Source organism: Arthrobacter sp. sptzw32 (genome assembly GCF_059089735.1).
The window spans coordinates 567,154-648,302 of sequence record NZ_JBNHEZ010000002.1 but is presented as its reverse complement, the minus strand read 5'-3'; the positions used below and the strand labels follow the sequence as shown (position 1 = coordinate 648,302).

Sequence of the window (81,149 nt, the reverse complement as noted above, 5' to 3'; positions counted from 1 at the left end):
TCGTGAAGCTGACCGGTACTAATAGGCCGATAACTTACACCACACACCACCGCGTGAACGGCATTCAAAAGACGTTCACACCCCGCGGTGGTAAAAAAGATAACAAGACTGCTTGCGTCCACTATGTGGTTCCCGAACAACAAACCAAACCGGTTCATTGTTGCAGGGAACACCACAACTAAATAACAACACCACCACTGCCCCCAGGGGCAGGAGTTGTAACCACAGATTTCCCACCCCCAACCGGGTGGGGCAAGGGTTACGGCGGTCATAGCGTGGGGGAAACGCCCGGTCCCATTCCGAACCCGGAAGCTAAGACCCACAGCGCCGATGGTACTGCACCCGGGAGGGTGTGGGAGAGTAGGTCACCGCCGGACATAAATTACCAGTAGGGCCCTGACAAACGACGTCAGGGCCCCACTGCTTTAACCACCACCCCACGGCGAGCACCAGCAAAGCCGGCACCACACCTCATGCCAGCCCCCGGCCGAAACCCTCTCTCACTTTCTGCACGTTTCTGGCGGACGCTCCTTCACCCTCAGCGTCGGAATTGCCTTCCGCCCAGGTTGCCCCAGCTGCCGACCGGCCACCTTCCGCGCCGCAGAATGTGCGAGAGCGTTGGGCTGGGAGCTGCCTTAACTGCGAGAGCGTTGGGCTGGGAGCTGCGTTAAGTGGGAGAGGGTGTGAACATTGCCACGATGCGCTTCCAGGCGAGAGCTCTGTCCTGTCCGGCGGGGCGATTCCACTAGAATTGATGCAGATGTACGGACTTCGAAGCGCTTGATTTCGGGTTGCGTAGGAAAACGAAACACGGATACGAGCGGCTGCAGTTGCGCCAGTGGTCGGCTCACAACAGGAGGAATCCACATGGCTGAGCACAACGGCGGCAACCGCGGCGGACAGGACCGCGGCGGGTTCCGCGGCAACAACAATTCCGGCGGTGACCCCCGCGGATTCCGTTCCCGGACCACCCGGGACAACAACGATTCCCCGGGCCGGCCAGCCGGCGGCGGAGAGCGCAAGCCTTACGGTGACCGGGACAAGAAGCCTTTTGGTGACCGTCCGCGCCGTGACGGCGAGGGCGACCGTCGCAGTTTTGGCGGCGGAGAGCGCAAGCCTTACGGTGACCGGGACAAGAAGCCTTTTGGTGACCGTCCGCGTCGTGAGGGTGAGGGCGAGCGCCGTAGCTTTGGAGCCGGTGACCGTGACCGCAAACCCTCCGGGGACCGTCCGCGCCGCGATGGCGAGGGAGAACGCCGGGGTTTCTCCGGTGGTGAGCGCAAACCGTTCGGTGACCGTGACCGCAAGCCTTACGGTGACCGGGACAAGAAGCCTTTTGGTGACCGTCCGCGTCGTGAGGGTGAGGGCGAGCGCCGTAGCTTTGGAGCCGGTGACCGTGACCGCAAGCCTTACGGCGACCGCGACCGCAAACCCTTTGGTGATCGCGAAAACCGCTCCTTTGGTGACCGACCGCGCCGTGACGGTGAGGGCGACCGCCGGAGTTTTGGCGGGGGAGAGAACCGGAAGCCTTTCAGCGACCGTCCGGGCCGCGGCGACCGCCAGGACCGTGCGCCCCGGAGCTTTGACCGCGACGCCGGACCCCGCACCTTTGACCGCGACGCCGGACCCCGGAGCTTTGACCGCGACGCGGGACCCCGCACCTTTGGCCGGGACCGCCAGGAAGAGCGTCCTGCCCGCGTTCCCAACCTGCGCGACCTCCGAAGCGCCAACCGTCCGGATCGCGAACGGTCTCCCCAGATTGACGACGATGTTACCGGGAAAGAGCTGGACCGGGCCACGCAGCACCAGATCAAGACTCTCGAGGCCGCCAGCGCGGAGTGGGTTGCCCGCCACCTGGTGATGGCCGGCCGCTTGATTGACGACGAGCCGGAACTGGCGTTCCAGCACGCCCTTGCTGCCAGCCGGCGCGGTGGAAGGCTCGCTGCTGTCCGCGAAGCTGTTGGACTTACGGCCTATGCTGCCGGCCACTACGGCGAGGCGCTTCGGGAATTCCGGACCTACCGCCGGATCAGCGGCTCCAACGTACATCTGCCGGTGATGGCTGACTGCGAACGCGGCCTCGGGCGTCCGGACCGTGCGCTGGACGTAGTACGGTCCGAGGAAGCCCAGGACCTCGACGCTCCCGGCAAGGCCGAGCTCGCCATCGTGGCTGCCGGCGCGCGTACCGACCTCGGCCAGCTCGACGCCGCCGTGGCCGAACTGGAGATCCCGCAGCTGGACATCAACCGTGCGTTCTCCTACAGCCCCCGCCTCTTCCGCGCTTACGCGGACGCACTCGCCGCAGTGGGCCGTACCGCCGAGGCGGAGAAGTGGCAGAAGCAGGCGGTGGTGGCGGAGAACGCCCTCGGCCTGGGCGTTGACGAAGAACCCGACATTATCGACCTGGGCTGGGACGAGCAGGAGGAAGCCCGCGAGGAAGCAGAACGCCGGCGCTTGCTGGACCGCGCCTCTTCCGCTTCGGCTTCAGCTGCTCCCGCTGACACGCGTGCAACAACCGGCGCAGCCGCAATATCTGAAGCCGTCCCAAAAGAGGCATCCGGAGCAGGCCACGCCGTCGACGCCAGCATCGATGACGAGGAACCGGACTACTTCGTTTCCGACGACGCCGAATCTGACGAGGACTCGGTCGAAACCGATGAACTGGACCACGACGGAGAGGAACTGCCCGCCGGCAACGCTCCTGAAGATCAGCAGGATCACCAGGATCGCCGGGAAGACTAAAGGCCAATGACAGAAGCGACTCTGATTTCCCGGTTCGATGCACTGCTCGCAGACCTGGACGGCGTGGTCTATGCAGGACCGCACGCCATCCCGGATGCGGTGGAATCACTCCAGCAGCTGGCGGGCCTGGGGGTGAGCCTGGGCTATGTGACGAACAACGCCTCGCGCCGTCCTGCCGATGTCGCAGCGCATCTCCGGGAGCTCGGTGCACCCGCCGATGACGACCAGGTGGTGAGCTCATCCCAGGCTGCTGCCGAGTTGCTGGCCTCTGAGCTGCCCTCAGGTTCCAAAGTGCTTGTCACCGGAAGCCCTGCCCTGGCACACGAAATCGACCTGGTTGGCCTGGTTCCCGTGTATGGCCAGGAGGAGGACCCTGTGGCGGTGGTCCAGGGCTTTAACCCGGCCATCGGCTGGAAGGAACTCGCTGAGGCAGCCTACGTGGTATCTGCCGGCGCGATGTGGGTGGCTACCAACACTGACATGACCGTACCGCAGGCCCGCGGCATCGCACCCGGAAACGGCACCCTTGTCGCGGCGGTCACCGCCGCTACAGGCCAAACACCCCGCGTCGCCGGCAAACCTGAGGCGCCGCTTTTCCACTCCGCCGCAAAGCGGCTTGCCGCCGAGCGTCCCCTGGTGGTCGGCGACCGGCTGGACACAGATATCCTGGGCGGCAACAACGCAGGCTTCGCCACCGTGGCGGTCCTTACCGGCGTCGACACCCGGCTGACCATCCTGGCTGCCCGCTCTGCTGAACGCCCTAAATACATCATCAGTTCCCTGGCCGGCTTGCACCGCCCGTACCCGCCAGTCACGGAAGCCGACGGTACCTACACCTGTGGCGAGACATCCGCACGTGTGGCAAACGGCGCCGTCGGCATCATTGGCGCCCAGGACAACCTCGATTCGTGGCGTGCGGCGTGCGCCGCGTGGTGGGCAGCGACACCGGACGCCTCCACGCCCCAGGCGCCGAAGCTCGTGTGGATGGATCACTAGGCTGGTTGCATGTCTGTGCTGAGCCAACCCGACCATCCAACAGCAGCCCAGCCCTCCCCGGACTGGCCGCAAGCCGGCCAGGCCGAGGTGGCGGACCCTCTGGTCCAACAGTCCCTCGGCCGCCTGGACGCTTTGCGCCGGACACCGGTGGCGGAGCATGAAGCGGTTTACAGCGAACTCCATGATGAACTGCGCGCCGCCCTGGACGCCGATCCGGCGGAGCACCACCGCGCCCGGATCAGGAATTCGGACGGCGCCTGATGCCGCTGCGCCTTGACCAGGCGTTGGTTGCGCGCGGCCTTGCCCGGTCCCGCACCCATGCCGCCATGCTGATAGCTGAAGGAAAAGTTAGCTCGTCGGGCCAAGTGCTCGGCAAGGCATCACTCCAGGTTCCTGAGGACAAAGACCTCGTGGTCCGGCACGACGGGCAGGACAGCTACGTGAGCCGCGCCGGGCACAAACTGGCAGGGGCCCTCGATGCCTTTCCCGAAGTTTCTCCCGCCGGGAAAAGGTGCTTTGACGCCGGCGCCTCCACCGGCGGCTTCACTGATGTGCTGCTCCGGCGCGGCGCCTCGCGGGTGGTGGCGGTCGACGTCGGGCATGGCCAGCTGGTCCCTCAGCTGCGGGACGATCCGCGCGTGGAAGTCCACGAGGGACTCAACGTCCGCTACATGAAGCCGCAGGACATAGGCGGCGCGGCTTCGCTGACCGTGGCTGACCTGTCCTTTATTTCCCTGACCCTGGTAGTGCAGCCGCTGGCGGATTGCACCGAGCCGGGCGGTGACCTGGTGCTGATGGTGAAGCCGCAATTCGAGATCGGCAAGGACCGCCTGGGCCGCACCGGGGTAGTCACCTCTGAACGGGAACGCCGGATGGCGGTGGAGAAAGTGGCCCGGGCAGCGCAGGAGGCGGGACTGGAGCTCGCCGGCCTTGCCCAGAGCCCGCTGCCCGGCCAGGACGGAAACGTTGAATACTTCCTGTGGATAAAGCGCAGGATCAACCAAGAGTTGCCTAAGATCGAAGAGCGAGACGCAGCCACCGCTGCCTTGCTCGGACGTATCTGGCACAACCACTAGAAAGCGGAACCTGATGAGCAGGCGTGTACTGGTCCTCGCCCACACTGGCCGTGAGGAATCTTTGAAGGCCGCCTGGGAGGCCTGCGCCCAGCTTCACGCCTCCGGCATAGTCCCGGTCATGCAGGAATCAGAGCTGGATGACATGGAAAGGTTCTTCGGACACCTCGCCCAGCCCGTGGAGGTGCTCCACGACCACGTCCAGCTCCCCGACGTTGAACTGGTGATGGTCCTCGGCGGGGACGGAACGATCCTGCGCGCGGCCGAACTGGTCCGGGAAGTGGACGTGCCGCTGCTCGGCGTCAACCTCGGCCACGTGGGCTTCCTCGCCGAAAGCGAACGGGCGGACCTGGCCCAAACCGTCGAATGGATCGCCAGCCGCGAATACACGGTGGAAGAGCGCATGACCATTGACGTCCAGGTGTGGGTCCGGGGACAGAAGATCTGGCACACCTGGGCCTTGAATGAGGCCGCAATCGAGAAGGCCAACCGCGAACGCATGCTCGAGGTGGTTACCGAGGTGGACCAGCGTCCGCTCACCTCCTTCGGCTGTGACGGCATCGTTGTTGCCACTCCCACGGGATCAACGGCCTACGCATTTTCAGCGGGCGGTCCTGTGGTGTGGCCGGAGGTGGAGGCACTCGTCATTGTCCCCATCAGCGCGCACGCACTCTTTGCCAAGCCGCTGGTGGTCTCGCCCCGCTCACGCCTCGCTGTCGAAGTCCTCGGCCGCACAGATGCCCAGGGCGTCCTCTGGTGTGACGGCCGGCGCTCCGTGGATCTGCCGCCGGGCGCCCGGGTGGAAGTGACGAAGTCAGCAACTCCTGTGCGGCTGGCGCGGACCCATCAGACCCCGTTCTCGGCGCGGCTGGTGCGGAAGTTCGAACTGCCCATCCACGGCTGGCGGGGACCCGTCCCCAAAGCCGAATCCATCCACACGGGCCCCATTCCCATCGTCCGGACACCCCGGCCCATGCCGCCGCTCCAGGTGGCCGGCAGCGGGCAGCCGGACGCCGATCCCGATCCCTCAACCGCAAAGTGAACCATGCTTGAAGAACTGAGAATCCGCGATCTGGGCGTCATTACTGACGCAACTCTGCCGCTGGGCCCCGGGCTCAGCGTGGTCACCGGCGAAACCGGTGCCGGAAAAACCATGGTGGTCACCGCCGTCGGCCTTCTCCTGGGAGCCCGAGCGGACGCCGGCGCCGTCCGCAGCGGTGCCAAGAGCGCAACTGCAGAGGCCGTGATTAAGCTCGATTCCGGCCACCCCGCCATTGCGCGCGCCCTCGACGCAGGTGCCGAAGCGGAAGAGTTCGACGGCGGCGCTGAGCTGATCCTCGCGCGCCGGCTTGGCTCAGATGGCCGCAGCCGTGCTTTCCTGGGCGGGCGTGCCGCACCGGTGGGTGTCCTTGCCGAGATCGGCGAAACGCTTGTTGTGGTCCACGGCCAGTCGGACCAGATCCGGCTCAAAGGCGCGGCAGCGCAGCGCGGGGCGCTGGATAAGTTCGCGGGCGAATCGTTGGCCGGTCCGCTGGGCGCCTACCAGGACCTTTACAGCCACTGGAAGTCAATCCAGGCAGAGCTGGACTCGCTCCGCAGCGCCGCCCGGGACCGGCTCCGGGAAGCCGAGTCCCTGGAGGCGGCACTGGCTGAGATTGACGACGTGGACCCGCAGCCGGGGGAGGACGAACTCCTCAAAGCAGAGGCAGTCAAGCTCGCCAACGTCGAGGAACTGCGGATTGCGGCGAGCACCGCCCACCAGGCCCTGATCGCCGAGGACTTTGGCGAAGCAGGCGACGCAACAACCCTGGTGGATGCCGCCAAGCGCACCCTGGAGCACGTGGCTGAGCACGATGCCGAGCTCGGTTCCGCAGCAGCCCGGCTGGCTGAGGTGGGGTTCCTGCTGAACGATATCGCCACCGAACTGGCCAGCTACCAGGCCGGGCTGGACAGCGAAGGACCTGAACGGCTCGCCGAGATCGAGGACCGGCGCGCCGTCCTGGCCAAGCTGATCCGCAAGTACGCGCCCTCCGTCGACGAAGTCCTCCAATGGGCTGACAATGCCCGGGTGCGCTTTGAAGAGCTGCAGGACGATTCAACCCGGATCGAAACTTTGGACGCCGAGGTGACCCGGGCCGGGGCGGACCTGCAGAAGCAGGCGGCGGCCATCACTAAAATCAGGACCAAAGCGGCCAAGGAGCTTTCATCCCGCGTCAGCGCTGAACTGAAGGCCCTGGCCATGGCCGATGCCACATTGGTGATCAACCTCGAGGGCACTGGCCAGCCGGGACCGCATGGCGCGGACGAAATCAGTTTCCTGCTGCAGCCGCACTCAGGAGCTCCCGCCAGGCCGCTGGGCAAGGGGGCGTCCGGCGGTGAGCTGTCGCGCGTCATGCTGGCCATCGAGGTGGTGCTGGCCGCCGTCGACCCGGTTCCCACGTTTGTCTTCGACGAAGTGGACGCCGGAGTGGGCGGACGCGCCGCCGTCGAGATCGGCCGCCGTCTGGCCATGCTGGCACGCCACGTGCAGGTGCTGGTGGTTACCCACCTGCCGCAGGTGGCCGCCTTCGCGGATCAGCACATTACGGTCACCAAAACCTCCGTGAGGGGAGCGGACGGCAAGACAGCCACCGGTTTCACCTCAAGTGATGTCCGACTCCTCGCCGGCCCGGAACGGGTGCGCGAACTGGCCCGGATGCTGGCCGGCCAGGAAGACTCGGAGTCGGCGCAGGCACATGCGCAGGAGCTGCTGGACGACGCCAAACTGCTGCCACAGCGGGCCTGACCCGTTGCCGGCCACGGACGGCCGGCCCGGCGGGCCCCTTGCCTGCCTCAAGTCCGGAGCCGCAGTATGGATCATTTGGGGAACAATTACCGGACCCGTGGAAGGCTCATTTGATGATAGGCTCGAATTCCGTGGTGCAGCGATCAAATTCCCGTGTAAATTCCCGGTTCCCGGGCTCGTCCAAGACGACCAAACACATCTTCGTAACCGGTGGTGTGGCGTCCTCGCTCGGTAAGGGACTGACGGCATCAAGCCTCGGTCATCTGCTGCGGGCACGCGGCCTGTCTGTAACTATGCAGAAGCTCGATCCCTACCTGAACGTGGATCCGGGCACGATGAACCCCTTCCAGCACGGCGAAGTCTTCGTCACTGACGACGGCGCCGAGACAGACCTGGACATTGGACACTACGAGCGCTTCCTCGACGAAAACCTCGAGGGCTCGGCCAATGTGACCACCGGCCAGGTGTACTCCACCGTCATCGCGAAGGAACGCCGCGGTGAGTACCTCGGCGACACCGTACAGGTCATTCCGCACATCACCGATGAGATCAAGCGCCGCATGCGCCTTCCCGCCGAAGGCAAGAACGCCCCGGACGTCATCATCACCGAAATCGGCGGGACCGTTGGCGACATCGAGTCCCAGCCGTTCCTCGAATCGGCCCGCCAGGTCCGCCAGGACATCGGCCGCACCAACGTTTTCTTCCTGCACGTGTCCCTGGTGCCGTACATTGGGCCCTCCCAGGAACTGAAGACCAAGCCCACCCAGCATTCCGTGGCGGCGCTGCGCTCCATCGGCATTCAGCCCGAAGCGATCGTTATCCGCTCAGACCGCGAAGTGCCGGACGCCATGCGCGAAAAAATCGGCCGGATGTGCGACGTCGACATCGACGCCGTGGTGAACGCCGCAGATGCCCCCAGCATCTACGACATCCCCAAGACCCTGCACAGCCAGGGCCTGGATTCGTACATTGTGCGTGCCCTGGACCTGCCGTTCAAGGACGTCGACTGGACCAGTTGGGACAAGCTGCTTGAGGCCGTCCACAACCCCAAGCACCACGTTGAAATCGCACTGGTGGGCAAGTACATCGACCTCCCGGACGCCTACCTGTCCGTCACTGAGGCACTGCGCGCCGGCGGCTTCGCCAATGATGCCAAGGTCAAGATCCGCTGGGTCCCCTCCGACGAGTGTGAAACCCGTGAAGGTGCCATCCAGGCCCTGGACGGGGTCAACGCCATCTGCGTCCCTGGCGGCTTCGGCATCCGCGGCCTGGAGGGCAAGCTCGGCGCCCTCAAGTTTGCCCGCGAAACCAAGCTTCCCGTGCTGGGACTCTGCCTGGGCCTGCAGTGCATGGTCATTGAGTACGCCCGCAACGTTGTGGGGCTGGAGGGGGCTTCCTCCAGCGAGTTCGAGCCGGACTCCAAGTACCCCGTCATCGCCACGATGGAAGAGCAGCTGGAGTTTGTTGAAGGCGGCGGCGACCTCGGCGGCACCATGCGCCTGGGCCTCTACGAAGCCAAGCTTGATGCCGGCTCGGTGATCGCCGGGACGTACGGCAAGACCACCGTCAGCGAACGCCACCGCCACCGCTACGAGGTGAACAACAAGTACCGTGAGCAGATCGCAGCCGAGGGGCTCGTCTTCTCCGGCACGTCGCCGGACGGCAAGCTGGTGGAGTTCGTCGAGCTCCCCGCTGACGTACACCCGTACTACGTGGCCACCCAGGCGCACCCCGAGCTGAGCTCGCGCCCCACGCGTCCGCACCCGCTGTTCGCAGGGCTTGTGAAGGCAGCCCTGGACCACCAGGAGGGCGCCGACACGGCCGCCGGCCTTGGTGCTGTTGCTCCGGAGGCCGAGCAGTCCGGTACGGTAGCCGCTAAGTAGTTCCCGCACGACAAAAGGACGGCGCGATGCCCGGTACACCTGAAGCCACCCATGTAGTCCAGGTTTCGGATGCACCGAGCCCGCGCCGTCTTTTGTCTACGGAAAAGGTTTACGAGGGCCGGATCTGGGACGTGGTCAGTGACACCTTCCTGCTGCAGGAAACGGGGGAGGCCCTCACCCGGGACTACATTGAACACCCCGGCGCCGTGGCCGTCCTGCCCATGAACGACGACGGCGAGATCCTCCTTCTGAAGCAGTACCGGCACCCGGTGGGTATGGACCTCTGGGAGATTCCCGCCGGGCTGCTTGACATCGAAGGTGAGGACTTCCTGGTGGGCGCCGCCCGTGAGCTCGCCGAAGAGGCAGATCTCGCTGCCGGCACCTGGAATGTCCTGGCCGACTTCTTCAACTCACCCGGTTCCTCCAGCGAGGCCATTCGAATTTACCTGGCCCGAAACCTCACCTACGTCCCGCACCATGAGCGTCATTTGCGGACGGACGAGGAAGCCGAGATCGAGTTTCACTGGATCGCCCTTGACGACGCCGTGCAGTCCGTTCTGGCCGGCCTGCTCCACAACCCGTCCGCCGTCGTCGGGATTCTCGCCGCTGCAGCGGCCCGCGCTGAGGGATATGCCACTCTCCGCCCCGCGGACGCGCCCTGGCCCGCGCACCCCAGCCAGCGCTGATGGTCCCTGGTCCCTCTGCTAAGCTGGCTCCTGCTGCACCGGTTCAGGAAGCTCCGGAACAGATCAGTGACGCCGCGCGGCCAGTTGCCCCGCCACCGGCCATTGACCGCGGCATCACGGACTACCTGCAGCACATGGGCGTTGAACGGGGCGTTGCAGCCAACACGCTGGCGGCCTACCGCAGGGACTTGGCCCGGTACTCCCGGCACCTGGCCGCAGCCGGCTGCAGCCGCCCCGAAGACATCACCCGCCACCATGTGACAGGCTTCGTGCGCGCCCTTACGGACGGGTCCGACGGCGGGTCCGCCCTCGGCGTGCGCTCCGCCGCCAGGACAGTGGTGGCCGTCAGGGGGCTGCACAAGTATTGGGCCCTGGAAGGGTTCACCACCACGGACCCCGCCAGTGATGTACACCCGCCTATGCCCGGGAAGCGCTTGCCAAAAGCCATCAGCGTGGACGAGGTCACCAGGATCCTGGAGGCGGCCGGAACCGACACTGCCACCGGGCTCCGCGACCGCGCACTCCTGGAATTCCTGTACTCCACCGGCGCCCGCATCAGCGAGGCGGTGGGGCTGGACGTGGATGACATCTCCCTGCAGGAGCCGGAGACGGGGCCGGCCATCGTACGGCTGTTCGGAAAAGGCTCCAAGGAACGGCTGGTACCGCTGGGTTCCTACGGCGCCCGTGCCCTCGATTCCTACCTGGTCCGCGGCCGCCCGCTGCTGGCCGCGAAGGGAAAGGGGACGCCGGCGTTGTTCCTTAACGCCCGCGGCGGCCGCATCAGCCGCCAGAGTGCCTGGACCATCCTGAAGGCTGCCGCGGAGAAGGCCAACATCACCAGGGACGTCTCACCGCACACCCTCCGGCACTCCTTCGCCACACACCTGCTCGAAGGCGGCGCGGACGTGCGCGTGGTCCAGGAGCTGCTGGGGCACGCGTCCGTGACCACAACCCAGGTCTACACACTGGTCACCGCGGACACCCTGCGTGAGATTTACGCCGCAGCACACCCGCGGGCACTGGGCTGATCGTGGCTGCTGCCGCAGTAGCACTGTGTTTCCTGCTCCGCGAGGTGGACGGCGCCTCCCAAGTCCTGCTGGGGATGAAAAAGACCGGCTTCGGGCGTGGAAAGATCGTCGGCATCGGCGGCCATGTGGAAGCGGGGGAAACTGATGCGGAAGCAGCCATCCGGGAGGTTCGGGAGGAAGCCGACGTGGGAATCCTTCCCGGTGACCTGAGGGACGCCGGCATCGTGCGCTTCGTGTTTCCTGCCAAACCCGAGTGGGACATGGACACGCGGCTGTTCACCGCCGTCCGCTGGGAAGGCGAGCCCACCGAGAGCGATGAGATTGCTCCGGCCTGGTTCGACACCGCTGCCCTGCCGGTGGACCGGATGTGGCAGGACGCCGGCCACTGGCTGCCGGTGGTTCTCGAAGGCGGCAGGGTGAACATCGTGGTCACCATGGACAACGACAACGAAGCCGTCGCCTCCTCGGAAAGCCTCCTCTTTTAAGGCAATGAGCAACATACCGCGGCCCGGCCACCGGGAGGTGACCGGGCCGCCGTCGTACCTTGGCCGATGAGGCGCCTAAGGCAGGTGCCGCTCCTCGGGCCCCACGTATTCGCTCAGCGGCCGGATCAGGGAGTTGGCCTCCAGCTGCTCCATGATGTGCGCGGTCCACCCGGTAATGCGGCTGGCCACAAACAGGGGAGTGAAGGTGGGGGTATCGAAGCCCATGAGGTGGTAGGTGGGGCCGGCCGGATAATCGAGATTTGGCTTGATGCCCTTCGCCTCGTCCATGGCTGACTCCAGCCCGTTGTAGAGCCCCAGCAGCTCAGGGCGGCCGTAGTGGGCGATCATTTTGTCCAGGGCGGCCTTCATGGTGGGAACCCGTGAGTCACCATGCTTGTAGACGCGGTGACCGAAGCCCATGACTTTCTTTTTCTGGGCCAGCGCGTCTTCCATCCATGCCTTGGCGCGGGCCGCCGCTTCCTCCAGGGATTCCTGCGGCCGGATGCCGATCTCGTCGAAGGTGTGCATCACGGCCTCGTTGGCGCCGCCGTGCAATGGCCCCTTTAAAGCACCGATGGCTCCCGTCACCGCCGAGTGCAGATCCGCGAGCGTGGAGGTGATCACCCTGGCTGTGAAGGTCGAGGCATTGAAGGAGTGCTCGGCGTAGAGGATCATTGAGACGTTGAAGGCCTCCACCACCTCCGGCACCTGTTCCTCGCCGAAGGTCATCCACAGGAAATTCGCGGAATAGCCGAGGTCCTCACGGGGTTCGATGAGACCGTGCCCGTGGCGGCGGCGCTGGTCGTAGGCCACCACCGCCGGCATGGCCGAGAACAGGTCGATGGCTTTGGCCATGTTGGCCTCGCGGGAGGAGTCCTCAGCGAGGGGATGCCGGGCTCCCATCACCGAGGCGGCGGTCCGGCAGACATCCATCGGATGGGAGCTCTCCGGCAGCGCGTCGATAACCTGCTTGACCACCGGGTCCAGGTCGCGGCCCGCCCGCTCCCGGGCAGTGAACTCTGCCAGCTGCTGCCGGCCGGGCAGCTCACCATTCCACAGCAGGTAGGCCACTTCCTCGAAGCTGCACCTTGCGGCAAGCTCCTGGACCGGGTAGCCCCTGTAGAGCAGGGAATTGGTGTCCGGGTTGACCTTTGAGACGGACGTGTAATCCACCACGACGCCGGCAAGACCTTTTTTGATGTCCTCTTCAGCCATGCTGAAACTCCTTCGTTCCTGTCGCCTGTTGTGCCGGACCGGGCCGGCGTGGCTTTCCCTACTCCCCGGGGACCCGGAAATTGAATACTCCGCTGTCGAAGCGGTTATAGCCTTCGTAGTCAACGAGATCGTATAAGCGTGCGCGGGTCAGCATGCTGCCCACCTGCGCTTCCTGCGTGCCCTCAGCCTTGATCGATTCCAGCGTACGCTCGGCGGCGCCCATGGCACTACGGAGAAGCGTTACCGGATAGATGACCATGTTCACGCCGGCACGTTGAAGCTGCTCCGTGGTGAACAGGTCGCTTTTGCCGAACTCGGTCATGTTGGCAAGGATCGGCACGTTCACGGCTTCCCGGATGGCCCGGAACTCGCCAAGGTCCTTCATGGCCTCGGGGAAGATGGCGTCCGCTCCCGCTTCCACGAGGGCCCGGGCGCGGTCCTGCGCGGCCTCGAGCCCGTCCACGGCGCGGATGTCGGTGCGCGCCATGATGAGGAAGTTCGGGTCGCGGCGGGCGTCCGCGGCGGCCCGGATGCGTTTGGTTGCCGTCTCTAGGTCGACAACGTTTTTGCCGTCCAGGTGGCCGCAGCGCTTGGGGTTGAACTGGTCCTCGATGTGAAGTCCGGCCAAACCTGCGTTCTCAAGTTCCTGCACCGTCCGTGCCACGTTCATCGGTTCACCAAAGCCGGTGTCGGCGTCCACGATTGCGGGCAGGTCCGTCATGCGGGCGATTTGCCCGGCGCGGGTGGCCACTTCCGTGAGGGTGGTCAGGCCGATGTCGGGCAGGCCCAAATCATTGGCCAGGACGGCCCCGGAGATGTAGACGCCGTCAAAGCCCTTTTCCTCGATTAACCGGGCTGAGAGCGGGTTGAATGCCCCGGGGAACTGGGCGATGGTCCCGGCGGCCAGGAGTTCACGGAACCGGAGCCGCTTCTGCTCGGGGGTGACCTTGGAGTACAGCATCAGAAGAGTCCTTTGGGGGAGGCGGCGGGATCGATGACGCCGGGCGCCGCGGTGATGTTCAGCTGGTCCAGCTCGCCGGCAGCGAGCTCCGGCAGGCGTTCGACGGCGGCAAGGAACCGATCGATCTCCGCTTCCTCCACGAGGCCGGCGGCGAGGGTGCGGAACTTGTTGACGTACTGAGAACGGCCGAAGGGGCGGGCGCCGAGCGGGTGGGCGTCGGCAACGGCGATCTCATCCTTGAGGACGGTCCCGTCTGCGAGGGTGATTTCCACGGAGCCGCCGAAGGCCTTCTCCGAGATGTCCAGTGAGTGGTACCGGCGGGTCCACTCGGGGTCTTCCTCGGTGCTGACCTTTTGCCACAGGTCTACAGTGTCCGGGCGGGCAGCACGGGCGGGGGAGTAGGAGTCCAGGTGGTGCCAGGCGCCGTCCTGCAGGGCGACAGTGAAGATGTAGGGGATGGAGTGGTCAAGGGTTTCCCGTGAAGCGGTGGGGCTGTACTTCTGCGGATCGTTGGCCCCGGACCCGATGACGTTGTGGGTGTGGTGGCTGGTGCGGATCAGCACCGACTTCACGTTGGCGGGATCCGTAGCCTCAGGGTGCTTCCGGTTCAGCTTCCGCGCCAGGTCAATCCAGGCCTGCGCCTGGTACTCAGCGGAGTGTTCTTTGGTGTAGGTGTCCAGGATGGCCCGCTTGGCCTCGCCGGCTTCGGGCAGTGGTACCTGGTAGGAGGCGTCGGGGCCGTCCAGCAGCCAGGCGATCACCCCGTCCTCGCCTTCGTAAATGGGAACCGGGGAAGTCTGTCCGCGCATCGCCCGGTCTGCCGCTTCCACTGCCATCTTGCCGGCGAAGGCTGGGGCGTGGGCCTTCCACGTGGAGATCTCACCCTTGCGGGACTGCCGCGTGGCGGTGGTGGTGTGCAGGGCCTGTCCCACGGACTGGAAGATGGTTTCGACGTCGAGCCCCAGCAATGTTCCGATCCCCGCCGCGGCGGAAGGGCCCAAATGGGCAACATGGTCGATCTTGTGCTTGTGCAGGCAGATTGCCTTCACCAGGTTCACCTGGATTTCATATCCTGTGGCGATGGCACGCACCAGGTCCCGGCCGCTGGACCCTACATGCTGGCCCACGGCGAGGATCGGCGGAATGTTGTCCCCGGGGTGGGAGTAATCCGCCGCCAGGAACGTGTCATGGTAGTCCAGCTCACGCACCGCCACCCCATTGGCCCACGCCGCCCACTCAGGGGAGACGCGCTCGCCGATCCCAAAGACATGTGAGCCCTTTCCGCCGGAGCTGGGGCCGTGGGTGAGTGCCTGCGCCCGGGCTGCAATGATCGGTGCCCGGTTGAGCGAGGCGACTGCCACCGAAGCATTGTCAATAACGCGGTTGATCACCATGTCCGTGACGTCGGCGGGCACCTTTACGGGATCGGCTGCAACCTTCGCGATTTTGTACGCAAGCTGGTCCTCGCGCGGCAGGTTTTCTTCGCTTTTGTAAACGCGGACGTGGTGTTCCTTGACCATGGTGCTCCTTAGCGGGATGGGTGGGTGGCTTTGATGTGGCACAGGCTGCGGTGGAGGTGGAGGGTGGTGGCTGCCTGGGCCAGGCGCGGGTCCCGGGCCGCAATGGCCTCGGCGATGGTGGCATGCTCCGCCGCTGCTGCTGTGAGCCGGGAAGCGTCATCGGCAGCAAGGCGTCGGATGCGGACCAGATGGACCCGAAGGCTGCGCATGGCCTGGGCAAGGTAGGAATTGGAGATTGCGGAATCAACGGCGGTGTCCAGCCGGCCCACCAGCAGGTAATAGTCCTCCAGGGCGGGGGCAGCCCCGGTAAGGAGCGACGGTGCTGCCCGGAAGCCGACTTCGAGCTCCCGGAACGTTTCCGGATCGCCCCGTTCGGCGGCGAGGGCGGCTGCCTTGCCTTCCAGCGTCTCCCGGAGTTCGAACAGTTCGTCAATATCCTCCAGCGAAATATCTGTGACGACGACGCCGCGGCCGCCCGCCGCCGTCGTCAGTCCTTCTGCGGTCAGGCGCCCCAGCGCCTCCCGGAGTGGCGTGCGTGAGACGCCCAGGCGTTCTGCCTGCTCCACTTCGGCAAGCAGGGCGCCTGGCTGGAGGCGCCACTGGACGATGTCATCCCGCAGCGCGGCGTAGGCGCGGTCGCTTGCTCGCACTGGTTTCCCTTCGCTGGTGGAAGGCCAGTGTATACAGGAGGGCCTACCTTTTGCACCGTTCCCCGAAAAAAGACCCTCAACTCCCGCCGTGTGTATACAGCGGCTCTGCAGGTGCTCGATCCAGCCAATGTACAGGCCGGGTTAACGGCCGCTCCACCGGTATTCGTTCTCCGGCCGGCCCGGCGTGCCGTAGCGGGCTGTCCTGGATACCGTTCCGGCGTCGGCGAGGTACTCCAGGTAGCGGCGCGCGGTAACGCGGGACATGCCCAGCGCGTCCATGACCTCAGTGGCGGAGACGGCGCCGTGCTGCTGCTTTATGAACTCCTGGACCGAAGCCAGGGTGGACACCGAGAGGCCCTTCGGCAGGGGCAGTTCGGAGGGTGCCCGCAGGCTGGCAAACGCCTGGTCCACGTCCGTTTGGGAGGCCCCTGACTTCCCGTACCCGCCTTGCGGTCCGGCCAGTTGCTGCCGGAACTGCTGGTAGCTTGCCAGTTTGTCCGCAAAGGTTGCGTAGGTGAACGGCTTGATCAGGTATTGGACAACACCGATGGCAACGGCGCTGCGGACGATGGCCAGCTCCCGGACTGCTGTAATGGCGATGATGTCTGCAAGTATTCCTGCCGCCCTCATCCTGCGGGCAATGTCCAGGCCATGGAGGTCGGGCAGGTTCATGTCCAGCAGAACAAGTTCCACCGGGTTTCCCGCGGCGGCGAATTCGTTCATCAACCGCAGGGCTGACTGGCCGTCGGGGGCGGTGCCGGCGAGTTCGAAGCCTGGCAGCCGCCCCACGTAGGCTGCGTGCGCGGCGGCTGAGATGGCTTCGTCCTCCACAACGAGGACCCGGATGATGCTCACTGTTGGTGCTCCTTCTGTGCCGGCATTGCTGCGGGGAGGAACACCTCGAACTTGGCGCCCCGCCGTCCATTGATGGCAAGGCTGCCTCCCAGGCGCTGGACCGCCTGCCGTACCAGGGCGAGCCCAATGCCCCGGCCGCCGGGGCCTGCCGGTTTGGTGCTGTACCCGTGCCGCAGAATGTTCTCCGCTGCGGCCTGATCGATGGCGGGGCCGGAATCATGGACTGTGATGTCCAGTCCTTCCTCGTCGGACTCCACCGTGAGCTCCACCCGGCGCGGCGGCGGGCCGTCCGCCGCCGCGTCCATGGCGTTGTCCAGCAGGTTACCAAGGATGGTCACCAGGTCCTGGACGGCGATTCCGGCAACACTGGCTGAGCCGAGGGTTGCCACATCCAGCTGCACGCCGCGTTCGTGGGCTTCAGCCACCTTGCCCATCACCAGGGCACCAACAACGGGCTCATCCACGGAGCTGAGCATGTCATCGGTCAACTGCTGGCTAAGCTCCAGGTCCTTGGTGGCGAAGGCCAGGGCCTCCTGGGTGCGGCCCAGTTCCAGCAGGGAAACCATGGTGTGCAGCCGGTTGGCGTGTTCGTGCGTCTGGGCCCGGAGGGCATCGGAGAGGGTGCGCATTGTTTCCAGCTCGCTGCCGAGGGCTTCTATTTCTGTGCGGTCCCGCAATGTTGCCACGGTGCCGTACACGGGCGTTTTGCCGCGGCTGCCCGGGGATCCGGGCCCCTTGGCGGGACCCTGGTTGACCACCAGGATGCGCGAACCGGTCAGGATGATCTCGTCCTTGGCGCTCCGCCCGGACTCGAAGAGCGTCCGGAGCCCCTCCTCGAGCGGCAAGTCGGCCAGCGAGGGCGGACGGGCAGGGTCTTTGCTGGCGGGTCCTTCCAGGCCCAGCAGTTCCGCCGCCTGGTCGTTGTACATCACCACCTGGCCCTTTGTGTCGATGAGGATCAGTCCCTCCCGTACGGAATGCAGCACCGATTCGTAGTATGCAAACAGTTGGGCAAGCTGCTCCGGCCCCCAGCCGCGGGTGACCCGGCGGAGGTAGCGGCCCAGCAGCCACGACGCGAGCGAGCCCCCAACCAGCAGGGCCAGGCCGATGGCCAGGAGGGCGGGCAGGCGCCCGGCGAGGGCCACATCGATGGTCCGCACAGTCACGCCGACAGACACCATAGCCTTCAACGCTCCCGTGCCGTCCTTGACTGGAACGATGGAGCGGACTGATGGCCCAAGGGTTCCGGCCACCACCTCAGTGAAGGCCTCGCCGCGAAGCGCGGCCTCGATGGAACCAATGTAGGGCCGTCCGATTTCCTCGTTCCGGGGATGCGTCCACCGCGTCCGGTCCGGCGCCATGATGGTGATGAAGTCCACGCCGGTTGCCGCCATGACGTTATTGGCAAACGGCTGGAGGGTGGGGGACGGGTTTGGGGAAGCGGCCGCTTCCAACACCAGCGGACTGGCTGCGATGGCAGCTGCTATTCCCGCCATCCGCTGCCCCGCTTCGTCATAGGTGCGGTCGCGGGCGTCCACATACGTGGCCGTGCCAACCACGGCGATGAACGCCGCCACAATCAGCAGGTTCGCCACGAAGAGCCGTCGGGCGATACTCCAGCGGTGGATCATCTGTACCTCCCACGACCAATATGAACGCAACGGTGAGCTGGATCACCACGTGCCCAATGATGGATATCACACCGGAGGACGCGTAGTGCCCAGAGATTGTGCCGCAGCGTCTATCAGATTATCCAAAGGAGACACATCATGGCTTCTCAACGAGGAGAGTCGCTTGACACCGTGGGGACGCGGCGCAAGGGCATCGACAAATCGCATTACCTCTACATCGCCGTTATCGCCGCCGTCATCCTCGGCGCACTGGTCGGCCTGATGTTCCCTGAGGTTGGCAAATCCCTCAAGCCGCTCGGCGACGGGTTCATCAAGCTCATTAAGATGATGATCGCTCCGGTGATCTTCTGCACCATCGTCCTGGGCATCGGCTCCATCGCCAAGGCGGCCACGGTGGGCAAAGTGGGCGGCCTGGCGCTCGGTTACTTCGTCGCGATGTCGACGTTCGCGCTCGCGATCGGCCTGGTGGTGGGCAACCTGATCCACCCGGGCGAGGGCCTGAAGCTGGCGCCGTACGATCCCAACAAGAAGGCAGAGGTCGACAGCACCGTTGCCTTCCTGCTCAACATCATCCCGGGCGATATTCCGGTCCTGCCGACGCTGTTCGCCGCCATCCTCGTTGGCTTCGCGCTTCAGAAGATGGGCCCGCAGGGCGCGCCGATCCTCAAGGCCATCGGCCACGGCCAGGTACTGGTCTTCCGCATCCTGATCATGATCATGTGGCTCGCCCCCGTCGGCGCCTTCGGTGCCATCGCCGCCGTAGTTGGCGCCACAGGCTTCCAGGCCATCGTCAGCATGTTCACCCTGATGGCCGCCTTTTACATCACCTGCGCCCTGTTTATCGTCATCATCCTGGGCGGCCTGCTCAAGGTGGTTACCGGGGTCAACATCTTCAAGCTGATGAAGTACCTGGGCCGGGAGTACCTGCTCATCTTCTCCACGTCCTCCTCCGAAGCTGCCCTGCCCCGCCTGATCGCCAAGATGGAACACCTCGGCGTCTCCAAGCCTGTCGTCGGCGTCACGGTACCCACCGGCTACTCCTTCAACCTGGACGGCACGGCCATCTACCTGACCATGGCCTCTCTCTTCGTTGCCAACGCCATGGGAACCCCGCTGGACCTCGGCGCACAGATCTCCCTGCTGGTCTTCATGATCATCGCTTCCAAGGGTGCCGCCGGCGTCACCGGCGCCGGCCTGGCCACCCTTGCCGCCGGCCTGCAGGCACACAAGCCGGAACTGCTGGGCGGCGTGGGCATGATCGTCGGCATCGACCGGTTCATGTCCGAGGCCCGTGCCCTCACCAACTTCACCGGCAACGCTGTGGCCACCATCCTGATCGGCACGTGGGTCAAGGAGATCGACGGCGCCCAGGTGAACGACGTCCTCTCCGGCCGCGAACCGTTCGACGAGGCAACCATGATGGCGCACCACCACGGCGAGGTGGCGCACAAGGAAGAAGGAGCCCGGACGGTTCCCGCCAGCGCCTGATCCTCCTTACGGCGGAAGCTCTGCCGACAAGACAAAATTGCCCCCGCAGCCTTCGCTGCGGGGGCAATTTTGTCTTTTTACGAACCAACCTTCGACCTCAGCTAGAGGGTCAAGGCTCAACATCCGCAGAAAGTCAAGTTGCCTCGAATATCGTGTCGGGCGCTGTAACCTTGGGAAGAAGAAGGAGCGTTGCTGGCCAGCCAGCGGCAGGAAATCAACGTCATCGAAAGTGTGGATAGATACGTGAGCAGCGAACAGGGTTCAGCAACTCTGGAGGGCACGCAATTCGACCTGGAAGATGCGGTGATGGGACCCACCGGGCGCCCCTACCGTGAGTTCCCGGAACCAGCGCCCCTGGCCTCCCACGGTCCGGCCCGCGTCATTGCCATGGTCAACCAAAAGGGCGGCGTAGGGAAGACCACCTCCACCATCAACCTCGCGGCAGCACTGGCCGAGTACGGCCGCCGTGTGCTCCTGGTCGACTTTGATCCCCAGGGCGCACTGTCTGCCGGCCTGGGCGTTAACCCCCACGAACTCGACCTCACGGTCTATAACGTGCTGATGGACCGCAAGGTGGACATCCGTGACGCCATCCACCAGACCGGCGTCGAAAACGTGGACCTCCTGCCCGCAAACATCGACCTTTCCGCGGCGGAAGTCCAGTTGGTCAACGAGGTGGCCCGCGAGCAGGTCCTCGACCGTGCCCTCAAAAAAGTGGAGGACGATTACGACGTCGTCCTCATCGACTGCCAGCCGTCCCTTGGCCTCCTGACCGTCAACGCCCTCACCGCCGCGCACGGCGTCATCATCCCGCTCATCTGCGAGTTCTTCGCCCTGCGCGCTGTTGCGCTTTTGGTGGAGACCATCGACAAGGTCCAGGACAGGCTCAACCCGCGCCTGCAGGTGGACGGTGTTCTGGCCACCATGTACGACGCCCGGACGCTGCACAGCCGCGAGGTCATCACCCGCCTGGTGGAGGCCTTCGGGGACAAGGTTTTCGAAACTGTCATCAAGCGCTCCATCAAGTTCGCGGACGCTACTGTCGCAGCAGAACCGATCACCAGCTACGCGGGCAACCACGTGGGTGCCGACGCCTACCGCAGGCTGGCCAAGGAGCTGATTTCGCGCGGCGGCGCACCCTAGCCACCCGGTGGCCGAATCAAAACCCAGCTTCGAGGTACGGCTTGCCAACTTCACAGGACCCTTTGACCTCCTGCTGGGACTGATTGCAAAGCACCAGCTGGACATCACCGAGGTAGCCATTGCCACGGTGACCGATGAGTTCATCAAGTACATCCGGAACCTGCAGAAACTGGGCGAAGAGTGGGCCCTGGACGAGGCCAGTGAGTTTCTGGTCATCGCGGCCACGCTGCTGGACCTCAAAGCCGCCCGGCTGCTCCCTGCCGGGGAGGTCGAGAACGATGAAGACATCGCGCTGCTGGAAGCCAGGGACCTGCTCTTCGCCCGGTTGCTCCAGTACAAGGCCTTCAAGCACGTCGCGGGCCTTTTGGGCGAAACCCTGCAGCAGGAGGCCGAGCGCTTTCCCCGGCAGGTGGCACTGGAGGGACACTTCGCCGCCATGCTTCCCGAGCTCGTCTGGAAGCACACTCCGCGACAGTTTGCCCGCATGGCTGAGGCCGCCCTGCTGCCGAAGGCCCCAAAGCCAACAGAAGTCGGCCTGTCACACCTTCATGGGGGCAATGTCAGCGTAAAGGAGCAGGCAGAAGCGATGGGCCTGCGGCTTCAGCTTGAATCACCGCTGACCTTTCGCGCCCTGATCGCCGATGCCGAATCCACCCTGGTGGTTGTTGCGAGGTTCCTTGCCCTCCTGGAACTGTTCCGGGACAAGGCTGTTTCCTTCGACCAACTGTCCCCGCTCGGGGACCTGGCTGTTCATTGGACTGCCGGAAAGGCGGAATGGTCTGCCGAAAACCTGAGCGAAGAATTTGAGGAGCAGCTGTGACTGAGCAGCGAACAAAAGCGGCCCCCGCTGCGGGGCCGGACATTGAAAGTCTTCCCGGTGGGGCCAAGGCCGCCCTTGAGGCGGTACTCATGGTCATCGACCAGCCGGCCTCGGAGGAAGAACTGGCGGCAGGACTTGACCTTCCCCTTGCCACCGTCACTGCCCTGCTCGCAGAACTTCAGCGGGAGTATAGCGGCTATACTGTTAAAGCCCCGGATTTGGATCAAGCCAGTGGAACTGGTCTAGGCTCCAGCCCCCGGGGTTTTGAATTGCGGAAAGTCGCCGGTGGCTGGCGGATCTACTCCCGTACGGAGTTTGCGCACATCGTGGGCAAATATGTGCTGGAGGGCCAGACGGCCAGGCTTACCCAGGCCGCCTTGGAAACGCTGGCGGTCATTGCATACCGCCAGCCGGTTTCCAGGGCCAGGGTGTCCGCAATCAGAGGAGTCAATGTTGACTCTGTCGTACGGACGCTTGCCCAGCGCGGACTGATCGAGGACTCGGGAACGGATCCAGAGTCCGGCGCCATCCTCTACCGGACCACTTCATATTTCCTGGAACGGATGGGGATCGGCTCGGTGGCTGAGCTGCCGCAGCTGTCCCCGCATCTGCCGGGGCTGGACGGCATCGCAGAGTTCTACGACACCGAAGGAATGTAGCCAGGGCGCAACCCCGGGCTGCACGCAAGAGTACTCACAAGGGCAGATTATTTCTGCAGGGCTGGCTAGGGTTGTCCATGGACACCCAGCCGGTCAACATATCGAAGGACGGGTCATGACACAGGCGGGACGCCAGGGTTCACCACGTAACGGTTCGGGACGTAACGGTTCGGAACGAAACTCATCACAGCGCAGCACCTCCCAGGGCGGCAAGCCGGGCGGCGGTTTCCGCGGCGGGGCCCCAAAGCGCGGTGCCGGATTCGGCAGCGACCGCCCGCACCGCGCACCCAAGCCCCGCGAGGAGCGCTTCATCGATCCGGACGAAGCTGCTGCCGGTGCCCAGCCGGGCCGTGGAGCAACGGATCCAAAATCCGCCAAACCCTCTTCACGGAAGCCTGCCGCCCGCAAGCCCGGCGCGAAGAAAGCACCAGGGACCTCGGGAGCCCTCAAGCCAAAACCGCGCACCGGCGCGCCGGGAGCAGCAGCTTCCCGTGCTTTCGGCAGCGAACGCTTCGGCCAGAACCTGGGTCCGGTCCGCCGGCCCTCCCGCAGGAAAGCCCCGCGGGGCGAGGTTCCCCAGTCCGAACTCCATGATGCCGACGGCGTCCGCCTGCAGAAAGTCATGGCCTCCGCCGGCGTCGCGTCACGCCGTGTCTGCGAGGAAATGATTGCCGAGGGCCGGGTGGAGGTGGACGGCCAGGTAGTCACCGAGCTCGGCGTCCGCATCGACCCCAAAACCGCTGTCATCCACGTTGATGGACTCCGGATCCAGCTCGACGAGAACCTGGTGTACATGGTGTTCAACAAGCCCAAGGGCGTTGTTTCCACCATGGAGGATCCCGAGGGCCGCCCCTGCATCAGCGACTTCCTCCGCCACCAGCAGGGCGAACGCCTGTTCCACGTGGGCCGGCTCGACGTCGCTACCGAGGGCCTGCTGCTGCTGACCAACGACGGCGAACTCGCCAACCGCCTGACGCACCCCTCCTACGAGGTGCCCAAGACGTACCTGGTCCAGGTCCGGGGCCCCTTCCCGCAGGGCATTGGTGCCAAGCTCAAGGAAGGTGTGGAACTTGAGGACGGTTTCGCGTCAGTGGATTCCTTCCGGCTCGTGGATTCCACTCCCGGCCACGTCCTGATCGAAGTAGTGCTGCACTCCGGCAAGAACCGCATTGTCCGCCGCCTGTTCGACGCCGTCGGATTCCCGGTACTGCGGCTGGTCCGCGTCAAGGTAGGTCCCATCGGCCTGGGTGACCAGCGCCAGGGAAGCATCCGCAACCTTGGCAAGCAGGAAGTCGGCCATCTGCTGGCGTCCGTAGGGCTCTAGGGCATGTCCGCTTTCCACAGCCAGGGCCGCGGGCACCTGGACGGTCCCGTGGTGGTCCTCGGCACGGGGCTGCTGGGCACCAGCATCGGGTTGGGCCTGCGCGGCCGGGGTGTGCCGGTTTTCCTTTCCGACCCTTCGCCCACCAACCAGGCTGTTGCGGTGGACATTGGCGCGGGCCAGCCCTTGGCCGGGCTTGCCGGCGCCAGCCCGCAGCTGGTGGTTGTCGCGGCACCGCCGGACGTCACGGCCGATGTCGTGGCAAAGGCGCTGGCTGATTACCCGCACTCCGTGGTTGTGGACATCGCCAGTGTCAAGGCCGAAATCCTCGCTGCGCTGCGCAGCCGCGGCGTGGATCTTTCCCGCTACGTCGGCACGCACCCTATGGCGGGTAGGGAAAAGTCCGGCCCTGTTGCAGCCCGCGGAGAGCTTTTCACCTCGATGCCATGGGTCGTGTGCCCCTCGGAGGAAACATCCGGCGCTGCCCTTCAGACCGCCCGCTCACTGGCTACGGACCTGGGGGCGGTTGTTTCCCAGTTCACTGCTGACGAACACGATGAAGCCGTGGCCCTGGTATCGCATTTGCCGCAGGTCATGTCATCGCTTTTGGCCAGCCGGCTGCAGGGAACACCGCTGCACGCATTGTCCCTTGCAGGCAACGGACTGCGGGATGTCACCCGGATCGCCGCGAGTGATCCTTCCCTCTGGGTCCAGATCCTGGGCGGCAACGCGGCCAAGGTGGTCGAAATCCTCTACGGTGTTCGGGAGGACCTCAACCGCCTTATCAGCACGCTGGAAGAGCCAACAGCCCCGGGCGCCCGGCTTGACCTGGCACAGCTGATGAGTGAAGGCAACGCGGGACAGGCGCGGATTCCGGGCAAGCACGGCGGGCCTCCCCAGGCGTATTCGTGGCTCACCGTCCTGGTGGACGACAAGCCGGGTCAAATTGCCCGGCTCCTCACCGAGATCGGCGAGATCGGCGTGAACCTTGAGGACCTGCGCCTGGACCACTCGTCAGGCCAAAACGTGGGTATGGTGGAAATCTCCGTGTTGCCGAACAAGCATGACCACCTGATCGAAGCACTCCACGACCGCGGATGGCGGGTACTCCAGTAATGACACAAGAACTCCTTGACACCGTGCCCGCGCTTCGCGTCGGCAGGCCGTTGGTGGTTGCCATCGACGGGCCGTCGGGTTCCGGCAAGTCCAGCGTCAGCAAGGAAGTGGCCCGCAGGCTCCGGCTTGCCTACCTGGACACCGGCGCAATGTACCGGGCTCTTACCTGGTACTGCGTCAACCAGGGCATCGACCTTAACGACGGCGCGGCGGTGGAGCAGGCGTCCAGGGACCTGGTCCTGGCCCTGAGCACCAGCCCGCAGGAGGAGTACGTCCGCGTGGGCGGGGTTGACGTTACGGATGCCATCCGTGAACCTGCCATCTCCTCGGCAGTCAGTGCCGTTGCCACCACCCTGGGGGCGCGGACGGAGCTCATCCGTCGCCAGCGCGAACTGATCGACAAGCACCACCGCCGAATGGTGGTGGAGGGCAGGGACATCACCACCGTCGTCGCCCCCGGTGCTGAGGTGCGCATGCTGCTGACGGCCAGCGAAGAAGCACGGCTGCGCCGGCGCGGAATCCAGCTAGGCGGTACCCAAAACGCCGAGCAGCTGGCCGCACAGGTAACGCACCGTGACGCCAAGGACTCCACGGTGGTCAACTTCACGCAGGCCGCTTCCGGCGTAGTGACCCTCGATTCTTCCGATCTGGACTTCGACCAAACAGTTGCCGCGGCCCTCGTGATTGTGACCAAGGTTTTGAACCGTGACTGATACCACCGCGGCCAAGCCCAGGCCGGACATCCCATCCGCCTGGACCATGGCCTGGAGCAGGCCCGTCGGCTGGATCCTGGACCACCTGGTCTACCGGACGTCGGTCACTGGCCGGGACAACGTTCCCACCGGCGGTCCCGTCATTTTCGCAGGCAACCACATCAGCTTCCTGGACGGACCGGTGATGTTCGGGGCGTCGCCGCGCCCCATGCACATCCTGGTGAAACAGGAGATGTTCAAGGGCTTTCTTGGCGGGGTGCTGACCGCATCCGGCCAGTTGCCCGTGGACCGGTCAGGTGACCGTGCGGCACTGCAACGCTGCAGGGACGTGCTGGACTCCGGCCGTTGCGTCGGGATCCTTCCCGAAGGTACGCGGGGGAGCGGGGCAGCCGCTGACATCAATGGCGGCGTGGCCTGGCTTGCGTTGAACTCCGGCGCTCCGGTAGTGCCGGTGGCCATCCTGGGCACCCGCAAGGGGGACGAGCACCTGGATTCGGTTCCGCGGCCGGGCAGGCGGTTCCATGTCAGCTTCGGAAATGCGCTGACGCTGACACGAAGGGCCGGTGAAAGCGGCCGGGCTTCCCTGGACCGGGCGGCCCTGGAGATCCGGGCGGCATTATCCGGGCACGTGCAGGACTCCATCCAGCTCACAGGCCAGCCCCTGCCGGATGCACACTTTTCCAAAGATTTCACAGCAGTAGCCGGGACGCCGGCAGATGACCACTAAGGACGATGCAATGAGCGACACAACCCAGAATTCCGGCAACACCGGCGCCGGCGACGACGAATACATGCCCTCCGGCACGGACCAGGTGGCCGAACGGCTGGCCGCGATAGACGACGACGAGGCCGAGCTCCGTGCTGCCTCGCTCCGGGCGGGCCTGGAGGACTACGACCTTGACGAGGACGACGCCGCGCTGCTCAGCGGCGAATACGACGATGAGGACTATGAAGGCCCGGTCAAGCTCGATCCCGTCCTGGCCATCATCGGGCGCCCTAACGTTGGCAAGTCCACCTTGGTCAACCGCATCCTGGGCCGGCGCGAAGCCGTAGTGGAGGACACCCCTGGCGTTACCCGCGACCGCGTGATGTACTCCGCCAACTGGAACGGCCGCAACTTCACCCTGGTGGACACCGGCGGCTGGGAGCACGACGCGCGGGGCATTCACGCGCGGGTGGCCGACCAGGCGGAAATGGCCGTGGAACTTGCAGACGCAGTCCTCTTCGTGGTTGATTCCGCTGTGGGTGCCACCGCCACCGACGAAGGCGTGATGAGGATGCTGCGGCGCAGCAAGAAGCCGGTCATCATGGTGGCCAACAAGGTTGACGACTTCGCCCAGGAAGCCGACTCCGCCACGTTGTGGGGCCTCGGCTTCGGCGAGCCGTATCCGGTCTCTGCGCTGCATGGCCGTGGCGTGGCCGACCTTTTGGACCATGTCATGGACGTCCTCCCCGAGTTCTCCACGATCGAAGGATTGGAACGTTCCGGCGGCCCCCGCAGGATTGCGCTGATCGGGCGCCCCAACGTGGGCAAGTCTTCGCTGCTCAATAAGCTGGCCGGCACCGAGCGCGTGGTGGTGGACAACACCGCCGGCACAACCCGTGATCCCGTGGACGAATTCATCGAACTAGGCGGCCGCACCTGGCGGTTCGTGGACACTGCAGGCATCCGCCGCCGCCAGCACATGGCCCAGGGCGCGGACTACTACGCCTCCCTGCGCACGCAGGCCGCGCTCGAGAAGGCCGAGGTCGCCGTCGTGCTCCTCGCCGTGGACGAAGTCCTCAGCGAGCAGGACGTCCGGATCCTCCAGCTCGCCATCGAATCGGGCCGCGCCATGGTGCTCGCCTTCAACAAGTGGGACCTGCTCGACGACGAACGCCGGCGCTACCTCGAACGTGAAATTGAGCAGGACCTGGCGCATGTTGAGTGGGCGCCCCGCGTCAACATCTCGGCCAAGACCGGCTGGCACAAGGACCGCCTGGTTCCGGCCCTGGACCTGGCGCTGGAAAACTGGGACAAGCGTATCGCCACAGGCCGCCTTAATGCCTTCCTCGGCGAACTCGTGGCCGCGCACCCGCACCCCGTCCGCGGCGGCAAGCAGCCGCGCATCCTCTTCGGCACCCAAGCCTCAAGCAGGCCGCCAAAGTTCGTGCTGTTCACAACCGGGTTCCTGGACCCCGGCTACCGCCGCTTCATCACCCGCAGGCTCCGGGAAACCTTCGGTTTCGAGGGCACTCCCATCGAGGTCAACATGCGGGTTCGGGAAAAGCGCGGCAAGAAGCGCTGATTCCGGTGATTTTTGCGACACGAGTGGCCTGGAAGGCCGGAAAGTGTCACTGGCACCCTCCGGAATCGTGTAAGCTCTTCTAGGTGGTTCGGCCGGACTGCTGGTGAAAATCCTCGGGGAAATCCTGGATTAAGCACAGCGGAGAACGGCGGAACCAGCGGGCTGTAGCGCAGCTTGGTAGCGCACTTGACTGGGGGTCAAGGGGTCGCAGGTTCAAATCCTGTCAGCCCGACCACAAAGGCCGGAACCACGCGGAAATGCGTGGTTCCGGCCTTTTTTGTAGCCACTGTCCAGCGTCGGGACATTTACTCAAAGCTTGGCAGCGCCCAGCCGACAGTATTCCTGGGCGCTGCCAAGAGGGCCTTTTCAGCCCTTATGTGGAGGCGTCGCGAGAGCACCCCACGCTTAGATGATTAGTGGTGGTTGATGATGATAAAGATGACGTGCCACTGTCCGCGGTAATCCTTGTAGGACGCACGGTGGTATTTGCCGTTGCAGTCCTTGTCGTGATGGTCGTGGACGTAAACGTACCCGTAACGGTCGTCCCAGTGGCGATCATGCCTGTGGCCGTTGTAATTGTGGCCATGGTTGTGCCCGTGGGTATAGCCCGAGTGGTGATGATGATGCCGCTTGTCGTTGTCGCGCTTGCGGTCGTTGTCGTACTTGCTGTGATGCGACTTGCCGTCTTTGTAGTCGTCGCCGGCAACAGCGGCACCAGCTGATCCACCGAAGATCAGGCCCGTGGCGAGGGCGGTGGAGCCGAGGAGGCGGGATACTTTGTTCATTGCACTTTCCTTACGTGATCGAATGATCGATACCGCAGGAACGGGAGAGCCGGCAGCGTGGGCACGGCCGTCATTGGGCGCGGTCCACTCCGTTGTGACTCGCCTGTCTACGGTTTTGTCTCAAGCCCGATCGATGTGCAGGAAGCACCAAGCTTGAGGATGCGAGCGCCCGTACCAGAAATAAACCTGCTACTTCCCCCGGTTTGTCTGCTGGAGGGGCGCTGTGGGTGATGACTGAACACACGGTAAAGGCCCAGAGAGGCACTTTATGTAGTATTGAGCGCCGGTTTCTGGACCCTCATGTAATCAGATTCCGTCCGCCTGGTTTGTGCGCGGGGGGACGTGCAAATAATGATAAGTCGCTGGGCGCACGCTGTGAAGGCTCGGCGTTCCATTACGCAAAAGTTTCTGCAAATACTTATTCCGCGCCGTTGATTGCGGCGCCGCTGGAAGCCTTCTGCCCAGCTGGGGCCTGCCCGGCCAGTTACGGCTGCGTGGCACAAACTTGCTCACTGGACCCTGTTGAAACACGCATTGATTCCAGGCGCGAGGGAATTAGCAGAAACTACAAATTGGCGGAACCGCGCGAAACGCGTTTACTTCAGGAACTTCGACGTCCTGCGGTCCGCGAGGATCTTGCCCTTGGTCTGGCACGTGGGGCAGTACTGCAGGGCGGTATCGGCGAAGGAAACTTCCCGCACGGTGTCACCGCACACAGGACACGGCTCGCCGGTCCGGGCATGGACCCGCATGTGGCTGCGCTTGACGTCCTTCAAGTCCTTCGGCGGTTTCCCCCGGGCTTCGGCAAGGGCGGTTCCCAGCACGCCGTGGATGGATTCATAAAGAACCTGTACCGTCTCACGGTCCAGTGATTTAGCGGTGGCGAAAGGGGAGATCCGGGCAGCGTGAAGTATCTCGTCACTGTAGGCGTTGCCGATGCCGGCGATCACACTCTGGCTCCTCAGGAGACCCTTGATTTGCTGTGAGCTGGCCGCGAGGATTTCGGCCAGCATGTCGGCGTCGAACGCCTCGGTGAACGGATCCGGCCCGAGCGTTGCGACCCCCGGCACCTCCTGGGGATCCCGCACCACGTAGACGGCCAGGCTCTTTTTCGTACCGGCCTCCGTGAGGTCGATGCCGCGTGGCCCATCCGGGCCCCCGAAGGTAAAGCGTGCCGCGATGTGCCCCTTACCCATCCGCAGCTGGGCGTCGGTGGGGGAGTCGGTGAAGCGCACCCAGCCGGCCCTGGCCAGATGGAAAACCAGCGAGACGCCGTCGGTGTCGATGCTGACAAACTTGCCGAAGCGGCGTACGCCCGTCACCGTCCTGCCTTCCAGGGCTGTGAACGGCGGATCTGCCGTTTTGAGGACAGCGAAGGATACGATCTGCACTTTGGTCACCGAGGTTCCCCTCAGATGATCGTCAAGAAATTCAGCCAGACCGGCCACCTCGGGGAGTTCCGGCATGGCCTACCCCGCTGCTTCCCGGCGTCCCGGAAGGGTGCGTGCGCTCATGCGTCCCATCTTGTCAGAATCCCCGGCGAACGGTCCGGCAGTTGTGCCTATACTTTCAGCGGCGGCCCGTTCGGCCCCTTTGACATTGGTGTTCCACCCATGAAAGGCCCCTGATGAGCAACATTCCCGAAGACCTGTCCTACACCGCCGAACATGAGTGGGTATCCGCTCCCAATGGCGACGGTGTGGTCCGGGTGGGCATCACCGACTTCGCCCAGGACGCACTGGGTGACGTCGTTTACGCCCAGATGCCGGAGGTGGGCACCAAGATTACGGCAAACGAAGTTGTTGGTGAAGTCGAATCCACCAAAAGCGTCAGTGACATCTACGCGCCCGTCAGCGGCGAAGTGGTGGCCCGGAACGAGTCCCTCGACACTGATTCAGCGCTGATCAACACCGATCCCTATGGCGACGGCTGGCTCATTGAAGTAAAACTCGCCGAAGCGGACGCCGTTGAGTCGCTGCTCAGTGCATCCGAGTACGAACAACAGGTAGGCTAAAAGCTATCCGGTAAATCCGGTTCGGCCAGCTGAGCAGACGGCACGTCTTCGCACGTCAGCGGCCGGATCGGGAGCCGGTGCCGGACCTGCAAGGCAGGCCCGGACGGCAAACGACACTTGCAGGCGTGAGAGCTGCAGCGGAAGAGGAGGAATCCATGGCTGGCCACACAAACAACCCTGCCGATGGGGAATACGGCAATGGTGCGGCCAGGGCGTCGGAGACCACCTCAATCCATCTCACCCCGGTGCGCGATGAACCCACCATCACCCCCAAACTTTCATCCGACGAGCGGAGCTCTGTTGAGGCACTGCCCGCCGGGTCCGCGCTCCTCGTTGCGCACAGCGGACCCAACGCCGGCGCCCGCTTCCTGCTGGACTCGGACGTCACCACCGCCGGCCGGCACCCCGACGCTGATATCTTCCTGGATGACGTCACGGTGTCCCGCAGGCACGTCGAATTCCGGCGCACCGCCCGCAGCTTTGAAGTAGTGGACAAGAACAGCCTGAACGGAACCTACGTAAACCACGACCGCGTGGACAGCGTTGAACTCAAGTCCGGCAGTGAAGTCCAGATCGGCAAGTTCCGCCTCACCTTCTACCTGAGCCCTGCCAGCGCTGCAGGCCGCGGCTGATCCGGGGACCGCTGCCTGTGGCAATGGCACAACCGGAACGCCGCGGACCCCAGGTCCTGAACATCGGCGAAGTCCTCGCTCAGCTCAGCGGGGACTTCCCTGGCATGACAGCGTCAAAAATCCGGTTCCTGGAGGAAAAAGGCCTGATCAATCCCCGCCGCACCCCGGCGGGCTACCGCCAGTATTCCGACGGCGACGTGGAACGCCTGCGCTTTGTCCTGGCTCTGCAGCGGGACCAGTACCTGCCCCTGAAGGTCATCAAGGACTACCTTGATGCCATCGACAGGGGAGAGCGCCCGGAAAACCTGCCGCCCGGCGTCGTGGTGTCCCCGCGCATCGTTTCGGATGAACTGGCGGCAGAACTGCAGAACCGGGGGCGGAAGCTCACCGAAGAGCAGCTCCGCACGGAGTCCGGCGCCAGCGTTCCGCTGCTCCAGGCCCTCCTGAGCTTCGGCCTGATCAGCCACTCCAACGGGCAGTTCGACGAACACGCCCTCCAAGTCGCCAAGGCCTGCGTGCAGCTGGAAAGCCACGGGCTTGAGCCGCGGCACCTCCGGCCCTTCCAGGCTGCTGCCGAAAGGGAGTTCGGCCTGGTGGAGCGCGCCGTTGCGCCCCTTGCTTCACGCAAGGACGCTTCGTCACAGGCGCGGGCAGCGGAGGCAGCCCGCGAAATCAGCGACCTCTGCCTCACCCTGCACCGTGCTCTGGTACAGGACCACATCTCACGCATGGACATCTGATGATTGAAGTTGAGATCGTAGGCGTTCGGATCGAACTGCCTTCCAACCAGCCGCTGGTCCTCCTGCGGGAGATGCACGGGGAACGCCACGTGCCCATCTGGATCGGCACCCCTGAGGCCAGCGCCATCGCACTCGCCCAACAGGGTGTGGTTCCGCCCAGGCCAATGACACACGACCTCCTGGTGGACGTGGTCGAGTCGCTGGGCCACTCCGTGGTCAGTGTGAACATCGTGGCCGTGGAGGACAACATTTTCTACGGCCAGCTCCAGTTCGAGAACGGAACCACCGTCAGTTCCCGCGCCTCCGACGCCCTCGCCGTGGCCCTCCGTGCAAAATGCCGGATATGGTGTGCCGATTCCGTGATGGACGAAGCCGGCGTCCGGATTACCGAACACGATGAGGGTGAGGACGCAGAGCCCGGTCCCACCGTTGATGAAGAGCGTGAGATGCGCCGCTTCCGTGAGTTCCTGGACGACGTGGAACCAGAGGACTTCGACGGTTAAGGTCACGTTAAGGTTAAAGTTCAGCCTTAGAGTTTCGACACGCCTCTTTCAAAGGCCCGACGTCTTTGACCTCGGGTCCCCGCGGGCCTAACGTCTAAGTATCGAGTTCCCATTGCTTACGGCAGCCGCGCAAGTCACACTGGAAGGTGCGTCCCGCGGAATTACAGGCATGAATTTCATTCCTGTTGAGGCTGCTGCAGTTTTTCCCGCGGAGCTTATGACAAGGAGGATCCAGGTGAGTCCCAAAGGCGAAGCAGGCGGGCTTAAACAGCCCACGGCCGGTGTTGCTGTGCCCGCAAGCGGTGCCCAGGGCCTCCTGTTCACCGAAGACCTCCCTGTCCTGGACGAGGACGCAGGATACCGGGGCCCCACCGCCTGTAAGGCAGCCGGTATCACCTACCGCCAGCTGGACTACTGGGCGCGCACGGGACTGGTGGAACCCGCGGTCCGCGGCGCCGCCGGCTCGGGATCCCAGAGGCTGTACGGCTTCCGCGACATTCTGGTCCTCAAGGTCGTCAAGCGCCTGCTGGATACGGGGGTATCCCTGCAGCAGATCCGCACTGCCGTGGAGCACCTGCGTGAACGCGGCGTGGAGGACCTGGCGCAGATCACGCTGATGAGCGACGGCGCCAGCGTCTACGAATGTACGTCTGCAGACGAAGTCATTGACCTTGTGCAGGGCGGCCAGGGTGTTTTCGGTATCGCCGTCGGACGAGTCTGGCGGGAGGTGGAAGGCAGCCTCGCATCGCTACCGAGCGAGCACGCGGCTGAGCAGTCCTTTCCCGACGACGAACTGAGTAAGCGACGGGCTGCCCGCAAGATCAGCTGAGGCCTGCCCCACACCCTTTTGTGTACGGCAGAGGCCGCTCTCCCCAGGGGAAGGGCGGCCTCTGCTGCGTTTCTTAGCGTACCCGGCTGCGCAAGCCGCTTCCGACCGCCATCACGTTGGCCAGCAGGTCATCGAACAGGGCTGCGGCGGCCTTGGCGGACTCACCGGGCCAGTGGTGCACCGGATGTGCAGCACCCTGGATCTGCTGCCAGTTCGCCTGCTCCGGTATCCGGGGGCTGAGGAGGAGCTCGCCGAACATGGACTCCATTTCAGCCAGCCGGTAGCTGTGCTCGGAGGATCCCGAGCGCACCCGGTTGGCGATGATGCCGGCGGGGGACAGGTTGGGCGCGAATTCCTGCCGGAAAAGCTGGATGGCCCTCATGGTGCGCTCGGTCCCGGCAACGGAAAACAGTCCCGGCTCGGCAACAAGGGCCACCTTGTCGCTGGCTGACCATGCCATCCGGGTCAGGCCGTTGAGGGATGGCGGGCAGTCGATCAGGACCAGCCCGTAGTTCTCCGCGGAGCCCAGCACCGTGGAAAGCCGGCGCAGATCGCGGCGGCTGAGGTCCGGGCGGTCGTAGATGCCCGTGTAGGCAGAGCCGACGGCGACATCCAGGACCGCCGGACCGGAACCGTTCGAAGCGGCCTTAGCCGTCCAGCTGCTGCCAACAACGTTCTCAGTGAGCTTGGCGCGGCGGGGGCTCTTGAGCATCCTGCCGATGTCCAGCTGGTCACCGGGCTGCACGCCCAAGGCGGTGGTCGCATCTGCGTGGGGATCAAGATCCACCACCAGCGTACGGACGCCCGCGGCAAGGGCTGCAGATGCCAATCCGGTGGTGACTGAAGTCTTGCCGACTCCACCCTTGAGGCTGCTGATGCTGACTACTTGCACTTGAGAGACCAAAACCTAACGCCGGATGCCGTGTTGGGAGTAATGTTTGCTCCGGCAGTGCCGAAGCCGGACGGTCCTGCCGCCCTACACATCATATGTGGATGCGTCGGCGAATCCTGCTATATCAGGCGTCGGCATGCCATTGACTATGCTGCCAGGGCGGTTTCTGCCCGGCCCGGCAGAAGGGCACGGGACATGACGGGGAAATCTGTGATGGTGGCCACAAAGATTTGTGTTTGTCCTTGTGGGTCCTAGACACTGTGACCACTCACCGATCCACCCGCAATGATGCAGGAGAAGTATGTTTTCCAAAGTTCTGGTGGCCAACCGCGGCGAAATCGCGATCAGGGCCTTCCGCGCCGGCTACGAGCTGGGCGCTAAGACCGTTGCTGTATTCCCTAATGAGGACAGGAACTCGATCCACCGCCAGAAAGCGGACGAGGCCTACCTGATTGGCGAAGAGGGACACCCCGTCCGGGCTTACCTTGACGTCGCTGAAGTGGTGCGGGTGGCAAAGGAGTCCGGCGCGGACGCCATTTACCCCGGCTATGGTTTCCTTTCGGAAAATCCAGACCTGGCACGCGCGGCCAAGGAGGCGGGCATCACCTTTGTAGGCCCGCCGGCCGAGGTGCTGGAACTTGCGGGTAACAAGGTGGCGGCACTGAAGGCAGCCCACGACGCCGGTGTTCCCGTCCTGAAGTCCAGCGCCCCCTCCAAGGACCTGGACGAGCTCATTGCGGCTGCCGATGAAATCGGCTTCCCCATCTTCGCCAAAGCCGTGGCCGGCGGCGGCGGACGCGGCATGCGCCGGGTGGACACCCGTGAGGCACTGCCGGAGGCATTGCAGTCCGCCATGCGTGAGGCCGACGCGGCCTTCGGCGACCCCACCATGTTCCTCGAGCAGGCCGTACTGCGGCCGCGGCACATCGAAGTGCAGATCCTGGCTGACGCCGAGGGCAACGTGATGCACCTCTTCGAGCGTGACTGCTCCATCCAGCGCCGCCACCAGAAAGTCATTGAAATCGCCCCGGCCCCGAACCTGGACGAAGGCATCCGGCAGGCCCTGTACCGCGACGCCGTCAAGTTTGCCAAGGCCTTGAACTACGTCAACGCCGGCACCGTGGAGTTCCTCGTTGACACCGTGGGTGACCGCGCCGGCCAGCACGTCTTCATCGAGATGAACCCGCGCATCCAGGTGGAGCACACTGTCACCGAGGAAGTCACCGACGTCGACCTCGTGCAGGCACAGATGCGCATTGCCGCCGGCGAAACGCTTGCGGACCTCGGGCTCTCCCAGGACACCGTAAAGCTGCGGGGCGCGGCACTGCAGAGCCGCATCACCACCGAGGACCCGGCAAACGGCTTCCGCCCCGACGTTGGAAAGATCACCGGCTACCGTTCCGCCGGTGGAGCCGGTGTACGGCTCGACGGCGGCACTGTCTACTCCGGTGCCGAGATCAGCCCCCACTTCGACTCCATGCTTGTTAAGCTCACCTGCCGCGGCAGGGACTACCCGTCCGCCGTCGCCCGTGCCCGCCGTGCCCTTGCCGAATTCCGCATCCGCGGTGTCTCCACGAACATCTCGTTCCTGCAGGCGGTGCTTGACGACGCCGACTTCATCGCCGGCGACGTCGCTACGAACTTCATCGATGAGCGCCCGCAGCTGCTTAAGGCACGGGTCTCGGCCGACCGCGGAACGAAACTCCTCACATGGCTGGCTGAAGTAACGGTCAACAAGCCGAACGGCGAGCTGACCGTGCACTCGAATCCTGCCAGCAAGCTGCCGTCCGTGAAGGACAAGCAGCCGGCAGCCGGCTCACGGCAGAAGCTCCTGGAGCTGGGTCCTGAGGGCTTCGCCAAGGCTCTGCGCGAACAGAACGCAGTAGCCGTCACGGACACCACCTTCCGGGACGCCCACCAGTCGCTCCTGGCCACCCGCGTCCGTACCCGTGACCTGGTGGCCGCCGGTCCCGCGGTCACCGCACTTATGCCGGAGCTGCTTTCCGTAGAGGCCTGGGGCGGTGCCACCTATGACGTCGCCCTCCGGTTCCTCGGCGAAGACCCTTGGGACCGGCTCGCCGCGCTGCGCCAGGCGCTTCCGAACGTGTGCATCCAGATGCTCCTGCGCGGACGCAACACCGTGGGCTACACGCCCTACCCGGAAGAGGTCACAGAAGCGTTCGTCAACGAGGCCGCGGCAACGGGCATCGACATCTTCCGTATCTTCGATGCGCTGAATGATGTCAGCCAGATGGCACCGGCCATCCGCGCTGTCCGGGCAACAGGCACCGCCGTCGCCGAAGTGGCGCTGTGCTACACCGGGGACATGCTGGACCCTGAAGAGAAGCTCTACACGCTGGACTACTACCTGGAGCTCGCGCAAAAGATCGTGGACGCGGGAGCCCACATCCTGGCGATCAAGGACATGGCGGGCCTGCTCCGACCCGCGGCCGCGGCGAAACTGGTTTCGGCCCTGCGGGAGCGTTTCGACCTGCCGGTGCACCTGCACACGCACGACACCGCAGGCGGCCAGTTGGCCACCCTGCTGGCCGCCGTGGATGCCGGTGTGGACGCAGTGGACGTGGCCTCCGCATCGTTGGCCGGAACCACCAGCCAGCCCTCGGCCTCCGCCCTGGTTGCAGCACTGGCGCACACTCCGCGGGACACTGGCCTCAGCCTCGCCGCCGTCAGCTCGCTGGAGCCGTACTGGGAAGCGGTCCGCCGCGTCTACGCCCCGTTCGAGTCCGGCCTTCCGGGCCCCACCGGGCGTGTGTACCAGCACGAGATTCCCGGCGGGCAGCTTTCAAACCTCCGCCAGCAGGCCATGGCCCTGGGGCTGGGGGAGCGCTTCGAAGCGATCGAGGACATGTACACCGCCGCCGACCGTATCCTCGGCCACCTGGTCAAGGTCACGCCGTCATCCAAGGTGGTGGGCGACCTCGCCCTGCACCTCGTAGGCCTGAACGCCGATCCTGCGGACTTCAACGAAAACCCGCAGAACTACGACATCCCGGATTCCGTGATCGGATTCCTCTCCGGTGAACTGGGTGACCCTCCCGGTGGCTGGCCTGAGCCGTTCCGCACCAAGGCCCTCCAGGGCCGGAGCGTGAAGGTCCGCGACGTGGAACTCAGCGCCGAAGACAGCGCCGCCCTGAAGTCCGATTCGAAGACCCGCCAGCACACGCTGAACCGGCTGCTCTTCGACGGGCCCACCAAGGATTACCTAAAGAGTGTGGAGACCTACGGCAACATCTCGGTTCTGGACACGCGCGATTACCTTTACGGGCTCCAGCGCGGCCAGGAGCACGAGATCCAGCTGGAAAAGGGTGTGCGGCTGATCGCGTCCCTCGAAGCTGTATCCGAGCCTGACGAAAAGGGCATGCGCACAGTGATGTGCACCCTGAACGGCCAGTCCCGGCCTGTAGTGGTCCGGGACCGTTCGGTGGTCAGCAACGTCAAGGCCGCTGAGAAAGCCGACCCCGCCCAGCCCGGTCACGTCGCGGCCCCCTTCGCCGGTGCCGTCACGGTAACGGTCAAGCCCGGCGACGCCGTCAACGTGGGCGACACCGTAGCCACCATCGAAGCCATGAAGATGGAAGCGTCCATCACGACGCCGGTAGCCGGCAAGGTTGGCCGGCTCGCCATTTCCTCGGTTGAGCAGGTCCAGGGCGGAGACCTGCTGCTGGTGATTGAGCAGTAACCGAGTAACTGATTGAAAACAACGAGAGGGCCCTCCGGTCAGGAGGGCCCTCTCGTTGTGTTCAGGTAGTGGTTGAGGCAGGGCTCGATCCTCTGCGTGCTATTCCCCACGCCCCGCTGGGGCCGCTTCGCGGCGAGCGGGGGCGCGGGGCCCCTTTTACGCACGCTGCCGGACCGGGCCCTGCCTCTTGCGCTGCCCCGCCACATCGGGCGTCACTAGCGGGGTGCTGAATACATCTCTTCGATGACCGTTTCGAAGTCCTTCATCACCTGGGCGCGCTTGACCTTCATTGAGGGCGTCAGGTGTCCGGAGGCTTCGGTGAAGTCGGCGGGAACGATCCGGAAGGACTTGATGGCCTCGGCCTGGGACACCGAGGCGTTTGCTGCGGTGATCAGGTCCTGGACGGCGGCCTTCACGACGGAGTTGTTGGCCGCCTCCTCGAGGGAGGTGTTGGCCGGAAGGTTGTGGCGCTGCAGCCAGCCGGGCAGGGCTTCCTGGTCCAGGGTGACAAGGGCTCCGATGAAGGGCCTGTTGTCGCCGACCACAAGCACCTGGGACACCAGGGCATCGGCGCGGATCTGGTCCTCCAGCAGTGCCGGGATGACGTTTTTGCCGCCGGCGGTGACGATGATTTCCTTCTTGCGGCCGGTGATCCACACGAAGCCGTCGTCGTCGAGGCGGCCGATGTCCCCGGTGCGGAACCATCCGTCGGCGAAGGTCTCCGAGGTGAGGTCCTCCCGCTTGTAGTAGCCGCGCATCACGCAGACGCCCTTGGCGAGGATTTCCCCGTCCTCGGCAATCCTGACGGCATTTCCGGGCAGCGGCTTGCCGACGGATCCGATCTTGATCAGGGACGGGGTGTTGACGGAGATGGGGGCCGTGGTTTCGGTCAGGCCGTAGCCCTCGAGGACCTGCAGGCCGATGCCCTGGAAGAAGTGGCCCAGGCGTTCACCCAGGGGGCCGCCTCCGGAGACGGCGTGCGCAACGTGCCCGCCCATGGCCGCGCGCAGCTTGCTGTACACCAGTCTGTCGAAAAGGGCGTGGCGGAGCTTGAGGCCAAGGCCCACCCGCCCGCTCTGGCGCGCTTTGGAGAAGGCGATGGCGGTGTCCGCGGCCTTATGGAATATGGCGCCCTTGCCGCCGTCCTCTGCCTTGGTCAATGCCGAGTTGTAGACCTTTTCGAAGACGCGCGGCACGGCAAGGATGAAGGTGGGCTCGTAGCTTTGCAGGTCCGCGAGCAGGTTCTTGATGTCGGGCGTGTGGGCCACTGTGGTTCCGGCAGCCATCGCCAGGACGGAGATAAAGCGTGCGAAAACGTGGGCCAGCGGCAGGAACATGATGGTCTTCGCGTTTTCATGGACGATTTCGCCGATAATTGCGAGGGCGTTGTCCGAGAGTTCCACGAAGTTTCCGTGCGTGAGTTCGCAGCCTTTGGGACGGCCAGTGGTGCCGGAGGTGTAGATGATCGTGGCGACGTCGTCCAGGCTGGCGGTAGCGCGCCGTGCCTCAAGGTCTGCGTCGCTGACCCCGCGGCCGGCTTCGCGCAGGGCATCCAGGCCCTGGCCTTCCAGTTGCCACACGTGCTGGAGTGTTGTGAGCCCTTCGGCGGTCACGGCCTGGCGGATCACGTCCTCATGGTGCGCTGCCTCGCCGAAGGCTGCCACCGCACCGGAATCCCCAAGGTTCCAGGCCACCTGGGAGGGGGATGAAGTTTCATAGATCGGAACGGATACTGCTCCCGCAAACCAGATGGCAAAATCCACCAGGGCCCACTCGTAGCGGGTGCGGGACATGATTCCTACCCGGTCACCCGGCGCCACGCCGCTTGCCATCAGCCCCTTGGCCAGGGCCGAGACGTCCGCCAGGAAGTCCGTAGCTGAGATGTCCTGCCAGGCGCCGGCGGAGTCGAGCCGCGAAAACAGTGCAGGGTTGCTGGGCTTTGCGGCCTGCCGCAACACCAGGTCAGTGATGTTGGTTTCCCGTGGGACAACAACAAGAGGCGGAACACTGAATTCGCGCACTATAGCTCCTTTGATATCCGAAGACCCGCGCAGGGTATGCCTAAAGACTAGTACGCCTGTAACGGGCCGTGCAGTAAACAAAACTACTGACCAGTAACTTGGGCGTCAATGGTGCCGGCGGGACATGCGGGGCTACCTCCTTTGCCAGCGGAACCGCAAGCCTAGAATTGTTGACTATGTATGTACCGCCACCCGGCGAACAGGCCGGACCGCTCCGACGACCAGTTCCCTGGAGGCGGCGCCCGGCTACCGGCCGGACCAGGCTGCGTCACGGTGAAGGCTTCCGGGAACACCTGCGCCTTGGGCGAAAAGGCCTGGCCATCGGCATCGACATCGGCGGAACCAAGGTGGCTGCCGGCGTCGTGGATGCCGAGGGCAGGATTCTCAACGAGGCGCGCCGCTCAACGCCGGGCACGGACCCGCGGGCAGTGGAACAGGTCATCGTTGAACTCGTGGCGGAACTTGGCCGGGGGCACCGGATCTGGTCCGTGGGGATCGGCGCTGCGGGATGGATGGACCTCGACGGCGGCACTGTGCTCTTCAGCCCGCACCTCGCCTGGCGGAACGAACCTCTGCGGGAAAACCTTCAGCGCCTCCTGCGCCGTCCCGTCCTGCTCACGAACGACGCCGATGCCGCTGCGTGGGCGGAGTGGCGCTTTGGCGCCGGCCAGGGCGAGGACCGGCTGGTGTGCATCACCCTGGGCACGGGAATCGGCGGCGCCATGGTGATGGACGGGCGGGTGGAACGGGGCAGGTTCGGCGTGGCCGGCGAGTTCGGCCATCAAATCATCATGCCGGGCGGGCACCGCTGCGAGTGCGGCAACCGGGGGTGCTGGGAGCAGTATGCATCCGGAAATGCGCTGGGGCGCGAAGCCCGCATCCTGGCGCGGGCGAACTCCCCGGTGGCCCAGGACCTGCTGGCAGCCATGGGTGGCAACCCCGACACCATCACCGGGGCAGTCGTCACGGAGCTCGCCCTGGCAGGTGATGCCGCTTCCCGTGAACTCATCGATGAAGTAGGTGGGTGGCTGGGTCTCGGCCTGGCCAACCTGGCGGCCGCACTGGATCCCGGCCTGTTCGTTATTGGCGGCGGCCTTTGTTCCGCCGGGGACCTGCTGGTGGAACCCGCCCGCAAAGCATTTTCCCGCAACCTCACCGGCCGTGGCTTCCGCCCTGCCGCCGGCATTGAGTTGGCGGCACTGGGACCGAATGCAGGGCTGATCGGGGCGGCGGACCTCTCCCGCGTGAGCAGCAGGTTACGTGCTTAGGGTATTAGCGGCCAGGCACTAAACGCGGGCGCCGTCGTCGTTCTCGTCTTTTTCCTGCGGAAGCTTCATGATCAGGTAGACAGTACCCAGCACAAACACCGCCACGATGCCTAGAACGGCGAGCAATGGCGCCGACCGCCAGAACATGACCGACAGCAGCAGGGCTACGGGCCCGCCCACAGCAGCCAGCCAGGCCAGCATGGTCAACGGGTCCGTTCCGGCCAGGCTCGGCGGTTCCTCGGGAATGAACTCGCCGTCGTCCGCTTCCACGTCATAATCGCGGGGGCCGGCAGCCGCAGCGCCGTTGCCCTCGCTGCCACCGGCTGGGTCCTGCCGCTCGGCGGCGGACAGCTCGGTGGGGGCTGCCCCGGCAAGTCCCAAGGGGTCAAAGTCACGGAAAGTGGCGGACCTGCCCGCTGCGGCGGGAGTGCCCTCCTGCCCTTCCGGAGTGCCGGCCGGTTCGGTGGCTGCAGGGCCGGTGGGGGAGTCAGCTTCAAGGCGGGCCACGAGGTCACGCCAAACGGCGTCGTCGTGATTGGCCCCCTGGTCCGGCGGGCCGGCGTCAGGCCTGTTCACGGAGGGCCTCCTGGCTGGGGCGTGCACCAGTTGCGGCTGCAGGGCCGGCGGCGGGAACAACGCTGCGGATGAACTCCACCGAACCCGCAAAGATTTGGTCGGCGTCGTTGTCCATGGTGGCCACGTGGTAGCTGTTCTCCAGCCGGACCAGCTCCAGGGGAGCGTGGGTGAGGCCGCGGCGAAGTGCCACGATGCTGGCGTCGGACACCACGTGATCAATGGTGGAACGGTAAACCTGCACGGGTGCGGTGACCCTCGGCAGGATCCGGATGGTGTCCTTGAACATTTTGTTGAGTTCATGGGCGGCGGCCACCGGGGTGCGGTTGTATGCGCCCTCGTCCATGCCTTCCTTGAGGATGTCGTTGGCAATGGCCGGCGTGCTCTTCATGACCAGTTTCAGGATTCCGGCGAGCGGCGCGCGGGGATCATCGATCACCAGTGCCGGGTTCACGAGTACGACTCCTGCCACCGGCCGAGTGGCTGCGATACGCAGCGCCAGCGCCCCTCCCATGCTAAGGCCGGCGGAAAAAACGTAGTCGCAGTCCGCGTCGAGTTCAATGTAGGCGTCGTCAAGTGCGCCGTGCCACTGCTGCCACCTGGTCCTGGCCAGCTCCTGCCAACTGGTGCCGTGACCCGGCAGCAGCGGCATGCGGACAGCGAAACCGGCAGCGGCAAAGGCCTGCGCCCACGTCCGCAGGCCATGGGGGCTTCCGGTGAATCCGTGGGACAGGACCACGCCGATCCGGGGCCCCTCGCCGTTAAATACGCAGCTGTAGGGGCTGTGGTCCGGACTGGAGGTCATGGGGTCTCCACTGAGGTGTTCTGGCTGGAGTGGGCGTAAAAGAAGGCACTGGATTTGGCGAAGATCTCCGGTGCGTCCACGTCCAGCGTAGCCACATGGCCGCTGCTTGCAAGGCTGACGACCTCCACCAGGTGCGTGCCGAGGCGTTTCCGCAGTACTGCCAGCGAAGTGGGCGGAACTACCGCGTCGGTGCTGGACTTGAACACCTGCACCGGGGCAGTGACCCGGGGCAGGCCCCGTGTGGCGGCTCCAAAGAGCTTCTTCAGCTCGTGCACGGCGGCAAGGGGAGTGCGGGAATAGTCGCCGTCTTCGGTGACCACCGCCGTGGCTTGCTCCTCCTGGATGGGGAGGGTGGTCTTCTGGAAGTATTTGAGCACGCCAATGACACGTACCCGCCGGTCATAGAAGCTCAGCCCCGGGTTCACTGCCGAGACCCCCGCCACCTGGTGCCTGGACGCAGTCAGGAGCGCAATCGCTCCGCCCATGGACAGCCCTGCCACAAAGCAGGTCTCAGTCCGCTCCGCAAGCTCCAGGTAGGCTGTTTCAAAGCTGCCGTACCATTCGCTCCAGCGTGTCCGGGCAAGCTGGCGCCAGTCCGTCCCGTGCCCGGGCAGAAGCGGAACGGTTACTGCGTACCCCTGCGAGGCAAGGTGTTCCGCCCAAGGCAGCACACTCAGCGGGCTGCCGGTGAAACCGTGGCAGATTGCCACCCCGACGCGGGCGTTTTCCCCATGGCCCGGATAGCTGAAAGCGGCAGGACGGGACGGGATGCTGCTTTCGCTCATGACTACATCGTGTCACTGTTCCGGGCAAATCTCACTAGAGTATGGTTGCACTGAACTGCCGGTCAGGCCCGACGCGGGGCTTGGCGGCTGCCTTCCGGAGAGGTTTTGCACGTGTTCTATTGGGTGATGAAAAGGATCTTTCTGGGTCCGGTCCTGAAGCTGCTTTTCCGCCCCTGGGTAAAGGGCCTGGACAACATTCCGGCCGATGGTCCGGCGCTCATCGCGTCCAACCACCTCTCCTTTTCCGACTCGATCTTTATGCCGCTCATGGTCCGCCGCCCCGTGGTGTTCCTGGCCAAGTCGGAGTACTTCACCGGCACGGGGGTTAAGGGGAGGCTGACGGCAATGTTCTTCCGCCTCACCAACCAGCTCCCCATGGACCGGTCCGGCGGCGCGGCGTCGGAGGCGTCGCTGAGCGCCGGAATGGACGTCCTCTCGCATGGCGGGCTGCTCGGTATCTACCCGGAGGGCACCCGCAGCCCTGATTCGCGGCTGTACCGGGGCAAGGTGGGCGTGGCCAGGCTTGCGCTCAAGGCGGGCGTGCCGGTGGTTCCAGTGGCAATGATTGGAACGGACAAGGTCCAGCCCATCGGCAAACGCCTGCCGAACATCCGCCGGATCGGCATGATTTTTGGTGAACCGCTGGATTTCAGCAGGTATCACGACCAGGCTGGGGACCGGCTGATCCAGCGGCAGGTTACGGACGAGATCATGTTCGAGCTGATGCGTCTCTCCGGACAGGAATACGTGGATGAATACGCGGCGGTGGTGAAGCTCCGGCTCGCCGGCAAGCCGTTGGACCCGGTCGCTGCCGCAGCACCCCCCGCCGCGCCGGCGCCCATCGAAAGTGCCCGCGGCAGCTTCGATGCTGACGCGGCCGGTCCAAGTGCCGAGGCCGGGCAGCCGGGCGCCGGCAGCGAGAAACAGCAGGACGACGGCGGAGCTGCCGCCAGCGCCTGAGCCCTTCTGCCAGGGGCCGCGGCCGGCACCCGTCCGCGGCCGGTGGTGTCTATGACGCCGGGCCTGGGATGCGTGACGCGGCGGTGTTCGGAGCACCTGCGGGACCGTTAGTCTTAGAGGGTGACTGAGCTATCTGCAAAACCTGCCTTTTCGCTGTCCAGCACCGCACAGAGCGGCGCGGCCAACTATCCCGGACTCGACGACTGGCGGGACCTTCCCATCTCCCAGCAGCCCAGCTGGCAGGACCGGGACGTTTTCGATGCCTCCGTCAAGGAACTGTCCGTGCTTCCTCCGCTGGTGTTCGCCGGCGAGGTGGACGTGCTCCGCGAGCGGCTGGCCGCTGCTGCCCAGGGCAAGGCATTCCTGCTCCAGGGCGGCGACTGCGCCGAAACGTTCGAAGCCGCCACAGCGGACAAAATCAGCGCGAGGGTCAAGACCATCCTGCAGATGGCAGTGGTCCTGACGTACGGCGCCGCAATGCCCGTCATCAAGATGGGCCGCATGGCGGGCCAGTTCGCCAAGCCCCGTTCGTCCAACGATGAGACCCGCGACGGCGTTACACTTCCCGCCTACCGCGGCGACATTGTCAACGGCTACGACTTCACCCCGGAATCCCGCGGCCACGACGCCGCCCGCATGCTCCGCGCCTACCACACCTCCGCCTCCACGCTTAACCTCATCCGCGCCTTCACCCAGGGCGGATTCGCGGACCTGCGCTCCGTACACCAGTGGAACAAGGGTTTCACCGAGAACCCGGCCCACGCACGCTACGAGTCCCTGGCGCGGGACATCGACCGTGCCATCATGTTCATGGATTCCTGCGGAGCGGACTTCGAGGCGCTCAAGCGCGTCGAGTTCTTCGCCAGCCACGAGGCTCTCCTCCTGGACTACGAGCGTGCCCTCACCCGCATCGACTCCCGCACCGGGTTCCCCTACGACACGTCCGCGCACTTCCTTTGGATCGGGGAACGGACCCGCGAACTGGACCACGCACACGTCGACTTCCTGTCCCGCGTGCGGAACCCCATCGGCGTCAAGCTGGGCCCGTCCACCACCGGCGACGACGCCCTCCGCCTGATCGACAAGCTGGACCCGGAGCGCGAGCCCGGCCGCCTGACCTTCATCACCCGCATGGGCGCCGGGAACATCCGGGAGAAACTGCCCGCCGTCGTCGAGAAGGTCACGGCCTCAGGCGCACAGGTGCTCTGGGTCACCGATCCCATGCACGGGAACACGGTTACGTCCCCCAACGGGTACAAGACCCGCAATTTCGACGACGTCATTGACGAAGTACGCGGCTTCTTCGAAGTGCACCACGCCCTGGGGACCGTCCCTGGCGGCCTGCATGTGGAAATGACCGGCGACGACGTCGCGGAGTGCCTCGGCGGCGCGGACCCCATCGACCAGGACGCCTTCCTGGACCGTTATGAGTCAGTATGTGATCCGCGGCTGAACCACATGCAGTCGCTGGAGATGGCCTTCCTGGTGGCTGGGGCACTGGCCAAGCGCTGAGCCGGGCCCATCCCTGAAGCGCGCAGGCGCTTGTCCTGACTGGCACGATCGGGAACCGGCACGACGGGTGTGGGCGGAGCGGATCCGCCTACACCACAGTCAGTGTGATGACTGATCCTTCGGGTACTTCGGTATCCACGGGGTCCTGGTCCCGCACAGTGCCAAAGAAGCCGCCCAGGATATTATCTACCTGAACCTGGAAGCCCAGGCTTTCGAGGGCACGCTTCGCTTCAGCCGCCTGCCGGCCGATGTAGCTGGGCACCTCCACCATTCTCGGTCCCTTTGAGATGGTCAGGGTCACCGTCCCGCCCCGGGTGAGGGTGCCGTTTGCCGGAGACTGGCTCACAACGGCGCCCTCCGGGATATTCCTGTCGAAGACCTCTTCCCGCGCTACCTCCGCCTCCAGGCCGGCCGCCTCGATGGCGTCCTTGGCATCATCCTCGTCCAGGCCCACAACGTTGGGTACCGGGATTGGCTCCGGACCTTTGGACACCACCAGGTTGACCGGAGTGCCGTGCCGTAGCGGGGTACCGGCGGCCGGATCCTGGGACAGGACAACTCCCGCCGGCGCAGCCTCGTCAAACTGCTCCGTGACCGTTCCCAATGCCATCCCGGCACTGTTCAACCCGGTTTTTGCTTCCTCGATGGTTGCCCCGGTCAGCCCGGGCAGAGGAAACAGTTGCGGGCCCTTCGAGACAAAGACCGAAACAGGCTGGAACTTCCGGATTTCCGACCCGGCCGGGGGTTCGGTGCCCACCACCAGCCCGCTCGGCACGGCGTCGTCGAAAACGTCCCTGGTGGTGGACCGGAACCCCGCCTGGCTGAGGAGTTCCTGGGCCTGTGCCACCGTCTTGTTCGCCACGGCAGGAATGGCCGCAGCCGAACCGGGCCCCATGCCGAAGAACCAGCCTGCTCCTGTTGCCAGCAGCGCGGCGATGAGCAGGACAACCACCCACAAGACCCCCCGCCGGCGCGGGCTGCCCTCGCGCAGGTTGCGTGCCGGAGTGGCCGCAGCCCGTGCGCGGGCTTTTTCCTCTTCCTTATCAGCCTTGCGCTGGGCCCGCTTACTGATCGCCGCAGGCGCCGCCGCCCATGGTGCGTCATCGTCCGTCCCAGGGGGAGTGAGTTCATGCCGAAGACCGGGAGCAGGAGAGCTGGCTGCCTGACCGGTGACCCGGCCCGGCCCCTGCCCCTCCATTTGCTGCAGCGGGCGGTGCGGCGGTAACGACGGCCGGCCAAAGGGCATAACGCTCGTTGGATTGTTGGTACGGGCTATAACCTCAGTGTGGTTGGGGTTCCCGGTGGGACCCGGGCTGCCTGCAGCCAGTGCGCCAGGCGGCTGCAGGTCCAGTTCGCGGTCACTGAGGTTGGTCCTGATGTGGCGCAGCTCCTGTAACAGGGCGTTGCCGTCGATGGGACGGTTCTCCGGATCGTTGGCAGTACACCACTGAACGAGTTCATCCACCTCGGCCGCCAAGCCCGGCACCAGTTCCGAGGGTGGACCCACCGTCCCGTTGACGTGCTGGTAGGCCACCTGTATGGGGCCCTCGCCCGTAAACGGCTGCTGGCCCGTGAGCATCTCGTAGAGCATGATGCCCGCGGAGTACACATCGCTCCGGGCATCGGCGGGTTTGCCGAGAACGAGTTCGGGGGAGAGGTAGGCCACCGTTCCGAGCAGCGTTCCGGTGCTGGTGGAGGTGGTGACTGCCCGGGCCAGGCCAAAATCCCCGATCTTGATCCTGCCGTCTTCCGCTATCAGGACGTTTTCAGGTTTCACGTCCCGGTGGATAAACCCGGCTGCGTGGGCGGCGCCCAGGCCTTCCACCACCGGATCAATGAGCGCCAGCGCGAGCCGGGGCGGAAGCGCGCCCTTGGCCTTGATGACGTCCCGCAGCGTATGACCCTTGATGTACTCCATCACCAGATACGCGGTGTTGGCGTCGGTGCCCTGGTCCAGAACTCCCACTACGTGCGGGTGGGAAAGCCTGGCTGCGGCCTTGGCTTCCCGGCTGAGCCTGTCAAGGAAGTTTTCGTCCGCGGAGAGGTGGGGGTGCAGTACCTTCAGGGCCACGTCCCGTTCCAGCCGCTGGTCGGTGGCCACGTAAACGGTGGACATGCCGCCCCGCGCCAGCCTGGACCTGACGGCGTACCGGTTGTCCACCAGGGTTCCTACCAGAGGGTCTGACACGTGTTCCTGCACCCTACGATCGTAATCCAGCAATGAAACGGGTCCGAACCGATATCGGTCCGGACCCGTGCCGCCTTCCGCTGGCCGCCCCCGCGTTGCGGGAGCAGCCGGGGTTGCTAGCCGAAGTTCTTCTGGTGTGCCTTAATGGCGGCGACGTAGGCCTTGGTGTCCTCGTACATGCCGTATTTGCTCACCGAATACTGCCCCTGGTAGTAGCCGGCGATGGCTGAATCCCTGTCCTTGCTGGTGGCGAGGAGCTGGCGGATGATCGCCACACCTGCCGTCGCATTGTCGTAGGGATCCAAAAGGTTCAGCTTCCGGCCCACCAGGTCCGATGCCCACTGGCCCGAGCTGGGGATGACCTGCATGGTTCCGATGGCATTCGCAGGGGATACCGCACGCTGGTCGAAGCCGGACTCCTGGTGGGCGAAAGCGAGGGCGAGTGACGGCTCCACGCCCATGGCCCGCGCCGTGTCCGCGACAATGCCGCGCATCTGATCGCGTGACGGCACCGGCGAAGCGTTCAGGAGTGCCTTGTTTTCGTTCGCTGAGCTCACCACGGCGGCGGGGTAGGTAAAGCCAAGGAAGGAACTGGGCACGAGGGGCGTAACAGAGGCTGGTGGCCGGGGTGCCTGCTGGCCGGCCCCCGGGATGGCCAGCTTGTTGCCCGGGTAAATCACCGTACGCAGGTTCATCTGGTTCGCGGAGAGGAGGTCCGAAAGCTTGACACCGTGGCGGGAGGCAATGGTAGAAAGCGTGTCACCGGCCTTGACGGTGTACGAGCCGGATGCCGGGGCAGCAGCCGAGGTGTTTGCCAGAGCCGGGGCAGGTGCCGCCGGTGCAGGAGCGGGGGCCGCCGGTGCGGGAGCGGAGCCGCCGCCGCCAACCTTGATCTTTTGCCCCGGGTAGATGATGGAGCGCATGTTGAGGTTGTTCCACGAAAAGACGTCCGACAGGCTTACCTTGTGCTTTGCGGCGATGGCCCCCAGCGTGTCGCCCGGCTTCACGGTGTAACTGGCACCGCCGCTGGCCGTCGACGGTGCGGCAGCCGGTGCAGGGGCCGGAGCGGGAGCTGCGGGCGCCGGGGTACCGGAAAGCTTGATCTTCTGTCCCGGGTAGATAAGTGTGTTCGCCTGCAGGTTGTTGAGTTTCAGGATGTCGCCCGTGTTCAGCCCGAACCTGCCGGCGACAGCGCTGATGGTGTCACCCCGGGCGATGGTGTACTCGGCCGGAACGGAGGGCTGGGCCGGCTTGAAGGCCGAGGGGATGGTGGTGGAGACGGACGACGCCGGGATGACGGCCGCCGTCGCCTGTGCCGCCTGCGCTGCCTGGGCCTTCATGGCCGCGGCGAGGGTGGCCGGAACAACGCGGGCGGGCGGCTCCGCGGCAGCGGGCTGGGCGAGGGCCAGGGATGACAATACGACCGCAGGCAGCGCTGCCGTAGTGGCAGCGATTGTGGGCAGGCTCGGTTTTGGGGGCTGCTTGGGCGAGCGGGACATCGTCATGGAAAGAATCCTCTTCTCAACTGCGGGCGCGGGCGGGGATGCCGCTGTCATTCCGATACTACTGTTACAGGTGTTATTCCTGTTACGAATGTGATCTATGTGAATCTCTCACGAATTTGTCCGTAGCACAAGAATTTCGGCATTTGCCGTAAGCAGGACTTTGTGGAGTGTCCGCAGGTCAGCTGCGGGCAAGCGATGAACCGACTAGGCGCGACGGTATCCACCGTGGCAACCTTGATCCGTGAGTAATGTAGAAAACCTCGTGGGCGAATGGTTGCCCCTGCCCGACGTCGCCCAATTGTTGGATGTCTCGATTACCAAAGTCCACAGCCTTATTGACGAGCATGCTTTGGCGGCTTTGCGGGTGGGAGAACGGAAAATCCGTTCGGTCCCGGCTGAATTCATTCAGGACGGCCAGGTGGTGGACAGCCTTAAAGGCACCATTGTTGTGCTGGCGGACGCAGGTTACTCGGACGAGGACCTCATCATCTGGCTGTTCACGCCTGATGAGTCACTGCGCGGACGTCCCATTGACGCCTTGCGGGAGGGCAGGAAAACAGAAATCAGGCGCAGGGCCCAGACTTTGGCCTGGTAGGTGCCAGCTTTTCCGCCGATCGAATCAGGAGGCGCGGCTGACGGTTGCTTCGGCCAGCCTCTGCAGGGCGGTTTTTGGCAGTTGGTCCAGGGGAAGTGCCTCGAGAGCATCGTAGGCTGCCGCGCCGAATTCGTTGATGAGGACTTCGGTGGCCTGCAAAGCCCCCGATTCTTCGATGATCCGCCGGATTTCGAAAATGTCCTCCTCCGTGAGGTCGGGGCTGCCCAGGCGTGCGTCGATATACGCCGATTCGGACTCCGATGCCTGGTCCAGGGCAAGCGCTACCAGCACGGTCCGCTTGCCTTCGCGCAGGTCGTCTCCGGCCGGCTTGCCGGTGGTGAGCGGATCGCCGAAGACACCCAGCACGTCGTCTCGAAGCTGGAAGGCTTCGCCAAGGGGCAACGCGAATGCAGAGTACCCGCGGAGAAGTTCGTTGGAAGCACCGGCGAGTGCACCGCCCAGCGCGAGCGGGTGCTCGGTTGAATACTTGGCCGACTTGAACCTGATGATGGACTGGGCCCTGCTGACGGCTCCCGCCCGGTCCCGCACGGGTCCGGCTACTTCCTCCAGGATGTCCAGGTACTGGCCGGCCATGACCTCTGCGCGCATGAGGTTGAAGATCAGCCGGGCTCGGCTGCCGGCAGCAGCCCGCTCGCCGATGTCCGTAAACGCTTCTTCGCTGAACGAGAGGCAGAGGTCGCCGGTGAGGATTGCAGCTGCCTGCCCAAACCGCTCGCTGTCCAGGGCCCAGCCTTGGGTCCCGTGGAGTTGGCTGAACCGGCGGTGGACGCTCGGTCCGCCCCGCCTGGTGTCCGAGCGGTCGATGATGTCATCGTGGATCAGCGCGGCAGCCTGGAACAGCTCCAGCGCGGCACCGGCTGTCACGATCTGCCGGGCGGACGGTTCACCGCCGGCGGCCCGCCAACCCCAGTAGCACATCAGCGCCCGGAGCCGTTTCCCCCCGGTCACCAGGTTGGAGATGGAACCAGTGAGGGGTTCGATGTCAGGGGAGATGGCGGACATGATGGACTGCCGGGATGTGAGGAAGTCGGTCAGGTCACCGGCGACCGCCGCTACGAAGGCGGCCTGTTCATTCCTTATCTGCTCAGTTGCCGTCACTTGGCTGACTCAGCTGCCACGTTGGCACCGATGGTGAAGGTGACAACGCCGCCGGCCTCCACGGCGGAGATGTTGACCGTCTCACTGTCTCCGCGGACAAAGTCCTTGGAAGCTACCGCCCCCACGGCCTCGCCCGGCACTGCCTTGAACCCGCGCGCCTCAAGTTCTTTGGTGTAAAAGTCCAGGACAGCCGCAGTGGGCGAAGTAATGGTGGCAACCAAGGCTGCGGTGGCCGGCGTCGATGCCTTGTCGAAGCTGCTGGACACCACGCCCGCGCCCGGCATGAGCGGCAGGAGCTGCTGGGGGAAACCTTCGACGACGGCCCCTACCGTAGCGGAGGTGTTGGGCGAGGCTGAGGGGCTGGCCGCAGCTGTCACAGTGGACTGCACCGTTTCCGGTGCAGAGGCGGAGGCTGTGGGATCCGGTGTTCCTGAGGGCGTTGGGCTGCAGGCAGCGAGCGCCAAGGCTGCACCGGCAGCAAAAGCGGCCAGGGCTGCTGGCTTAGGTTTTCCAATGACCGTCACAGGGACATTCCTCCTGGTGTAGATGCCGGATTCAGCCACCAGTTTAGTCAGTACAAGGCGATAGGATTGCAGCCGTGGCACCTGTTGGGACGATCGAGCCGGCCGGAGCAGGCCTCCTGCCCCGCAGGCGCAACTGCATCATGCACGTGGATATGGATGCTTTTTTCGTCTCCGTGGAACTGCGCACGCGGCCTGAACTGCGTGGCAGGCCGGTCATCGTGGGTTACCCGGCGGAGCGCTCAGTAGTCCTCTCCGCGTCCTACGAAGCCAGGGCCTTCGGCGTCAAATCCGCAATGCCAATGGCAGTGGCCATGCGCATGTGCCCCCAGGCGGTAGTGATCGAGCCCCGGCACAAGGAGTATTACGAGGTTTCCGCCCAGCTGATGACGATCTTCGAGTCCGTCACCGAACTCGTGGAGCCGCTCAGCGTGGACGAGGCGTTCCTGGACGTCAGCGGTGCGATACGCAGGCTGGGTCCGCCCCGGGCCATCGGCGAACTGATCCGGCGCAGGGTGGATGCGGAGCTCGGCATTACCGCATCGGTGGGGGTTGCTGAGACAAAGTTTGTGGCAAAAATTGCCTCCACCCGCTGCAAACCGGACGGGTTGCTCCTGATCGGACCTGACGAGACGGTTCCGTACCTCCACAGTCTGCCCGTCGGCGCATTGTGGGGGGTTGGCGCGAAGACCACTGACGTCCTGGCGAGGATGGGCATCAAAACGGTCGCAGACCTGGCAGCCACGCCGGTCTCGTCCCTCAAAAAGATGCTTGGCGCGGGCGGGGTTCATGTCCACCAACTCGCTTGGGGATTGGACCCGCGTCCCGTCACACCCGTCCGGGTCGAAAAGAGCATCGGCGCGGAAGAAACCTTTGCTGTGGACACCGCCGACGACGCCCTCCTCCACCGGGAACTGCTGCGGCTTTCGCACCGTACGGCGGAGCGGTTGCGCAGTTCGGGGATGGTGGCCCGGACCGTCGCCTTGAAGCTGAGGTTCGCGGACTTCTCCACCATCACCCGCAGCCGGACCGTCCAGACTCCCGTGGACAGCGCGCAGCTCATCTATGCCGTGGCGCTTCAGCTCCTGGACTCCGTGGACAGGCCCATGACTGTCAGGCTGGTGGGAGTGCGGGCTGAGCAGCTTGAAGAGGCCGCGCGGACCTCGCTGCAGTTGAGTATCGACCGCAGGGACGAAAACTGGCGCGCCGCGGAGCAGGCTGTAGACCAGGTAGCCCGCAAATTCGGTGGAAAATCGGTCCTTCCTGCCCGGCTGCTTGAGCCCGGCAGCGGTTCCGAATAAGCCTGCAAATAAGCCGTTTGGCGGCTGCCGGGAAAGTCATTGCCGTCTTTCAGAACGGCCCTGAACAAACTATCCTTATAGATACGAAGTTTTGGAGTGACTGGACTTACTGCCAGGCTCTCCTGGACATGCTTCCGCTCACGGTTTGCATGCCCGGGTTGCCGTTTACCGCCACAGCAGGCGGGTACGGGAACCACCAGGGCATACCAGACGTTATCCGAGCAGAAGAAATGGCTGGGATCAGCCCGGACGTTGGCCTACAAAGGAGGTCGTGATGCCGCTGTCGGAGCACGAACAGAAGCTGCTTGAGCAGCTGGAGAAGCAGCTTCACGAGGATGATCCAAAGTTCGCGAATTCCATGGGATCGGACCCCGGGCGTTCGTGGTCTACGAGACACGTCGTGATTGGCGTCCTGTGCGCGCTGGCCGGCGTCTTCCTGCTGCTTGTGGGAGTCACCCTCCAAAACATTTTTGTCGGCGTCCTGGGATTTGTTGTTATGGGCGGCGGCGTCTATTTCGCCACGATGCGCAGCAATTCGTCCGCAACGAAAGCCGCCAAGCCCGGCACCGGTAAGGGCGGCAAGCAACGGAGTTCCTTTATGAGCAACCTTGAGGAGCGCTGGGACGAGAGGCGCAGGGGAGAACCCTAAAGGCTCCGGCGTCCGCAGACACCAAAAGCGCACTCCGCACCACTTTGCTCCACTCCACAACGTGGGGTTAGCGCCAAAAAGACCCGCTTCGGCGGGTCTTTTCGCGTTTAACCGCCCTCCATCTTTCGCGATGCCAGCGGATACGTTCGGGGCACAGGCGCCTTGCGCGTCCGCACTGCCGGGAATTGCCAAAAGTCCTCCACTTCCCACCACCAGCGCAATTCCGCGTGTTTTAGGGGCGCCTTTCCCAGGAATTGAGCGCTTCCCCGCGCTTTTCACGTTGACTGTGGTGGAAAGTGGAGTAATGTGGAGGACATAAGAGGGTGGTTGCAACATAGGGGATGTGCAGTTCCTGACATCGGACAGGCGGTGGGCCAGTGTTTCTGGGCACGCATTCGCCACGTCTGGATGAAAAGGGCCGGATCATTCTCCCCGCGAAGTTCCGCGAGGAACTTGCCAGCGGACTGGTACTCACGAGAGGCCAGGAACGTTGCGTCTACGTCTTCAGCGAGAAGGAATTTGCCCGGGTTCACGAGCAAATGCGGGAGGCACCAATCTCCTCAAAACAGGCGCGGGACTACATCCGCGTCTTTCTTTCTGGAGCCTCGGACGAGGTACCTGACAAGCAGGGGCGCGTGACTATTCCGCCGGCGCTCCGGGAGTACGCAGGGCTCGGGAGGGAACTGGCCGTCATCGGCGCCGGAACCCGCGCTGAGATCTGGGACGCCCAGGCCTGGAATGAATACCTCGCGGAGAAGGAGACCGCCTTCTCCGAAACCGATGATCCCATTCCGGGCATTCTCTGACCGGAACAGGACCGCGGGCAGATGTCTTGGCTGAGATCTCCAGCCGGCCCATCGGCTGGCCAACCTGGCTCACTTCCCCGGAGCCAGGCGGGCACGACGATAGGCGCGGATGGGGATCTGGGCCAAGAACCATACCAGTGACAGCGACGGCGAGAGAGGACGGGGCATGAACGATCAACAGAAGCCAACGTCCGAACGCCATGTGCCGGTCCTTCGCGACCGGTGCATCAATTTGTTGGCGCCGGGTTTTGAAGCGGCCAGGAGCCGCGGCGAAACCCCGGTGGCCATCGACGCAACGCTGGGCATGGGGGGCCACTCCGAAGCCATGCTGCAGCGGTTCCCGGACCTCCACCTGATCGGCATCGACCGCGATGAAGAAGCCCTTGCCCTGGCAGGGGAGCGGTTGGCTCCGTTCCAGGCGCGGACAGACCTGGTCCACGCGGTCTATGACGAAATCGAAGAAGTCATCGCTGACCTTGGCGTGACCGAAGTACACGGCATCCTCATGGACCTGGGCGTTTCCTCCCTCCAGCTGGATGAGCGCGAACGGGGTTTTGCGTATTCATTCGACGCACCCCTGGACATGCGGATGGATACCAGCCGCGGACAGACTGCGGCCGACGTCGTCAACAACTACAGCGAAGAGGAACTCGTCCGGATCATCCGGAAATGGGGCGAGGAGAAGTTCGCCGGACGCATAGCAAACAGGATCGTTGCCTCCCGGGCCTCCCGACCTTTCACCACTACCGGCGAGCTCGTGGAACAGATCCGCGCAGTCGTCCCGGCCGGAGCGGCAAAGTCCGGCGGCCACCCAGCCAAACGGACGTTCCAGGCCCTGCGGATCGAAGTCAACGAGGAGCTTGACGTGCTGGAGCGGGCGGTCCCCGCGGCCGTTGACGCCACGGCCCTGGGCGGCCGAATAGTGGTCATGTCCTATCACTCCCTGGAGGACAAGATCGTCAAGGGAGTTTTCCAGGCCCGATCCAAATCCTCCGCTCCCCTCGGCTTTCCCGTGGAGCTGGAAGAGCACAAACCCGAACTGAAGACCCTGACCAAAGGCACCGAGGTGCCAACCGCCGTCGAAATCGCCGAAAACCCCCGCGCTGCCTCAGCAAGGCTGCGCGCGGTGGAACGTATCCGAACCAGGAGAGCTTAGTGAGCACCGCTGCCGTCAAGAACTTTCCCGTCGTTTCCGGTTCGGCGGCCAAGCAGCTTCCTGCGGGTTCGCCGGCCGGTCCCCGCCGGAACCGCACCCCGCTGTCCGTAGTCCGGACCGTTCCCCGCAAACGCCGCGCCCCCTTCGTGGTGCTCTGCTTCGCCATGCTTGCCGTGGCCCTGATCGCTGTTCTTGTCCTGAACATTTCCGTATCCACGGCGCAGTACCAATTGGTGGAACTGCGCGCCCGGCAGAGCACCCTGACCAAGCAGAACCAGGACCTCACCCAGCAGGTCCAGAACTTCGAAGCACCCCAAAACCTTGCAGCGCAGGCGACGAAGCTGGGCATGGTTCCTTCCACCGTCAAAGGCCAGATTGACCTGTCCACCCTCACCGTCACCGGCAAGGCCACGCCGGCTGTGAAGGACGGTGCTGCCGGCGCCGTTATCCCGGCGCCTGCTGTCGCAGGCCAGGTAACCGTGGTTCCGCCGCCAAGCAAGCAGGATCCGCTGGAAGCCCGGAAGCCCGCCCAGGCACCTGCGGCTGCTTCCGCCCCCACAGACGCCAAGCCCGCCGCCGGCGCCACGCCTGGCCAGGCACCGCCGTCGTCCGCGCCTGCCCAGACACCGCCGTCGTCGGCGCCGGCCCTGCCGCCGGCAGAGCTCCACGGAGGGTCAGTACCGGCACCCGAGCAGAAGGTCCCCGGACAGTAACGCGGCAGGTCTGACAGGCAACAAGGTCGAGCAGCAAGGAATTATCACGGTGGCGCAGAGGACCGGCAAAGCAAGCAGCGGCAAGGTACCCAGCGCCAAAAAGCGGCTCCGGCTGGGACTGGGAATAATGCTGACACTCCTGCTGGTGGTGGGCGGCAAGCTCTTCCTGGTCCAGGGGCTGGACGTCGGTGGAATGGCCGAAGCAGCACTGAACAGCCGGATGAAGCGGACCGTCCTGCCTGCCGAGAGAGGCAGCATCCTGGACTCCCGGGGAACCGTGCTGGCCAACAGCGTGATCCGCTACAACGTGGTGGTGGACCAGCGCGTCAACACCAAAACCGAAACCTTCAAGCGCCTGGACACGGTGGACGGCAAAGAGAAGCTGGTGGATGTCAGCCGTGACCAGGGCCTCACCGAGCTCGCCGCCGCGCTGGGCATGGAAAAGGACGCTGTCCGGGACGCCGTCACCGGCGGGCAGCCCTATTACATCGTTGCCAAGGACGTAAAGCCGGACATTGAGGACCGGATCTCCCAGCTCCAAATCCCCGGCATCGTCACCGAAGGCGTCAGTAAGCGGGTATATCCCAACGGTTCCGTCGCCGGCGGCATCATCGGGTTCCTGGCCGACGGCGCTACTGGCCAGGCCGGCATAGAACAGACCCAGGACGAACTGCTGAAGGGCGCTGACGGCGAACGCCTTTTTGAAATCGGCGCCGACGGCCTGCGCATCCCCGTGGGAGTGGATGAGCTCACAGCGCCGCAGGACGGTAAGGACATCAAGCTCACGCTCAACTCGGACCTGCAGTATTTTGCGCAGCAGGCCATTCAAAGCCAGTCGGACAAGCTCGACGCAGAGTGGGGCGTCATCATCGTGATGGACGCCAAGACCGGGGACCTGGTGGCGATGGCCGACACCAATTCCCCCGACCCCAACGACCCCGGCCGGGTGGCCGCCAAGGATCGCGGTGTCCGCGCAGTCACGGCTGCATACGAGCCCGGCTCTGTTGAAAAGATGATGACCGCGGCAGCCCTCATTGAAGAGGGAAAGGCCAAGCCGCTCGACTCATTCACCCTGGGGCCCACTTACACCGTGGACGGCCAAACCTTCAGCGACTCCTTCGCCCACGGAACCGAGGAGCGCACCCTCGCGGGCATCCTGGGCTACTCGATGAACACCGGCACTGTCATGGCCGGCCAGCGCCTCAGCAAGGAGCAGCGGTACGACTGGCTGAAGAGGTTCGGCATCGGCGAGGCGCCGGACATCGGGCTTCCTGCCACGGCCTCCGGCATCCTCACGCCCTGGCAGCAGTGGGACGGGCGCCAGGAATACACCGTGCTGTTCGGGCAGGGCGTGTCCCAGTCCACCCTCCAGACGGTACGGGCATTCCAATCCATCGCCAACGACGGCGTGATGCTCCAGCCAAGGCTGATCGACGCCCACGTCTCCCCGGACGGAAGCGAGGAAAAGGTGCCCGCCGCACCGTCGCGGCAGGTCGTCTCGGAGAACACGGCCCAGCAGGTCCGGGACATACTGGAAAGCGCCGTGACGGAGGGCCAAATCAAGGACGCTGCCATCGACGGCTACCGCGTGGGCGCAAAGACGGGCACCTCTGAATCCCCCTGCGACGACGGCAAGTCCGGGTTCTGCGGCTACACCGCCTCCATGGTGGGCATGGCACCAATGGATGATCCGCGGTTTATTGTGGAGGTGGTACTCCAGCGGCCCAAGGGCAGCATCTACGGGATTACCAACGGGCCGGTCTTCCGGTCCGTCATGAGCCAGGCGCTGCGGACCTACAATGTCCAGCCGTCCACCGGCGAACCGGCCAGGCTTCCCCAGTTCGCCAAGTAGCACCCCCGCAACAGCCAACCAGCAGCACCACCGGTTCATCCATGCCGGGCCCGATCCACTAGCACCATCGGAGATTCCTTGTCTGACCTCAATCCGTCCGATAGCCTCGCCGTCCCGGAGGGACCCGCCGGCCAAAGCCGCTTCCGCCCGTCAACTGTAGAAGCGGTCCGGCTGGCAAGCATCGGCGATGCCATCGACGTAGCGGTTCCCGGTCCGGCCGCTGAAGTGGAAGTCACCGGAATTTCGCTGAACTCGCGGACAGTCGAACAGGGGGACCTCTACGTCGCCCTTCCGGGCGCGGCACGCCACGGCGCGGATTTTGCGCCGCAGGCCATCGAAGGGGGAGCCGTTGCCGTCCTCACCGACGATGCCGGAGCCAGGCTGCTCGCGCTCTCCACCGAGGTGCAGGTACCGGTAATCATCGTGGACTCGCCCCGCAACGTGGTGGGTCCACTGTCCGCCTTGATCTATCAAAGCCAGCCGGGCGGCGCCCAGCCGCAGTTGTTTGGCGTCACGGGCACCAACGGGAAAACCACCACCACCTACTTCATCAACTCGCTGCTGCACGCCCTCGGCCGGAAGACCGGTCTTATCGGCACCATCGAGATACATGCCGGCGGCGACCCCATCCCGAGCCTGCTCACCACGCCCGAATCCACCGACGTGCACGCGCTGCTGGCCCTCATGCGGGAAAGGGGACTGACCGCCGCCGCCATGGAGGTCTCGTCCCACGCCATCTCCTTCCAGCGGGTGGACGGAGTGCTTTTCGACGTTGCAGGCTTCACCAACCTCACGCAGGACCACTTGGACCTGCACCACACCATGGACGACTATTTCGCCACCAAAGCGGAGCTTTTCACCCCGCGCCGCGCCCGCGCTGCCGTTGTGACGGTCGACGACGAATGGGGCCGCCGTCTCGCCGGTGCCACGGAGGTGCCGGTCACCACCCTCGCCACGACCGCCGGAACCACTGCCGACTGGACTGTGACGGCTACCGCCGCGCGCGGCCTCGGCACGGAATTCACCCTCAGCGGCCCGGACGGCGCCATGCTCACTGTGCACACCGGACTTCCCGGCAGCTTCAACGTAGCCAATGCGGCGCTGGCCGCAGTGATGGTCCTGACGGCAGGCGTGGACGCCGCCGCGCTGCAAGCGGCACTGGACGAGCACGACCCCTTCACAGTAGCGGTGCCCGGACGCATGCAGCTGGTCTCCAGGCGGCCGGCCGCGGTGGTGGATTTTGCCCACAACACCGACGCCCTGGCCCGTGCCCTCGAGGCCGTACGGTCCCCGCAGCAGGGGTCACGCCTTATCGTCGTGTTCGGTGCAACCGGCCAGCGTGACCAGGGCAAACGCCCCGCCATGGGCGCCATCGCGGCGCGGCTCGCGGATACCGTGATCATCAGCGATGACGACCCCCACGATGAAGATCCCGCCGCCATCCGCGCCGACGTCCTGGCCGGAGCCAGGGAAGCAAAGGAAAAGGACTCCCTGGTGTGTGAAGTCCTGGAAGTCTTCCCCCGCGCCGACGCCATCCGCCATGCCGTGGAGTTGGCCCGGCCGGAGGACACTATCCTGGTGGCCGGCCGGGGCCATGAGGTGTGGCAGGAGGTCAAAGGCGTCAACCTTGCCCTCGACGACCGGGTGGAACTGCGCAGCGCCTTGACAGCCAGGGGATTCAACGTTCTCCAAGACGACCGGATAGAGTCCTAGACCGAGATGATTGCATTTACTGCGGCGGAGATCGCCGAAATCACTAACGGGCGCCTGGACGCCGATCCCGGGATTACGCCCCTTTCGGTGGTCACGGACTCACGCGAAGCCACGCCGGGTTCGCTCTACGTTGCAAAGCCGGGTGAGCACGCGGACGGCCATGACTACGTGGCAGCTGCCTTTACAGCAGGCGCCACCCTTGCCCTCGTGGAGCGGCCGGTGTCCGCACCGGGCGGAACACCCTACCCCTCGGTGCTGGTCCAGGATGCCGTCCTTGCCATGGGCGCCCTGGCCGCCGAGGCCGTGCGCAGGATCCGGGCTGCCCGCGCCAGGCAAGGCAGCGAACTCACGGTCGTGGGTATCACCGGCTCGGCCGGGAAAACCACCACCAAGGACCTGCTCGCCGGCATCCTGGCCACACAGGGAAACACCGTGGCGCCGCAAGGGTCCTACAACGGTGAAATCGGTGTCCCCCTGACCGTGTTCCGCGCAGGAACAGAGACGCGCTACCTGGTGATCGAGATGGGCGCTACCGGAATTGGCCACATCCGGTACCTCGCGGACATGGTCAAACCTGACATCGGCGTGGTGCTCGCCGTCGGCACAGCACACGCCGGCGAATTCGGGGGAGTGGAGAACATCGCCCGGGCCAAGGGTGAACTTGTCGAGGCCCTAGCCCCGGCCGGCACAGCCGTGATAAACCTCGACGACAAGCGGGTGGCCGCAATGCGCGCGCGCACCTCGGCGCAGGTCCTGGGCTTCTCGGCAGAAGGCCGCGAAGACGCCGCCGTCCAGGCAGTGAACGCCGACACCAATGCCGCCGGCCATCCTGAATTCGATCTTCAGCTGCCGGGCAGCGAAGCCGGCCTGCACGTGAGCAGCCGCCTTATCGGCGCACACCACGTGGGCAACCTTTTGGCCGCTGCCTCAGCAGCCTGGGCTGCGGGTGTTTCCGGGCGGGACATAGCGTCCTCCCTCAGCAGCCAGACCGCCGCCAGCCGGTGGCGCATGGAGCGCACCGAGCGTCCGGACGGCGTCACCGTCATCAACGACGCCTACAACGCCAACCCCGAATCCATGCGGGCCGCCCTGAGGACGCTCGCGGACCTGGGCCGGGGCAGGCGTACCTGGGCCGTGCTGGGAGCAATGCTCGAACTCGGCGAGGACTCCATCCGCGAACATACCGCCGTGGGTACCCAGGTGGTCCGGCTCAATATCTCCCGGCTGCTGGTGGTGGGCCGGGAAGCACGTGCACTGTACGTGTCAGCGGTGCAGGAGGGGTCCTGGGGCGACGAATGCCTTTTCGCTGAAACAGTGGAAGAGGCCTACGAACTGTTGGACGCTGAGCTGCAGCCCGGGGACCTGGTGCTGTTCAAGTCCTCGAACAGCGTGGGGCTTCGCCATTTGGGCGATCGGATAGCATTACCCCGACAAACCCCCAGCACCGCCGATGAAAGGAGCACTCTGCTGTGATTGCACTTTTGATCGGCGCGGGCCTGGCACTCCTGTTCGCCCTCGTAGGGACCCCGCTCTTCATCCGGCTTCTGGTCCGCCGCGGCTACGGCCAGTTCATCAGGGACGACGGTCCCACCTCGCACCACACCAAACGCGGCACGCCCACCATGGGCGGGACCGTGGTGGTGGCGGCGGTACTGCTCAGCTACGGCCTCACGCACCTGATCATGCTGATGCTGAACCCGGGCTCTTCGGGCCCGTCCGCGTCTGCCCTTATCCTGCTGTTCCTCATGGTGGGAATGGGGCTTGTGGGGTTCCTGGATGACTTCATCAAAATCTCCCGCCAGCGGAGCCTCGGCCTCAATGCCAAGGCAAAGCTGATCCTGCAGGCAGCCGTCGGCATCATCTTTGCGGTACTCGCCCTGAACTTCCCCAACCGGGCCGGTGTCACGCCCGCCTCCACAAAGATTTCGCTGGTCCGTGACCTGCCCTGGCTGGACCTTGCCTTCGGCGGAACCGTCCTTGGGGCCATCCTGTTCGTGGTGTGGTCGAACCTGATTGTCACCGCCGCCACCAACGGCGTAAACCTGACCGACGGCCTTGACGGGCTCGCCGCAGGTGCCGCCGTAATGGTCTTCGGCGCTTATACGCTGATGGGGATCTGGCAAAGCAACCAGGCGTGCGGCTCACCCCGTGAGGCCGGCGGCGGCTGCTATTCCGTCCGTGATCCCCTCGACCTCGCGCTGCTGGCAGCCATCATGAGCGCCGCGCTGGTGGGCTTCCTGTGGTGGAACACCTCACCGGCCAAAATCTTCATGGGTGACACCGGCTCGCTGGCCATTGGCGGCGCCATCGCAGGTTTCGCCATCCTGTCCCGTACCGAACTGTTGCTGGGCATCATCGGCGGCCTGTTCGTCCTGATCACCCTGTCCGTCATTATCCAGGTGGGCTACTTCAAGGCCACCGGCGGAAAACGCGTCTTCAAAATGGCCCCCCTGCAGCACCACTTTGAGCTGCAGGGCTGGGCGGAAGTAACGGTGGTGGTCCGGTTCTGGATCCTCTGCGGGCTGTTCGTCGCCGCCGGGCTTGGGATTTTCTACGCTGAATGGGTTGTGCTGCTGTGACCGTTTCCCCCCGACTCGAAAACCTCACCACCTGGGACTCCGACTGGTCGGGGCTGCGCGTAGCCGTGACCGGAATCGGGGTCTCCGGTTTTGCAGCGGCCGATACCCTTATCGAACTCGGTGCCCGGGTGGTTGTGGTGGACGCTGCCACGACCGATACTGCCAAGGCCCACGCGGAAACCCTCAGGATCGTTGGCGCAGCTGATGTCCTGCTCGGCGAGGACGCGGTACAGCGCATCCCCCGGATCGACGGTGAACTTCCCGAACTGATCGTGACCTCGCCTGGCTGGCGCCCGGACCAGGCCCTCCTGGCCGCTGCTGCAAGGGCCCACATACCGGTGTGGGGCGACGTCGAACTGGCCTGGCGGGTGCGGGTGCGGGAAGGCCGGAAGACGGCCGACTGGCTTGCCATCACGGGAACCAACGGAAAGACCACCACCGTTGGCCTTACCGAGTCGATGCTCCGCGCCGCCGGGCTTAAGGCGATCGCCGTCGGCAACGTGGGCACCCCCATCCTCGATGCCCTCAGGGACCCCGTGGAATACGACGTTTTCGCTGTGGAACTCTCCAGCTTCCAGCTCCACTGGGCGCAGTCCCTCTCACCGGTCGCCAGTGTCTGCCTGAACGTTGCAGAGGACCACGTGGACTGGCACGGCTCCTACTATTCCTACCTGGCGGACAAGGCCAGGGTTTATGAACAGACGCAAAAGGCCTGCATCTACAACGCCGAGCAGATTGAAACCGAGCGCATGGTGGAGAATGCCGACGTGGTGGAGGGCTGCCGCGCCGTCGGTTTCACCACCGTCACCCCGGCCGTCAGCATGCTGGGCGTGGTGGAGGGACTGCTCGTGGACCGGGCGTTCATTGCCGAACGCAAGGACAGCGCCGCCGAACTCGCCTCCATGAGCGACCTCGGTGCATTCGCCCCGCGGCACATGGTGGCCAACGCCCTGGCAGCCGCCGGACTCGTGCGCGCCTATGGCGTAGAGGCAAAAGCCGTCCGGCAGGGCATTCAGGACTACATCCCCGGCGACCACCGCATCCAGCCCGTGGCCCGCCACAACGGTGTCCTCTGGGTGAACGACTCCAAGGCCACCAATCCCCACGCGGCGGCTGCCTCGCTGGCTGCGTTCAGCAACGTCGTCTGGATCGCCGGCGGACTCTCCAAGGGTGTGACCTATGACGATCTGGTCCGGGAAAACGTCCAGCGGCTCAAAGCCGTAGTGCTGATCGGAAGCGATACAACTGCCCTCACCGAGGCCCTCCAGCGACACGCGCCCGATGTCCCCGTGATAACCCCGGCCGCAGGCGAAACTGAAATGGTGCAGACTGCCGCGGCGGCCGGCGCCGTCCCATCCGGTTCTTCCGTACCTGGTGAGACGGTAATGGCCAGGGCCGTAGCGTCAGCAGCGCAGCTCGCCGCCTCAGGCGACACTGTGCTGATGGCTCCGGCGGCTGCTTCCATGGATCAGTTCTCTTCCTATGCCCACCGTGGCGACACCTTCATCAAAGCTGTCCGCGGGCTGGTGGAAGGGCAGGCACAGACCGGCGAGGAGTAACAATGGCCAGCACGCCAATGCGCCAGCAGCCAGCGAAGCAGCAGCAGCCGGTTGGACAGCAGAGCGGCAAGCCACGCCCGGGTTCCTCGGCAACAGCCGGCCCGCGGCCGGCGGCGGCCGCAGCCAGGCTCCGAACGATGTACCGCAGGTTCTGGTCCGCACTGGAAGGGAACGGCACCTCCCGGAACGGCTCTACGTACTACCTCATTCTGGGCTCAACCCTCGCACTGACCGCCATCGGCATCATGATGGTGCTCTCAGCCTCCAGCGTCGAATCCATTGCCGCCGGAAAGTCGCCCTACGGAGATGCCCTGAAGCAGGGCATGTTTGCCGCCATCGGCATCTTCACCATGTTCGTGCTGTCCCGGATCAACGTCATCTGGCTCAAACGGCTCGCCTGGCCGGCAATCGGGGCGGCGCTGGTCCTCCTGATCCTCGTCCAGGTGGTGGGTGACGAGGTCAACGGCAACAAGAACTGGATCGACCTCGGCGGTATCACCTTCCAGCCGTCGGAAGCATCGAAACTCGCCCTGGCCCTCTGGATGGCCACGGTCCTGGCCATGAAGGGAAAGCTGCTCAGCAAGTGGCAGCACGTGGCAGTTCCCGCCGTGCCTATGGCCATCATCATCGTTGGCCTGGTCCTGGTGGGCAACGACCTCGGAACGGCCATGATCATCATGATGATCACCGCGGCCGCGCTTTTCTTTGCCGGGGCTCCGCTCTACCTCTTCGGTATTGCAGGACTTTTCGGAGCTGTCCTGGCCGGTGTCATGGCCGTGACCAGCTCGAACCGCATGTGCCGCATCACGTCCTGGTGGACCGGGCAGTCCTGCGCCGACGGCATCGACGCCAACTACCAGGCCACCAACGGCCTCTACGGCCTGGCCTCCGGTGGCTGGTTTGGCGTGGGCCTTGGGCAAAGCCGGCAGAAATACAGCTGGATCCCCGAAGCCCACAACGACTTCATCTTCGCCATCATCGGCGAGGAACTCGGTCTGGTGGGCACCGTCGTCGTACTCATCCTTTTCGCCATCCTCGGCGCGGCCATCTACCGCGTGGTGGTGGCACAGGAGGGCATGTTCCACCGTGTCCTGGCCGGCACCATCATGGTGTGGCTGCTCGGTCAGGCCACCGTGAACATGTCCGTGGTGACAGGCCTGATGCCCGTTATCGGTGTGCCGCTGCCTTTCATCTCCTATGGCGGGTCCGCCCTGCTGATGTCACTGTGTGCCATCGGCGTGGTGCTTTCCCTGGCCCGGGAGCAGATGGCCCCGGCCATCCGGCCCAAACGGATGCTGAAGTTCAAGGCGAAGCCGGCCACAGCGGCCGCGCCCAGGAAAAAGACTGCAAGAAAGCGTGCCTAAGCCCCACATGAATTCCCCAAATCCCTCCATCGTCCTGGCGGGCGGCGGAACCGCCGGCCACATCAGCCCCCTCCTGGCCATCGCCGCTGCCATCCGCACCGCAGTACCCGGCGCCGCCATCCTCGCCGTCGGAACACCTGCAGGAATGGAAACCCGGCTGGTGCCCGCCGCCGGGGTTGAGCTGGCCACCATCGACCGCGTGCCCCTTCCCCGGAAGCCCTCCGTGGATCTCCTTCGGCTTCCCGGACGGCTCGGCGGCGCCGTCCGGCAGGCCGGCGCCGTCCTGGACAACGCCCGCGCGGACGTTTTGGTGGGTGTCGGAGGTTATGTGTGCACGCCCATGTACCTGGCCGCACGAAAACGGAACATCCCGATCGTGATCCATGAGGCAAACATCCGTCCCGGGCTCGCAAACAGGGTGGGCGCGATGTTCACCAAGCGTGTGGCAGTAGCCTTTGACAGCACCCCGCTGAAGGGAGCCCTGCACGTGGGCATGCCGATGCGCACCGAGATTTCGGGCCTCGACCGGGCAGCTGCGCGGACCGCGGCACGGGAGGCCCTCGGACTGGATGCTGGGAAGCCCACGCTGATCGTCACGGGCGGATCATCTGGCGCGCAAAGCATCAACCGCACCATCACAGCCTCCCTCGGGCAGCTCGCAGCCGCAGGAATCCAAACCCTGCACATCACCGGCCGCGGCAAGTCGGTTCTGGACGACGGCGGCCTGCCGCTGGCCGCCGAAGGCTACCGCCAGGTGGAGTACATCGACGGCATGGAGCTGGCCTACGCCGCCGCCGATGTGCTGCTTGCCCGCTCCGGCGCCGCGACCGTCTGTGAGATCGCGGCCGTCGGCGTGCCGGCCGTCCTGGTGCCGCTGCCCATCGGCAACGGTGAACAGGCCCTCAATGCGGCAGGACTCGTAGCCGCCGGCGGCGCCGTGCTTGTCGCAGACCGGAGCTTCACCCCTGAGTGGGTGGGCAACGAACTGGTTCCCCTCGTCACCGACCAGCCCCGCCTCGCCACCATGGCAGCAAACTCCTACCGACTTGGTATCCGCAACGCCGACCAGCGCATGGCCGGCCTCGTCCTGGAAGCGGTATCCGCATGACCTCCGACACCATCCCCAGCCTCGCGTCCCTGGGCAAGGTCCACTTCGTCGGCGTCGGCGGCGTGGGCATGTCCGCCGTCGCCCGGATCATGGTGGCCCGCGGCGTGCAGGTCAGCGGTTCCGATGCCAAGGACCTTCCCGTTATGGCGGACCTCTCTGCTGCCGGGGCGCGCATCGCCGTCGGTTACGACGGTGCCAACCTTGCCGACGCACAAACTGTGGTGGCAGGCTCAGCCATCAAGGCGGACAACCCCGAAGTGATGGCGGCCAGGGAAGCAGGAGTGCCGGTGCTGCACCGGTCTGTTGCCCTCGCGGCAACCATGGGCGGGGACGTGGTGGTGACCGTCGCCGGAACCCATGGCAAGTCCACCACCACTTCCATGGTCGCGGTCCTGCTGCAGGGGGCAGGCCTGGACCCTTCCTTTGCCATCGGTGCCAACGTGCCTGCCCTCGGCGTCAATGCCGCCTCCGGAACCTCCCCGATCTTCGTGGCTGAGGCCGACGAATCCGACGGCTCCTTCCTCAACTACCGGCCCAGGATTGCCGTGGTCACCAATGTGGAGCCGGACCACCTGGACTACTACGGCACTGCCGGGGCAGTCTACGAATCCTTCGACCGCTTCACTGAGCTGCTTCCGGCCGACGGCGTACTGATCGCCTGCGCCGACGATCCAGGGGCACTGGCCCTGGCAAAACGCACCCGGGCGCGGGGCAATGCCCGTGTTGTTTTGTACGGGACGGGCGGTGAGGCAGAGCTTGTGCTGCACGACGGCGGCCCGGGAGACGTTGCGGTGTCCACGCCGTCCGGCCGCTTTCCGCTCGAGCTTCAGGTCCCGGGCAGGCACAATGCCCTCAATGCGGCGGCCGCCTTTGCCGCGGCCCTTGAGCTCGGCGTGGAGCCGGCCGTGGCTGCCGGCGCCCTGGCCCAGTTCTCAGGGGCTTCGCGGCGCTTTGAGCTGAAGGGCCAGGCGCGGGGCGTGCGGGTCTTCGACGACTACGCCCACCATCCCACCGAAGTCCGGGCAGCCCTGGCCGCAGCCCGCTCCGTGGCCGGCAGCCATAAAGTGCATGTCCTCTTCCAGCCGCACCTGTTCTCCCGGACCCGCGAGTTCGCCCGGGAGTTCGCAGAAGCATTGAACCTTGCCGATACTGCCTGGGTGCTGGACATCTACCCGGCACGAGAAGACCCTATCCCCGGTGTCACCAGCCAGCTCATCGCAGACCACCTCGACGACGGCGGGCGGCTGGTCCGGGCCGACGCGGCCGTAGCTGCCCTCGCCGCCGCCGCCGGTGCCGGCGACATCATCCTCACGGCCGGTGCAGGCGATGTGACCGCGTACGGGCCGCTGATCGTCGAGGCGCTGCGTGCCTAGCTCCCGCCGCCCCACATACGCATCCACCGGCCGGCGCCCTGCCGCCGGAGCTCCGGCCGGCCGAACCCCGGGTGCTGCCAAGGCAGACGTTGCTGCCGATAGCGGCTCCGACGTTATTTCTGCCTCCCGCCCGGTTGAGCAACTTCAGGAGCCAGCCAAAGAGGCCACAAAAACCCCGTTCATGCGCCGGGGCAAGGACAAGTTGGCGTCATCCTCCGCTGCCACGGCAGGCCCGGCCGGCAACGTCCTGGCCTTTCCCGAGCCCAAGGGCAAGCGGCGAAAACGCCATGTACTGACCGTGGCGGCAGTGCTGGTTGCCCTTGTAGCAGGACTGCTGGCCGCAGCGGTATTCACCCCGGTCCTCGCCGTTGACACCATTTCCGTCTCGGGGACACGCCTGCTGACGCCCGCCCAGGTCCAGGCCGCGCTGGAACCCCTGCGCGGCAAGCCCCTGCCACAGGTTACGGACGAGGAGGTAGGGCGCCTCCTCGAACCCCTGGTCCAGGTCAAGTCCGTCTCAGCCGAGGCGCGTCCGCCGTCCGGCCTTGCCGTGGCGGTGCGCGAACGCGTGCCGGTGGCGCTGGTCAAGCAGGGGGAGCAGTACCAGCTGGTGGACGTGGAGGGCATCCAGCTGGCGGCAACCGCAGATCCCGCATCCGTCTCGCTGCCCGTGATTGACGGTGGCGCCGGTACCGTCGGCAAGGACCTCTTCCGCGCCACCGCCGACGTGCTGGGGGCGCTGCCGGCAGATGTGCTCGCGAAACTGTCCAACGCTTCCGCCCAGTCAGTGGACGCGGTGGAACTGAAGCTCGTGGACGGTCAAACGATCATCTGGGGCAACGCGGGGGAGAAGGAACTCAAGGCCAAAGTGCTGGCCGCCCTGCTCAAGGTTCCGGCGGATCCCAAAAACCCGGTTAAGGTGTACGACGTAAGTGTGCCCCGGCATCCGGTGACCCGCTGAGTGCTTTCTTTCCGGTATTAATCCGACACGCGGAGCCGGTTATTGAATGTGGGTACCAGAGGAAATACCGTCACAGACATGAGTTACTTGACATAACTATAACCTTCAACTCGAAGGTTAGGGTTTCAGTCGCTAAGCTCTTCATCAGATTTCGCAATAGGACACGAACAAGGGACACGTAACGTGGCAGCTCCGCAGAATTACTTGGCCGTCATCAAAGTCGTCGGCATCGGCGGCGGTGGCGTGAACGCAGTCAACCGCATGATCGAGGTCGGCCTCCGGGGTGTTGAGTTCATCGCCATCAACACTGACGCCCAGGCCCTGCTGATGAGCGACGCCGACGTCAAGCTCGACGTGGGACGCGAGTTGACCCGTGGCCTCGGGGCAGGCGCGAACCCCGAGGTGGGCAAGCAGGCAGCAGAGGACCACGCAGACGAGATCGAGGAAGTGCTCCGCGGCGCCGACATGGTCTTCGTCACCGCCGGCGAGGGCGGCGGAACCGGCACCGGCGGCGCTCCTGTCGTCGCCCGCATTGCCCGGTCCCTCGGCGCCCTGACCATCGGTGTGGTAACCCGCCCGTTCACGTTCGAAGGCCGCCGCCGCGCGGGCTCTGCCGAGGCCGGAATCGACGCCCTCCGCGACGAAGTGGACACCCTGATCGTTATCCCGAACGACCGCCTCCTCTCGATCAGCGACCGCAACGTCTCCGTTCTGGACGCCTTCCGTTCCGCTGACCAGGTGCTGCTCTCGGGTGTCCAGGGCATCACTGACCTCATCACCACCCCGGGCCTGATCAACCTTGACTTCGCGGACGTGAAGTCCGTCATGCAGGGCGCCGGTTCTGCCCTCATGGGCATCGGCTCCGCCCGGGGCGAAGACCGCGCCGTCAAGGCCGCTGAGCTGGCCATCGCCTCACCGCTGCTGGAAGCGTCCATCGATGGTGCCCACGGCGTGCTCCTGTCCATCCAGGGCGGCTCGGACCTCGGCCTGTTCGAGATCAATGAAGCCGCACGCCTGGTCCAGGAAGTGGCGCACCCGGAAGCGAACATCATCTTCGGCGCCGTCATCGACGATGCCCTCGGCGATGAAGCCCGCGTGACGGTCATCGCTGCCGGCTTCGACGACGTCAAGGCCACCTCGCCGTCCATGGACCAGTCACAGCCGCAGGTAGCCCCGCAGCGGCCGGCCGCCGCTGTCGCTCCGGCGCCTGCCCAGGCTCCTTCCGCCGGCAACCACTCCCTGAACGCGCAGCCGGTCCACGCAGGAGTCGGCGCAGCAGGGCTCAGCAACTGGGGCCAGCAGCGTCCCTCCGCTGTTCCCGCTGACTCAGGCTTCGACGTCGACCTCCCCTCCGTCGTGGAGCCGGACCTCTCCGGCAGCCACTCGGATGACCTGGATGTCCCCGACTTCCTGAAGTAGGCGCCGGATTGTTCCACTGGCGTGCCGAAGTCCGGCCTGGAGTGTCCGTAGGCTTCACCGACGCTGCTGCGGGTAACCTCGCACTGCACGTGGGCGACGATCCCGCAGAAGTGGGCAGGCGCCGGCGGGACCTTGAACGTTCCATCGGCCTCGCTCCGCACGACCTGCGCTTCATGAACCAGGTCCACGGCAGCACCGTGGCGGTCATGGCTCAAGGAAGTGCGGCGCCAGAAGCGGACGCGATGGTTTCGCGCCGGCTTCCGCTGGCAGTCATGGTTGCCGACTGTATTCCTGTCCTGCTGGCAGGGGAGTCAGCGGAAGGGCCGGTCCTCGCCGCTGTGCACGCGGGCCGGCCCGGCCTTGCCAGCGGGGTGATTCCGGCCGCTGTGGGGCGGATGGAATCCCTTGGCGCCTTCGGCATCCGCGCCTGGCTCGGGCCGTCAATTTGCGGGAACTGCTATGAGGTGCCTGCCGGGATGCAGGCCGAGGTGGCAGCGGTTGTGCCTGCGGCGCGGAGCACAACCTCCTGGGACACTCCCGGGCTGGATTTGCCCGCCGGTGCCCGGAGCCAGCTGGAGCAGCTGGGCGTAGGCGTGGAGTACAACGGACCATGCACCCTTGAGACACAGTCGCTTTTTTCCTACCGCCGGAACAGGAACACCGGGCGCTTCGCAGGCGTGGTGTGGTGCCATGACTGATGGCGGAGCAGGGGCGGACCCCCGCCTCGAGGAGCTGAAAAGCCGGCTCAATGCGGTCCGAGGCCGCATCACTGCCGCAGCAGCTTCGGCGGGCCGCGGAGGCAACCTCCCCACCCTGATCGTGGTCACCAAGTTCCACCCGGCGGAGGACATCAGACGGCTCGCTGCGCTTGGTGTTACCGACGTGGGCGAAAACCGTGACCAGGAAGCGGCCGCCAAGGCGGAACAGCTCGCCGACTGCGGATTGGCCTGGCACTTTGTGGGCCAGGTGCAGACCAAAAAGGCCAAGTCAGTGGTCCGGTACGCCGCCGCCGTGCACTCCGTGGACCGGCCGCAGCTTGTCGAGGCGCTGGCCAAGTCAGCGCAGGCCCAGCAGGACACGGCCGGACGGGCGGCGCTGGAGTGCTTCATCCAGGTCAGCCTGGAGGACGACGCCGGAACCCACCGGGGCGGCGCGGCCCCCGGCGACGTCGGGATGCTGGCCGAACGGATAGCGGCAGCGGGCAGCCTCAAACTTGCCGGGGTGATGGCGGTGGCTCCGTTGGGTGCCCCGCCGGAGCCCGCCTTCGAAAAGCTTGCCGCCGTCTCAGCCGGAGTGGTGGCGGAGTATCCCGAGGCCACGGGCATTTCGGCAGGCATGAGCCAGGATCTGGAAGCAGCCATCCGGTTCGGAGCGACACACCTGCGAATCGGCTCCGATATTCTCGGATCGCGTCCCCCCGTGGGGTAGCGTCGGGGCTATTGGAAGTGATGGGCGGGGGACTCCAGTGCTGTCAAGCCATTGGGCGGCCCGCTTACGGACACGATTAGGAGTCGACCATGGCCGGCGCTCTGCGCAAGACAATGATCTATCTTGGGCTCGCCGACGGCGATGAACACTACGAGTCCGAGCAACAGACCACACGTAAGGATGAGGACGAAACGATGGAAGCTGACCGCGAGGATCGCCGTGCACCTGCACCCGTCCGTGAGGTCAGCCGCGAGACGTCCTACACCCCCGAAGAGGAATACCGCGCCCCAGTGACCCCCATCAAGCGCGCGGCCTCGAGCCGCGAGGAGACCAGCGGTCTCCGCCAGATCACCACCATCCATCCGCGCTCGTACAACGATGCCAAGCTCATCGGCGAAAGCTTCCGGGATGGAATCCCGGTCATCATGAATGTGACGGACATGGGCGAGGCCGACGCCAAGCGCCTGGTGGATTTCTCTGCCGGCCTGGTCTTCGGGCTGCGCGGGAGCATCGAACGGGTCACCAACAAGGTGTTCCTGCTCTCGCCCTCGTACGTCGAGGTCATTGGCGATGACAAAAAAGTCAGCGAGACCCAGGCCAGCTTCTTCAACCAAAGCTAGCCGGACCACCTGAGCGATGCCAGGCAGGGACACACCTGCCTGGCATCTGTGCTGAAATAGACAAGAAGCATCGGCCGGGCGTCGCAGTAACCACCACTATGGACATGGAGATATGAATTAAGTCATGGGAATTGTTTTCGGGCTTGTCTATCTCGCGCTATTGCTGTTCTTTGTGGCCTTGATCATCCGCCTGGTATTCGACTGGGTCCAGATGTTCGCACGGGAGTGGCGCCCACGCGGAGCAGCCCTGGTGGTTGCCCATGCCGTCTACTCCATCACGGACCCGCCGCTCAACGGATTGCGCCGGCTGATCCCGCCGTTGCGCCTTGGCGGCATCTCCCTGGACCTGGGCTTCCTGGTCCTTTTCATCGGCGTCAGTATTGCCATGGGGATCACCAGAGGCCTCGCCTGATCCACCCGATAGACCCAGCAGCGCACCCGGATGGAACCCGCGGGAACCACCCATGCAATGCGAAGAAAACTCGCGTTTGACACCGCAGTGTTGAATTAGAGGAACCAGTCCAACTTTAGGTACCGTAGTTTTGACGGCCGGAAGGCCTACTGACTAACCAGACCAGTGAGGTGACCAGATGGCTTTGACGCCAGAAGACGTTGTCAACAAGCGCTTTCAGCCGACCAAGTTCCGCGAAGGCTACGACCAGGATGAAGTTGATGACTTCCTGGACGAGATCGTTGTTGAACTCCGCCGCCTGAACCAGGAAAACGACGAACTTCGCAAGAAGCTCTCCGAAGCCGGATCGAGCGTTCCGGCCAGCTCCGCCGCCGCCCCCGTTGTGGAGAAGGTCCCCGCACCCGTCAAGTCCGACAAGGACGAAGCGCGCGAGAAGGCTGAAGCCGAAGCCAAGGCCGCCGAAGAGCGCAAGAAGAAGGACATCCAGCCGGCTGCTCCGGTGGCTGCCGCTCCCGTCGCCGCCGCTCCGGTCGCCTCCACCGCTTCAGCCGAGTCCGCCGCCGGCCTGCTGGCCATGGCCCAGCAGATGCATGACCGCCACGTTGCAGACGGACAGGCGCAGAAGGACAAGATCATCGCCGAAGCGCAGATCGAAGCCAGCAGCCTCGTCAACGATGCCCAGGAGAAGTCCCGCAAGATCCTGGGTGCCCTCGAACAGCAGCGTTCCGTGCTGGAGCGCAAGGTTGAGCAGCTGCGCGGGTTTGAACGCGACTACCGTTCACGCCTGAAGGCCTACATCGAAGGCCAGCTCCGCGACCTGGACGCCCGCGGTTCAGTGGCTACGCCGGAAGTCAGCGAAGCCAACTAGTCCGGCAAGCACGTATTCTGAAAGCCGGTGGCTGGGGATTCCTCGGCCACCGGCTTTTTGGCATTGAACCAGGTTTCTTAGATGAAAGCACCATGACTGACGAACTCGCCGCCGACCCCGCCCGCCCCGTACCGCCTTCGCAGCGCCCCCGGAAGGCCGTACTGCTGTCCCTCTTTGTGGGAGTCGCAGCTTTCGCCTATGTCCTGGACCAGCTGACTAAAATCTGGGTTACTTCCACCATGGTGGAAGGCGAGCGGATTCCGGTCTTTCCGCCGCTGCTGCACTGGTACTTCATCCGGAACTCCGGGGCTGCGTTTTCCATCGGAGAAAATGTCACGTGGGTGTTCTCCATCATCATGGCCGCGGTTGCTGTGGCCATCCTGTTCCAGGTCCGCAAGCTGGGCTCGAAATGGTGGTCGCTCGCCCTCGGACTGCTGCTCGGCGGCGCCCTGGGCAACCTCACCGACAGGCTTTTCCGGGAGCCGTCCTTCGGCATGGGCCACGTGGTCGACTTCATCCAGCTGCCGAATTTCGCGATCTTCAACATCGCCGACTCCGCTGTCGTCTCGGCCGTCACCATCATCTGCATCCTGACACTGCGCGGAATCACCCTGGACGGAACCCGGCTGACGTCCGGCCACAAGGAAAAGCCCGGCGATGCCTGAACGCATCGTCGTCGCAGAAGAGTATGCCGGTTCCCGCGCCGACGCCGGCCTTGCTGCACTGATGGGCATCTCGCGCTCACTTGCGGCCACCCTTATCGCTGAAGGCAACGTCCTCAGCAAAGGCAAAGCGCTGGGAAAGTCAGCAAAGCTGGTAGCCGGAGACGTCCTTCAGGTGAGCCTGCCGGAACGGCGTGACCCCCTGGAAGTCGTGGAGGAAGTTGTGGAAGGCCTGAAGATCCTGCTGGACGACGACGATTTCGTCGTTGTGGACAAACCCGTTGGTGTTGCCGCCCATCCCTCTCCGGGCTGGGTGGGTCCCACCGTTGTGGGCGGTTTGGCCGGCGCCGGGTACCGCATCTCCACCTCCGGCTCGCCGGAGCGGGCAGGAATTGTCCACCGGCTCGACGTCGGAACCTCGGGAGCGATGGTGGTGGCCAAATCTGAACGCGCCTACACTGCCCTGAAGCGGGCATTCAAGGAACGCACCGTGGACAAGGTTTACCACGCAGTGGTCCAGGGCCTGCCCGACCCGCTGACCGGCACCATCGACGCACCGATCGGCCGCCACCCGGGGCATGACTGGCGGTTCGCAGTCATCGAGGACGGCCGCCCTTCGGTCACCCACTACGAAGTGGTGGAAGCGTTCGGCAAGGCCAGTTTGGTGGAAGTGCACCTGGAGACCGGCCGCACCCACCAGATCCGCGTGCATTTCTCGGCCCTGCGCCATCCGTGCGCCGGTGACCTCACCTACGGCGCTGACCCCCGCCTCGCTGCCACGCTCGGCCTGACCCGGCAGTGGCTGCACGCCCGCGAGCTCGGCTTCGAACACCCGGTGACGGGAGATCCCGTCCGGGTCATCAGTGACTACCCGCAGGACCTTGCGTTTGCCCTCGAAGTGCTGGAGTCCGGGCGGGCCTGACCTGCGGCAGGGGTGCCCGGCGCATAGAATAGTGCGGTGACTTCCAGCAACGACTCGTTTGTCCATCTCCACAACCACACCGAGTATTCAATGCTGGACGGTGCCGCAAGGCTCGGCGAGCTGTTCGACGAAACCGAACGGCTGGGCATGCCCGCCATCGCCACCACGGACCACGGCTACCTCTTCGGTGCTTTCGACTTTTGGAAGAAGGCCACGGACAAGGGGATCAAGCCGATCATCGGCGTCGAGGCCTACGTGACGCCCGGAACGGCCCGCGGCGACAAAAGCCGTGTGCGCTGGGGCGAGGAGCACCAGCGCAAGGACGACATCTCCGGCGGTGGCTCCTACACCCACATGACCTTGCTCAGCTACAACAACGCAGGCATGCGGAACCTGTTCCGGGCGTCCTCCATCGCCTCGCTGGACGCCGTATTCGGCAAGTGGCCACGCCTGGACCGTGAGCTGCTCAACACCTACTCCGAAGGGCTCATTGCCACCACGGGCTGCCCGTCAGGGGAAGTGCAGACCCGCCTGCGGCTGGGCCAATACCGCGAAGCGCTGGAAGCGGCCTCCGAGTTCCGCGACATCTTCGGTGCCGAGAACTACTTCTGCGAACTGATGGACCATGGCCTGGACATTGAACGCCGCGTCACCGGTGACCTGCTCCGCCTGGCCAAGGACCTGAACCTTCCCCTCGTCGCCACCAATGACCTCCACTACACGCACGAGCACGACGCCAAAGCCCACGAGGCGCTGCTGGCCATCCAGTCCGGTTCCACCCTCCTGGAACCCACGTACGACAACGGCGGTTCCCGCTTCGCCTTCTCCGGCAGCGGTTACTACCTGAAGTCGCCGCAGGAGATGAGGGAGCTGTTCCGGGACCACCCGGAGGCCTGCGACAACACCCTCCTCATCGCCGAACGGTGCGAGGTTTCCTTCAACACCGGCGCCAATTACATGCCGCGGTTCCCCTGCCCGCCGGGGGAGGACGAGACCTCCTGGCTGGTCAAGGAAGTGGCCAAGGGCCTGGAGTACCGCTATCCCGGCGGCGTTCCGGACGAAGTGCGCGCGCAGGCCGACTACGAGCTTGGCGTCATTACTTCCATGGGGTTCCCCGGCTACTTCCTGGTGGTGGCGGACTTCATCAACTGGGCCAAGAACAACGGCATCCGCGTGGGTCCCGGACGTGGTTCCGGTGCGGGGTCCATGGTGGCCTACGCCATGCGCATCACCGACCTTGACCCGCTGCGCCACGGACTCATCTTCGAGCGGTTCCTGAACCCGGACCGCGTCTCCATGCCTGACTTCGACGTCGACTTCGATGACCGGCGCCGCTCTGAAGTCATCGACTACGTGACCCGCAAGTACGGCGATGAGCGCGTGGCCATGATCGTCACTTACGGAACCATCAAAACGAAGCAGGCCCTCAAGGACTCCTCACGCGTACTGGGGTACCCCTTCAGCATGGGCGAGCAGCTGACCAAGGCACTGCCCCCGGCTGTGATGGCCAAGGACATTCCGTTGGCCGATATCCAGAACCCGGAAGCCAAGCGCTACGGCGAAGCCGGTGACTTCCGGCAACTGGTCAGCACGGACCCCGAAGCGGCCAAGGTGTTCGAGACCGCGCTGGGCATCGAGGGGCTGAAGCGGCAGTGGGGCGTCCACGCCGCCGGTGTAATCATGTCCTCGGACCCGATCATCGACGTCATCCCCATCATGCGCCGCATCCAGGACGGCCAGGTGATCACGCAGTTCGATTACCCCACCTGCGAGGGCCTGGGCCTGATCAAGATGGACTTCCTGGGACTGCGGAACCTCACGATCATTTCCGACGCCCTGGAAAACATCAAGATGAACCGCGGCATCGACCTGGACCTGGAGTCCTTGGAACTCGACGACGCCCCGTCCTACGAACTGCTGGCCCGCGGTGACACCCTGGGCGTGTTCCAGCTCGACGGCGGGCCGATGCGCTCCCTGCTCAAGCTGATGAAGCCTGACAACTTCGAAGACATCTCGGCAGTGCTCGCGCTGTACCGGCCGGGGCCGATGGGTGCCAACGCCCACACGGACTACGCGCTTCGCAAGAACGGGATCCAGGAAGTCATCCCCATCCACCCCGAACTGAAGGAACCGCTCGCGGAGATCCTGGGCGGAACCTACGGATTGATTGTGTACCAGGAGCAGGTGATGGCCGTGGCCCAGAAGCTCGCCGGTTACTCGCTGGGACAGGCAGACATTCTTCGGCGCGCCATGGGCAAAAAGAAAAAATCCGAGCTGGACAAGCAGTTCGCGGGTTTTTCCCAGGGCATGCAGGACAACGGCTACTCCATGGAGGCCGTGAAGACCCTCTGGGACATCCTGCTGCCCTTCTCCGACTACGCGTTCAACAAGGCCCACTCAGCGGCATATGGAGTGATCTCGTACTGGACCGCGTACCTCAAGGCCCATTACGCCCCGGAGTACATGGCCGCGTTGCTCACGTCCGTGGGCGATGACAAGGACAAGTCCGCCATCTACCTCAATGAATGCCGGCGCATGGGTATCACCGTGCTCCCGCCGGACGTCAACGAGTCGGCCTTGAACTTCACTCCGGTCGGCAACGACATCCGCTTTGGCATGGGGGCCATCCGCAACGTCGGCGTTAACGTGGTGGAAGCCATGGTGGCCGCCCGCGAGAGTGAGGGCGCCTACACGTCCTTCAAGGACTACCTGATGAAGGTGCCCGCGGTGGTCTGCAACAAGCGGACCATTGAATCGCTGATCAAGTCCGGTGCCTTCGACTCCCTGGGCCATCACCGCCGCGCCTTGGCCATGATCCATGAAGAGGCCATCGATTCGGTCATCACGCTCAAACGGAATGAAGCGATCGGCCAGTTCGACCTCTTCGCCGGCTTCGAGGAAGCCGAATCGGAGTCATCGCTCAGCATCGAGATTCCGGACCTGCCGGAGTGGGAGAAAAAGGACAAGCTTTCCTTTGAGCGGGACATGCTGGGACTTTATGTCTCGGACCACCCGCTGCAGGGCCTCGAAGGGGTGCTGAGCCAGCACGCCGAAATGACCATCACGTCCGTACTGGGCGAGGACGGGCCGCAGGACGGCGCCATCATCACCATCGCCGGCATGATCACCTCGCTCAGCAGGCGCATCGCGAAGGCCAGCGGCAACGCCTACGCCCGGGCAGAGGTCGAGGACCTCGGCGGTTCCATGGAAGTGATGTTCTTCGGCCAGGTTTACGGACCCATCGCCTCGGTGCTCGCAGAGGACCTGATCGTGGTGGTCAAGGGCCGCCTGCAGAAGCGGGACGACGGCGCTATCACCCTCAACTGCATGGAATTGTCGGTGCCGGACCTGAGCGAAGGGCTGAACGGACCGCTGGTGATCACTATGCCCACCCACAAAGCCACGGAAGCAGTGGTCACTGAATTGGGCGATGTGCTCCGGACGCACCGCGGGAACTCCGAAGTGCGCCTGCACCTGCAGGGCGACACCCGGACTGAGATCATGGGCCTGCCGGTCCACCTCCGCGTGAACCCGAGCCCGTCCCTTTTTGGTGATCTGAAGGTACTGCTCGGCCCCGCCTGCCTGGACGCCTGACCGACGCCGGCCTGACGACGGCGGAACTTTCCGCCGTCGTCAGGTGCCGTCTTAACGCCAGGCCGGGGCACCAGCCCTGACTGGCCAGAAGGGGCGGCAGGGTGGGCCTTCTAAATCTCGTAGTCGAGGGGCGCGGGCTGGCTGTAGGCGCCCCCGTGGTAAAGGAGGGGCAACCCGTCCCCGCCTACCTGGCCGTCCACCACCTGCACCACTACAACTGCGTTGTTCTCGAAGGAAAGGCGCATCTGCACCTCGCCGATCAGCCAGCCGGCCACGTCCTTCAGTACGGGTACACCGTGCGGCCCGACGTCCCAGTGGTCGCCTTCAAACCGGTTGCCGGCCCCTGCGAACCTGTCAGCGAGTTGCAGGTTCTCCAGCCCCAGCATGTGGACGCCGAGGTAGGTGGTGTTCGCCACGGCGGGCCAGGACCGGGAACTGCGGGCCATGTTGAAGGTGAAACGGGGTGGCTGCGCTGACAGCGATGCTACGGAAGTGGCGGTAAATCCGAACGGGCTGTCCTGGTAATTGACCGTGATGATGGCAACACCCGCGGCATGGCGGCGGAACATCTCCCTGAACGTCCGCTCGGACGGCACGTCATTTGCGGTCACGGGAACTCCTGATCGTGGGTGGATGCGTGTTCTCCTCTAAGCCTATGGGCCGGTTGGCCAGGCAGGGAATCAGTTGAAGCCCCACGTCCGGCCGTTGGCCCGGCGGAACATTTGTTAAGGTTTGTTGCATGACGAAACCAACCCGCCGCACACGTCCGCGGCTGCCCTGGGCCATGCTCGCGGTCCCGGCAGCGGCGGGAGTGCCCGCGGGAATCCTCTGGTGGCTCCTGGCGCCCGGCGGCCTGAACCTGATTACCCGGGATCCCGGCCTCGCGGCCGGAACCAATCCGCTGGTCTGGTTGCCGAGGGACCTGACGCTGGCCGCGATCCTCGTCTTTGCCGGGTGCCTGCTGGCCGTGTTTGTGGCGGACAAGAAGCGCCAGGATCCGCAGGCCGCCCTGCTGATGGGGCTGGCCGGGGCTCTCTGCGGCGCTGTCCTTGCCTGGCAGGCGGGCCTGCTCTCAGCCCTGCTGTGGGGGCCCGCGGTGGATGCCTCAGCCAACGCGAGCATCGCGTTTTCGTTGCGCTCCCTGCCCGTGCTGCTGCTGTGGCCCGCTGCTACTGCAGTATCCGTCTTTGTGCTGGAGCTGATGCACCTCCTCGGACAAAAGGACAGCGGAGGGAAGGACGAGGGCCGGGCCGGGCGGACGCGGCACGTTGCCTTCGGGCCCGTAAAATAATGCGGTGACCATTTCTTCGGGCTTTCCCGCCACCCCCGCCGCCACCGTGAACTTCCGCACTGTTGATCTTCGCGGCCGCAACCTGACCCTCGCGGAACTTCGCGCCGCCGTACCGCGCGCGCAGGGCCAGACCATGGCTGACGCCGAAGAGAAGGTCCTTGACATCATCTCTGCTGTACGCCGGCGGGGCTTTGAGGCACTCGGAGAACTCGCCCTTCGCTTCGACGGAGTGGCGCAAGAGCACCCGCTGGTCCCGCGTGAGGCCCTCGCGGCGGCGCTGCAGCAGCTCGACCCCGCCGTCCGGCGGGCGTTGGAGGAATCCATCAGCAGGGCACGGCGGTTCGCGGACGGCCAGCGGCCCCGCGACGTCGAGGTCCAGCTTGGCGACGGCGCGCTGGTGAGCCAGAACTGGGTACCGGTGGCACGCGTGGGGCTCTACGTGCCCGGGGGACTGGCCGTCTACCCGTCCTCCGTGATCATGAACGTTGTTCCGGCCCTCGCCGCCGGGGTGGAGTCGATAGCTTTGGCGTCGCCTCCGCAAAAGGAGTTCGGCGGCCTGCCGCATCCCACCATTCTTGCCGCCGCCGCCCTGCTGGGCATCACCGAGGTGTACGCCATCGGCGGTGCCCAGGCCATCGCAGCCTTCGCCTATGGAGTGACCGCAGCGGAGGCCGGTCCGGCACTGGACCCGGTGGATGTAGTGACCGGACCGGGCAACATCTTCGTTGCGACGGCCAAGCGTCTGGTGAAGGGGGCGGTGGGCATCGACTCCGAAGCCGGGACCACCGAGATTG

At 65.0% G+C, this 81,149-nt stretch carries 72 protein-coding genes, 1 tRNA gene, 1 rRNA gene and 1 pseudogene (1 of these 75 running past the window's edge); 57 read left to right on the top strand and 18 right to left on the bottom strand.

What is annotated here, in order from left to right:
• The 12 genes from AC5RVN_RS06535 to AC5RVN_RS06480 form a co-directional block, all read left to right on the top strand.
• The coding region (locus AC5RVN_RS06535; RefSeq protein WP_494137415.1) for a hypothetical protein at positions 1-182 on the top strand (182 nt) is incomplete at its 5' end.
• A 78-nt stretch (positions 183-260) separates the two neighbouring features.
• Positions 261-377 (top strand): 5S ribosomal RNA (gene rrf / locus AC5RVN_RS06530).
• Positions 378-867: 490 nt separating this feature from the next.
• Positions 868-2,742 (top strand): tetratricopeptide repeat protein, encoded by a 1,875-nt coding sequence (locus AC5RVN_RS06525; RefSeq protein ID WP_494137414.1) that lies wholly within the window; start codon positions 868-870, stop codon positions 2,740-2,742.
• A 6-nt stretch (positions 2,743-2,748) separates the two neighbouring features.
• Entirely contained in the window at positions 2,749-3,738 is a 990-nt protein-coding gene (locus AC5RVN_RS06520) for an HAD-IIA family hydrolase (RefSeq protein ID WP_494105662.1), read from the top strand.
• 9 nt (positions 3,739-3,747) lie between these two features.
• Positions 3,748-3,999, top strand: a complete 252-nt coding sequence (locus tag AC5RVN_RS06515) for a hypothetical protein (protein ID WP_494105661.1) — start codon at positions 3,748-3,750, stop codon at positions 3,997-3,999.
• Positions 3,999-4,814, top strand: a complete 816-nt coding sequence (locus AC5RVN_RS06510; protein WP_494105660.1) for a TlyA family RNA methyltransferase — start codon at positions 3,999-4,001, stop codon at positions 4,812-4,814. The genes AC5RVN_RS06515 and AC5RVN_RS06510 overlap by 1 nt, the downstream gene beginning before the upstream one ends.
• 13 nt (positions 4,815-4,827) lie before the next feature.
• Complete coding sequence (locus tag AC5RVN_RS06505; RefSeq protein WP_494039383.1) at positions 4,828-5,853, top strand: NAD kinase; 1,026 nt, start codon at positions 4,828-4,830, stop codon at positions 5,851-5,853.
• A gap of 3 nt (positions 5,854-5,856) precedes the next feature.
• Positions 5,857-7,596, top strand: a complete 1,740-nt coding sequence (gene recN, locus AC5RVN_RS06500; RefSeq protein ID WP_494137413.1) for a DNA repair protein RecN — start codon at positions 5,857-5,859, stop codon at positions 7,594-7,596.
• Between the two features lie 113 nt (positions 7,597-7,709).
• Complete coding sequence (gene pyrG, locus AC5RVN_RS06495) at positions 7,710-9,479, top strand: CTP synthase (protein WP_494039385.1); 1,770 nt, start codon at positions 7,710-7,712, stop codon at positions 9,477-9,479.
• Between the two features lie 26 nt (positions 9,480-9,505).
• Positions 9,506-10,165 (top strand): NUDIX domain-containing protein, encoded by a 660-nt coding sequence (locus AC5RVN_RS06490; RefSeq protein ID WP_494137412.1) that lies wholly within the window; start codon positions 9,506-9,508, stop codon positions 10,163-10,165.
• On the top strand, positions 10,165-11,193 hold the full coding sequence (gene xerD, locus AC5RVN_RS06485) for a site-specific tyrosine recombinase XerD (RefSeq protein WP_494137411.1): 1,029 nt from the start codon (positions 10,165-10,167) through the stop codon (positions 11,191-11,193). The genes AC5RVN_RS06490 and xerD overlap by 1 nt, the downstream gene beginning before the upstream one ends.
• A 2-nt stretch (positions 11,194-11,195) precedes the next feature.
• Positions 11,196-11,678 carry an 8-oxo-dGTP diphosphatase gene (locus AC5RVN_RS06480; protein ID WP_494137410.1) on the top strand — a complete coding sequence of 161 codons (483 nt, stop codon included), beginning with the start codon at positions 11,196-11,198 and terminating at the stop codon, positions 11,676-11,678.
• Positions 11,679-11,753: 75 nt separating this feature from the next.
• Here AC5RVN_RS06480 and AC5RVN_RS06475 read toward each other — a convergent pair whose 3' ends face one another.
• The 6 genes and pseudogenes from AC5RVN_RS06475 to AC5RVN_RS06450 all read right to left on the bottom strand — a co-directional run bounded on the left by AC5RVN_RS06475 (position 11,754) and on the right by AC5RVN_RS06450 (position 18,510).
• The gene (locus AC5RVN_RS06475) at positions 11,754-12,893 is read right to left on the bottom strand and encodes a bifunctional 2-methylcitrate synthase/citrate synthase (RefSeq protein WP_494137409.1); all 1,140 of its coding nucleotides are present in this window, start codon (positions 12,891-12,893) and stop codon (positions 11,754-11,756) included.
• A gap of 58 nt (positions 12,894-12,951) precedes the next feature.
• The gene (gene prpB / locus AC5RVN_RS06470; RefSeq protein WP_494137408.1) at positions 12,952-13,854 is read right to left on the bottom strand and encodes a methylisocitrate lyase; all 903 of its coding nucleotides are present in this window, start codon (positions 13,852-13,854) and stop codon (positions 12,952-12,954) included.
• Complete coding sequence (locus AC5RVN_RS06465; protein ID WP_494137407.1) at positions 13,854-15,374, bottom strand: MmgE/PrpD family protein; 1,521 nt, start codon at positions 15,372-15,374, stop codon at positions 13,854-13,856. The genes prpB and AC5RVN_RS06465 overlap by 1 nt, the downstream gene beginning before the upstream one ends.
• A pseudogene (locus AC5RVN_RS06460) lies at positions 15,370-16,024 on the bottom strand (GntR family transcriptional regulator); the annotation flags it as partial. The pseudogene AC5RVN_RS06460 and the gene AC5RVN_RS06465, both read right to left, overlap by 5 nt.
• Positions 16,025-16,165: 141 nt before the next feature.
• Positions 16,166-16,879 (bottom strand): response regulator, encoded by a 714-nt coding sequence (locus AC5RVN_RS06455; protein WP_494137406.1) that lies wholly within the window; start codon positions 16,877-16,879, stop codon positions 16,166-16,168.
• On the bottom strand, positions 16,876-18,510 hold the full coding sequence (locus AC5RVN_RS06450; protein WP_494137405.1) for a sensor histidine kinase: 1,635 nt from the start codon (positions 18,508-18,510) through the stop codon (positions 16,876-16,878). The genes AC5RVN_RS06455 and AC5RVN_RS06450 overlap by 4 nt, the downstream gene beginning before the upstream one ends.
• A gap of 138 nt (positions 18,511-18,648) precedes the next feature.
• On the opposite strand from AC5RVN_RS06450, the gene AC5RVN_RS06445 reads away from it, so the two are divergent.
• The 10 genes from AC5RVN_RS06445 (at position 18,649) to AC5RVN_RS06400 (ending at position 28,293) form a co-directional block, all read left to right on the top strand.
• Positions 18,649-19,998 (top strand): cation:dicarboxylate symporter family transporter, encoded by a 1,350-nt coding sequence (locus tag AC5RVN_RS06445; RefSeq protein WP_494137404.1) that lies wholly within the window; start codon positions 18,649-18,651, stop codon positions 19,996-19,998.
• 243 nt (positions 19,999-20,241) lie between these two features.
• Complete coding sequence (locus AC5RVN_RS06440; protein ID WP_104045332.1) at positions 20,242-21,141, top strand: ParA family protein; 900 nt, start codon at positions 20,242-20,244, stop codon at positions 21,139-21,141.
• Positions 21,142-21,148: 7 nt separating this feature from the next.
• Positions 21,149-21,961: a segregation and condensation protein A gene (locus tag AC5RVN_RS06435; RefSeq protein WP_494137403.1), complete on the top strand. Its 813-nt coding sequence runs from the start codon at positions 21,149-21,151 to the stop codon at positions 21,959-21,961.
• Positions 21,958-22,620: an SMC-Scp complex subunit ScpB gene (scpB, locus tag AC5RVN_RS06430; RefSeq protein WP_494137402.1), complete on the top strand. Its 663-nt coding sequence runs from the start codon at positions 21,958-21,960 to the stop codon at positions 22,618-22,620. Before AC5RVN_RS06435 ends, scpB begins: the two co-directional genes overlap by 4 nt.
• Before the next feature lie 115 nt (positions 22,621-22,735).
• Positions 22,736-23,944: a pseudouridine synthase gene (locus tag AC5RVN_RS06425; RefSeq protein ID WP_494137401.1), complete on the top strand. Its 1,209-nt coding sequence runs from the start codon at positions 22,736-22,738 to the stop codon at positions 23,942-23,944.
• Positions 23,945-23,947: 3 nt separating this feature from the next.
• Positions 23,948-25,057 carry a prephenate dehydrogenase gene (locus AC5RVN_RS06420; protein WP_494137400.1) on the top strand — a complete coding sequence of 370 codons (1,110 nt, stop codon included), beginning with the start codon at positions 23,948-23,950 and terminating at the stop codon, positions 25,055-25,057.
• The gene (gene cmk / locus AC5RVN_RS06415; protein ID WP_494137399.1) at positions 25,057-25,770 is read left to right on the top strand and encodes a (d)CMP kinase; all 714 of its coding nucleotides are present in this window, start codon (positions 25,057-25,059) and stop codon (positions 25,768-25,770) included. The genes AC5RVN_RS06420 and cmk overlap by 1 nt, the downstream gene beginning before the upstream one ends.
• Before the next feature lie 46 nt (positions 25,771-25,816).
• Positions 25,817-26,497 (top strand): lysophospholipid acyltransferase family protein, encoded by a 681-nt coding sequence (locus AC5RVN_RS06410; protein ID WP_494040118.1) that lies wholly within the window; start codon positions 25,817-25,819, stop codon positions 26,495-26,497.
• Between the two features lie 10 nt (positions 26,498-26,507).
• Positions 26,508-28,058 (top strand): ribosome biogenesis GTPase Der, encoded by a 1,551-nt coding sequence (gene der / locus AC5RVN_RS06405; protein ID WP_494137398.1) that lies wholly within the window; start codon positions 26,508-26,510, stop codon positions 28,056-28,058.
• Between the two features lie 158 nt (positions 28,059-28,216).
• A tRNA-Pro gene (locus tag AC5RVN_RS06400) sits at positions 28,217-28,293 on the top strand.
• Between the two features lie 178 nt (positions 28,294-28,471).
• Here AC5RVN_RS06400 and AC5RVN_RS06395 read toward each other — a convergent pair.
• Positions 28,472-28,843: a hypothetical protein gene (locus AC5RVN_RS06395; protein WP_494137397.1), complete on the bottom strand. Its 372-nt coding sequence runs from the start codon at positions 28,841-28,843 to the stop codon at positions 28,472-28,474.
• Positions 28,844-29,439: 596 nt separating this feature from the next.
• A complete protein-coding gene (locus tag AC5RVN_RS06390; RefSeq protein WP_494137396.1) occupies positions 29,440-30,309 on the bottom strand; it encodes an Fpg/Nei family DNA glycosylase in 870 nt (289 codons plus the stop codon).
• A 161-nt stretch (positions 30,310-30,470) separates the two neighbouring features.
• Here AC5RVN_RS06390 and gcvH point away from each other — a divergent pair, with 161 nt between their 5' ends.
• From gcvH to AC5RVN_RS06365, 5 genes are all read left to right on the top strand, one after another.
• The gene (gene gcvH / locus AC5RVN_RS06385) at positions 30,471-30,857 is read left to right on the top strand and encodes a glycine cleavage system protein GcvH (protein ID WP_494039403.1); all 387 of its coding nucleotides are present in this window, start codon (positions 30,471-30,473) and stop codon (positions 30,855-30,857) included.
• A gap of 155 nt (positions 30,858-31,012) precedes the next feature.
• Entirely contained in the window at positions 31,013-31,489 is a 477-nt protein-coding gene (locus AC5RVN_RS06380) for an FHA domain-containing protein (protein WP_494105644.1), read from the top strand.
• A 23-nt stretch (positions 31,490-31,512) separates the two neighbouring features.
• Positions 31,513-32,229 carry a transcriptional regulator FtsR gene (gene ftsR, locus AC5RVN_RS06375; RefSeq protein ID WP_494039405.1) on the top strand — a complete coding sequence of 239 codons (717 nt, stop codon included), beginning with the start codon at positions 31,513-31,515 and terminating at the stop codon, positions 32,227-32,229.
• Positions 32,229-32,732: a bifunctional nuclease family protein gene (locus tag AC5RVN_RS06370; protein WP_494039406.1), complete on the top strand. Its 504-nt coding sequence runs from the start codon at positions 32,229-32,231 to the stop codon at positions 32,730-32,732. Before ftsR ends, AC5RVN_RS06370 begins: the two co-directional genes overlap by 1 nt.
• 235 nt (positions 32,733-32,967) lie before the next feature.
• Positions 32,968-33,561 (top strand): MerR family transcriptional regulator, encoded by a 594-nt coding sequence (locus tag AC5RVN_RS06365; RefSeq protein WP_009358601.1) that lies wholly within the window; start codon positions 32,968-32,970, stop codon positions 33,559-33,561.
• 73 nt (positions 33,562-33,634) lie between these two features.
• Here AC5RVN_RS06365 and AC5RVN_RS06360 read toward each other — a convergent pair whose 3' ends face one another.
• On the bottom strand, positions 33,635-34,453 hold the full coding sequence (locus AC5RVN_RS06360) for a ParA family protein (protein ID WP_494137395.1): 819 nt from the start codon (positions 34,451-34,453) through the stop codon (positions 33,635-33,637).
• A gap of 301 nt (positions 34,454-34,754) precedes the next feature.
• Here AC5RVN_RS06360 and AC5RVN_RS06355 point away from each other — a divergent pair, with 301 nt between their 5' ends.
• A complete protein-coding gene (locus AC5RVN_RS06355) occupies positions 34,755-38,153 on the top strand; it encodes a pyruvate carboxylase (RefSeq protein ID WP_494137394.1) in 3,399 nt (1,132 codons plus the stop codon).
• Between the two features lie 215 nt (positions 38,154-38,368).
• On the opposite strand, the gene AC5RVN_RS06350 is transcribed toward AC5RVN_RS06355, so the two are convergent.
• A complete protein-coding gene (locus tag AC5RVN_RS06350) occupies positions 38,369-40,174 on the bottom strand; it encodes an AMP-dependent synthetase/ligase (RefSeq protein ID WP_494137393.1) in 1,806 nt (601 codons plus the stop codon).
• Positions 40,175-40,350: 176 nt separating this feature from the next.
• On the opposite strand from AC5RVN_RS06350, the gene AC5RVN_RS06345 reads away from it, so the two are divergent.
• Entirely contained in the window at positions 40,351-41,442 is a 1,092-nt protein-coding gene (locus tag AC5RVN_RS06345; RefSeq protein WP_494137392.1) for an ROK family glucokinase, read from the top strand.
• A gap of 18 nt (positions 41,443-41,460) precedes the next feature.
• Here AC5RVN_RS06345 and AC5RVN_RS06340 read toward each other — a convergent pair whose 3' ends face one another.
• The 3 genes from AC5RVN_RS06340 to AC5RVN_RS06330 are packed head-to-tail and all read right to left on the bottom strand — an operon-like array spanning position 41,461 to position 43,605.
• Positions 41,461-42,018: a hypothetical protein gene (locus AC5RVN_RS06340; RefSeq protein ID WP_494137391.1), complete on the bottom strand. Its 558-nt coding sequence runs from the start codon at positions 42,016-42,018 to the stop codon at positions 41,461-41,463.
• The gene (locus AC5RVN_RS06335) at positions 42,005-42,820 is read right to left on the bottom strand and encodes an alpha/beta hydrolase (protein WP_494137390.1); all 816 of its coding nucleotides are present in this window, start codon (positions 42,818-42,820) and stop codon (positions 42,005-42,007) included. The genes AC5RVN_RS06340 and AC5RVN_RS06335 overlap by 14 nt, the downstream gene beginning before the upstream one ends.
• The gene (locus tag AC5RVN_RS06330; protein ID WP_494137389.1) at positions 42,817-43,605 is read right to left on the bottom strand and encodes an alpha/beta hydrolase; all 789 of its coding nucleotides are present in this window, start codon (positions 43,603-43,605) and stop codon (positions 42,817-42,819) included. The genes AC5RVN_RS06335 and AC5RVN_RS06330 overlap by 4 nt, the downstream gene beginning before the upstream one ends.
• 111 nt (positions 43,606-43,716) lie before the next feature.
• Here AC5RVN_RS06330 and AC5RVN_RS06325 point away from each other — a divergent pair, with 111 nt between their 5' ends.
• Positions 43,717-44,565 carry a lysophospholipid acyltransferase family protein gene (locus AC5RVN_RS06325; protein WP_494137388.1) on the top strand — a complete coding sequence of 283 codons (849 nt, stop codon included), beginning with the start codon at positions 43,717-43,719 and terminating at the stop codon, positions 44,563-44,565.
• 120 nt (positions 44,566-44,685) lie between these two features.
• The gene (locus AC5RVN_RS06320; RefSeq protein WP_494039415.1) at positions 44,686-46,077 is read left to right on the top strand and encodes a class II 3-deoxy-7-phosphoheptulonate synthase; all 1,392 of its coding nucleotides are present in this window, start codon (positions 44,686-44,688) and stop codon (positions 46,075-46,077) included.
• Positions 46,078-46,165: 88 nt separating this feature from the next.
• On the opposite strand, the gene AC5RVN_RS06315 is transcribed toward AC5RVN_RS06320, so the two are convergent.
• Positions 46,166-48,277: a Stk1 family PASTA domain-containing Ser/Thr kinase gene (locus AC5RVN_RS06315; protein ID WP_494137387.1), complete on the bottom strand. Its 2,112-nt coding sequence runs from the start codon at positions 48,275-48,277 to the stop codon at positions 46,166-46,168.
• A gap of 104 nt (positions 48,278-48,381) precedes the next feature.
• Entirely contained in the window at positions 48,382-49,770 is a 1,389-nt protein-coding gene (locus AC5RVN_RS06310) for a lytic transglycosylase (RefSeq protein WP_494137386.1), read from the bottom strand.
• A gap of 241 nt (positions 49,771-50,011) precedes the next feature.
• Between AC5RVN_RS06310 and AC5RVN_RS06305 the strand changes: the two genes are divergently transcribed.
• Positions 50,012-50,365 carry an Rv2175c family DNA-binding protein gene (locus AC5RVN_RS06305; RefSeq protein ID WP_494105638.1) on the top strand — a complete coding sequence of 118 codons (354 nt, stop codon included), beginning with the start codon at positions 50,012-50,014 and terminating at the stop codon, positions 50,363-50,365.
• 24 nt (positions 50,366-50,389) lie between these two features.
• Here the strand turns inward: AC5RVN_RS06305 and AC5RVN_RS06300 are convergent, their stop codons facing one another.
• Both AC5RVN_RS06300 and AC5RVN_RS06295 read right to left on the bottom strand, forming a co-directional pair.
• A complete protein-coding gene (locus AC5RVN_RS06300; RefSeq protein WP_494137385.1) occupies positions 50,390-51,484 on the bottom strand; it encodes a polyprenyl synthetase family protein in 1,095 nt (364 codons plus the stop codon).
• The gene (locus tag AC5RVN_RS06295) at positions 51,481-52,008 is read right to left on the bottom strand and encodes a hypothetical protein (protein ID WP_494040120.1); all 528 of its coding nucleotides are present in this window, start codon (positions 52,006-52,008) and stop codon (positions 51,481-51,483) included. Before AC5RVN_RS06295 ends, AC5RVN_RS06300 begins: the two co-directional genes overlap by 4 nt.
• 140 nt (positions 52,009-52,148) lie before the next feature.
• On the opposite strand from AC5RVN_RS06295, the gene dinB reads away from it, so the two are divergent.
• The 23 genes from dinB to dnaE all read left to right on the top strand — a co-directional run bounded on the left by dinB (position 52,149) and on the right by dnaE (position 79,064).
• Entirely contained in the window at positions 52,149-53,306 is a 1,158-nt protein-coding gene (dinB, locus tag AC5RVN_RS06290; protein WP_494137436.1) for a DNA polymerase IV, read from the top strand.
• A 274-nt stretch (positions 53,307-53,580) separates the two neighbouring features.
• Positions 53,581-53,955, top strand: coding sequence for an SCO2097 family morphological protein (locus AC5RVN_RS06285; protein ID WP_494137384.1), 375 nt, complete (start codon positions 53,581-53,583; stop codon positions 53,953-53,955).
• Between the two features lie 377 nt (positions 53,956-54,332).
• Positions 54,333-54,761 carry a division/cell wall cluster transcriptional repressor MraZ gene (gene mraZ, locus AC5RVN_RS06280; RefSeq protein WP_494137383.1) on the top strand — a complete coding sequence of 143 codons (429 nt, stop codon included), beginning with the start codon at positions 54,333-54,335 and terminating at the stop codon, positions 54,759-54,761.
• Positions 54,762-54,927: 166 nt separating this feature from the next.
• Complete coding sequence (gene rsmH, locus AC5RVN_RS06275; RefSeq protein WP_494137382.1) at positions 54,928-55,917, top strand: 16S rRNA (cytosine(1402)-N(4))-methyltransferase RsmH; 990 nt, start codon at positions 54,928-54,930, stop codon at positions 55,915-55,917.
• On the top strand, positions 55,917-56,630 hold the full coding sequence (gene ftsL / locus AC5RVN_RS06270; protein WP_494137381.1) for a cell division protein FtsL: 714 nt from the start codon (positions 55,917-55,919) through the stop codon (positions 56,628-56,630). The genes rsmH and ftsL overlap by 1 nt, the downstream gene beginning before the upstream one ends.
• 49 nt (positions 56,631-56,679) lie before the next feature.
• Complete coding sequence (locus tag AC5RVN_RS06265) at positions 56,680-58,482, top strand: peptidoglycan D,D-transpeptidase FtsI family protein (RefSeq protein WP_494105637.1); 1,803 nt, start codon at positions 56,680-56,682, stop codon at positions 58,480-58,482.
• Positions 58,483-58,560: 78 nt separating this feature from the next.
• Positions 58,561-60,195, top strand: coding sequence for a UDP-N-acetylmuramoyl-L-alanyl-D-glutamate--2,6-diaminopimelate ligase (locus tag AC5RVN_RS06260; protein WP_494137380.1), 1,635 nt, complete (start codon positions 58,561-58,563; stop codon positions 60,193-60,195).
• 6 nt (positions 60,196-60,201) lie between these two features.
• Positions 60,202-61,668, top strand: a complete 1,467-nt coding sequence (locus tag AC5RVN_RS06255; RefSeq protein WP_494137379.1) for a UDP-N-acetylmuramoyl-tripeptide--D-alanyl-D-alanine ligase — start codon at positions 60,202-60,204, stop codon at positions 61,666-61,668.
• Positions 61,665-62,774 (top strand): phospho-N-acetylmuramoyl-pentapeptide-transferase, encoded by a 1,110-nt coding sequence (gene mraY / locus AC5RVN_RS06250; protein ID WP_494039426.1) that lies wholly within the window; start codon positions 61,665-61,667, stop codon positions 62,772-62,774. The genes AC5RVN_RS06255 and mraY overlap by 4 nt, the downstream gene beginning before the upstream one ends.
• Positions 62,756-64,333 carry a UDP-N-acetylmuramoyl-L-alanine--D-glutamate ligase gene (gene murD, locus AC5RVN_RS06245; RefSeq protein WP_494105635.1) on the top strand — a complete coding sequence of 526 codons (1,578 nt, stop codon included), beginning with the start codon at positions 62,756-62,758 and terminating at the stop codon, positions 64,331-64,333. Before mraY ends, murD begins: the two co-directional genes overlap by 19 nt.
• Before the next feature lie 2 nt (positions 64,334-64,335).
• Positions 64,336-65,697 (top strand): putative lipid II flippase FtsW, encoded by a 1,362-nt coding sequence (gene ftsW, locus AC5RVN_RS06240; protein ID WP_494039428.1) that lies wholly within the window; start codon positions 64,336-64,338, stop codon positions 65,695-65,697.
• Positions 65,698-65,704: 7 nt separating this feature from the next.
• Entirely contained in the window at positions 65,705-66,805 is a 1,101-nt protein-coding gene (gene murG / locus AC5RVN_RS06235) for an undecaprenyldiphospho-muramoylpentapeptide beta-N-acetylglucosaminyltransferase (RefSeq protein ID WP_494039429.1), read from the top strand.
• Positions 66,802-68,178 (top strand): UDP-N-acetylmuramate--L-alanine ligase, encoded by a 1,377-nt coding sequence (murC, locus tag AC5RVN_RS06230; protein ID WP_494039430.1) that lies wholly within the window; start codon positions 66,802-66,804, stop codon positions 68,176-68,178. The genes murG and murC overlap by 4 nt, the downstream gene beginning before the upstream one ends.
• On the top strand, positions 68,171-69,139 hold the full coding sequence (locus tag AC5RVN_RS06225) for a cell division protein FtsQ/DivIB (RefSeq protein ID WP_494137378.1): 969 nt from the start codon (positions 68,171-68,173) through the stop codon (positions 69,137-69,139). Before murC ends, AC5RVN_RS06225 begins: the two co-directional genes overlap by 8 nt.
• A gap of 183 nt (positions 69,140-69,322) precedes the next feature.
• Positions 69,323-70,558 (top strand): cell division protein FtsZ, encoded by a 1,236-nt coding sequence (ftsZ, locus tag AC5RVN_RS06220; protein ID WP_494039432.1) that lies wholly within the window; start codon positions 69,323-69,325, stop codon positions 70,556-70,558.
• Between the two features lie 8 nt (positions 70,559-70,566).
• Positions 70,567-71,256: a purine nucleoside phosphorylase YfiH/LACC1 family protein gene (locus AC5RVN_RS06215; RefSeq protein WP_494039433.1), complete on the top strand. Its 690-nt coding sequence runs from the start codon at positions 70,567-70,569 to the stop codon at positions 71,254-71,256.
• Positions 71,249-71,986, top strand: coding sequence for a YggS family pyridoxal phosphate-dependent enzyme (locus AC5RVN_RS06210; RefSeq protein WP_494039434.1), 738 nt, complete (start codon positions 71,249-71,251; stop codon positions 71,984-71,986). Before AC5RVN_RS06215 ends, AC5RVN_RS06210 begins: the two co-directional genes overlap by 8 nt.
• 89 nt (positions 71,987-72,075) lie before the next feature.
• On the top strand, positions 72,076-72,606 hold the full coding sequence (locus tag AC5RVN_RS06205) for a cell division protein SepF (RefSeq protein ID WP_494039435.1): 531 nt from the start codon (positions 72,076-72,078) through the stop codon (positions 72,604-72,606).
• A 124-nt stretch (positions 72,607-72,730) separates the two neighbouring features.
• Positions 72,731-73,018, top strand: coding sequence for a YggT family protein (locus AC5RVN_RS06200; RefSeq protein ID WP_050055518.1), 288 nt, complete (start codon positions 72,731-72,733; stop codon positions 73,016-73,018).
• A gap of 178 nt (positions 73,019-73,196) precedes the next feature.
• A complete protein-coding gene (locus tag AC5RVN_RS06195; protein ID WP_494039436.1) occupies positions 73,197-73,886 on the top strand; it encodes a DivIVA domain-containing protein in 690 nt (229 codons plus the stop codon).
• A 92-nt stretch (positions 73,887-73,978) separates the two neighbouring features.
• The gene (lspA, locus tag AC5RVN_RS06190; protein WP_494105631.1) at positions 73,979-74,551 is read left to right on the top strand and encodes a signal peptidase II; all 573 of its coding nucleotides are present in this window, start codon (positions 73,979-73,981) and stop codon (positions 74,549-74,551) included.
• Entirely contained in the window at positions 74,544-75,470 is a 927-nt protein-coding gene (locus AC5RVN_RS06185) for an RluA family pseudouridine synthase (RefSeq protein ID WP_494039438.1), read from the top strand. Before lspA ends, AC5RVN_RS06185 begins: the two co-directional genes overlap by 8 nt.
• Before the next feature lie 36 nt (positions 75,471-75,506).
• Entirely contained in the window at positions 75,507-79,064 is a 3,558-nt protein-coding gene (dnaE, locus tag AC5RVN_RS06180; RefSeq protein WP_494039439.1) for a DNA polymerase III subunit alpha, read from the top strand.
• A gap of 110 nt (positions 79,065-79,174) precedes the next feature.
• On the opposite strand, the gene AC5RVN_RS06175 is transcribed toward dnaE, so the two are convergent.
• Entirely contained in the window at positions 79,175-79,675 is a 501-nt protein-coding gene (locus AC5RVN_RS06175) for a flavin reductase family protein (RefSeq protein ID WP_494137377.1), read from the bottom strand.
• Positions 79,676-79,803: 128 nt separating this feature from the next.
• On the opposite strand from AC5RVN_RS06175, the gene AC5RVN_RS06170 reads away from it, so the two are divergent.
• Complete coding sequence (locus tag AC5RVN_RS06170) at positions 79,804-80,355, top strand: hypothetical protein (RefSeq protein WP_494137376.1); 552 nt, start codon at positions 79,804-79,806, stop codon at positions 80,353-80,355.
• 4 nt (positions 80,356-80,359) lie between these two features.
• A protein-coding gene (gene hisD, locus AC5RVN_RS06165) for a histidinol dehydrogenase (RefSeq protein WP_494137375.1) crosses the window boundary here: on the top strand, positions 80,360-81,149 show its 5' portion. The gene runs 575 nt beyond the window's last position; 790 of the gene's 1,365 nt are visible here — the first part of the coding sequence; the start codon lies at positions 80,360-80,362; the stop codon falls past the right edge of the window.

Bases quoted from the DNA above. Each gene is read 5' to 3' on its own strand.
- AC5RVN_RS06425 (WP_494137401.1), top strand. From the start codon at position 22,736: ATGACACAGGCGGGACGCCAGGGTTCACCACGTAACGGTTCGGGACGT.
- lspA (WP_494105631.1), top strand. From the start codon at position 73,979: ATGACTGACGAACTCGCCGCCGACCCCGCCCGCCCCGTACCGCCTTCG.
- AC5RVN_RS06330 (WP_494137389.1), bottom strand. From the start codon at position 43,605: ATGAGCGAAAGCAGCATCCCGTCCCGTCCTGCCGCTTTCAGCTATCCG.
- AC5RVN_RS06410 (WP_494040118.1), top strand. From the start codon at position 25,817: ATGGCCTGGAGCAGGCCCGTCGGCTGGATCCTGGACCACCTGGTCTAC.
- AC5RVN_RS06310 (WP_494137386.1), bottom strand. From the start codon at position 49,770: ATGACGATGTCCCGCTCGCCCAAGCAGCCCCCAAAACCGAGCCTGCCC.
- gcvH (WP_494039403.1), top strand. From the start codon at position 30,471: ATGAGCAACATTCCCGAAGACCTGTCCTACACCGCCGAACATGAGTGG.
- xerD (WP_494137411.1), top strand. From the start codon at position 10,165: ATGGTCCCTGGTCCCTCTGCTAAGCTGGCTCCTGCTGCACCGGTTCAG.
- AC5RVN_RS06370 (WP_494039406.1), top strand. From the start codon at position 32,229: ATGATTGAAGTTGAGATCGTAGGCGTTCGGATCGAACTGCCTTCCAAC.
- AC5RVN_RS06445 (WP_494137404.1), top strand. From the start codon at position 18,649: ATGGCTTCTCAACGAGGAGAGTCGCTTGACACCGTGGGGACGCGGCGC.
- AC5RVN_RS06195 (WP_494039436.1), top strand. From the start codon at position 73,197: ATGGCTTTGACGCCAGAAGACGTTGTCAACAAGCGCTTTCAGCCGACC.
- pyrG (WP_494039385.1), top strand. From the start codon at position 7,710: ATGATAGGCTCGAATTCCGTGGTGCAGCGATCAAATTCCCGTGTAAAT.
- AC5RVN_RS06170 (WP_494137376.1), top strand. From the start codon at position 79,804: ATGACGAAACCAACCCGCCGCACACGTCCGCGGCTGCCCTGGGCCATG.
- AC5RVN_RS06395 (WP_494137397.1), bottom strand. From the start codon at position 28,843: ATGAACAAAGTATCCCGCCTCCTCGGCTCCACCGCCCTCGCCACGGGC.
- recN (WP_494137413.1), top strand. From the start codon at position 5,857: ATGCTTGAAGAACTGAGAATCCGCGATCTGGGCGTCATTACTGACGCA.
- AC5RVN_RS06200 (WP_050055518.1), top strand. From the start codon at position 72,731: ATGGGAATTGTTTTCGGGCTTGTCTATCTCGCGCTATTGCTGTTCTTT.
- murD (WP_494105635.1), top strand. From the start codon at position 62,756: ATGGGTTGTGCTGCTGTGACCGTTTCCCCCCGACTCGAAAACCTCACC.
- AC5RVN_RS06505 (WP_494039383.1), top strand. From the start codon at position 4,828: ATGAGCAGGCGTGTACTGGTCCTCGCCCACACTGGCCGTGAGGAATCT.
- AC5RVN_RS06520 (WP_494105662.1), top strand. From the start codon at position 2,749: ATGACAGAAGCGACTCTGATTTCCCGGTTCGATGCACTGCTCGCAGAC.
- prpB (WP_494137408.1), bottom strand. From the start codon at position 13,854: ATGCTGTACTCCAAGGTCACCCCCGAGCAGAAGCGGCTCCGGTTCCGT.
- AC5RVN_RS06380 (WP_494105644.1), top strand. From the start codon at position 31,013: ATGGCTGGCCACACAAACAACCCTGCCGATGGGGAATACGGCAATGGT.
- AC5RVN_RS06205 (WP_494039435.1), top strand. From the start codon at position 72,076: ATGGCCGGCGCTCTGCGCAAGACAATGATCTATCTTGGGCTCGCCGAC.
- AC5RVN_RS06525 (WP_494137414.1), top strand. From the start codon at position 868: ATGGCTGAGCACAACGGCGGCAACCGCGGCGGACAGGACCGCGGCGGG.
- ftsW (WP_494039428.1), top strand. From the start codon at position 64,336: ATGGCCAGCACGCCAATGCGCCAGCAGCCAGCGAAGCAGCAGCAGCCG.
- AC5RVN_RS06475 (WP_494137409.1), bottom strand. From the start codon at position 12,893: ATGGCTGAAGAGGACATCAAAAAAGGTCTTGCCGGCGTCGTGGTGGAT.
- AC5RVN_RS06420 (WP_494137400.1), top strand. From the start codon at position 23,948: ATGTCCGCTTTCCACAGCCAGGGCCGCGGGCACCTGGACGGTCCCGTG.
- dinB (WP_494137436.1), top strand. From the start codon at position 52,149: ATGCACGTGGATATGGATGCTTTTTTCGTCTCCGTGGAACTGCGCACG.
- cmk (WP_494137399.1), top strand. From the start codon at position 25,057: ATGACACAAGAACTCCTTGACACCGTGCCCGCGCTTCGCGTCGGCAGG.
- der (WP_494137398.1), top strand. From the start codon at position 26,508: ATGAGCGACACAACCCAGAATTCCGGCAACACCGGCGCCGGCGACGAC.
- AC5RVN_RS06450 (WP_494137405.1), bottom strand. From the start codon at position 18,510: ATGATCCACCGCTGGAGTATCGCCCGACGGCTCTTCGTGGCGAACCTG.
- AC5RVN_RS06355 (WP_494137394.1), top strand. From the start codon at position 34,755: ATGTTTTCCAAAGTTCTGGTGGCCAACCGCGGCGAAATCGCGATCAGG.
- AC5RVN_RS06255 (WP_494137379.1), top strand. From the start codon at position 60,202: ATGATTGCATTTACTGCGGCGGAGATCGCCGAAATCACTAACGGGCGC.
- AC5RVN_RS06345 (WP_494137392.1), top strand. From the start codon at position 40,351: ATGTATGTACCGCCACCCGGCGAACAGGCCGGACCGCTCCGACGACCA.
- ftsR (WP_494039405.1), top strand. From the start codon at position 31,513: ATGGCACAACCGGAACGCCGCGGACCCCAGGTCCTGAACATCGGCGAA.
- AC5RVN_RS06335 (WP_494137390.1), bottom strand. From the start codon at position 42,820: ATGACCTCCAGTCCGGACCACAGCCCCTACAGCTGCGTATTTAACGGC.
- murC (WP_494039430.1), top strand. From the start codon at position 66,802: ATGACCTCCGACACCATCCCCAGCCTCGCGTCCCTGGGCAAGGTCCAC.
- AC5RVN_RS06210 (WP_494039434.1), top strand. From the start codon at position 71,249: ATGACTGATGGCGGAGCAGGGGCGGACCCCCGCCTCGAGGAGCTGAAA.
- AC5RVN_RS06515 (WP_494105661.1), top strand. From the start codon at position 3,748: ATGTCTGTGCTGAGCCAACCCGACCATCCAACAGCAGCCCAGCCCTCC.
- AC5RVN_RS06465 (WP_494137407.1), bottom strand. From the start codon at position 15,374: ATGGTCAAGGAACACCACGTCCGCGTTTACAAAAGCGAAGAAAACCTG.
- AC5RVN_RS06510 (WP_494105660.1), top strand. From the start codon at position 3,999: ATGCCGCTGCGCCTTGACCAGGCGTTGGTTGCGCGCGGCCTTGCCCGG.
- murG (WP_494039429.1), top strand. From the start codon at position 65,705: ATGAATTCCCCAAATCCCTCCATCGTCCTGGCGGGCGGCGGAACCGCC.
- AC5RVN_RS06285 (WP_494137384.1), top strand. From the start codon at position 53,581: ATGCCGCTGTCGGAGCACGAACAGAAGCTGCTTGAGCAGCTGGAGAAG.
- AC5RVN_RS06490 (WP_494137412.1), top strand. From the start codon at position 9,506: ATGCCCGGTACACCTGAAGCCACCCATGTAGTCCAGGTTTCGGATGCA.
- AC5RVN_RS06390 (WP_494137396.1), bottom strand. From the start codon at position 30,309: ATGCCGGAACTCCCCGAGGTGGCCGGTCTGGCTGAATTTCTTGACGAT.
- rsmH (WP_494137382.1), top strand. From the start codon at position 54,928: ATGAACGATCAACAGAAGCCAACGTCCGAACGCCATGTGCCGGTCCTT.
- AC5RVN_RS06185 (WP_494039438.1), top strand. From the start codon at position 74,544: ATGCCTGAACGCATCGTCGTCGCAGAAGAGTATGCCGGTTCCCGCGCC.